Origin of the sequence: Pseudomonas wadenswilerensis (assembly GCF_900497695.1) — a bacterium.
In the GTDB taxonomy this organism is placed as follows: domain Bacteria; phylum Pseudomonadota; class Gammaproteobacteria; order Pseudomonadales; family Pseudomonadaceae; genus Aquipseudomonas; species Aquipseudomonas wadenswilerensis.
The window spans coordinates 1-113,750 of sequence record NZ_UIDD01000010.1; the positions used below are offsets into that span (position 1 = coordinate 1).

The 113,750-nt window shown below is 62.2% G+C and carries 105 protein-coding genes, 5 tRNA genes, 1 rRNA gene and 1 riboswitch (1 of these 112 running past the window's edge); of the genes, 44 read left to right on the top strand and 67 right to left on the bottom strand.

What is annotated here, in order from left to right; genetic code table 11:
• Positions 1–440 (bottom strand): 16S ribosomal RNA (locus tag CCOS864_RS18855); the annotation flags it as partial.
• Positions 441–1,059: 619 nt separating this feature from the next.
• On the opposite strand from CCOS864_RS18855, the gene rhtA reads away from it, so the two are divergent.
• Together rhtA and CCOS864_RS18870 are read left to right on the top strand one after the other, a co-directional pair.
• Positions 1,060–1,947, top strand: coding sequence for a threonine/homoserine exporter RhtA (rhtA, locus tag CCOS864_RS18865; protein WP_115087855.1), 888 nt, complete (start codon positions 1,060–1,062; stop codon positions 1,945–1,947).
• 184 nt (positions 1,948–2,131) lie between these two features.
• The gene (locus CCOS864_RS18870) at positions 2,132–2,413 is read left to right on the top strand and encodes a hypothetical protein (protein WP_115087856.1); all 282 of its coding nucleotides are present in this window, start codon (positions 2,132–2,134) and stop codon (positions 2,411–2,413) included.
• A 63-nt stretch (positions 2,414–2,476) separates the two neighbouring features.
• Here CCOS864_RS18870 and CCOS864_RS18875 read toward each other — a convergent pair whose 3' ends face one another.
• Both CCOS864_RS18875 and CCOS864_RS18880 read right to left on the bottom strand, forming a co-directional pair.
• Positions 2,477–4,288, bottom strand: a complete 1,812-nt coding sequence (locus CCOS864_RS18875) for an aminopeptidase P family protein (RefSeq protein ID WP_115087857.1) — start codon at positions 4,286–4,288, stop codon at positions 2,477–2,479.
• A 56-nt stretch (positions 4,289–4,344) separates the two neighbouring features.
• Complete coding sequence (locus CCOS864_RS18880) at positions 4,345–5,505, bottom strand: cysteine desulfurase family protein (protein WP_115087858.1); 1,161 nt, start codon at positions 5,503–5,505, stop codon at positions 4,345–4,347.
• 343 nt (positions 5,506–5,848) lie between these two features.
• Here CCOS864_RS18880 and CCOS864_RS18885 point away from each other — a divergent pair, with 343 nt between their 5' ends.
• Together CCOS864_RS18885 and CCOS864_RS18890 are read left to right on the top strand one after the other, a co-directional pair.
• Positions 5,849–6,958, top strand: a complete 1,110-nt coding sequence (locus CCOS864_RS18885) for a DUF3182 family protein (RefSeq protein WP_177414886.1) — start codon at positions 5,849–5,851, stop codon at positions 6,956–6,958.
• Positions 6,945–7,715 carry an alpha/beta hydrolase family protein gene (locus CCOS864_RS18890; protein ID WP_115087860.1) on the top strand — a complete coding sequence of 257 codons (771 nt, stop codon included), beginning with the start codon at positions 6,945–6,947 and terminating at the stop codon, positions 7,713–7,715. The genes CCOS864_RS18885 and CCOS864_RS18890 overlap by 14 nt, the downstream gene beginning before the upstream one ends.
• On the opposite strand, the gene CCOS864_RS18895 is transcribed toward CCOS864_RS18890, so the two are convergent.
• Positions 7,698–8,075 carry an antibiotic biosynthesis monooxygenase gene (locus tag CCOS864_RS18895; RefSeq protein WP_115088493.1) on the bottom strand — a complete coding sequence of 126 codons (378 nt, stop codon included), beginning with the start codon at positions 8,073–8,075 and terminating at the stop codon, positions 7,698–7,700. The genes CCOS864_RS18890 and CCOS864_RS18895 overlap by 18 nt on opposite strands.
• An 88-nt stretch (positions 8,076–8,163) precedes the next feature.
• Between CCOS864_RS18895 and soxR the strand changes: the two genes are divergently transcribed.
• Complete coding sequence (soxR, locus tag CCOS864_RS18900) at positions 8,164–8,628, top strand: redox-sensitive transcriptional activator SoxR (protein ID WP_115087861.1); 465 nt, start codon at positions 8,164–8,166, stop codon at positions 8,626–8,628.
• Here soxR and CCOS864_RS18905 read toward each other — a convergent pair.
• Both CCOS864_RS18905 and CCOS864_RS18910 read right to left on the bottom strand, forming a co-directional pair.
• Complete coding sequence (locus tag CCOS864_RS18905) at positions 8,625–10,049, bottom strand: FAD/NAD(P)-binding protein (RefSeq protein WP_115087862.1); 1,425 nt, start codon at positions 10,047–10,049, stop codon at positions 8,625–8,627. The two genes, soxR and CCOS864_RS18905, sit on opposite strands and share 4 nt — an antisense overlap.
• A 78-nt stretch (positions 10,050–10,127) precedes the next feature.
• Complete coding sequence (locus tag CCOS864_RS18910) at positions 10,128–11,108, bottom strand: GlxA family transcriptional regulator (RefSeq protein ID WP_115087863.1); 981 nt, start codon at positions 11,106–11,108, stop codon at positions 10,128–10,130.
• 107 nt (positions 11,109–11,215) lie between these two features.
• Between CCOS864_RS18910 and CCOS864_RS18915 the strand changes: the two genes are divergently transcribed.
• A complete protein-coding gene (locus tag CCOS864_RS18915; protein ID WP_115087864.1) occupies positions 11,216–11,773 on the top strand; it encodes a cysteine hydrolase family protein in 558 nt (185 codons plus the stop codon).
• Positions 11,774–11,794: 21 nt separating this feature from the next.
• Here CCOS864_RS18915 and CCOS864_RS18920 read toward each other — a convergent pair whose 3' ends face one another.
• Positions 11,795–12,358, bottom strand: coding sequence for a helix-turn-helix domain-containing protein (locus CCOS864_RS18920; protein WP_115087865.1), 564 nt, complete (start codon positions 12,356–12,358; stop codon positions 11,795–11,797).
• Positions 12,359–12,442: 84 nt separating this feature from the next.
• On the opposite strand from CCOS864_RS18920, the gene CCOS864_RS18925 reads away from it, so the two are divergent.
• The 7 genes from CCOS864_RS18925 (at position 12,443) to CCOS864_RS18955 (ending at position 19,603) form a co-directional block, all read left to right on the top strand.
• A complete protein-coding gene (locus CCOS864_RS18925; protein WP_115087866.1) occupies positions 12,443–13,390 on the top strand; it encodes a DMT family transporter in 948 nt (315 codons plus the stop codon).
• A gap of 149 nt (positions 13,391–13,539) precedes the next feature.
• Positions 13,540–16,455 carry a monovalent cation/H+ antiporter subunit A gene (locus CCOS864_RS18930; protein WP_115087867.1) on the top strand — a complete coding sequence of 972 codons (2,916 nt, stop codon included), beginning with the start codon at positions 13,540–13,542 and terminating at the stop codon, positions 16,453–16,455.
• Positions 16,455–16,799 (top strand): Na+/H+ antiporter subunit C, encoded by a 345-nt coding sequence (locus CCOS864_RS18935; protein ID WP_010224297.1) that lies wholly within the window; start codon positions 16,455–16,457, stop codon positions 16,797–16,799. Before CCOS864_RS18930 ends, CCOS864_RS18935 begins: the two co-directional genes overlap by 1 nt.
• A complete protein-coding gene (locus CCOS864_RS18940) occupies positions 16,796–18,481 on the top strand; it encodes a monovalent cation/H+ antiporter subunit D (protein WP_115087868.1) in 1,686 nt (561 codons plus the stop codon). Before CCOS864_RS18935 ends, CCOS864_RS18940 begins: the two co-directional genes overlap by 4 nt.
• Positions 18,478–18,966, top strand: a complete 489-nt coding sequence (locus tag CCOS864_RS18945; RefSeq protein WP_115087869.1) for a Na+/H+ antiporter subunit E — start codon at positions 18,478–18,480, stop codon at positions 18,964–18,966. Before CCOS864_RS18940 ends, CCOS864_RS18945 begins: the two co-directional genes overlap by 4 nt.
• A complete protein-coding gene (locus CCOS864_RS18950) occupies positions 18,963–19,241 on the top strand; it encodes a K+/H+ antiporter subunit F (protein WP_010224304.1) in 279 nt (92 codons plus the stop codon). Before CCOS864_RS18945 ends, CCOS864_RS18950 begins: the two co-directional genes overlap by 4 nt.
• A complete protein-coding gene (locus CCOS864_RS18955) occupies positions 19,238–19,603 on the top strand; it encodes a Na+/H+ antiporter subunit G (protein WP_115087870.1) in 366 nt (121 codons plus the stop codon). The genes CCOS864_RS18950 and CCOS864_RS18955 overlap by 4 nt, the downstream gene beginning before the upstream one ends.
• Before the next feature lie 2 nt (positions 19,604–19,605).
• Here the strand turns inward: CCOS864_RS18955 and CCOS864_RS18960 are convergent, their stop codons facing one another.
• Positions 19,606–19,812 carry a hypothetical protein gene (locus CCOS864_RS18960; RefSeq protein ID WP_115087871.1) on the bottom strand — a complete coding sequence of 69 codons (207 nt, stop codon included), beginning with the start codon at positions 19,810–19,812 and terminating at the stop codon, positions 19,606–19,608.
• Positions 19,809–20,279 carry a hypothetical protein gene (locus tag CCOS864_RS18965; protein ID WP_115087872.1) on the bottom strand — a complete coding sequence of 157 codons (471 nt, stop codon included), beginning with the start codon at positions 20,277–20,279 and terminating at the stop codon, positions 19,809–19,811. Before CCOS864_RS18965 ends, CCOS864_RS18960 begins: the two co-directional genes overlap by 4 nt.
• A gap of 319 nt (positions 20,280–20,598) precedes the next feature.
• On the opposite strand from CCOS864_RS18965, the gene CCOS864_RS18970 reads away from it, so the two are divergent.
• Complete coding sequence (locus CCOS864_RS18970; RefSeq protein WP_115087873.1) at positions 20,599–20,808, top strand: hypothetical protein; 210 nt, start codon at positions 20,599–20,601, stop codon at positions 20,806–20,808.
• Positions 20,809–20,821: 13 nt separating this feature from the next.
• Here the strand turns inward: CCOS864_RS18970 and CCOS864_RS18975 are convergent, their stop codons facing one another.
• The 7 genes from CCOS864_RS18975 to exaC form a co-directional block, all read right to left on the bottom strand.
• Positions 20,822–21,037: a hypothetical protein gene (locus CCOS864_RS18975; RefSeq protein WP_115087874.1), complete on the bottom strand. Its 216-nt coding sequence runs from the start codon at positions 21,035–21,037 to the stop codon at positions 20,822–20,824.
• Between the two features lie 115 nt (positions 21,038–21,152).
• A complete protein-coding gene (locus CCOS864_RS18980) occupies positions 21,153–22,790 on the bottom strand; it encodes a methyl-accepting chemotaxis protein (RefSeq protein WP_442795946.1) in 1,638 nt (545 codons plus the stop codon).
• Positions 22,791–22,916: 126 nt separating this feature from the next.
• Positions 22,917–23,321, bottom strand: a complete 405-nt coding sequence (locus CCOS864_RS18985; protein WP_115087876.1) for a TraR/DksA family transcriptional regulator — start codon at positions 23,319–23,321, stop codon at positions 22,917–22,919.
• Positions 23,322–23,604: 283 nt separating this feature from the next.
• Positions 23,605–25,272: a PAS domain-containing hybrid sensor histidine kinase/response regulator gene (locus CCOS864_RS18990; protein ID WP_115087877.1), complete on the bottom strand. Its 1,668-nt coding sequence runs from the start codon at positions 25,270–25,272 to the stop codon at positions 23,605–23,607.
• Positions 25,256–26,419: an alcohol dehydrogenase-like regulatory protein ErcA gene (ercA, locus tag CCOS864_RS18995; RefSeq protein ID WP_115087878.1), complete on the bottom strand. Its 1,164-nt coding sequence runs from the start codon at positions 26,417–26,419 to the stop codon at positions 25,256–25,258. The genes CCOS864_RS18990 and ercA overlap by 17 nt, the downstream gene beginning before the upstream one ends.
• A 127-nt stretch (positions 26,420–26,546) precedes the next feature.
• On the bottom strand, positions 26,547–26,618 hold the full coding sequence (gene pqqA, locus CCOS864_RS19000; RefSeq protein ID WP_009394664.1) for a pyrroloquinoline quinone precursor peptide PqqA: 72 nt from the start codon (positions 26,616–26,618) through the stop codon (positions 26,547–26,549).
• Positions 26,619–26,728: 110 nt separating this feature from the next.
• Positions 26,729–28,249, bottom strand: coding sequence for an acetaldehyde dehydrogenase ExaC (gene exaC, locus CCOS864_RS19005; protein ID WP_115087879.1), 1,521 nt, complete (start codon positions 28,247–28,249; stop codon positions 26,729–26,731).
• Positions 28,250–28,451: 202 nt separating this feature from the next.
• On the opposite strand from exaC, the gene CCOS864_RS19010 reads away from it, so the two are divergent.
• Positions 28,452–32,963, top strand: coding sequence for a hypothetical protein (locus CCOS864_RS19010; protein ID WP_115087880.1), 4,512 nt, complete (start codon positions 28,452–28,454; stop codon positions 32,961–32,963).
• 40 nt (positions 32,964–33,003) lie between these two features.
• On the opposite strand, the gene CCOS864_RS19015 is transcribed toward CCOS864_RS19010, so the two are convergent.
• The 7 genes from CCOS864_RS19015 to CCOS864_RS19045 form a co-directional block, all read right to left on the bottom strand.
• Positions 33,004–33,777 (bottom strand): enoyl-CoA hydratase, encoded by a 774-nt coding sequence (locus CCOS864_RS19015; protein ID WP_115087881.1) that lies wholly within the window; start codon positions 33,775–33,777, stop codon positions 33,004–33,006.
• Between the two features lie 14 nt (positions 33,778–33,791).
• Positions 33,792–34,919 (bottom strand): acyl-CoA dehydrogenase, encoded by a 1,128-nt coding sequence (locus CCOS864_RS19020; RefSeq protein ID WP_115087882.1) that lies wholly within the window; start codon positions 34,917–34,919, stop codon positions 33,792–33,794.
• An 8-nt stretch (positions 34,920–34,927) separates the two neighbouring features.
• Complete coding sequence (locus CCOS864_RS19025) at positions 34,928–36,121, bottom strand: acetyl-CoA C-acyltransferase (protein WP_115087883.1); 1,194 nt, start codon at positions 36,119–36,121, stop codon at positions 34,928–34,930.
• Positions 36,122–36,139: 18 nt separating this feature from the next.
• Entirely contained in the window at positions 36,140–36,907 is a 768-nt protein-coding gene (locus CCOS864_RS19030) for an SDR family NAD(P)-dependent oxidoreductase (RefSeq protein ID WP_115087884.1), read from the bottom strand.
• A 12-nt stretch (positions 36,908–36,919) separates the two neighbouring features.
• Complete coding sequence (locus CCOS864_RS19035) at positions 36,920–38,572, bottom strand: AMP-binding protein (RefSeq protein WP_115087885.1); 1,653 nt, start codon at positions 38,570–38,572, stop codon at positions 36,920–36,922.
• Between the two features lie 116 nt (positions 38,573–38,688).
• Entirely contained in the window at positions 38,689–39,705 is a 1,017-nt protein-coding gene (locus tag CCOS864_RS19040; RefSeq protein ID WP_115088494.1) for an AraC family transcriptional regulator, read from the bottom strand.
• Between the two features lie 73 nt (positions 39,706–39,778).
• Positions 39,779–40,642 (bottom strand): LysR substrate-binding domain-containing protein, encoded by an 864-nt coding sequence (locus CCOS864_RS19045; RefSeq protein ID WP_115087886.1) that lies wholly within the window; start codon positions 40,640–40,642, stop codon positions 39,779–39,781.
• A 112-nt stretch (positions 40,643–40,754) separates the two neighbouring features.
• Between CCOS864_RS19045 and CCOS864_RS19050 the strand changes: the two genes are divergently transcribed.
• Together CCOS864_RS19050 and phnX are read left to right on the top strand one after the other, a co-directional pair.
• Positions 40,755–41,861: a 2-aminoethylphosphonate--pyruvate transaminase gene (locus tag CCOS864_RS19050; RefSeq protein WP_115087887.1), complete on the top strand. Its 1,107-nt coding sequence runs from the start codon at positions 40,755–40,757 to the stop codon at positions 41,859–41,861.
• Between the two features lie 56 nt (positions 41,862–41,917).
• Entirely contained in the window at positions 41,918–42,745 is an 828-nt protein-coding gene (gene phnX / locus CCOS864_RS19055) for a phosphonoacetaldehyde hydrolase (RefSeq protein ID WP_115087888.1), read from the top strand.
• 65 nt (positions 42,746–42,810) lie between these two features.
• On the opposite strand, the gene CCOS864_RS19060 is transcribed toward phnX, so the two are convergent.
• Complete coding sequence (locus tag CCOS864_RS19060) at positions 42,811–43,365, bottom strand: NADPH-dependent FMN reductase (RefSeq protein WP_115087889.1); 555 nt, start codon at positions 43,363–43,365, stop codon at positions 42,811–42,813.
• A gap of 150 nt (positions 43,366–43,515) precedes the next feature.
• Here CCOS864_RS19060 and CCOS864_RS19065 point away from each other — a divergent pair, with 150 nt between their 5' ends.
• Positions 43,516–43,734: a hypothetical protein gene (locus CCOS864_RS19065; protein WP_115087890.1), complete on the top strand. Its 219-nt coding sequence runs from the start codon at positions 43,516–43,518 to the stop codon at positions 43,732–43,734.
• A 6-nt stretch (positions 43,735–43,740) separates the two neighbouring features.
• Here the strand turns inward: CCOS864_RS19065 and CCOS864_RS19070 are convergent, their stop codons facing one another.
• From CCOS864_RS19070 to CCOS864_RS19085, 4 genes are all read right to left on the bottom strand, one after another.
• Positions 43,741–45,996: an Orn/Lys/Arg family decarboxylase gene (locus tag CCOS864_RS19070; protein ID WP_115087891.1), complete on the bottom strand. Its 2,256-nt coding sequence runs from the start codon at positions 45,994–45,996 to the stop codon at positions 43,741–43,743.
• A 78-nt stretch (positions 45,997–46,074) separates the two neighbouring features.
• Positions 46,075–46,821 carry a DNA polymerase III subunit epsilon gene (dnaQ, locus tag CCOS864_RS19075; RefSeq protein ID WP_276330495.1) on the bottom strand — a complete coding sequence of 249 codons (747 nt, stop codon included), beginning with the start codon at positions 46,819–46,821 and terminating at the stop codon, positions 46,075–46,077.
• Positions 46,822–46,909: 88 nt separating this feature from the next.
• Positions 46,910–47,356 carry a ribonuclease HI gene (rnhA, locus tag CCOS864_RS19080; RefSeq protein ID WP_115087893.1) on the bottom strand — a complete coding sequence of 149 codons (447 nt, stop codon included), beginning with the start codon at positions 47,354–47,356 and terminating at the stop codon, positions 46,910–46,912.
• Positions 47,357–47,406: 50 nt separating this feature from the next.
• Positions 47,407–48,165, bottom strand: a complete 759-nt coding sequence (locus CCOS864_RS19085) for a class I SAM-dependent methyltransferase (RefSeq protein WP_115087894.1) — start codon at positions 48,163–48,165, stop codon at positions 47,407–47,409.
• A gap of 79 nt (positions 48,166–48,244) precedes the next feature.
• Between CCOS864_RS19085 and gloB the strand changes: the two genes are divergently transcribed.
• The 7 genes from gloB to CCOS864_RS19120 all read left to right on the top strand — a co-directional run bounded on the left by gloB (position 48,245) and on the right by CCOS864_RS19120 (position 58,056).
• Positions 48,245–49,024 carry a hydroxyacylglutathione hydrolase gene (gloB, locus tag CCOS864_RS19090; protein WP_115087895.1) on the top strand — a complete coding sequence of 260 codons (780 nt, stop codon included), beginning with the start codon at positions 48,245–48,247 and terminating at the stop codon, positions 49,022–49,024.
• A gap of 99 nt (positions 49,025–49,123) precedes the next feature.
• Complete coding sequence (locus CCOS864_RS19095) at positions 49,124–50,545, top strand: transglycosylase SLT domain-containing protein (protein WP_115087896.1); 1,422 nt, start codon at positions 49,124–49,126, stop codon at positions 50,543–50,545.
• A gap of 123 nt (positions 50,546–50,668) precedes the next feature.
• Positions 50,669–52,501: an extracellular solute-binding protein gene (locus CCOS864_RS19100; RefSeq protein WP_205125915.1), complete on the top strand. Its 1,833-nt coding sequence runs from the start codon at positions 50,669–50,671 to the stop codon at positions 52,499–52,501.
• Positions 52,498–54,351 (top strand): extracellular solute-binding protein, encoded by a 1,854-nt coding sequence (locus tag CCOS864_RS19105; protein WP_115087897.1) that lies wholly within the window; start codon positions 52,498–52,500, stop codon positions 54,349–54,351. The genes CCOS864_RS19100 and CCOS864_RS19105 overlap by 4 nt, the downstream gene beginning before the upstream one ends.
• A 1-nt stretch (position 54,352) precedes the next feature.
• Positions 54,353–55,426: a microcin C ABC transporter permease YejB gene (locus CCOS864_RS19110; protein WP_115087898.1), complete on the top strand. Its 1,074-nt coding sequence runs from the start codon at positions 54,353–54,355 to the stop codon at positions 55,424–55,426.
• Between the two features lies 1 nt (position 55,427).
• Entirely contained in the window at positions 55,428–56,447 is a 1,020-nt protein-coding gene (locus CCOS864_RS19115) for an ABC transporter permease (protein WP_115087899.1), read from the top strand.
• A 1-nt stretch (position 56,448) separates the two neighbouring features.
• Positions 56,449–58,056, top strand: a complete 1,608-nt coding sequence (locus CCOS864_RS19120; RefSeq protein WP_115087900.1) for an ABC transporter ATP-binding protein — start codon at positions 56,449–56,451, stop codon at positions 58,054–58,056.
• A 134-nt stretch (positions 58,057–58,190) separates the two neighbouring features.
• Here the strand turns inward: CCOS864_RS19120 and CCOS864_RS19125 are convergent, their stop codons facing one another.
• The 7 genes from CCOS864_RS19125 to CCOS864_RS19155 form a co-directional block, all read right to left on the bottom strand.
• On the bottom strand, positions 58,191–60,062 hold the full coding sequence (locus CCOS864_RS19125) for a SurA N-terminal domain-containing protein (protein WP_115087901.1): 1,872 nt from the start codon (positions 60,060–60,062) through the stop codon (positions 58,191–58,193).
• Between the two features lie 198 nt (positions 60,063–60,260).
• Positions 60,261–60,533 (bottom strand): HU family DNA-binding protein, encoded by a 273-nt coding sequence (locus tag CCOS864_RS19130; RefSeq protein ID WP_115087902.1) that lies wholly within the window; start codon positions 60,531–60,533, stop codon positions 60,261–60,263.
• Positions 60,534–60,681: 148 nt separating this feature from the next.
• Positions 60,682–63,078, bottom strand: coding sequence for an endopeptidase La (gene lon, locus CCOS864_RS19135; RefSeq protein WP_115087903.1), 2,397 nt, complete (start codon positions 63,076–63,078; stop codon positions 60,682–60,684).
• Positions 63,079–63,229: 151 nt separating this feature from the next.
• Complete coding sequence (gene clpX, locus CCOS864_RS19140; protein WP_010224368.1) at positions 63,230–64,513, bottom strand: ATP-dependent Clp protease ATP-binding subunit ClpX; 1,284 nt, start codon at positions 64,511–64,513, stop codon at positions 63,230–63,232.
• A gap of 108 nt (positions 64,514–64,621) precedes the next feature.
• On the bottom strand, positions 64,622–65,263 hold the full coding sequence (gene clpP / locus CCOS864_RS19145) for an ATP-dependent Clp endopeptidase proteolytic subunit ClpP (RefSeq protein ID WP_010224369.1): 642 nt from the start codon (positions 65,261–65,263) through the stop codon (positions 64,622–64,624).
• Positions 65,264–65,354: 91 nt separating this feature from the next.
• Positions 65,355–66,668 (bottom strand): trigger factor, encoded by a 1,314-nt coding sequence (gene tig / locus CCOS864_RS19150; RefSeq protein ID WP_115087904.1) that lies wholly within the window; start codon positions 66,666–66,668, stop codon positions 65,355–65,357.
• A gap of 273 nt (positions 66,669–66,941) precedes the next feature.
• Complete coding sequence (locus CCOS864_RS19155) at positions 66,942–67,241, bottom strand: DUF6388 family protein (RefSeq protein ID WP_115087905.1); 300 nt, start codon at positions 67,239–67,241, stop codon at positions 66,942–66,944.
• A 263-nt stretch (positions 67,242–67,504) separates the two neighbouring features.
• Between CCOS864_RS19155 and CCOS864_RS19160 the strand changes: the two genes are divergently transcribed.
• Complete coding sequence (locus CCOS864_RS19160) at positions 67,505–67,909, top strand: hypothetical protein (RefSeq protein WP_115087906.1); 405 nt, start codon at positions 67,505–67,507, stop codon at positions 67,907–67,909.
• Between the two features lie 184 nt (positions 67,910–68,093).
• On the opposite strand, the gene CCOS864_RS19165 is transcribed toward CCOS864_RS19160, so the two are convergent.
• The 5 genes from CCOS864_RS19165 to CCOS864_RS19185 all read right to left on the bottom strand — a co-directional run bounded on the left by CCOS864_RS19165 (position 68,094) and on the right by CCOS864_RS19185 (position 68,722).
• Positions 68,094–68,178 (bottom strand) — tRNA-Leu (locus tag CCOS864_RS19165).
• Positions 68,179–68,231: 53 nt separating this feature from the next.
• Positions 68,232–68,307, bottom strand: a tRNA-His gene (locus tag CCOS864_RS19170).
• 83 nt (positions 68,308–68,390) lie between these two features.
• Positions 68,391–68,475: transfer RNA gene (locus CCOS864_RS19175), tRNA-Leu, on the bottom strand.
• 53 nt (positions 68,476–68,528) lie between these two features.
• Positions 68,529–68,604 (bottom strand) — tRNA-His (locus CCOS864_RS19180).
• A gap of 41 nt (positions 68,605–68,645) precedes the next feature.
• A tRNA-Arg gene (locus CCOS864_RS19185) sits at positions 68,646–68,722 on the bottom strand.
• Positions 68,723–69,006: 284 nt separating this feature from the next.
• Here CCOS864_RS19185 and folD point away from each other — a divergent pair.
• Complete coding sequence (gene folD / locus CCOS864_RS19190) at positions 69,007–69,861, top strand: bifunctional methylenetetrahydrofolate dehydrogenase/methenyltetrahydrofolate cyclohydrolase FolD (protein WP_115087907.1); 855 nt, start codon at positions 69,007–69,009, stop codon at positions 69,859–69,861.
• 108 nt (positions 69,862–69,969) lie between these two features.
• Here the strand turns inward: folD and CCOS864_RS19195 are convergent, their stop codons facing one another.
• From CCOS864_RS19195 to CCOS864_RS19220, 6 genes are read right to left on the bottom strand one after another with little or no spacing between them, the layout of a single operon-like run.
• Positions 69,970–71,709 carry an ABC transporter substrate-binding protein gene (locus CCOS864_RS19195; protein WP_036994421.1) on the bottom strand — a complete coding sequence of 580 codons (1,740 nt, stop codon included), beginning with the start codon at positions 71,707–71,709 and terminating at the stop codon, positions 69,970–69,972.
• Positions 71,710–71,759: 50 nt separating this feature from the next.
• Positions 71,760–72,032: a DUF2160 domain-containing protein gene (locus CCOS864_RS19200; RefSeq protein WP_115087908.1), complete on the bottom strand. Its 273-nt coding sequence runs from the start codon at positions 72,030–72,032 to the stop codon at positions 71,760–71,762.
• A gap of 10 nt (positions 72,033–72,042) precedes the next feature.
• Positions 72,043–72,843 (bottom strand): carbohydrate ABC transporter permease, encoded by an 801-nt coding sequence (locus CCOS864_RS19205; protein ID WP_010224614.1) that lies wholly within the window; start codon positions 72,841–72,843, stop codon positions 72,043–72,045.
• 9 nt (positions 72,844–72,852) lie between these two features.
• Positions 72,853–73,716 (bottom strand): carbohydrate ABC transporter permease, encoded by an 864-nt coding sequence (locus tag CCOS864_RS19210; protein ID WP_115087909.1) that lies wholly within the window; start codon positions 73,714–73,716, stop codon positions 72,853–72,855.
• Positions 73,713–74,810, bottom strand: a complete 1,098-nt coding sequence (locus CCOS864_RS19215) for an ABC transporter ATP-binding protein (protein WP_115087910.1) — start codon at positions 74,808–74,810, stop codon at positions 73,713–73,715. The genes CCOS864_RS19210 and CCOS864_RS19215 overlap by 4 nt, the downstream gene beginning before the upstream one ends.
• Positions 74,810–75,904 carry an ABC transporter ATP-binding protein gene (locus CCOS864_RS19220; RefSeq protein WP_010224620.1) on the bottom strand — a complete coding sequence of 365 codons (1,095 nt, stop codon included), beginning with the start codon at positions 75,902–75,904 and terminating at the stop codon, positions 74,810–74,812. The genes CCOS864_RS19215 and CCOS864_RS19220 overlap by 1 nt, the downstream gene beginning before the upstream one ends.
• A gap of 244 nt (positions 75,905–76,148) precedes the next feature.
• Here CCOS864_RS19220 and CCOS864_RS19225 point away from each other — a divergent pair, with 244 nt between their 5' ends.
• From CCOS864_RS19225 to CCOS864_RS19270, 10 genes are all read left to right on the top strand, one after another.
• Entirely contained in the window at positions 76,149–77,960 is a 1,812-nt protein-coding gene (locus CCOS864_RS19225) for a sigma-54-dependent Fis family transcriptional regulator (RefSeq protein ID WP_115087911.1), read from the top strand.
• A 5-nt stretch (positions 77,961–77,965) separates the two neighbouring features.
• A riboswitch (cobalamin riboswitch) is annotated at positions 77,966–78,169 on the top strand.
• Positions 78,170–78,275: 106 nt separating this feature from the next.
• Positions 78,276–78,662 (top strand): (2Fe-2S) ferredoxin domain-containing protein, encoded by a 387-nt coding sequence (locus CCOS864_RS19230; protein WP_051636725.1) that lies wholly within the window; start codon positions 78,276–78,278, stop codon positions 78,660–78,662.
• The gene (locus CCOS864_RS19235) at positions 78,659–79,591 is read left to right on the top strand and encodes an ABC transporter substrate-binding protein (RefSeq protein ID WP_115087912.1); all 933 of its coding nucleotides are present in this window, start codon (positions 78,659–78,661) and stop codon (positions 79,589–79,591) included. Before CCOS864_RS19230 ends, CCOS864_RS19235 begins: the two co-directional genes overlap by 4 nt.
• A gap of 133 nt (positions 79,592–79,724) precedes the next feature.
• Complete coding sequence (ctlX, locus tag CCOS864_RS19240) at positions 79,725–80,642, top strand: citrulline utilization hydrolase CtlX (RefSeq protein ID WP_115088496.1); 918 nt, start codon at positions 79,725–79,727, stop codon at positions 80,640–80,642.
• Between the two features lie 20 nt (positions 80,643–80,662).
• Positions 80,663–81,709, top strand: coding sequence for an ornithine cyclodeaminase (locus tag CCOS864_RS19245; RefSeq protein WP_115087913.1), 1,047 nt, complete (start codon positions 80,663–80,665; stop codon positions 81,707–81,709).
• 248 nt (positions 81,710–81,957) lie between these two features.
• The gene (locus CCOS864_RS19250; protein WP_115087914.1) at positions 81,958–82,737 is read left to right on the top strand and encodes an ABC transporter substrate-binding protein; all 780 of its coding nucleotides are present in this window, start codon (positions 81,958–81,960) and stop codon (positions 82,735–82,737) included.
• A gap of 75 nt (positions 82,738–82,812) precedes the next feature.
• A complete protein-coding gene (locus CCOS864_RS19255) occupies positions 82,813–83,538 on the top strand; it encodes an ABC transporter permease (RefSeq protein WP_115087915.1) in 726 nt (241 codons plus the stop codon).
• On the top strand, positions 83,535–84,248 hold the full coding sequence (locus CCOS864_RS19260) for an ABC transporter permease (protein ID WP_115087916.1): 714 nt from the start codon (positions 83,535–83,537) through the stop codon (positions 84,246–84,248). Before CCOS864_RS19255 ends, CCOS864_RS19260 begins: the two co-directional genes overlap by 4 nt.
• Positions 84,249–84,251: 3 nt before the next feature.
• Positions 84,252–85,103: an ABC transporter ATP-binding protein gene (locus tag CCOS864_RS19265; protein WP_233674513.1), complete on the top strand. Its 852-nt coding sequence runs from the start codon at positions 84,252–84,254 to the stop codon at positions 85,101–85,103.
• A gap of 12 nt (positions 85,104–85,115) precedes the next feature.
• Complete coding sequence (locus CCOS864_RS19270) at positions 85,116–85,610, top strand: Lrp/AsnC family transcriptional regulator (protein ID WP_010224632.1); 495 nt, start codon at positions 85,116–85,118, stop codon at positions 85,608–85,610.
• Positions 85,611–85,618: 8 nt separating this feature from the next.
• On the opposite strand, the gene CCOS864_RS19275 is transcribed toward CCOS864_RS19270, so the two are convergent.
• From CCOS864_RS19275 to CCOS864_RS19315, 9 genes are all read right to left on the bottom strand, one after another.
• On the bottom strand, positions 85,619–86,671 hold the full coding sequence (locus CCOS864_RS19275) for an AI-2E family transporter (protein WP_115088498.1): 1,053 nt from the start codon (positions 86,669–86,671) through the stop codon (positions 85,619–85,621).
• A 12-nt stretch (positions 86,672–86,683) separates the two neighbouring features.
• Entirely contained in the window at positions 86,684–87,451 is a 768-nt protein-coding gene (locus CCOS864_RS19280) for a DUF4892 domain-containing protein (RefSeq protein ID WP_115087917.1), read from the bottom strand.
• A 145-nt stretch (positions 87,452–87,596) separates the two neighbouring features.
• Entirely contained in the window at positions 87,597–88,451 is an 855-nt protein-coding gene (locus tag CCOS864_RS19285; RefSeq protein ID WP_115087918.1) for an alpha/beta hydrolase, read from the bottom strand.
• On the bottom strand, positions 88,448–89,242 hold the full coding sequence (locus CCOS864_RS19290) for an alpha/beta hydrolase (RefSeq protein ID WP_115087919.1): 795 nt from the start codon (positions 89,240–89,242) through the stop codon (positions 88,448–88,450). Before CCOS864_RS19290 ends, CCOS864_RS19285 begins: the two co-directional genes overlap by 4 nt.
• Positions 89,243–89,334: 92 nt before the next feature.
• Positions 89,335–89,682 carry a hypothetical protein gene (locus CCOS864_RS19295; protein ID WP_115087920.1) on the bottom strand — a complete coding sequence of 116 codons (348 nt, stop codon included), beginning with the start codon at positions 89,680–89,682 and terminating at the stop codon, positions 89,335–89,337.
• Positions 89,683–89,773: 91 nt separating this feature from the next.
• A complete protein-coding gene (locus tag CCOS864_RS19300) occupies positions 89,774–90,217 on the bottom strand; it encodes a hotdog fold thioesterase (RefSeq protein ID WP_115087921.1) in 444 nt (147 codons plus the stop codon).
• A 37-nt stretch (positions 90,218–90,254) separates the two neighbouring features.
• Positions 90,255–90,710, bottom strand: a complete 456-nt coding sequence (gene sixA, locus CCOS864_RS19305) for a phosphohistidine phosphatase SixA (RefSeq protein WP_115087922.1) — start codon at positions 90,708–90,710, stop codon at positions 90,255–90,257.
• Entirely contained in the window at positions 90,707–91,054 is a 348-nt protein-coding gene (locus CCOS864_RS19310) for a DUF4389 domain-containing protein (protein ID WP_010224647.1), read from the bottom strand. Before CCOS864_RS19310 ends, sixA begins: the two co-directional genes overlap by 4 nt.
• Positions 91,055–91,067: 13 nt before the next feature.
• Complete coding sequence (locus CCOS864_RS19315; protein WP_115087923.1) at positions 91,068–92,093, bottom strand: NAD(P)H-dependent glycerol-3-phosphate dehydrogenase; 1,026 nt, start codon at positions 92,091–92,093, stop codon at positions 91,068–91,070.
• A 171-nt stretch (positions 92,094–92,264) separates the two neighbouring features.
• Between CCOS864_RS19315 and CCOS864_RS19320 the strand changes: the two genes are divergently transcribed.
• From CCOS864_RS19320 to fabB, 5 genes are all read left to right on the top strand, one after another.
• A complete protein-coding gene (locus CCOS864_RS19320) occupies positions 92,265–94,376 on the top strand; it encodes a TonB-dependent receptor plug domain-containing protein (protein WP_115087924.1) in 2,112 nt (703 codons plus the stop codon).
• Positions 94,376–95,269, top strand: a complete 894-nt coding sequence (locus CCOS864_RS19325) for an ABC transporter substrate-binding protein (protein WP_115087925.1) — start codon at positions 94,376–94,378, stop codon at positions 95,267–95,269. The genes CCOS864_RS19320 and CCOS864_RS19325 overlap by 1 nt, the downstream gene beginning before the upstream one ends.
• Complete coding sequence (locus tag CCOS864_RS19330; RefSeq protein WP_115087926.1) at positions 95,266–97,194, top strand: ATP-binding protein; 1,929 nt, start codon at positions 95,266–95,268, stop codon at positions 97,192–97,194. Before CCOS864_RS19325 ends, CCOS864_RS19330 begins: the two co-directional genes overlap by 4 nt.
• 205 nt (positions 97,195–97,399) lie before the next feature.
• Complete coding sequence (gene fabA, locus CCOS864_RS19335) at positions 97,400–97,915, top strand: 3-hydroxyacyl-[acyl-carrier-protein] dehydratase FabA (RefSeq protein ID WP_115087927.1); 516 nt, start codon at positions 97,400–97,402, stop codon at positions 97,913–97,915.
• An 11-nt stretch (positions 97,916–97,926) separates the two neighbouring features.
• Positions 97,927–99,147, top strand: a complete 1,221-nt coding sequence (gene fabB, locus CCOS864_RS19340; RefSeq protein ID WP_115087928.1) for a beta-ketoacyl-ACP synthase I — start codon at positions 97,927–97,929, stop codon at positions 99,145–99,147.
• 121 nt (positions 99,148–99,268) lie between these two features.
• Here the strand turns inward: fabB and CCOS864_RS19345 are convergent, their stop codons facing one another.
• The 3 genes from CCOS864_RS19345 to CCOS864_RS19355 form a co-directional block, all read right to left on the bottom strand.
• On the bottom strand, positions 99,269–100,894 hold the full coding sequence (locus CCOS864_RS19345; RefSeq protein ID WP_115087929.1) for a methyl-accepting chemotaxis protein: 1,626 nt from the start codon (positions 100,892–100,894) through the stop codon (positions 99,269–99,271).
• A 139-nt stretch (positions 100,895–101,033) separates the two neighbouring features.
• Positions 101,034–101,498: a DUF3859 domain-containing protein gene (locus CCOS864_RS19350; protein WP_115087930.1), complete on the bottom strand. Its 465-nt coding sequence runs from the start codon at positions 101,496–101,498 to the stop codon at positions 101,034–101,036.
• Between the two features lie 66 nt (positions 101,499–101,564).
• Positions 101,565–102,572: an amidohydrolase family protein gene (locus tag CCOS864_RS19355; protein WP_115087931.1), complete on the bottom strand. Its 1,008-nt coding sequence runs from the start codon at positions 102,570–102,572 to the stop codon at positions 101,565–101,567.
• Between the two features lie 105 nt (positions 102,573–102,677).
• Here CCOS864_RS19355 and CCOS864_RS19360 point away from each other — a divergent pair, with 105 nt between their 5' ends.
• The gene (locus CCOS864_RS19360) at positions 102,678–103,538 is read left to right on the top strand and encodes a pirin family protein (RefSeq protein WP_115087932.1); all 861 of its coding nucleotides are present in this window, start codon (positions 102,678–102,680) and stop codon (positions 103,536–103,538) included.
• A 102-nt stretch (positions 103,539–103,640) separates the two neighbouring features.
• Here CCOS864_RS19360 and CCOS864_RS19365 read toward each other — a convergent pair whose 3' ends face one another.
• The 4 genes from CCOS864_RS19365 to CCOS864_RS19380 all read right to left on the bottom strand — a co-directional run bounded on the left by CCOS864_RS19365 (position 103,641) and on the right by CCOS864_RS19380 (position 107,356).
• A complete protein-coding gene (locus tag CCOS864_RS19365; RefSeq protein WP_115087933.1) occupies positions 103,641–104,366 on the bottom strand; it encodes a dienelactone hydrolase family protein in 726 nt (241 codons plus the stop codon).
• A 56-nt stretch (positions 104,367–104,422) separates the two neighbouring features.
• A complete protein-coding gene (htpG, locus tag CCOS864_RS19370; RefSeq protein ID WP_115087934.1) occupies positions 104,423–106,327 on the bottom strand; it encodes a molecular chaperone HtpG in 1,905 nt (634 codons plus the stop codon).
• Positions 106,328–106,421: 94 nt separating this feature from the next.
• A complete protein-coding gene (locus CCOS864_RS19375) occupies positions 106,422–106,883 on the bottom strand; it encodes a PaaI family thioesterase (RefSeq protein ID WP_115087935.1) in 462 nt (153 codons plus the stop codon).
• A complete protein-coding gene (locus tag CCOS864_RS19380; RefSeq protein ID WP_115087936.1) occupies positions 106,880–107,356 on the bottom strand; it encodes a PaaI family thioesterase in 477 nt (158 codons plus the stop codon). The genes CCOS864_RS19375 and CCOS864_RS19380 overlap by 4 nt, the downstream gene beginning before the upstream one ends.
• A 153-nt stretch (positions 107,357–107,509) precedes the next feature.
• Here CCOS864_RS19380 and CCOS864_RS19385 point away from each other — a divergent pair, with 153 nt between their 5' ends.
• On the top strand, positions 107,510–107,788 hold the full coding sequence (locus CCOS864_RS19385; RefSeq protein WP_115087937.1) for a hypothetical protein: 279 nt from the start codon (positions 107,510–107,512) through the stop codon (positions 107,786–107,788).
• A gap of 87 nt (positions 107,789–107,875) precedes the next feature.
• Here the strand turns inward: CCOS864_RS19385 and CCOS864_RS19390 are convergent, their stop codons facing one another.
• The 5 genes from CCOS864_RS19390 to lpdA all read right to left on the bottom strand — a co-directional run.
• A complete protein-coding gene (locus CCOS864_RS19390) occupies positions 107,876–108,616 on the bottom strand; it encodes a DUF599 domain-containing protein (protein WP_115087938.1) in 741 nt (246 codons plus the stop codon).
• Positions 108,617–108,804: 188 nt separating this feature from the next.
• Positions 108,805–110,118 (bottom strand): branched-chain amino acid transport system II carrier protein, encoded by a 1,314-nt coding sequence (gene brnQ / locus CCOS864_RS19395; RefSeq protein WP_115087939.1) that lies wholly within the window; start codon positions 110,116–110,118, stop codon positions 108,805–108,807.
• Between the two features lie 386 nt (positions 110,119–110,504).
• Positions 110,505–111,389, bottom strand: a complete 885-nt coding sequence (gene sucD, locus CCOS864_RS19400) for a succinate--CoA ligase subunit alpha (RefSeq protein WP_115087940.1) — start codon at positions 111,387–111,389, stop codon at positions 110,505–110,507.
• On the bottom strand, positions 111,389–112,555 hold the full coding sequence (gene sucC, locus CCOS864_RS19405) for an ADP-forming succinate--CoA ligase subunit beta (RefSeq protein WP_010224674.1): 1,167 nt from the start codon (positions 112,553–112,555) through the stop codon (positions 111,389–111,391). The genes sucD and sucC overlap by 1 nt, the downstream gene beginning before the upstream one ends.
• 175 nt (positions 112,556–112,730) lie before the next feature.
• Positions 112,731–113,750, bottom strand: partial view of a dihydrolipoyl dehydrogenase gene (gene lpdA / locus CCOS864_RS19410; protein WP_115087941.1) — the 3' portion only. Its footprint extends 417 nt past the window's final position; the window shows 1,020 of its 1,437 coding nt (coding positions 418–1,437); its start codon lies off the right edge, out of view; it ends in the stop codon at positions 112,731–112,733.

Genomic DNA, 113,750 nt, shown 5'->3' on the forward strand with positions numbered 1-113,750 from the left:
CCAACTTAAAGTGCTTTACAATCCGAAGACCTTCTTCACACACGCGGCATGGCTGGATCAGGCTTTCGCCCATTGTCCAATATTCCCCACTGCTGCCTCCCGTAGGAGTCTGGACCGTGTCTCAGTTCCAGTGTGACTGATCATCCTCTCAGACCAGTTACGGATCGTCGCCTTGGTGAGCCATTACCTCACCAACTAGCTAATCCGACCTAGGCTCATCTGATAGCGCAAGGCCCGAAGGTCCCCTGCTTTCCCCCGTAGGGCGTATGCGGTATTAGCGTTCCTTTCGAAACGTTGTCCCCCACTACCAGGCAGATTCCTAGGTATTACTCACCCGTCCGCCGCTGAATCGAAGAGCAAGCTCTTCTCATCCGCTCGACTTGCATGTGTTAGGCCTGCCGCCAGCGTTCAATCTGAGCCATGATCAAACTCTTCAGTTCAATACTGCTTGGGTTTTGAGAAAACCCTAAACTTGGCTCAGCAATCTCAAATGACTTACTTTCAAATCTTTCGATTTTCGTGTAGCCACTTGTGATGCTGATAATCTTTTTGACTATCAGTCTGAACTCACAAGCACCCACACGAATTGCTTGATTCAGTTGTTAAAGAGCGGTTGGTTAAGAGCTTTTCGTCTCAACCGAGGCGCGCATTCTACGCTTTCCTCAGAGCCTGTCAAGCGTTTATTTTGAAGTTTTTCAGATGCTTTCGATTAAAAAGCCTTTCAACTTCAACCACTTGACTCGCTGCGATCTCTCGTCAGTGGGAGGCGAATTCTACAGCGTTTCAAACCGCTGTCAACTGCCTTTTTCACCGCTGTCGATCTTTCGATCGAAGCCCTTCCGGATGACCCTGGAACCGCTAACTCTTTGAAACTCAAGTAGTTTTCAGTTCCGACTGCGCCGGAAGTGGGGCGAATTATAGAGAGATTAAATCGGGCGTCAAGGGTTAATTTAAAAAACCCCCAATAAAAGAATAATGCGCAGTATATTGCTCATTTTTTGGCCTTTGCGCATCATAGGCTGCTCGTGCTTCTTCTTATATAAGGAATGCCCTCCCGCAATGAACAGCCACCCCCGCAGCCTGGCCGCCACCCTCTTCCCTATTGGCTTGCTGCTGATCGCCATGGCCTCAATCCAGTCCGGTGCCTCCCTGGCCAAGAGCATGTTCCCTGTCGTGGGCGCGCAAGGCACCACCACCCTGCGACTGATCTTCGCCAGCATCATCATGCTGTTGCTGCTGCGCCCCTGGCGCGCCAAGCTCAGCGCCAGCACGCTTCGCACCGTGATCATCTACGGCATGGCCCTGGGCGGGATGAACTTCCTCTTCTATATGTCGCTGCAGACCGTGCCCTTGGGGATTGCCGTAGCCCTGGAGTTCACCGGACCGCTGGCAGTTGCCCTGTATGCCTCGCGACGGGCCGTGGATTTTCTCTGGATCGGTCTTGCGGTCATTGGCTTGCTGCTGCTGATTCCGATTGGCCAGACCAGCGCCAGCATCGACCTGGTAGGTGCCGGCTATGCACTAGGTGCCGGCGTGTGCTGGGCGCTGTACATTCTATATGGGCAGAAAGCCGGCGCCGAGAACGGTATCCAGACCGCCGCCCTGGGGGTGATGATCGCTGCCCTGTTCGTAGCGCCAATAGGCATTGTCCATGCTGGCAGCGCACTGCTTACTCCCGCACTGCTGCCTATCGCACTGGGCGTGGCCATACTCTCCACTGCCCTGCCCTACAGCCTGGAAATGGTGGCACTCACACGCATGCCTGCACGCACCTTTGGCACACTGATGAGTATCGAACCTGCGTTCGGTGCACTTTCAGGTTTGCTGTTCCTGGGTGAAGTACTGACGGTGGCGCAATGGCTGGCTATCGCTGCAATCATCACCGCTTCAGTGGGTGCCACCCTGTCGCTGCGCAAGGAAAGCCCGGCATTGGTTGCTGCCGACTGATTTGAGAAATATTTGCATTTAAATAGACACTGGTCATTGTGCCGGGCATCCGCCATCTTTAAGCTGTAACCCAACGTCAACCTTGAAGATATCTAATTGACAAGACAGGGACGCGAACAAGCATCGGGAAGACGCAAAGGAAATTAGACACGGGCGACAGACCCGGTACGCATTAAGGACAGGAATGAAACGAATTTTGCTCATCCTAGCCATTTTGGCCATCGCTGGATGTGCGGCGACGGCGAAGACTGAAGTCAAACGCGGCAAGAAGGGCCTGCATATCAATTGCTCCGGCCTTTCATCTTCCTGGGACAATTGCTACACCAAGGCTGCGGCCTCATGTGGCAGCAAGGGTTACAAAGTGATTGCCCGCTCGGGGGATGCCGACGCCGAGCCTGGTGACTACCCCTTCGGCCTCAATCCGGCCGGCTACACCAGCCGCAGCATGATCGTCATCTGCAAGTAATGCATCCCACCAAAAAGGGCGACCCAACGGCCGCCCTTTTTTGCTGCTGTTCGAATACCGGGTTCAAATGGCTGCGGTTCGCCCCTGCAACCATTCCAGCCCAGCGCCTTCCAGCAGCGGCGCCAGGCGCTCCCTGACCTGGGCATGATAACCATTGAGCCAGTCGCGCTCTTCGCTGGTCAGCCGTTCAGGCAGCAGGCAACGGGTATCGATCGGGCACAGGGTCAGGGTTTCAAACTCGAGAAAATCGCCAAACGCGCTCGTGCCCACCTCGCGATTGAACACCAGGTTCTCGATACGTACCCCCCACTCGCCCGGGCGATAGGTACCCGGCTCGATCGACGTAATCATCCCCTCCTGCATGGCTGTCTGAGGTGCCGCCGCCGCTTGGTAGGCAATCACCTGCGGTCCTTCATGCACGTTCATGAAGTAACCGACCCCGTGCCCGGTACCATGACCATAGTCGACCTGGTCCGCCCAGATGGGCGCCCGGGCAATGGCATCGAGCAATGGCGACGGGATGCCCCGCGGAAAGCGTGCCCGCGACAAGGCAATAACCCCTTTGAGCACTCGCGTGCAGTCCTGCTTCTGAGCAGTAGTGGGGTTACCAATGGGGACCATGCGGGTAATGTCGGTGGTGCCCCCCAGGTATTGACCACCAGAGTCGATCAGCAGCAAGCCATCACCTTCGATACGGGCATGAGACTCCTCCGTGGCGCGGTAATGCGGCATGGCGCCATTGGCGTTGAAGGCAGCGATGGTCGAAAAACTCAGCGAGACAAAACCTGGACGACGCGCACGCGCGGCACTCAGCTGCTCGTCAACGGTCAGTTCGGTGATTGACTCGGCTCGCTCTTGCGCAGCTTCCAACCAGGCAAAAAACTCGCACAGCGCCGCACCATCCTGCTCCATGGCCTTGCGAATGTGCCCAAGATCAGCTTTGCTTTTTTGCGATTTCGACAGCGTAGTCGGGTTCAGTCCTTCAATCAGGCGCACATCCCTGTCGGTATTCGCCAGCAGGCCACTCGTCACCCGAGCAGGATCAACCAGCAATGTCTGGCCAGCTGGAATAGCCGCCAGCGCCTGGGCGACCTCTGCATAATCACGTAACGTGATGCCATCGACTTCGAGCACACTGCGCAAATGGGCATCGATCTTGTTCAAGTCCATGAACAACGTGGCTTGATCCTGGCAGATCAAGGCAAAGGATACGAACACCGGATTATAGGAAACGTCGCTACCGCGCAGGTTGAACAACCAGGCAATGTCGTCCAGGGTGGCGATGAAATGCCAGTCGGCACCGCGGGCGCGCAGCGTCTGGCGCAAGTTGGCCAGTTTCTGCGCGCGGCTGACCGTGGCCTCGGGCGGCAGATGCTGATACACCGGGTTGTTCGGTAGTGGCGGCCGGTCGTCCCATACCTGAGCCAGAAGATCCTTCTCAGTCAGCAATCGAACGTTGCGAGCCTTGAGGCGCTCGCCTAGCTGACGTGCCGAGGCCAGAGCCATTACTGCTCCATCCACGGCCACTACCCCACCTTGCGGGGCCTGATCGGCCAGCCAGTCCAGCGGACCGGGCTTGCCCGGCTGCAGCTTCACCAGCTCAATGGTGCTGCCTGCCAGTTCCTTTTCCGCCTGCTCCCAGTAGCGGCTGTCAGCCCAGAGGCCGGCGAAATCGGCGGTAACGATCAAGGTACCGACCGACCCGTGAAAACCGGACAACCATTGCCTGGCCTGCCAGTACCCCGGCAGATACTCGGAAAGGTGAGGATCGGCCGACGGGACCAACAAGGCGTCGACGCCCTCACGTTGCATCACTTCACGAATACGTGCCAGGCGCGTATTCACCGCTCCCTGCGTTGAAGACTGAGTGTTCATGCTGACTCCTGCTACCACGGCATCCATTGTTCTTGGCGCAGATAATGGAACAGCCTTCAGCCATGGGCAACCGCCCAGAAAGGTTGCGACTGTAACGAGGTCTTTATTGCCCGCACCGCCTGGTCGATATCCTGCGCCTTGGTATAGCGACCCAGGCTCAGGCGAATGGTCTGCCTCGCGGCTTGCGGCTCAAGTCCAAGCGCCAGCAGCACGTGAGAAGCAGCATTGGCCGCGGAGTTGCATGCGGAAGTGGAAGAAAATGCCAGCGACTGCGCAAGCTGGGAAAAGTCGGGGTGATCGGCGTTGAACGTGAGGCTGAGCGTGTGCGCGATTCGCTGCCCGGCACTGCCATTGAGGCGCACTCCCGGCAACTGCAGCAATTGATCCAGCAACCGCTGTTGCAGTTGGCGGATGCGTGCAGTTTCTTCCACGAGCAGCGCCTGGGCCACGGCAAACGCCTCGCCCATGCCAACGATCTGGTGGGTGGCCAGGGTGCCGGAGCGCAAACCGCCCTCATGGCCACCGCCATGGATCTGCGCCTGCAACAGCGGTTTGGCGCGCTCGCCGACATACAAGGCGCCGATGCCTTTTGGACCATAAACTTTGTGCGCGGAAAAGGACATCAGGTCGACCGCCCAGCGGCCCAGGTCGATCGGTAATTTGCCCGCACCCTGGGCCGCATCCACGTGCAGCAGTGCGCCATGCTGGCGAACCACCTCAGCCAACGCCGGGATATCGTTGACGGTCCCCAGTTCATTTTTCACCAGCATCAGCGAAACCAGGAAGGTGTCTTCACGCAGGGCACTGCGTAGCGCCTCGGGGGTGATCAGCCCTTGGTCGTCGGGCGCCAGCAAGGTCAGGGTGAAGCCGTTGTGTTCAAGCTGGCGAGCCGTGTCGAGCACTGCCTTGTGTTCGATCTGGCTGGTGATGATGTGACCACCCTGGCGCCCCTGGGCGAGGCCTTTGAGCGCCAGGTTGTTCGACTCGGTGCCCCCCGACGTCCAGATGATCTGTTCGGCTCGGGCGCCGACAAGCCCGGCGACCTGGCCCCGCGCCCGCTCCACGGCTGCCCGGGCGCTCTGCCCGTAACAGTGGGAGCTTGACGCCGGGTTGCCGAAATTACCCGAGGCGCCCAGACACTTGACCATGGCCTGGATAACTCGCTCGTCGACCGGTGTCGTGGCGGCGTAGTCGAAATACAGCGGAAGATTGTTCATGACAGCAGGCTCTCTGGTTGTCGTCGCCTTGCAAAGTAGGCGCTTCCTAAATCCATGTAGGTAAAGTGCCACGCCATATTGCACCAGCCACCAATAGAACTATAAATTATCAATTTATATATTTATATAACCAAAATACCATCCACTAATCAGCCCTACTGAACTTCTACCGCTTACGGACTTCACAATCAGTACAGTCCTACCCGGGAGAAAACGCCATGCCACAAGGAAGCAACGCCAGGGACGCCCGCAGCAAAGGCATCGTTGGCCACTCGAAAATGCGCAAGCACGAACTGATCGACGCACTCAAGAAAGCCTCCTGAACCACGCAGAGGATCTGCCCATGCTCCGATCGACCGACCGCAAGCAAGGCGTGGTGCTGCTGGACACACGTCAAAGCACACCCGAGCACGAACACAGCGTGCACCTGAAGCTCGCCCAACGGCTGGCGAAGTTGTTCCACACCGAGGTGGTTACGCCTGCCCAGCCACCAACGGCGAAGGAGAATTTCTATTACCTGCCCACCGAAACCCTGATCGGCGCCGAGCGCTACCGGGCAATGGGTATCGCGGCGCACACCGACCTGTTTGGCGGCTTGGTCAGCCAGCCGTACATGGCGACCAAGGCCATCTCCCATCCGCTGCCCGCCGATGCGCGCTTTCCACTGGGCTGGACCGATGACTTCGCCCGCCTGGCCAGCGATGCGCTGTTGCGAGGCTATAGCGTTTTCAGCCTGGAGGATGCGATTCGTGCCGCCGGGCTGCTGCTGCGAGAGGGACCGCTGCGCCTCAAGCCCGTACGCGCAACTGCGGGCCGTGGGCAAACGGTGATCGACAGCATCAAAGGACTGGAGCAAGCGCTTGGCACCATGGACGAACAGGAACTCGCGCTCTGGGGCCTGACCCTGGAAGAGAACCTGAGCGAGGTGCAGACCTTCAGCGTCGGCCAGGTCCTGGTGGCGGGAATATTGTGCAGCTACTACGGCACCCAGCAACTGACCCGTGACCACCAGGGCGAGGAGATCTACGGCGGTTCCGATCTGGTGCTGGTGCGCGGGGACTACGACGTATTGCTGCAGTTGGAACTCGAAGATCAGCTTCGCCTGGCCATCACCCAGGCAAGAACCTACGAGCAGGCAGCGCTGCAAGCCTTCCCCGGCTTTATCGCCTCACGGCGCAACTATGACGTCGCCCGCGGCCTGAACAGCCAGGGCAAGCTGCGCAGCGGCGTGCTCGAACAATCCTGGCGCATCGGCGGCGCCAGCAGTGCCGAGGTACTGGCATTGCAAGCTTTCGCCGACGACCCGGCTTTGAGGCGCGTGCGCGCCTCCACCCACGAAGCCTTCGACGCGCCTGAGCTGCCCGCCGATGCCACGATTTTTTATCAGGGGGACGACAGTGAAATCGGACGAGTCTGCAAATACGCACGGATTCGCGACTATGACCATCCATAGCGAAGGGATCGAGATTCCGGTTGATGGCGAAAGTATTGCCGGGACCATTGTCAGCCCCGGTGCCAAGGTTCCCGGAATCCTCTTTGTTCATGGCTGGGGTGGGAGCCAGCAGCGTGACCTGGCCAGGGCCAAGCAGATCACCGGCCTGGGATGCGTATGCATGACCTTCGACCTGCGTGGCCACGAGAAGACCGAAAGCCAGCGCCTGAGCGTTACCCGCGAGCAGAACCTGGCCGACCTGGTCGCCGCCTACGACCGGCTGGTCAGTCACCCGGCGGTCGACACCAGCGCCATTGCCCTGATCGGCAGCAGCTACGGCGGCTACCTGGCGACGCTGCTGACAGCGTTGCGACCGGTCAAATGGCTGGCGTTACGGGTGCCGGCGCTGTACTGGGACGATGAATGGAACCTGCCCAAGCAAGCGCTCGACCGTCAACGCCTGACCGACTACCGTCAACGCCCCCTCGGCCCGGGGGACAACCGGGCACTGGGCGCCTGCGCCGAGTTTGCCGGTGACGTGCTGCTGGTTGAGTCGGAGCAGGATGACTTCGTGCCGCACAGTACCTTGATGAGCTATCGCTCGGCTTTCGTCAGCGCCCATTCGCTGACCCACAGAATCGTTGACGGCGCCGATCATGCGCTGTCCAGTGACCGCTGCCAGAAAGCCTACAGCTCCATTCTCAGTGCCTGGATCAGTGAAATGGTCATCGGCGCACGGCTTGACCGCTACCCGCACCATTCACCCTGGTATTCCTGAGGTCATCGGCAACTGGCAGTGCAGCCCGTGCTCCGCCGTCCGGGCCAGGCTGCTGAGCGTCTGGAAGGTGTTGAAGTTCACGCCCCTGGCCTGATGCTGACGAATCAGCTGCAGGAACGGCTCCTGCTCGAAGCTGCTGACAGCCGCCTCCCAGGCCGCCCGCGATTGCCATTGCAAATACTGCAAGACCCGACTGCCATCGTCGCTGGCCTGGATGCTGGCTGCGACCAGACCATTGTGCTGCTCGGCCAGGTGCTCGCTGCGCGCCACCAGCGCCTGGGCCAGCGCGCGTTGCCGGGCTGGCGCGACTTCGAACTCGATCATCTGGGTAAAACACAGGCTGTTGTCTGAAACCAGCATGAACATGCTCCCTCTGCCATTGCACTTGCGGTGTGATGGCTGGCAGGGTAAAACCTCAAGTTAACTAGAGGTCAAGAGATATTGTGTCATGTCCGATTCAGCTCAGAGCGTACTCAGCGTGGGTCAGTTGGCGGCGCGCAGCGGCGTAGCCGTGACCGCGCTGCACTTCTACGAGAGCAAGGGTTTGATCCACAGCACCCGCAGCGCCGGCAACCAGCGCCGCTACCCACGCGACACGCTGCGGCGGGTGGCAGTGATCAAGATGGCGCAACGCCTGGGGATTCCCCTGGCAACCATTCATGCCGCGCTGCAGACGCTACCGGTAGGTCGTGCACCCAGCGTGAAGGATTGGCAACGGCTGTCAGAGCAATGGCGCCAGGACCTGACCCGGCGCATCGATAAACTCTTGGTATTGCGTGACCAGCTCGACAGCTGTATCGGTTGTGGTTGCATGTCGCTGCAAAGCTGCCCGTTGCGCAACTGTGATGATCAACTCGGCGAGCAGGGCCCGGGCCCGCAATTGCTCGAGCCCGGCCCCGAATACCACGACTAGTCGCCATACCCAACCAGGCGTTGGGCCAGTGCCTTGGCCTGCAAAGCGACATCGGTCACTGCCGTACTTTCCCACCACAGACCACGCAAGGGTGGGCCCATGGCAAACAGGCGCCGACTGTAGCGGCCCTCGGCATCCTGCACGGCTCCCTGCGCATCCGCGGCGATGCCCAGTGCCAGGGGCCCTGGCTGGATCAGCCGGCGTTGCAGCAGGTTCTGCGGCAAAGGCCGGGCAACCCGGCGCCAATCGTACTCAATACCGGTGGAATTGATCAGGGCGGCAGCGCTGATTCGCTCGACCTGCGTTTGCCCGCGAAAGCGCAGCCTTACCACTGGCTGCCCGTCGGCGCTGGTTTCCACACCCTGCAACGACGCCGCATGAATGCGCAATCGCCCTTGTTCGACCAGTCGCGCCAGCAACGCCGCACCCTGCGGCGGCGAACGATGATGATGGCTTTCCCACCAGGGCCGGAGATGACGCACGAATTGGCGCTTGTGACGCTCGCTGGCCTGGCTCCAGAGCCTGGCGATATGCACGCGCACGGTATCCAGCGGCGCCTGCCAGTCGATGCCCTGCTGCCCGGCCGCCTGGCATTGCGCACGCAAGGCCCGCAGCAGTTGCAACGGACTGCACAGTGACAGGTCAGCCGCCAGGAAATCTTCCCACGCGGGCGGTTGACGGCGCACCTGCGGCAGCAGGCCGTGGCGGGAAAACACCTCGATCGGCCCGCGATGCCCGGCTGCCTGCAACGACACCACGGCATCGACCATGGTCAGCCCGGAACCGATGATGAGCACCCGGCCGTGCGCATCGATCGCCTGCATGGCCGGTATGTTCCAAGGGTCGACTGATGCCGTGTTCAGCGCATTGTCGCTGACCTGGGCGGTACGCGCAGCGGCAAACATGCCGGTGGCCAGAACAGCCCTGGTTGCGCGTAAAGTACGGCCATCCGCCAGGCTGACATCGACGCCCTGATCGTCCACCGCCAGATCAACGGCCTGGTCCTGGACATGCTCAAGGCAGGAGCCCTGTCGCGCACTCACCGCCTGCGCTTCGGCCAAACGCTGGCGCGCATACACGCCAAACAGCCCGCGTGGCGGAAACAGCTCGGCAACGGGCACCTGCTGCCCGGCTGATTCTGGCCAACCACCCGCTGCAATATGCTGGCCCAGCCACGTGGTCAGGTCGTCGGCATTGTCCGGGTCGACACTCATCCGTGCCGCGTTGCCATTGAGGGTATGCCCCAGGTGCGTGGCGCTATAGGCTTCACCACGGCCTAGGTCGCTGCGCGGCTCGACGATCAGCAGGCGGCGTTGCCCCGGTTGACGCAACAGCTGCGCGGCCAGCAGGGCACCGCTCAAGCCACCGCCAATGATCAGCACATCAGCCGCCGGGTTCTCGGGTTGTTCAGGGGCACTCATGGCGTTCTCCGTCTTGTTTGCTACGGATAATAAGCAGCAAGACGCGCAAAGCGCAGCCCGACCGGTACCAAAGTAGGATCAGCCCGCCCGGGTCGCGAGGCGTCGCCGGTAGTCGCTGGGGGCAAGCCCGGTCACCTTGAAGAACACCTTGCGAAAGGCACCTGGGTCCTGGTAACCGACACCCCAGGCAATCTGATCGATGCTGCGGTTGGTGAACTCAAGCATCCGGCAGGCCCGCCCCACTCTGACCTGCTGGCAGTATTCGGTGGGTTTGAGACCGGTGGCACTGCGAAAGCGACGCAGGAAAGTACGCTGCTCAAGGCCGGCGCAATCGGCCATGGCCGTCAGCGAAACGTCACGCGCACCGCTGCCCTGCAGCCAGTGCTGAACCTTCAGCACCGCCTCGTCGCCATGGTCCAGCCGTGGGCTGAAGACGCTGCCGGGCTGTTGCCCGCCGCTGACCCGTTCGACCGCGAGAAACCGCGCGGTCTCCGCCGCCAGCGTCTCGCCCAGGTAACGCTCGACCAGCTTGAGCCCCAGATCGGTCCAGGCCATCAACCCGGCCGAGGTAATGATGTCGCCGTCGTCGAGCAGCGGCAGGTTGGCTTCGACCTGAACCTGCGGAAAACGCTCGGCCAGTGATTGCGCGAAATTCCAGTGAGTGGTCGCCGGGCGCCCATCGAGCAGGCCGCTGGCGGCGATGAAGAACACCCCGACGCAGACCGACACCAGCAACGCACCGTCACCATGCCATTGGCGCAGGTTGGCGCGGTAGCGTTCCAGCAATTCGGGCGAAGGGGCCTGGGTCAGGCTCGGCGGGATAATCATGGCGCGCACTTGATGACCCGTGCCGGGGTGCGTGTCGAACGTTACCTGCAATTGCCGATCAGGCGTCTCGCTCCAATGGCAAACGCGCAACTGTGGCCGCTCCAACGCCCCCAGCTCATGGCGCAGGCGATTGGCCACGGCAAACAGGTCGGTCAGGCCATGGACTGCGGCCAGTTGCGCGCCGGGATAGACCAGCACGCCAATTTCCAGAGTGTCCTGCGCCGTTGCCATTGTCAGTTTTTCCCGCCAATTTGTCGTTCGCGCCAATCCGCAAGCGCATCGCTCAAGCCTATAACTATCACCACGCCACAACCACTCCCCAGCATGAGGCTTTTGAGATGAGCAAACAGGCACTGATCGTCATCGACATCCAGAACGATTACTTCCCCGGCGGCAAATGGACCCTGGACGGTGCCGATGCGGCGGCTGACAACGCCGCCAGCATCCTTGACGCCGCCCGCACCCGCGGCGACCTGGTGGTACATGTGCGCCACGAGTTCGAATCCAGTGATGCACCGTTCTTCACCCCTGGCTCCGAGGGTGCGCAGATTCACCCCAAGGCGGCTAACCGCGCAGGTGAGCCAGTGGTGCTCAAGCACAAGGTCAATGCGTTTTTGGGAACCGAGCTCAAGCATCTGCTGGATGAAGGGCAAATCAGCAACGTCACGGTTATCGGCAGCATGAGCCACATGTGCATCGATGCCGTCAGCCGCGCTGCCGCCGATTACGGTTATGGCGTCACCGTGGTTCACGACGCCTGCGCCACCCGCGCCCTGGAATTCAACGGCGTCACGGTACCGGCGGCGCAGGTGCATGCGGCCTATATGGCGTCGCTGGCCTTCGCTTACGCCCAGGTGATTTCCACCCAGGAATACTTGACCGACGCCAGCCGCTGAAGGCAGTGACCTGCCTCGTGCTCAGATCACCACATTGCGCACGAAGCGGGTCGCCACTTCGCCGTCATTGCGGTAGGCGTAGCGGCGGTTGCTGGCAAAGGAGAAGAACTCGCCGGCATTGAGCAGGTGTTTTTGCCCCTCGACCTCCAGGCTCAGGCAACCTTCGAATACGAACAACTGCTCGCTCCAGCCATCGGCATCAGCCTCGCAGGGGTAGACCTCGCCGGGTTCGAGGCGCCACTCCCACAGCTCCACCTCGCGGGTGGCAGCGGAACTGGCCAGCAGCACGGCCTTGCTGCCGGGATGCACACCGGTCCAGGCCAGCTCGTTGATCCGGCTCGGGTCGCGGTTGTCCGGCGCCTTGATCAGGTCACTGAAGGCAACCTCCAGAGCTTCGGCGATCCGGTCGAGGGTGGTCAGGCTGACATTCTTTTCGCCGGCCTCGATGGCCACCAACATCCGCCGGCTGACCCCGGACCTTTCCGCCAGGGCACTCTGGCTCAGCTCGGCGGCATGACGCAGGTGGCGAATGTTCTGGCTGACGTGCTGAAGCACCGACGCGCGTTGACTGGAATCTTTGTGCACTATATTGCTCATCAATAGGGGTTGCGCAGTATACTGCCCACTTTCACCGCAATTGTGCGTCGACCCTCTTCCGTGTGCAAGGCCATGACCCCAACGAACGCTGCTGAACGCCCTTCCGTTTCCTTCCGGCTGAGCAAGGCCGAACTGGTGCTGGTGTTTATTACCGTGCTCTGGGGCGGCACCTTTTTGCTGGTGCACAACGTGATGACGGTCAGCGGGCCGATGTTTTTCGTCGGCCTGCGCTTTGCCGCCGCAGCGCTGTTTGTCGGCCTGGTCTCGGCCCGTTCGTTGCCCGGCCTGACCGCCACGGAGCTCAAGGCCGGGGTATTGATCGGCGTGTCGATCATGCTCGGCTACGGCCTGCAGACCGTTGGCCTGCAAACCATCAGCAGCAGCCAGTCGGCGTTCATCACCGCTTTGTACGTGCCCTTCGTGCCCTTGCTGCAATGGCTGGTACTGGGCCGCCGCCCGGGCCTGATGCCAAGCCTGGGCATTGGCCTGGCATTCGCCGGCCTGATGCTGCTGGCCGGCCCTGGCGGTGGTTCGCTGCAGTTCAGCCCCGGCGAAATCGCCACCCTGGTCAGTGCCGTGGCCATCGCTGCGGAAATCATCCTGATCAGTCGCTATGCCGGTCAGGTCGATGTGCGTCGGGTCACGGTGGTGCAACTGGCCACCGCTTCGGCGCTGTCGTTCATGATGGTGGTACCGACCCAGGAGCGCCTGCCGGACTTTTCCTGGCTGTTGCTGTTCAGTGCCGTGGGCCTGGGGGCGATGAGCGCGGTGATCCAGGTGGCGATGAACTGGGCACAGAAATCGGTCTCGCCGACCCGCGCCACCCTGATCTACGCCGGTGAGCCGGTATGGGCCGGCATCGTCGGGCGCATCGCTGGCGAACGCCTGCCGGGCGTGGCCTTGCTCGGCGGTTTGCTGATCGTCATCGCCGTGGTGGTCAGCGAACTGAAGTTTCGCCGCCGTAGTGAAGAGCAGACGTCGCTGGAGGTTGACGCCGAAGAACGTGAAGCGGGCCTCTGATCGGCAAATGCCGTCTATCCTTTGAAAAAAACTGTTATAAAAAAAAGGATTTATACAGCGCTCTTGTAGGATTCTGCGACAGCTTGCGGGTTGGTGATCGACCAGTCGCCACGTATGATCCCTTACAAACTCCTGCAGATTAGAAATCTATGTCCTTGATAGTGCTACTGCTTCTGCCGTTTGTCGGCAGCTGCCTGGCGGCTGTCTTGCCGCACAACGCACGCAACAGCGAATCGCTGCTGGCCGGACTGGTCGCCCTGGTGGGCACCGTTCAGGTCGCTTTGATGTACCCGCAGATCGCCCATGGCGGCGTGATCCGTGAAGAATTCCTGTGGCTGCCGAGCCTGGGCCTGAACCTGGTCCTGCGCATGGACGGCTTCGCCTGGCTGTTCTCCTTACTGGTGCTGGGCATCGGCACCCTGGTGTCGCTGTATGCGCGCTACTACATGTCCCCGCAAGACCCGGTGCCGCGCTTCTTTGCCTTCTTCCTGGCGTTCATGGGCGCCATGCTCGGCCTGGTGATCTCCGGCAACCTGATCCAGATAGTGTTCTTCTGGGAACTGACCAGCCTGTTCTCGTTCCTGCTGATCGGCTACTGGCACCACCGCGCCGATGCCCGACGCGGTGCCTACATGGCCCTGATGGTTACCGGAGCGGGTGGGCTATGCCTGCTGGCGGGGGTATTGCTGCTCGGCCATGTGGTCGGCAGCTACGACCTGGACAAGGTCCTCGCTGCCGGTGAGCAGATTCGCAACCATGCCCTGTATCCCGTCCTGTTACCCCTGATCCTGCTTGGCGCGTTGAGCAAAAGCGCGCAGTTCCCTTTCCACTTCTGGCTGCCCCATGCCATGGCGGCGCCTACTCCGGTTTCGGCTTACCTGCACTCGGCGACCATGGTCAAGGCCGGGGTGTTCCTGCTGGCGCGACTATGGCCATCGCTCTCCGGCACTGAAGAATGGTTCTGGATCGTCAGCGGCGCCGGCGCCGCCACCCTGGTGCTCGGTGCCTTCGCGGCGATGTTCCAGAACGACCTCAAGGGCCTGCTGGCCTACTCGACCATCAGCCACCTGGGCCTGATTACCCTGCTGCTGGGCCTGAACAGCCCGCTGGCAGCGGTCGCGGCAGTCTTTCACATCCTCAACCACGCTACCTTCAAGGCCTCGCTGTTCATGGCCGCGGGGATCATCGACCACGAAAGCGGCACCCGTGACATTCGCCGTCTCAGCGGTCTGTTCCGGCTCATACCCTTCACCGCAACCCTGGCCATGGTGGCCAGCGCCTCGATGGCCGGGGTACCGTTGATGAACGGCTTCCTGTCCAAAGAGATGTTCTTCGCCGAAACCGTGTTCATCAGCTCCACCGCCTGGGTCGAAGCGGCCTTGCCGGTCATTGCCACCCTTGCCGGTACCTTCAGCGTCGCCTATGCGTTGCGCTTTACCGTCGATGTGTTCTTCGGCCCGCCGGCCACCGACCTGCCGCATACGCCTCACGAACCGCCGCGCTGGATGCGCGCACCGGTCGAGTTGCTGGTAATGACCTGCCTGGTGGTCGGCATCTTCCCGGCGCAATCGGTCGGCCCGCTGCTGGCCGCCGCCGCACTGCCGGTGGTGGGTGGCACCCTGCCCGAGTACAGCCTGGCGATCTGGCACGGCTGGAACGCCCCGCTGATCATGAGCCTGATCGCCATGAGCGGTGGCATCGTGCTCTATCTGCTGTTGCGCAATCAGCTCAAGCTCGGGCGTTTCCCGTCGCCGCCGCTGATCGAGCGATTCAATGGCAAGCGCCTGTTCGAACACGGCCAGGTGCTGATCATGCGCACCGCCCGGCGCGTCGAGCGGATATTCACCACCCGCCGCCTGCAGAAGCAGTTGTTCATGCTGGTGCTGATCGCCCTGCTGGCCGGCCTGCTGCCGATGCTGCACAGTGGCCTGACCTGGGGTGACCGGCCGAAGATTCCCGGTTCCGGGGTGTTCGTCATGCTCTGGCTGATCGCTATTGCCTGCGCCCTGGGCGCTGCCTGGCAGGCCAAGTATCACCGGCTGGCGGCCCTGACCATGGTCAGTGTCTGCGGCCTGATGACCTGCATCACCTTCGTCTGGTTCTCGGCGCCGGACCTGGCCCTGACCCAACTGGTGGTCGAGGTGGTCACTACGGTACTGATTTTGCTCGGTCTGCGTTGGCTGCCACGGCGGATCGAGGGCGTCTCGCCGCTGCCGGGCACCCAGGAACGCGCCCGCCTGCGCCGCCTGCGCGACCTGCTGCTGGCGGTCGGCGTGGGTGGCGGCATGGCGCTGCTGTCCTATGCCATGCTGACCCGCCCGACCCCCAACGACATCTCCTCGTTCTACCTGAGCCGGGCCTTGCCTGAAGGTGGCGGCAGCAACGTGGTCAACGTCATGCTGGTGGACTTCCGCGGCTTCGATACCCTGGGCGAGATCACCGTGCTGGTGGCTGTGGCCCTGGCGGTGTTTGCCCTGCTGCGGCGCTTCCGTCCGCCCAAGGAGAGCATGCAGCTGCCGGCCCAGCAGCGCCTGCTGGCACCTGACGTAGTCACCGACCTGGTCAACCCGCGCCACGCGGCCGACACCGCGCTGGGCTTCATGATGGTGCCGGCGGCACTGGTGCGCCTGCTGCTGCCGATCGCCCTGGTGGTGTCGATGTACCTGTTCATGCGCGGCCACAACCAGCCAGGCGGCGGCTTCGTTGCCGGGCTGGTGATGTCGGTGGCGTTCATCCTTCAGTACATGGTGGCCGGCACCCAGTGGGTCGAGGCACAGATGAGCCTGCGGCCTCTGCGCTGGATGGGCACCGGCCTGCTCTGCGCCACCCTGACCGGGGTCGGGGCGATGCTGCTGGGCTACCCGTTCCTGACCACCCATACCGCGCACCTGCACTTGCCGTTGCTGGGTGACACCCACCTGGCCAGTGCGCTGTTCTTCGATATCGGCGTGTTCACCGTGGTGGTCGGCTCGACCCTGCTGATCCTCACCGCGCTGGCCCACCAGTCGGTGCGCGGTCATCGCCCGGGCAGCCAACAGAAACCCACTCAAGCAGGAGCCGCCTGATGGAAGAAGTCATTGCAATCGCCATTGGTGTGCTCGCCGCCTCCGGGGTCTGGCTGATCCTGCGGCCACGGACCTTCCAGGTGGTGATGGGCCTGTGCCTGCTGTCGTACGGGGTCAACCTGTTCATCTTCAGCATGGGCAGCCTGTTCATCGGCAAGGAGCCGATCATCAAGGACGGCGTGCCCCAGGACCTGCTCAACTACACCGATCCGCTGCCTCAGGCCCTGGTGCTCACCGCGATCGTCATCAGCTTCGCCATGACCGCGCTGTTCCTGGTGGTGCTGCTGGCCTCCCGCGGCCTGACCGGAACCGACCATGTCGATGGCCGGGAGCCTAACGAATGAGTTCGATGAACCAACTGATCGTCGCACCCATCCTGCTGCCGCTGCTGACCGCAGCGCTGATGCTGCTGCTCGGGGAAAAACGCCGGCCGCTCAAGGCGCGTATCAACCTGATCTCCAGCCTGCTCGGGCTGGGCATCGCCATCACCCTGCTGCTATGGGTGCAGTGCCAGGGGCAAGCCAGCTCGATTGGCGTGTACCTGCCCGGCAACTGGCCGGCGCCATTCGGTATCGTGCTGGTGGTCGACCGCCTTTCAGCCTTGATGCTGGTGCTGACCGGCATCGTCGGGGTCAGCGCCCTGGTGTTCGCCATGGCCCGTTGGGACCGCGCCGGCGCCAGCTTCCACGCCCTGTTCCAGATCCAGTTGATGGGCCTGTATGGCGCGTTTCTCACCGCCGACCTGTTCAACCTGTTCGTGTTCTTTGAAGTGCTGCTGGCTGCCTCCTACGGCCTGATCCTGCATGGCTCGGGGCGCGCACGGGTCAAGGCCAGCTTGCACTACATCGCCATCAACCTGCTGGCCTCGTCATTGTTCCTGATTGGCGCGGCGATGCTCTACGGCGTGACCGGCACCCTGAACATGGCTGACCTGGCCCTGAAAATCCCGTTGGTACCGGAGGCCGATCGCGGCCTGCTGCACGCCGGCGCGGCGATCCTGGCCACGGCATTCCTGGCCAAGGCCGGGATCTGGCCATTGAACTTCTGGCTGGTGCCGGCCTACTCCTCGGCCAGCGCACCGGTGGCCGCGCTGTTCGCGATCATGACCAAGGTCGGCTTCTACACCGTGCTGCGCCTGTGGACGTTGCTGTTCTCCGGCCAGGCCGGTGCTTCGGCGTTCTTTGGAGGCGATTGGTTGATCTATGGCGGCCTGGCCACCCTGGGTTGCGCAGCGGTGTCGATACTGGCGGCGCAGCGCCTGGAGCGCATGGCCAGCCTGAGCATCCTGGTCTCGGCCGGCACCCTGCTGGCGGCGATCGGCTTCGGCCAGGCAACCCTGACCGCCGCGGCGCTGTTCTACCTGGTCAGCTCGACCCTGGCACTGTGTGCGCTGTTCCTGCTGGCCGAACTGATCGAACGTTCGCGCTCGGCCAACGAGATCCCCCTGGACGATGACGGCGACGGCCTGCCTTCGCCGGTAGAAACGCTGCACCCCCCCAAAGGCATCAACCTCGATGACGAGCAAAAGGCAGTGATCGGCCAGGTGATCCCCTGGACCATGGCCTTCCTGGGCTTGAGCTTCATCGCCTGCGCCCTGCTGATCATCGGCATGCCGCCGCTGTCGGGCTTTATCGGTAAACTCAGCCTGATCAGTGCGCTGTTCAACCCACAAGGCCTGGGCGTAACGCCGGAGCAGCCGCTGAGCGTCGAGGGCTGGATATTGGTGGCGTTGCTGGTGTTGTCCGGCATGGCCTCGCTGATTGCCCTGACCCGCGTTGGCATCCAGCGCTTCTGGACACCACAGGAACGCCCATCGCCGCTGCTGCGCCGTTATGAATGCATACCCATCGTGGCACTGTTGGGCTTGTGCGTCGTGCTCAGCCTGCGTGCCGAGCCATTGCTGCGTTACACCCAGGACACCGCTGCCAGCCTGCAGGACCCTGAGCAATACGTCAGCGCCGTGCTCGGCACCCGCCCCATCCCTGGACCAACCACCCTGGCTGCGAGTACCGAGGTGCAGCCATGAAGCGCTTGTTCCCCGCCCCACTACTGTCTCTGTCGCTGTGGTTGCTGTGGCTGGTACTGAACCTGTCGGTCAGCCCCGGCAATCTGCTGCTGGGTGCCCTGCTGGGCTTCGTTGCGCCGCTGCTGATGGCGCCGCTGCGCCCCCTTCCGATCCGCATCCGCCGCCCGGGCACCATCGCGCGCCTGATCCTGCGGGTCGGCGCCGACGTGCTGGTATCCAACCTGCAAGTTGCCCGCGGCGTATGGTCGGCCAAGCGCCGTCCGCCGCGCTCGCAGTTCGTGCATATCCCCCTGGAGCTGCGTGATGCCCACGGCCTGGCCGCACTGTCGATGATCACCACGGTGATCCCTGGCACCATCTGGTCGGAGTTGGCCCTGGACCGCAGCATCCTCTTGCTGCACGTGTTCGATCTGGACGATGAGACCCGGTTCATCGAGCACTTCAAGCACACCTATGAACGCCCGCTGATGGAGATCTTCGAATGACTGGCCTGCTTGCCAATGCCATTCTCGCCAGCCTGTTCATCTTCGCCCTGGCCATGGCCCTGACCCTGGTACGTCTGTTCCGTGGCCCTTCGGCCCAGGACCGGGTATTGGCGCTGGACTACCTGTATATCCTGGCCATGCTGATGATGCTGGTACTGGGCATCCGCTATGCCAGTGACACCTACTTCGAGGGGGCGCTACTGATCGCGCTGTTCGGCTTTGTCGGCTCCTTCGCCCTGGCCAAATTCCTCCTGCGTGGCGAGGTAATCGAATGATCAATGCCAATGAACTGCCGTTCTGGGTAGAGGTGCTGGTCGCCGTGTTGCTGCTGCTGAGCAGCCTGTTCGCCCTGAGCGGCGCCGTCGGCCTGATTCGCCTGAAGGACTTTTTTCAGCGCATGCATCCGCCAGCACTGGCCTCGACCCTGGGCGCCTGGTGCGTGGCACTGGCCTCGATCCTGTACTTCTCGATACTCAAGGAGTCACCGGTACTGCACGCCTGGCTGATTCCGATCCTGCTGTCGATCACCGTACCGGTCACCACCCTGCTGCTGGCCCGCGCGGCACTGTTTCGCAAGCGCATGGCCGGTGATGAAGTACCTGAAGAAGTCAGCAGCGGGCGCGATCGCGGCAACTGAGATCAACCCGTGAGTTGTTGCAGCTCACGGCGGACCATGGCCGCATACTCGGGCGGGCTCAATTGATAAAGCTGGGTTGCGACCCAGTCAAACCAGGCGGCCTGCATCTGTGGGCGTTGCAATAGCCACTGCTCGGCCAGGGCCCGTGCTTGCGCCTGGTGCCGAACATGAAAGTCGGCACGACTGGAGCGTTCGACGGGCTCACTCACTCGCTGGCCTTGAAGGTGGTCAGCTCACCCTTCTGCCACTTGGCAACCTTGCGAGTCACGGCTTTGAGAGTCTTGCTCAGGCCTTCCTGCAGCTGCTCTTTCGCGGCAAACACCAGCACCACGCTCTGCCCTTCTTTAAAGACGATACCTTCGCCTTCAGGAACAGAAACAAAGGCATAGTCACCCAGGCCATACACGGTCAGCTTGATCTCACGAAAGCGGATTTCCAGCTTGCCACCTTCACGGCTGGGCAATACGGCGGCACGAAAATGATCGCCGACCTTGAGCTCCAGTCGCTGTTTGTCATCCACCACCAATGCGGTTTCAGTATCGATCTCGGCCATGTACAGGCCTTCCGCGCTCTGTTCAGTGACATAAACAAAACGCGTTTGAAACTGTTTGACCAGTTTCGCCCTGAGGTCGCCCAGCACAAACAGGGCATGTGTATCCAGATTGCTGACTGCCAATGAAGAATTCCTCAAATACCGATTACACGCCGCTCCCCCGGCAGGCAACAAGGCGCCCGCAAGGCAACGGTACTTCAATTCGAAGTCTGAAAGACTAGTGGATTGGTGCTTGAAAAGTCTGTGCAGACTGGCAAAGCAACGCGCAGGAATGGTTACCCATTACTGCAGGCTTAAGCCAGTTTGCCAATTTTCAGCTAATTTCCTTAAACGGAGACGCTTTTTCTGACAGCACTATCGCAACAAAAGTGCGATAGATGAGATCAAGCCCTTCAGCAGGACGGGCTCCTGGAAATCATCCACAACACACAGGGAAGCGAATATGCACGAAAACACCGAATTCCGTCGAGAGCCTAAAGGCGTTTCCTACATAGAATATGCTGCTCAATCGTTCAACAGGCCACCGCGCTTTGTCGTAATACCGGCCGGTATCGGGTTCTTTCATATCACCGAACAGGCCACCGGGCGGGTCAGGGGCTTTCGCCGTGAGCATACCGAAGCCTGTGCCCTGGCCCGTCACCTGGAAAACTGACTCAGGCCCAGGTTCAACCGGCCTGACGCGCAGCGCCGGGCCGGTCGGTGTCCCGCAACTGCTCCAGCCAGGCTGCACGACACTCCTGGGCCTCAGTGCGGCTGGCAAAAGCAGTGCCACGTCGCTCGCCATTAACCAGCACTACCCAGCACACGCGCTTGCCCAATGCCTGAAGCGACGCAGGCACGCCGCTGCCGATCATCACCGCAACATCGACTTGGCTATTCATCATTCCCTCCGGAATTTATTAGCAACCTAACGATGTGAGCATGATAGAACCTGCGTGCCTGCAGAAAAAGCTATCCCCGGCATAGCTGTTTTACATCGGCGGTAACAAAGCCCCGTTAATCCGCTTGCGGCCGATAGCCCAGGCGCAAACCACCCCAATGCCGTCCCTGCACCTGGATCGGCACCGACAAGTCGTGCATCAGCTCGCCGGTGTCGCGGGTATAGGTTTGCAACAAGACCGCCTGTTGATGACTACCGCAACGAATGCCGGTGCGATCATCAAACTTGCGCTTGCTGCGGTTGTGCGCGGTGTCCACCACCGGGTCCCCGGTCAACGGCTGATTGAAGGCATTGTTGTGAGTAGGCACATAGCCTTGCTGGGTGCAGGCAATGGCGAACACCAGGCCTTCATGAGGCTTGAGCAGCGGCTCCTGGATCGCTGGCAGGACCTGGTCGGTGTACTGGTCGAAGCGCGTGCGGAAACGTACCGGTGAAGTGCCTGGCAGTTGCTGGTAATGGCGGTCGAACAAGTCTTCAAGGCTGATACGGCCTTGGGCGATATCGTGCTCGAACTGTTCGGCGATCTGCTGTGCGCCTTGGCGGGCCAGGTCATAAACGCGCTGGTGATAGTCATCCAGGCCGACCTCGGCCAGGCGCTCGCTGATGCTTTCGGCCTGCCCTTCCAGCTGCACGGCTGCCTGGGCCAGGCGCTGGGTTTGCTGGTCGCTGACCTGCAGGTCGCTGCGCATCCGGGCCACCGCCTCGAACAGGCTGTCCAGTTGCAACCGATTGGTTTCGGTGCCCTCGGCAATCTCGCCAATCTGCTGCTCGACCCCGGCGGCCAGCCCGGCAATGCTGTCCAGTTGTTCCCCGGTATGCTCGACCTGATCCACGCCGCTGTGCAGGTCATCCGACAGCTCGCGGATCTGCTCGACCACCTGCGCCGTACGGTGCTGGATGTCGGCAACCATCTGGCCGACCTCCTCAGTGGCGCTGGCGGTGCGCCCGGCAAGGCCACGCACCTCATCGGCAACCACGGCAAAACCTCGACCGTGATCACCGGCCCTGGCTGCCTCGATCGCAGCGTTGAGGGCCAGCAGGTTGGTCTGGCTGGCGATGGTCTGGATTACCAGAGTGACCCGGGCAATATCCTCGCTGCGCTGGTGCAGAGCCTCGATCAATTCGCGACTGGCCGTAGCCCGCGAACTCAGGTGGTGCATGCGCTGGATCGACTCCGCCAGCACCGTACGGCCGGCGGCGCTGCTTTCATGGGCGCTGCGGGCAGCCACCAGGGCTTGCTGGCTCAACTGCGAGGTAGCCTTCTCGGTGCCGATCATTACTTCGGCGCTGCTGACGATCTGTGCTGCCGCGCTCAGTTGCGATTGCAGCTTGTCTGCCAGTTGCTGCACCGAAAACGCCACGCCGGCTGCCGACAAGGCGTTGTGGCTGGTGGTTCGTGACAGGTCGCGAGTCAGCTCGGCCAGCGGATCACTGGTCACCTGCGGGGCAACCGTGGCCTTGCGCAGGCGTGGTAACCACAGCGCCAGCAAGGCCAGAGGCAGGCCGATGTAAAACGAAAGCCCGGCAAAAGCCATGGCCGCCAGCAACCCCGCCAGTACCAGGCTCTGCAACACCGTGTCTGACCAGGGCGCGACGCTGGACGACGCAGTTTGCCCTTCAATCACGGCGCCAGGCAGAGATCCTTCTCGCATCATGTTTTGGCTCCATCGCAGCACGTCTTGTTGTGCAGCCATTAAACGCCACTATCTTGCCATTAGCCATGCTTCCTTGGATGTAAGACCGCCGCCCTTGATACAGGGCAAGAAAAACAAAACCCCCGGAGATCGCTCCCCGGGGGTTTTGTCTGAGACCTGCGCAGGTCAGGCCTGGCGCTGGTGCTTGTCGATCTGCTCTTGACGCTCTTGCGCCTCGATGCAGTACTTGGTGGTCGGGCTGATCAGCAGGCGCTTGAGGCCGATCGGCTCGCCGCTGTCGTCACACCAGCCGAAGCTCTCGTCGGCGATCCGGCCCAGGGCCATTTCCAGTTGCGGCAGCAGGCGCTGGTCACGGTCGATGGTGTTGACCAGCCACTGGCGCTCTTCTTCGACCGAGGCGGCGTCGGCAGGATCGGCAGGCGTGTCCAGGCTTTCGATGGTTACACGACTTTGTTCGATGCGCTCATGGATCTCGACCTTCATCGTCTGCAGCAGCTCGGTGAAGAAAGCCAATTGCTCAGCGTTCATGTAGTCATCGGCCGGCATGGCCAGCAACTTTTCCTTTGTCATTGATTTCTCTATAAAAAATACGTGCATTAAGGCGAATCGGGTGCTCCTGGCGAATAGCTCGCCAGGAGCGGAATTCTTCAAGCACCATCCGGCACTCAATTTACAGGGGGCGGCAGTCTAAGGCCGAGATTCACACTGGGCAACAGAAATGACAGTGGTTTTGACCGAAAAGGTGCTAAAGGCTCTCCCCCGGCGCTGGTTTATAACAAAAAAACCGCAGCGCAGGCGCTTTCCCAGGGACAAACGGTCATTCTCCGACAAAAACCTTGTAACAAAGATCCCCTTAACCGAGCAATTGACTCAGCACCGCACGCAACTTGCCCGGTTTCACTGGCTTGTTCAGCAATGGTGTACCCAGGCGTTGCATGGCCCGGCGGCTTTGCTCACTGCGATCGGCGGTAATCATCACGGCATGGATGGGCTGGCCGAAATGTTTGCGCAAGTCACGCACCACCTCGCACCCGGTCACCCCGTGATCCAGGTGGAAGTCGGCCAGGATCAGTTCCGGTGCCCGCCCCTTGAGCACCGCCAGGGCCTCGGCGTAATCACTCGCCGTGCGCACTTCGCACCCCCACTGCTCAAGCAAGGCTGCCATGCTGTGCTGAATGCTGAGTTCATTGTCCAACACCAGCAGCCGCCGCCCAGGCAGCGGATCCCCCACACTGGGCTGCGAAAGCGTCGACGCTGGCAGCTCATTCGGCAGTTCTCCCGACAGCGGCACATCGATGCTGAACACCGAGCCGCGCCCCGGCCATGAGCGCACCTTGACCGGGTAATCGAGTATGCGCGCGATCCGCTCGACAATTGCCAGCCCCAGCCCTACCCCTTTGCGCTCGGCAGCACGGCCGACATCCAGTTGGTTGAACTCGAGAAAGATCGAGTCCAGACGGTCGGCGGCGATGCCACGCCCACTGTCCCAGACTTCCAGGCGCAGGTAATCGCCACGCCGCCGCGCGCCGAGCAGGATGCGCCCATGCTCGGTGTAGCGGCAGGCATTGCTGAGAAAGTTGCGCAGGATTCGCGTGACCAGGCGCAAGTCGGTACGCACGGCGAGCCGACCACCGCGCACACGCAAACTGAGCCCGGCTGCTTCAGCCACCGGTTGAAACTCGGAAGCCAGTGGCGCCAGCACCTCGTCCAGGCGGTACAGGTCCAGGTCCGGCTTGATCGCCGCCTGGTCGAGCCGGGAGATATCCAGCAGGTCGGTGAGCAGGTCCTCGGCGCCCTCCAGGGCCTGGTGTGCACGCTCCACCAGTTGCTGTTCACCCGCGGGCATCTGGCGCTCGCGCAGGGTGGAGATCAATAGCCGCGCCGCGTTGAGCGGCTGCAGCAGGTCGTGGCTGGCCGCTGCCAGGTACTTGTCCTTGCTACGATTGGCGGCCTGGGCGGCGTCACGGGCTTCGATCAGTTCGTTGGTGCGCTCGGCGACCCGCTGCTCAAGCTGGTCATTGAGTTGCTGCAGGCGCTCCTGGGCCAGCTTGCGCTCGGTGATATCGGCGACAAAACCTTCGACCACGCCGTCTTCGTCCGGACGCAGCAACAGGTTCATCAGCACGTCGATATGGCTGCCGTCACGCCGGCGCAGCCGGGTTTCATAGCCGATCAGTGCCTGCTCGCGCTGCAGCACCTGGGCGATGGCCAGCAATTCATCCTGGCCGCCAGCGAACAAGTGGCTGGCCAGGTCGTTGCGCGACAACACCAGTGCCTGTGCATCGGCATAACCCAGCATGCGCGCCAGCGCCGGATTGGCCGCACGCATGCCATCTTCAAGACTGGCCTGGAAGATGCCGTGCACCGCATGCTCGAACAGCCACTTGTAGCGATTGCGCTCGGCCTCCAGCTCTTCAAGGCGTACCGCCAGTTCCGGGTAGTGGCTCTTGCGTACGGTGTGGTTGCTCAGCCCCAGCAGCCCGGCCAGGGCGTCGCCCGCCGGTTCAGAGGGCCTCGCCATACACCACCTCGACATCACGCTGGCTGGAGCTGCGCGGGTTGGTCAGGATGCACGGATCATCCATGGCGTGCTGGGACAAAAACGGGATGTCGGTCATGCCGACGCCATGCAGGCCAAGGGTTTCGTGAAAGCCCACGGCATGCTTGAGCGCAATCAGGTGCTCGACCAGGCGCTGGCTGACCTGCTTGTGACTCAGGCCTCGGCAATCGATACCGAGGGTTTGCGCGATGACCTTGAAGCGCTCCGGTGCGGCGCTGTAGTTGAACGCCACCACATGCTCGACCAGCACCGCATTACACAGCCCGTGAGGCAAATCGAGAAAGCCGCCCAGGCTATGGGACATGGCATGCACCGCACCAAGAATCGCGTTGGAGAACGCCAGCCCGGCCTGCATGCTGCCGAGCATGATCTTCTCGCGCAGGGCGATGTCGGCGGGGTTGGCGATCATCTGCACCAGGTTGCCGTTGATCAGGCGCATGGCCTCCAGCGCATGGGGGTCGGTCAGCGGTCCGTGGCCCGTCGACACGAACGCCTCGATGGCATGCACCAGGGCATCGATGCCGGTACAGGCGGAGAGGAACGGGTCCATGCTCAAGGTGGTTTCTGGGTCAATCAGCGACACATCCGGCACCACCGCCTTGCTGACGATGGAGAACTTCATGCGTTCCTGTTGGTTGGAGATGATCACGAACTGGGAAACGTCGGCGGAGGTACCGGCGGTGGTCGGGATCAGGATCAACGGCGGGCTCGGCACGCGGATGGTGTCGACCCCTTCGAACTCGAGAATGTGCCGACCATGGGCAACCACGATGCCGATACCCTTGGCGCAATCCATGGGGCTGCCGCCACCGACCGCGACGATCACATCGCACTGTTCGCTACGGTATCGCTCGGCGCCGGCCATGACCTCTTCAACCCGAGGGTTGGGCGAAACCTCGGTGTACAGGCAGTAATCAATGGCCTGTTCTTGCAGGCTGGCTTCGATATCAGCCACCCAGCCGGCGGCGATCACCCCTGGGTCGCTGACCAGCAGGACCTTGCGCGCGCCAAAGGTCTTGGCGTAATTGGCGACATGGTGACGACAACCGGCGCCGAAGATGATTTCCGGGGAGACGAACTTGCGCAACTGGCTCAGTTTCGGGCTCATGGGACGCTTCTATTCTTGTTGTAGTAATAGCGCCAGCCTAAAGCATCCCCCTTCGATTGCAATCAGACCATCGGCGGGCAGAAACAGAAGCGCCGACCGCTGCAAGCAGCGACCGGCGCAAGAGGGATCAGCGATTGGCGAAGTACATGGTCACTTCAAAACCGATACGCAGATCAGTGAACGCAGGCTTTTTCCACATAGGTCCATCCTCTTCTGGCACCACAGGATTGCGGTGCTTCTATTAATACACCGTTGCCGGTGCCGGTCGAATGCTACTTTGGAACCGTTTCTTTCAGGTTATCCGGGCCTTCAGAAGAACCCCAGCGGATTGACGTCGTAACTCACCAGCAGGTTCTTGGTCTGCTGGTAGTGGTCGAGCATCATCTTGTGGGTCTCGCGGCCGACCCCAGATTTTTTGTAGCCACCGAACGCGGCGTGGGCCGGGTATAGGTGGTAGCAGTTGGTCCACACCCGCCCGGCCTGAATGCCGCGGCCCATGCGGTAGGCGCGGTTGATGTCACGGGTCCAGACTCCGGCGCCAAGGCCGAACTCGGTGTCGTTGGCAATCGCCAGGGCTTCGGCCTCGTCCTTGAACGTGGTCACGCCGACCACCGGGCCGAAGATTTCTTCCTGGAACACGCGCATCTGGTTGTGGCCCTTGAGCAGGGTCGGCTGGATGTAATAGCCACCGGCAAGATCACCGCTCAAGCGTTCGCAATCGCCGCCAGTGAGTACCTGGGCGCCCTCTTCGCGGGCGATCTGCAGGTAGGAAAGGATCTTGTCGTATTGCTGCTCGGAGGCCTGGGCACCGACCATGGTTTCGGTGTCCAGCGGGTTACCGCGTTTAATCTGCTGGATCTTCTTCATGACCTGGGCCATGAACGGCTCGTAGATCGACTCCTGGATCAATGCCCGCGATGGGCAGGTGCACACTTCGCCCTGATTGAAGAACGCCAGCACCAGGCCTTCGGCGGCTTTTTCGATGAACGCGGGCTCGGCCTGCATGATGTCTTCGAAGAAGATGTTCGGCGACTTGCCGCCCAGTTCCACCGTCGAGGGGATGATGTTCTCGGCAGCGCATTTCATGATGTGCGAGCCCACCGGGGTAGAGCCGGTAAAGGCAATCTTGGCGATACGCTTGCTGGTGGCCAGGGCTTCACCGGCTTCGCGGCCAAAGCCGTGGACGATGTTGAGCACGCCAGCGGGCAACAGATCACCGATCAGTTCAGCAAACACGGTAATCGACAGCGGCGTCTGCTCGGCCGGCTTGAGCACCACGCAGTTGCCCGCGGCCAGGGCCGGGGCGAGTTTCCAGGCGGCCATCAGCAACGGGAAGTTCCAGGGGATGATCTGCCCGACCACGCCGAGCGGCTCATGGAAGTGATAAGCGGCGGTGTGCTCGTTGATCTCGGCGGCACTGCCTTCCTGGGCGCGGATGCAGCCGGCGAAGTAACGAAAGTGATCGGCAGCCAGTGGCACGTCGGCATTCAGGGTTTCGCGGATGGCCTTGCCGTTGTCCCAGGTTTCACTCAGGGCCAGCACTTCAAGGTGCTGTTCGATGCGATCGGCGATCTTCAACAGGATTCGCGAGCGCTCCTGCACGGACGTGCGCCCCCAGGCATCGGCTACGCCATGGGCGGCATCCAGCGCCAGGTCGATGTCGGCCGCGCCGGAGCGCGGGAACTCGGCAATCGCCTGGCCATTGACCGGCGAGCTGTTGCTGAAGTACTGGCCTGTCAGCGGGGCCACGAATTCGCCGCCGATGTAGTTGCCGTAAACGGCCTTGAAGCTGATCAGGGCATCAGCTGTGCCAGGGGGTGCGTAGATCATGGGGGCCTCATGTGCGCTGCGGGCCTGTCGGCATGACAGGCAGCTGGCTCGATGATAAGCAGCCGCACGGCAGGCGCGAATCGGCCCTTGGCAGGTGCCGTCTCGTCAATTGGTAGTACGCCTGGGTGGTAACCGGCTACCGCCTGCTCAGGCGCGTGCGGGCGTCATATGGCGCTTCCCCCTGTTTTGGAAGCCTCGCCAGATGACCGCCCCTTCGCCCCATCAGTCCATTGCCGAACAGGCGACCTTGAGCTGCGCGGTCGCCAAGCGCTTCGTCAAGCGTCCCGCCCTACTCGAAATCGCCGGCCAGATCCTGCTTGAGCACTGGGGCCAACGACGACTGCCACTGCAACACAATCCGCTGACGCTCTATCTGATCAGCCACACCGAAGCTCAAGTTCATATCCGCCAGTTGCCTCAAGTCCTGATCGAGCGATACTGCCTGGGCAGCACCTTGAACCTGAATGACGGCGAGGATTATCTCAGCCGCTACCCGCAACAGGGCCAGGATGTACAACTCAATGTCGACCTGCATACCCTTGAACTGCTGATCAACGATTGTGGCCCCTTGATCGTTGAAGCCTTCCTGCAGGCGCTGGTTGATTTCTGGAGCTTGAGTGACGAGCGCGGTGAAACGCCCTGGAGCTGGTACGCCAGCTACCTGCAAAGGCTGATGAAGAATGCGATCGATGTCAGTGTCAACGCCGGCAAGCTAACCCTGGCTCAAGCGGCCACCGCCGGCATCGTTGCGGCCTTTCCGACACCGTGGCAACGCAGCCGGTTCGCCAATCTGCAAGGCTTGAGCGTCCGGCAGGTGACGGTTGACCTGACGCCAGCACAGGTTATCGATGCCGACCTGTCCAGTGCCTTGCTGATCGAAGATTTTCCCGATCCACCAAAAGCCCAAGTGGCCATCCTGTTTACCCTGGTGGGTGCGTTGGCGCCCTTCGAGTCAACCCAGGGTTTTCTCGACATGCTAGCTATGAACTGGCCCAGGTCGTTGCTATCCACGGCTCCACAAGCTCAGTTCAGCCAACCGGCAACATCGGCCTTCGAAGCCCAGGCCGCCGGCTTTCTCAAACAACATTTGCGCTTGATCGAAGTCATCGCCTTGGCATCGAGAACGCCTGAGCAGGCGGCAGCGCTCAACGCCATCATTGATCGCTCGACCTCGATGCTGGACCTGTGTACCGCCCAGGAGCTTGAGCGACAGAACCAGATCGCCTTCCTGCTGCCGGCATGGCTACTCGACAGCGAGCTGGCCATCCGCTACAGCACCTTGTTGATCAACCACGCTCAATCACACACAGAGGCCGCCGGCAAAACCTGGCGTGATGACATCGACACCGCCGAGGTCTTCGCCTGCAAGGCCCTGGACGCGAGGATCGAGCACGATCACCCCGGTGCGGGATTCAATGCCAGCGACGTAATGATCAGCAATCATCAAGTCATCGCCAGCGCCATCCCCGGGCAAGGCAGCCTGATCACCGATGGCGTCGTCAAGGTCGTCAATTTTTCCCTCGCACAGCTGGCCATCGACAACCTCGGTGTGCTGGCCGCAGGCACTGTGAGCCTGCAGTTACTCAGCGGTGCCCACCTGCCCGACTGGATGAATGAAGCCTATGTGCGCACCCTGGTGAGTGAACTGGACATCGGCGGACAGTATCCACAGACCTTGCAACGGCAATTGCTCGACGACCCCGACCAGGTGCAGGCGCGGCGGACACTGTTCGGTACGCAGCTGAAGACGCAGTTGCCGCTGCTGGCGCTGGAGCTGCATCTGCGCGACAAACGCATCAGCCTGCCGGCCTGCCAGGCGGTGGACGCGCTGTTCGCCCACGCCTTGCCCGGGGCCTTCGTACTCAGGCCCCTGACCCTGCTGCGCGCAAGCGGCGCTGCTGCCGATACGCTACTCAATGCCTGGCTGATCGAACCTGGCGATGTCAGGCAAGGCCCTTGCGTGCTGTATCGCCCATTGCATACTGACCCGCTGCTGGAGTTTCACGACCGGATCGCCCTGTTCGACGCGTTCGCCAGCACCGGTCCGTTGCAGGATGACTTGCTCGACCGTCTGCCTGAACATACGCGTCCGATTTATGCCAAGGGCGGCCTGCGTGAGCCGCACATTCACCGCTTCGTCCCTGGCGCCGAGTTCGAACCGCTGCAGACGCCTGCGCCTGCCCGCCTGGGTGTGGCCCTGGCCAAAGGTGCCGTGCACGACCTGATCTACCAGGCCAGCGCCCAGGAGCTGGTCGACCGGGCCAAGCGCCACTCGACCAGCACCGCACAATCGCGCTGGGACGCCTGGAAGCAACTGGGTTGGCTGATGTTCAACACCTTGCTGCCCTTGTTCGAGGGCAGTGTGGCCAAGGTCGCCTGGATGATTCAGGTCCTCGACAGCGCCAAGCGCCTGCTGGTGAGCGATGTACAAAACAGTCCCGGTGAACATCGCCAGGCGTTCGCCGACCTGCTGATCAACATCGCCATGGTCCTGTTCGTGCACGCCACCCGCCGGCTGGGCATCAGGCCAGCGGTGCGCAGGCGGCCCAGCCACGCACTTGTGCCGGCAAAACCGCCAGTCACCCCGGCGCTAGCCGAACCGCAAGCCGAGCTGACCTTCAGCTGGGCGCGCCCGGACCACCGCCTCACCGCCCAGCAAAGCACCCACCTGGAAAGCCTGGCCAGCCCGCTGTCACCCTCCATGCTCGGTTCCCCCATCCAGGACGGGGCGCTGCAGGGCTTGTACCTGCACAATGAACAACTCTATTTCGCCCAGGGCGCTCGCGCCTACCCAGTGCAATTCGATGCCGCCATCGACCAACCGCGCATTATCGCCGGGCCCTGGCTGAGAAGAGATGAGGCCCTGCGCTGGACACTCGATCTGCGCTTGCGCCTGCGCGGCGGTCAGCCTCTGCGCAATCGCCTCAAGCCTGCTGACCTGGAGCAGTCGATCGACAACCTGGATCAGACATTACGCACGCAGCAAGCCGAGGCACTGGCCAGCCAACAACGTCTGCAGGTATTTGCCCGGCAGCTCACCGACGACACCGACCCGCGCATCCTGCAAGGCTATCTGGCCAAGATGGAAACGTTGTCCCAAGACTTCGAGCGACACCGAGAGACGCTGCGTGAACGCAATGAAAAACGCCCCCTCAACCAGTACAAGACACTGCAGGCAAAAGCCCTGTTTGAACGAGCACGTTGCCAGCTGTCCATGCTTTCGACCCTGGGCAAACTGTACAAACCGTTGCGCCAGCGCTTTGTCCAGTCGGTCAGGGAAACCGACGGAGTCTTGCCTGAGCCAGGCTCAAGCGAACATTCAATGCAGGTCGATCTGCTCGACCAGATCGAGCTTTTGCTCGGCAAACTGATCAGCCATAGCGAAACCCTGAGCGCTACCCGCGAGCAACTGCACAAGCTGTCCAGCATCCGTCAACCCACTATCCAGATGATGGAACTGAGCCTCAACGAACCTGCCACCCGCCCCGCATCGCGGTTGTACTGGTACACCCTGCGCAGCGAGGTGATGAGCAACCGCTTGAGGCTGGTGGAGGCAAGCGAGGATGCCAGCGAAAGCGATTACTGGCTGGAACACAGCTGGCGCAACCTCGAGCAGGGCATGCTGCAGCGCATGAACCTGCAGGCCTTGAGCCGTGAGCAGGCAGAGGTTCATGCCCGCGTACTGGACAACATCCAGCGCCATTTCAGCACGGCGCTGCGCCAACTGGGCAATCTGAAAAACCTGCTGCCCGGTCAGCAGGCCGCCGACAGCCTGGTGTCCAGGCTCGAAACCGACCTGGCGTTGATGCTCAAGGAGACCCGCGCCGACCTTGACGAGTACCCGCAACCGCTGCTTGAGCGCAGCAGCCTGCGTCAGTTGCACCGGCAAGTGCCAGGGCTGATCGAAACCCGCGATGAGGGCGTGCTGCTAGGACAGCAGCGACGCGACAGTGAAGGTATCGTCGACATCCACAACCCACAGGACGACAGTATCCGTGCGTCCTACCGTGAAGATCCGCTTACCGGTACCTGGGAGCCCCTATCCCTCGAGCAAGCGCTACCTCCACAGGTCGCAGACGCCGAGCTGGGTGCCCTGCTGCGTGAAGGCATGCGTCTTACCGCTCTGGCCAGGCAAGATATCCAGCGCCTGAAAAACCAGGGCAGAAGCACCTACCTGCCAATCGAAATCGAGGAAATAGCCGATCGCCGACGGCTTGCACTGACCGCGCAGCGCCAGGCCATCGAACGGGCGCTGACGCGGAACAACCAGACCGATCAGGCGGCGGGCAATACGGACGCAGCCCTGCAGATCAAGCGGCTGGATGAAGTCGCTGACGAACTGTTGCATACCGGCGAGCAACTGAGGATAGAGGCTGCCCTGGCGCAAGCACCGAGCATGCGCGAGCTGGAGTACTTGCTGGGCAAGGGCCAGGTGAAACTCAAACGCCTGGTCAAGCGCAAGTCGCTGGCCAGTACCCGGGATTGGGCGCAGGAGTACCTGGATGAGTACGTGGTGCTGCACGCCAACAAACCCTTGTGGTATGCGCACTTTCACTACGCGGCCGAGAACACCCCGGTCGACGACTTCAAGGCCGCACACCTGAAGCTTGCCAGTCAGCGCTATGACCGCGGGCAGTTCGTCGAAGGCAACAAGGTGGTGCACCGCGGGCCGATAAGCCTGGCGGCGGCTCGGCAATGGTTTTTCAAGGAGTGACGGGAGAAAATCGGGCGCTGGCAGCAGCGCCCGATCCATTTCAACGATCCTTGAACTGCGCCTCACGCTTGGCGATAAAGGCGGCCATGCCTTCCTTCTGGTCTTCGGTGGCGAAGGCCGCATGGAACACCCGGCGCTCGAAGCGTACGCCCTCGGCCAGGTTGACCTCAAACGCGCGGTTGACGCTTTCCTTGACCATCATGGTCATCGGGATCGACTTGCTGGCGATGGTCGCCGCCACCTTCAGCGCCTCTTCCAGCAGCTCGGCTTGCGGTACCACGCGCGCCACCAGGCCAGCGCGCTCGGCTTCCTCGGCGCCCATCAGGCGGCCGCTCAGGCACAGTTCCATGGCCTTGGCCTTGCCCACCGCACGGGTCAGGCGCTGGGTGCCGCCCATGCCCGGCAGCACACCGAGGTTGATTTCCGGCTGGCCAAACTTGGCGTTATCGGCAGCAAGGATGAAGTCGCACATCATCGCCAGCTCACAACCGCCGCCCAGGGCAAAGCCGGACACCGCAGCGATGATCGGCTTGCGCCGGTTGGCGATGCGATCAGCGTCGCTGAACAGGTCATCGACGTAGATCTGCGGGTAGCGCAGGTCGGCCATTTCCTTGATGTCGGCGCCAGCCGCGAACGCCTTGGCGGAGCCGGTCAGCACCACGCAACCGATGTTCGGGTCGGCTTCGAGCTGGTCCAGGGCCTGGTTGATCTCGCCGACAATCTGCGCGTTCAGGGCATTGAGCGCCTGGGGGCGGTTGAGGGTGACCAGGCCGACCTTGCCGTGGATGTCCAACAGAATGGTTTCAAATGACATGCAAGCTGCTCCCTTCAAAGATTGCGCGCAATGACCATGCGCTGAATATCGCTGGTGCCTTCATAGATCTGGCAGACCCGCACATCGCGGTAGATGCGCTCCAGCGGAAAGTCGCTCAGATAGCCATAACCGCCGAGGGTCTGCAAGGCGTCCGAACAGACCTTTTCGGCCATTTCCGAGGCGAACAGCTTGGCCATTGACGCTTCGACCAGGGCCGGACGCCCGGCATCGCGCAGCGCCGCAGCATGCAGGACCATCTGCCGGGCCACGGCAACACGGGTAGCCATGTCGGCCAGGCGGAAGGCCACGGCCTGATGTTCGATCAACGGCTTGCCGAAGCTTTCGCGCTCGCGGGCATAGTCACGGGCCACCTCGAAGGCGGCGCGGGCCATGCCCACCGATTGCGAGGCAATACCGATCCGGCCGCCTTCGAGGTTGGCCAGGGCAATCTTGTAGCCTTCGCCCTCCTCGCCCAGGCGGTTGGCTACCGGCACGCGCACGTCGTCAAAGACGATCTGGCAGGTGTCGGAGGCGTGCTGGCCGAGTTTGTCTTCAACCCGCGCCACCTGGTAACCCGCTGAATCGGTGGGCACGATGAAGGCGCTGATGCCGCGCTTGCCGGCCTCGGGGTCGGTGACTGCAAACACGATGACCACGCCAGCGTTCTGCCCGGAGGTGATGAACTGCTTGCAGCCGTTCAGCACGTAATGATCGCCGTCACGCCGGGCGCGGGTCTTCAGGCTGCTGGCATCGGAACCGGCTTGCGGCTCGGTCAGGGCAAAGGCGCCGAGCATGGCGCCGCTGGCCAGCGGTGTGAGGAACTGCTGCTTCTGCTGGTCGTTGCCAAACTTGAGGATGGGCACGCAGCCCACCGAGTTGTGCACGCTCATGATGGTCGAGCAGGCACCATCGCCGGCGGCGATTTCTTCCAGAGCCATGGCGTAGGCCACGTAACCGGTGTCGCTACCGCCCCACTGCTCCGGCACCAGCATGCCGAACAGGCCCAGCCCGGCCATCTCCTCGATTGCCTCTTTAGGGAAGCGATGTTCGCGGTCCCATTGTTCGGCAAAGGGCCGTAGGCGCTCCTGGGCGAACTGGCGGACGGCGTCGCTGATTTGCTGTTGTTCGTCATTGATTAGCATGGTGCACCTCAGTACAGACACTCGACGGCCATGGCCGTGGCTTCACCGCCGCCGATGCAGATCGCTGCAATGCCACGATGCAGGCCTTTCTGGCGCAGGGCCGCCAGCAGGGTGACGAGGATGCGCGCGCCCGACGCGCCGATCGGATGGCCCAGGGCGCAAGCGCCACCATGGACGTTGACCTTGTCGTGCGGCAGGTCCAGGTGCTTCATCGCCGCCAGGGTGACCACGGCAAAGGCTTCGTTGATTTCGAACAGATCGACCTCGGCCAGGCTCCAGCCAGTGCGCTTGATCAGCTTGTCGATGGCGCCGATCGGTGCGGTGGGGAACAGCGCCGGGGCATCGGCGAACGCCGCGTGCCCATGGATCACCGCCAACGGCTTCAAACCTTGCTGCTCGGCCTGGGAACGGCGCATCAGCACCAGCGCTGCAGCACCATCGGAGATCGAGCTGGAGTTGGCCGCGGTCACCGTGCCGCCGTCGCGGAAGGCCGGCTTGAGCTGAGGGATCTTGTCCAGGCGAGCCTTGGGCGGCTGCTCGTCGTCGCTGACCAGGCGCTGGGTCTTGCCCTCGGTCACTTCGACCGGGACGATCTCGCTGGCAAAACTGCCATCCTTGATCGCCTGCTGCGCGCGGGTCAGCGAGGCAATGGCGAAGTCATCCTGCTGCTCACGGGTAAAACCATTGTTCTCGGCGCAGTCCTCGGCAAAGGTGCCCATCAGGCGGCCCTTGTCGTAGGCGTCTTCGAGGCCGTCGAAGAACATGTGGTCGATGATCCTGCCGTGGCCCATGCGGTAGCCGCTACGGGCCTTGTCCAGCAGGTACGGGGCGTTGGACATGCTTTCCATGCCGCCAGCCACAACCACATCAGCGCTGCCGGCCAGCAGCAGGTCGTGGGCCATGATCGCCGCCTGCATGCCCGAGCCGCACATCTTGTTCAGGGTGGTGCAGGTGGTGCCCTTGTTCAAACCGGCGCCCAGGGCCGCCTGGCGCGCTGGCGCCTGGCCCAGGCCTGCCGGCAGTACGCAGCCGAACAGCACCTGTTCGACGCTGTCAGGCGCTACCCCGGCACGCTCGACAGCGGCGCGGATGGCCGCAGCACCCAGTTGCGGCGCGGTCAGGCTTTTCAGGTCGCCCTGCAGGCCGCCCATGGGCGTGCGCACGGCGCTGACGATTACGATCGGATCATTGGCGAGTGTCATGATTGTCTACTCCGAAAATTACTTGGCAGCCATGCGCAAGGCGCCGTCAAGACGGATCACCTCACCGTTGAGCATGCTGTTTTCAATGATGTGGCGGGCCAGCGCAGCGTATTCCTGCGGGCGGCCCAGGCGTGGCGGGAACGGTACTCCGGCCGCCAGAGAATCGCGCACTTCCTGGGTCATGCCAGCCATCATCGGGGTTTCGAAAATGCCCGGTGCGATGGTCATCACACGGATGCCGAAGCGCGCCAGTTCACGGGCCGCAGGCAAGGTCAGGCTGGCGATCGCGCCCTTGGAGGCGGCGTAGGCGGCCTGACCGATCTGGCCGTCGTAGGCGGCAATCGAGGCGGTGTTGATGATCACCCCACGCTCACCCTCAGTGCCCGCTTCGCCTTCGGCCATGGCTGCAGCGGCCAGGCGCAGCAGGTTGAAGCTGCCGATCAGGTTGACGTTGATCACCCGGCTGAAGCTGTCCAGGCCATGGGGGCCATTCTTGCCCAGGACCTTTTCGGCGCCGACGATACCGGCGCAGTTGATCAGGCCATGGAGACTGCCGAACGCGGCAACGGCGGCATCGACCGCGGCCTTGGCGGCGCTCTCCTGACTGATATCGGCAACCGCAAAGTGCGCCTTGCTACCCAGCGCCTGGGCCTTGGCAGCGACCGCCTCGGCATTGAGGTCGACCAGCATCACCTGGGCTCCAGCCTCGATGAGCATCTGTGCGGTAGCGGCGCCCAGCCCGGAAGCTGCGCCGCTGACGATGAAGTTCTTGTTGGCAATCTGCATGATGGTCGTTCCTCAGGCGCTGGCAGTCGAAGCCAGCGCGGCTTGTTGTTTGGCTATTTCCTGGTTGCGCAGGATGAAACGCTGCAGCTTGCCGCTCGGGGTCTTGGGCAGCTCGCTGACGAATTCGATTTCCCGTGGATAGGCGTGGGCATACAGGCGCTGGCGGACGTGCTGCTTTAGTGCCTCGGCCAGTTCTTCGCTGGGTTGCTGAGCGCTTGCCAGCACCACGAACGCCTTGATCAGTTCGGTACGCTCCGGGTCCGGTTTGCCAACCACGGCGGCCTCGATCACCGCCGGGTGTTCGATCAGAGCGCTCTCGACATCGAACGGCCCGACCCGGTAGCCGGAGGTGGTGATCACATCATCACTGCGGCCAACGAAGCTGATACTGCCATCGGGGTTGAGCTCCACGGTGTCACCGCTCAGGTAGTACCTGCCGACGAAGGCTTTGGTCGGCAAACCGTGGTAGCCAGCAAACCAGCACAGCGGCGACTGCTCGCGGTCCACGGCGAGAATGCCCGGCTGCCCGGCTGGCAGTTCATTGTGCTGCTCATCCAGCACCACGATACGGTGGCCGGGAATGGCAAAGCCGGCCGCCCCCAGGTGCACCGGGTGCTCCAGGCCGTGGTGGTTGCACAGCACCATGCCCAGTTCGGTCTGCCCGTAATGGTCGTGGATGGTCACTCCCAGCTCGTCGGCAAACCAGCGGATCACTTCCGGGTTGAGCGGCTCGCCGGCACTGCTGACCACCCGCAGGCGGCCCTTGATCGGCGCGCTGAATTCGCTGCCGGCAGCGATCAACAGGCGATAGGCGGTGGGCGAGCCCGCCAGGTTGCTGATCGCGTACTTGTTGATGACCCGACAGGTACTTTCGACGCTGAACGGTCCATCGAAAAAGGTAGTGGCATGGCCCAGGGCCAGCGGCCCGGTCACGGCGTAGTAAAGCCCGTAGGCCCAGCCAGGATCAGCAAGGTTCCAGAAGTTGTCTTCAGGGCGCAGGTCGATGGCATCGCGCATGTAGCCCTGAAAGGCGACGATGGCCCGCAGCGGCACTTCCAGCGGCTTGGCCGGGCCGGTAGTGCCGGAAGTGAACATCAGCAGGAACGGTGCGTCGCCCCCCAGCAGCACCGGCTCGCAATGATCATCGGCTGCTGCCAGCGCCATGTGAAAGTCGATATCGCTGGCGTCGTTGGCGGCACCAACACAGATGATTGTCGGGCAGTCATGGACCTCGTCGAGCTTGCTGCGATTGAGCGGCTCGGTGACCACCACCTTGGCCCCGGACTGTTCCAGCCGGTGCTCGATAGCCTTGGGGCCAAAAGCGGTGAACAGCGGCTGGTAGACTGCGCCCAGGCGCCAGGTGGCCAACACGGTGATCAGCAACTCGACCGTACGCGGCATCAAGCCGGCAACCCGGTCGCCGGCGCCTACACCCTGAGCCCTGAGCACATTGGCCAGGCGCGCGGCAGATTGCTGCAGTTGCTCGAAGCTGTACTGGGCGCTGCTACCCTCGCGGCCTTCGCAGTTCAGTGCAATACGATTGCCGCCGACATGCCGGTCGCAGCACTCGACGCAGGCGTTGAGCGCTTCAAGGCTGCCTTGCAGGGCAGCCGCAGCGGTATGCGGGTAGTTGAATCCTTGCGCCGCGGCACGGTAATCACGCATCGCCAGACTCCTCGTTTTTTATTGTTGGAATAAAACGATTGATCTGAAGATAGTCGCGCCAGAGCCGTTACGGGACAATGGTCAAAGCTGTCAATCTGGATGACTGGTTTGGCCAGTCAGACGTCGTGGGGCAGGATCAGGCTGCGGTAATGACCAGGGTTGGAGCCGGTCCACTTGCGAAAGGCTTTGTAGAACGAGCTGGTGTCGGCGAAACCCAAGCGCGCGGCAATCTCGGCGAAACCGACCTCGGCTTCTGCCAGCCAGGTGATCGCCAGCTCTTTGCGCACGCTGTCCTTGAGGGCTTGGTAGGTCGTGCCCTCTTCGGCCAGGCGCCGGCGCAGGGTCGAGGCCGATATGCATAGTTGCTGGGCCAGCGCTTCGGTTTCCGGCCACTCCCCGGCTGGCAACCGACGCAGCGTTGCCTTGATACGCCGGGCCAGGCTGTCCGGGTCGCGGTACTTGACCAGAATGTTGGCCGGTGCCTCGGCCAGAAAGCGTTGCAACTCTTCCGGCGTACGTTTGAGCGGCAGGTCCAGGCAATCGGCGGCGAAGATCATCCGCGTGCGTGGACGGCCGAACTGCAGGTTTTCCGAGAACATCACCCGGTAGTCGTCGCAGAACGGCGGCTCGGCACAGCGCAGCTCGATGGCCAGGATCGGAATGCGCCGCCCGGCCAGCCAGCAGGCCACGCCATGCACGATCATCCAGAAGGTGAAGTAGGTAAAGGGCCTGCGCGGCGCATCCTGCGGCTCGCCGATGACAATTTCCGCGAGGCTCTGCTGGCGCACCAGCACCGGCTGCAGATGCTCGAGCATCAGCCCGAGAAAAGTCAGGGCGGTCTCGAGCCCTGCACCCAGGGTCGGCTGAGCCATAGATGAGCGACAGAGAAAGGCCAGGCTACCCGTGCGCAGGCCGCGTGGGTCCATGCAAAAAAATTCATCGTGGCAACGCCGGGCCAGCAAACGCCAAAGCTGCGCATAGGCGCTGGCCGGTACCCGCGCCTGGGCCTGGTCCAACTGCGCCGGGTCGATACCGACGCGATTGAGCAAGGCCTGGCTCGGCGCACCCGGCGCGCAACTTTCCAGCAGCGCTTCACGCACCAGTTGCATGGAGATGGTGTCTTTCTCCGCCATCAGCAGTCTTTCGCCTTGCCCGTCTTGTTTGACCGCCATCTTAGAGGCCCGCCCGGAAAATGCCAGCACCTCCTCATACCACCGGCGCCAGGCTGAGAAACGCCTGGATCAGACGCAGTTCGCGACGCCGTTCCAGGCAGCCGATCATGTGCTGGTTGACCAGCCCCGCTCCGGCAATGGGCCGCGCCACCACCCGCGGGTCATGGCTGATTTCCATCGAAGATACGATGCCAATGCCAAGCTCGGCCGCCACTGCTTCGGTCACTGCTTCGCGGCTGTCGAGCTCCAGCAGCACCCGCGGCTGAACACCGGCCTCACTGCAGGCCTGATCGAAGGTGCGGCGGGTGATCGAACTGGGTTCGCGCAGCACCATGATCTGCCGGTCCAGTTCACCGAGCTGTAGTTCCTCGGCATTGCTCGCCCAGGCATGCCCGGCCGGCAGCAAGGCGCAGATCCGTGAATCCCCCAGGCTTTGCAGGTACAGGCCCTTGCGCGGTTCGACTTCGGTCAGGACCGCCACATCGGCATGCTCGCAGAGCAGCGCCGCCAGGGTTTCCTGGGCGTTGCCCAGGCGCAGGTTGACGGTGATGCCCGGGTAAGCCGCACGCAGTTGCGCCAGCATCGGCATGACCCGGTGCGGGCCGTCAGCGGCCACTTCCAGACGCCCGGTGAGCAACTGCCGGTTGGCCTCAAGCATCACCTGCGCTTCTTCGACCAGACCGAACATGGCGCGGGTGATGGCCGCCAGGCGTATGCCCTCCTCGGTCAGTTCTACCCGCCGGGCGGTGCGGCGCAGCAGGGTGATCTGGTAATGCTCCTCCAACGCCTTGATATGCCCGGTCACCGCCGGCTGGCTGATGAACAGGCGGTTGGCGGCGCGGGTAAAGCTGCCCTCACGGGCCACTGCATCGAAGGCGCGGAGCTGGAACAGGTTCATATCTATCGGCCTGACTTATGGCTGGCATAACAACAAACAATTTGATTGATAGCGCACGGAATTGCAACTTAGGCCCCGTAGATTCAGCCCACCGCTTGTGAGGATTACCGGAATGAGTAACGCCCCTATCCTGCTGACCCCCGGCCCCCTGACCACCTCGGCCCGTACCCGCCAAGCGATGATGGTCGACTGGGGCTCCTGGGACCGCGATTTCAACCAGCTGACCGCAAGCCTCTGCGAGCAACTGCTGGCCATCGTCAACGGTGCCGACAGCCACCACTGCGTGCCCCTGCAAGGCAGCGGCACCTTTGCCGTTGAAGCCGCCATCGGCACCCTGGTGCCTCGCGACGGCAAGGTCCTGGTGCTGATCAATGGCGCCTATGGCCAGCGCCTGGCGAAGATCTGCAAGGTGCTGGGGCGCGCCTACAGCACTTTCGAAACCGCCGAAGACGAGCCCACTACCGCTGCTGACGTCGATCGCCTGCTGGCCGCCGACAGCAGCATCACCCACGTGGCGTTGATTCATTGCGAAACCAGTACCGGCATTCTCAACCCGCTGCCTGAGATCGCCCGGGTTATCGCCGGCCACGGCAAGCGCCTGATCATCGATGCCATGAGTTCGTTCGGCGCCTTGCCGATCGATGCCCGCCAAGTGCCGTTCGATGCCCTGATCGCCGCCTCCGGTAAATGCCTGGAAGGCGTACCCGGCATGGGCTTCGTGTTTGCCAACAAACAGTCGCTGGCCACCGCCGCAGGCAACTCACCGTCGCTGGCCATGGACCTGCAGGACCAACATGCCTACATGGCCAAAACCGGCCAATGGCGCTTTACCCCGCCGACCCACGTGGTGGCGGCGCTGCACGAAGCCTTGCTGCAATACAACGAAGAAGGCGGCCTGCCCGCGCGTCATCAGCGCTACGCCAACAACTGCAAGACCCTGCTCGACGGCATGGCCGCCATCGGTTTGCGCAGCTTCCTGCCAGCCGAGATCCAGGCGCCGATCATCGTCACCTTTCATGCCCCGAACGATCCGCGCTACCAGTTCAAGGACTTTTACGAGCGGGTCAAGGCCAAGGGCTTCATCCTCTACCCGGGCAAGTTGACCCAGGTCGAAACCTTCCGCGTCGGCTGCATCGGTTGCGTTGGCCCGGACGGCATGCAGGCTGCGGTCAACGCCATCGCCGAGGTCCTGCGGGAAATGGAAGTGCTGGACATCTGACACCTCGAATTCTTTCTACCTGATCAGCGAAACCACCCGCTCAAGGAACCCTGAACATGAACTACAGCAACCCGACGCACCTGCAAGCCGCGATCCTCGACTGGGCCGGCACCGTGGTCGACTTTGGCTCCTTCGCCCCGACCCAGATCCTCGTCGAGGCCTTCGCCGAATTCGATGTCGAGGTGTCCATCGAAGAAGCCCGCGGCCCGATGGGCATGGGCAAGTGGGACCACATCCGCACCCTGTGCGACCAGCCACAGATCGCCGAGCGCTACCGCAAGGTGTTCGGCCGCACGCCGACCGATGCTGACGTCACCGCCCTCTACGAACGCTTCATGCCCCTGCAGATCGAGAAGATTGCCGTGCACTCGGCGCTGATCCCAGGCGCCCTCGAGACCCTGACCGGGCTGCGCAAAGATGGCCTGAAGATCGGCTCGTGCTCGGGCTACCCGAAAGTGGTGATGGACAAGGTAGTGGAGCTGGCCGCGCAGAACGGCTACGTGGCCGATCATGTGGTGGCTACCGACGAAACTCCGAACGGCCGCCCATGGCCGGCCCAGGCCCTGGCCAATGTGATTGCCCTGGGGATCGATGATGTCGCCGCCTGCGTCAAGGTCGATGACACTGTGCCGGGCATCCTCGAAGGCCGTCGTGCCGGCATGTGGACGGTGGCGCTGGTGTGTTCGGGCAACGCCCTGGGCCTGACCTACGAAGGTTACCGCGCCCTGGCCTTGGAGACGCTCGACAGCGAGCGCAAGCGCATTCATGCGCTGTTCGAAGGCTCGCGCCCGCACTACCTGATCGACACCATCAACGAGTTGCCGCAAGTGATTGCCGACATCAACAAGCGCCTGGCGCGAGGCGAGATGCCGCAGGCGGTGTAACCCCACCATCGCGGGGCAAGCCCGCTCCTACAGGTAGGAGCGGGCTTGCCCCGCGATTAGCTGCCTCACTTCTGGTGACGCTCGACCCACACGGCAAACTTGTCGATAAAGGTCTGCAGGAATGGCCGGGTCTTCTCCGACAGCTTGCCGTGCTCATCGAACAGCGTCCCTGCCCCGCTGATGTACGCTTCCGGCTGCTGCATGCACGGCACATCGAGGAACACCAGCGACTGGCGCAGGTGATGGTTGGCGCCAAAGCCGCCCACCGCCCCCGGCGACACGCTGATCACCGCCCCCGGCTTGCCGCTCCAGGCGCTCTGGCCGTAAGGCCGCGAGCCCACATCAATCGCATTTTTCAATACCCCCGGCACCGAGCGGTTGTACTCCGGGGTCACGAACAGCACCGCATCACTGCTGCGAATCTGCTCGCGGAAGGTCTTGTAGGCCTGTGGCGGATTGGCGTCGATATCTTCGTTGTACAAGGCCAGCTCGCCGATTTCGACGTTGTGCAGTTTGAGGTTGGACGGCGCGAGCTCCGCCAGCGCACGGGCGACCTTGCGGTTGAGGGATTCCTTGCGCAAGCTGCCGACGACGACGGCGACTGAGTACACCTGGCTCATGGCAATTTCCTGACGTGGAGAACAAAGGGAGTTGTAGGTATAGATGATCCCGTGCGGCCCTGAAGTTTTTTTCCAGGCGGGCAAAACTTACCAGGCAAAACAGTGGTCTATGCCTGACAGATCCTTATTTCTTCAGAGGTTGCACGGTAAATGACAGCAGTACTGGTCGGACAGTTTCATGCACGGGACGCAGAGGGCCGCATCTATCCCGTTCATGAGTTCCAGGAAGCCACCCTGCAGGCCGACGGTAGTGGCGCACCCCTGCCGATTACTACCTATAGGCTGGCAATCGGCGACCGGGTCAACCACCTGGGTGAAGATCGCTTCGAGCTGGTACAGAGTGGTGTGGAAATCATCCGTATTCCCTGACCCTGCTCACACCTTGATGCAATCGACGGTATAGACCCGCCCCTGCGCTGTGGTTTCATGCTGCAGCCCATGCACATCCGCGACAAACCCGGGAAAACCGCTGTCAAAGGCGGCGGCAAAAGCCAGGTAGTCGATGATAGAACGCGTCGCCTCGGTAAAGCGCTCCCCCGGCATGATCAACGGAATTCCCGGCGGATAGGGCACCAGCATCACGGCAGCGATTCGCCCGAGCAACTGCTCGATCGGTACCGCTTCGACCTCCCCGCGCACCATCCGGTCATAGGCATCGGCGGGTTTCATCACCACTTCAGGCAAGCGCGTGAACAGCCGTTTGAGCTGCTTGGCAGTGGCATTACTGCGGTAACAGGCATGCAGTTGGTCACACAAATCCCGCAGCCCCAACCCTTGGTAGCGCACAGGATCGAGACCGGCGACACAGGACAGGCTTTCGAGTAAATCGGTATTGGCATCGTAGTTACGCTTGAACTCGAGCAGCTCGGTCAGCAGCGTGCTCCATTTGCCCTTGGTGATGCCCATCGAGAACAGCACCAGGAAGGTGTAAAGCCCGGTCTTCTCCACCACCAGGCCGCGCTCCCAGAGAAACTTGCTGACCACCGCGGCCGGAATCCCGTGCTCGCTCAAGGCACCGCCGGCGCTGAGGCCCGGCATCACCAGGGTGACCTTGATCGGGTCGAGCAGCACGTAGTCGTCACTGACATCGCCAAAACCATGCCAGTCGGCCTGGGGCTGCAGCAGCCAGTCTTCGGTCTTGACCTGCCTTGCACCCTCACCCAGCGCTGGCTGCCAGATGCTGAACCACCAGTCATCCGCAGCCATGTGCTCACGCAGGTTGGCCATGGCCCGGCGAAAGCTCAGCGCCTCATCGAACATTTCCTGCAGCAAGGAGCGCCCGGCCGGGCCTTCCATCATCGCCGACGACACATCCAGCGAGGCGAGGATGCTGTACTGCGGCGACGTGGAAATGTGCATCATGAAGGCTTCGTTGAAGCGATCGCGGTCCAGCTGCCGGGCACCGCCGTCCTGCACATGGATCATCGAAGCCTGGCTGAAGGCCGCCAGCAGCTTGTGGGTCGAATGCGTGCTGAACACCAGCGGGCTGTCGGCGCTGCGCGAAGTGCCCATGGCGTAGCGCCCGCGGAAGAACTCGTGAAACGCCGCATAGGCATACCAGGCCTCATCGAAGTGCAACACCTCGACACTGCTGCCCAGTTCCTGCTTGATCAGCTCGGCGTTGTAGCACAGCCCGTCGTAGGTGGAATTGGTCACCACCGCCAGCTTGACCTTGGGCGGGCGACCCCGGGCCAAAGGATTGGCCTGGATCTTGGCCTGGATCGATACCGGGCTGAACTCACTCAGCGGGATCGGCCCGATGATGCCCAGCTCGTTGCGTTCGGGGCACAGGTACAAGGGGATGGCCCCGGTCATGATGATCGCGTGGACCACCGACTTGTGGCAGTTGCGGTCCACCAGCACCAGGTCATCACGGCCGACCATCGAGTGCCAGACGATCTTGTTGGCGGTCGAAGTGCCGTTGATCACGAAGAAAGTATGGTCGGCGCCGAAGTTCTTTGCCGCCCGCGCCTCGGCAGCTGCCAGGGGCCCGGTGTGGTCGAGCAGCGAGCCCAACTCAGGGACCGACACCGACAGGTCCGAGCGCAGGGTGTTCTCCCCGAAGAACTGGTGAAAGGCCTGGCCGACCGGGCTTTTGCGATAGGCCACGCCACCGCCATGGCCGGGAGTGTGCCATGAGTAGTTCGATTGCGCGGTGTGCTGCACCAGCGCTTTGAAAAACGGCGGCAGCAGGCCATCCAGATAACTGTGCGCAGCCCGCGCCACCTGGCGGGCGAGAAACGGCACGGTGTCTTCAAACAGGTAGAGAATGCCGCGCAGCTGGTTAAGCTCACTGATGACATCGGCGGGAGCATTCTCCAGGGTCACCTGCTCGCCCAGGGCGAAGATCGGCAAGTGCGGTGCGCGCACCCTGGCCAGGCGAATCAGCTCGACCATGTTCTGTAAAAGGTGGGTATTTTCGCCAGCACCTTCGGCGGCAATCAGCATGCACGCCAGGCCATGATGGGTCGCGGCAACCAGGCGGCCTTCGGCGTAATCGACGGCCGGCAGGATGGTGAAGCCGTCCTGGGCCAGCTCCTGGGCAATACCGCGAACACGCTCGCCTGCGACCGTATCGGCCTTGATATCGCGATGCACGATCAGGACGGGGAACTTGAGGTCCTTGTACATGGGCGGGCGCTTCCTCCGGGTAACAGCTTTGTCACCTCAGGGTAGAAGGTCGCCAGCGCCCCTGCGCGGCAAATTGCCTCAGTTTGCTTCGGACAGCTGCTGCCACAGCGCCGGGCCACCGGCGGACTTGGCAATGGCCTCCAGACGCGCCATGTGCAGTTCAAGCTCCTGCTCGGTGGCGCGAATGATCCGCCCTGGCTGGCGGCTGGCGGGCAGGCGGCGGATCTCGCTGCCGCGGTTGTCGTCACCCTCTTCCTCACCATCGGCACCATGCCCGGCAAGCGACAGGCTGGTCTGGCCACCGGTCATGCTCAGGTAGACGTCGGCCAACAGTTCGGAGTCGAGCAGTGCGCCGTGCAGCTCACGGCCGGAGTTGTCGACGCCATAACGTTTGCACAGCGCGTCGAGGCTGTTGCGCTGTCCCGGATGGCGCGAGCGGGCCATCATCAGGGTGTCGAGGATGGTGCAGTGCTGGGAGATGTCGGCGCGGTCGTGCTGGCCGAGCAAGGCGAATTCGTTGTTGATGAAGCCAACGTCGAACGCCGCGTTGTGGATGATCAGCTGGGCGCCCTGGATGAACTCGAAGAACTCATCGGCGACTTCGGCGAATCGCGGCTTGTCGATCAGGAAGGAGTCGGTGATACCGTGGACGCCGATGGCCCCCTCGTCACTTTCGCGGTCCGGCTGCAAATAGACGTGGAAGTGCCGTCCGGTCAGGCGCCGCCCCATCAGCTCGACACACCCGATCTCGATGACCCGGTGTCCGTCAGTCACCGGCATACCGGTGGTTTCGGTGTCGAGGACGACCGACCTGTTGTTCTGAATCTCCACGCCGATGGTCTCCTGCCGCGTACAGTCTGGTGAAAAGCCGGCCATTCTACCTCAGCTCAAGGAGGAGTGGCGGCCGGTGTGCTCAGCGCAGGCCACGGACCTCGTCAACACCACGGTTGGCCAACTGGTCGGCGCGCTCGTTGCCATGGTGGCCAATGTGCCCGCGTACCCATTTCCAGGTCACCTTGTGACGGCCAACCTGCTCATCGAGCAACTGCCAGAGGTCGGCATTCTTTACCGGTTCCTTGGCGGCAGTTTTCCAGCCGCGCTTCTTCCAGTTGACCATCCATTCGTTGATGCCTTTCATCACGTACTGGGAGTCGGTGACCAGCAGCACTTCGCACTCGCGCTTGAGTGCTTCCAGGCCCTTGATCGCCGCCATCAGTTCCATGCGGTTGTTGGTGGTCTCGCGTTCGCCGCCCCACAGTTCCTTTTCGACGCCCTTGCATACCATCAGCACGCCCCAGCCGCCCGGGCCAGGGTTACCCTTGCAGGCACCATCGGTGAAGATCTCGACGCTATCGCTCATTTACAGCCTTTTCATCAATGATTTGACCCCGTGCCCTTGGGGCCCGGAGCTCAGGGTTCGGAATGGCGCCGGTTGACCTTGGCCATCGGCAGCGGCAGCAGCTTGCCCATCGGCTCACGGCGCTCCAGGCGCAGGGGCCGCAAGCCGACCACCATCTTGCGCGCCACCAGCAGGTAGACACCGCCACCGGCACTCTGCCAGCCACCGGCGATCCGCTCCCAACCGGCCAGGCGCTGTTGCCAGGCGGGGGATGCGAGCGGCGGACGATAGCACCCGAAGCGGCGTTTCTCCAGCGCGAAGCCCAGCAGGTTGAGCCAGTCGCCAACCCGCGACGGGGAAATGCAGCGCGCCTTGCGCAGGGCATCATGGGCAAACACCCGGCGCACGCCCCAACTGCTCCAGGGGTTGATACCGACGATCAGCAGATGGCCGCCCGGGCGCACGCTGCTCGCGGCTTCACGCAGCAGGCCATGGGGCGACAGGCTGAAGTCCAGGCCATGCTGCAGTACCACGACATCGGCGGCATGCTCGCTCAGTGGCCAGGCCTGTTCTTCGCAGACAATCTCGACCCCGGGCAGCGGCGCGCCCAAGCGCACGTTGCGCTGCACCTGCGGGGCCTTGGGCGGCGCTTCGGCGCAGGGGCCGTAGTGCACCAGGTAACCACCAAAGTAACGCCCCAGTTCTTCCTCAAGCAGGCGTTGTTCCTCCTTGAGCATAAGTTGCCCGAGGGGGCCGGCGAACCAGTCGCGGGCCAGGCTGATCAGCTCCAGCCACTGCGGATCGGCCTGGGCGAAGGCTTGATCGGTCATTGCAGTCTCCCTTGAAGGTTCTCGACAGCGCGCATAGCTACTAAGATGCACCCATGTCCACCGTTTGGCGAATCGCACCATGATACAGATCGATGCCCTGCCCGCTTTCAACGATAACTACATCTGGTTGTTACAAGATTCTGCCAACCAGCGTTGCGCGGTGGTCGATCCGGGCGATGCAGCACCGGTACTGGGCTGGCTTGAACGCCATCCCGGCTGGCAACTGAGCGACATCCTCGTTACCCATCACCATCACGACCATGTCGGTGGCGTCGAGCAGCTCAAGGCGCAAACCGGCGCCACCGTGTACGGCCCTGCCCACGAGCGCATCCCCGGCCGCGACCAGGCCCTCGACGACAACGCCAGCGTGCGCGTTCTGGGTCTGGATTTCCAGATCATCGCCGTGCCTGGACACACCCTGGGACACATTGCCTATTATTGCCAGCAGACGGCCACGCCCGTGCTGTTCTGTGGCGATACCCTGTTCGCCGCCGGTTGCGGGCGCCTCTTCGAAGGCACGCCGGAGCAGATGCACCACTCCCTGCAACGCCTGGCCGCCCTGCCTGGCGAGACCCTGGTGTATTGCACTCACGAGTACACCCTCAGCAACCTGCGCTTTGCCCAGGCCGTGGAGCCTGGCAACCCGCACATTGCCCAACGCTTTGCCGACGTTACCCAGTTAAGGGCGCAGGATCGCATCACGTTACCGTCAACCCTAGACCTGGAAAAGCTGACAAACCCTTTCCTGCGGACCACCGAAACATCCGTTAAAGAAAAACTAGACGAACGGAATGGCCCGATAAACCCCACGCCAAGTGCTGTTTTTGCTGGGTTACGTGCTTGGAAAGATAGGTTCTAAACAGCCTCTGCTGGTGACGGAAAGTTCTGAAAGGTTGACCGTTGGGGGGCCGCTTTCTAGAATCGCCCGACATTTTTGCCCGGAACTTCGTCCCAGCCAATGTCGTCCAATAGCCGCAGAACCTTCAATTCCGTCGCCCTGACGCGCCTGGCCCAAGCCAGTGCGCTAGCCCTGGCCGCCACTCTCGTGGGCTGCCAGAGCACCCGTCAAGTCGACGAATCCGACAGCGTTCGCGCGCACAACTACCAGGCACGGGCCAAGCAGAAACCGCTGATCGTACCGGTCAAGCCGGTCGAGCAGGCGCCTCAGGACGTCTGGGAACGCATGCGCCAGGGCTTTGTGCTGCAGGACGGCGTTGCGGTCAACCCGCGTATCGAACAGCAGCGCCTGTGGTTCGCCAGCAACCCCTCGTTCCTCGAGAACGCCGGCGACCGTGGCAGCCTGTACATCCACTACATCGTCGAACGCCTCGAAGAGCGCAACATGCCGCTGGAGCTGGCCCTGCTGCCGGCGATCGAGAGCGCCTACAACCCCATGGCCTATTCGCGGGCCCATGCGGTAGGCCTGTGGCAGTTCATCCCCTCCACCGGGCGTTACTTCAACCTGCGCCAGACCCGCTTCTACGATGGCCGTCGCGACATCACCGCCTCGACCAACGCCGCGCTGGACTACCTGAACCGTCTGCACGACATGTTCAACGGTGACTGGCTGCTGGCCCTGGCGGCCTACAACGCCGGTGAAGGCACGGTCAGCCGCGCCATCGAGCGCAATGAGAAGCTCGGCCTGCCAACCGACTACTGGAACCTACCGCTGCCGAAGGAAACCCGCGACTACGTACCCAAGCTGCTGGCCCTGTCGCAGGTGGTGATGACACCGCAGGCCTATGGCGTCAACCTCAACCCGATTGCCAACGAACCCTACTTCGAGGCCGTGGCGATCAAGGATCGCCTCGACCTGTCGCGAGTCGCCGCCCTGGCCGAGATCGACGAAGACGAACTGTTCCAGCTCAACCCGGCGTTCAAGAAGCGCATGACCGTCGACGGCCCGCAGCAGCTGCTGGTGCCGACCGCCAAGGCGCAACTGCTGACCGCCTCGCTGTCGAACATGAAGCCTGAAGAGCTGCTCAGCCTGCAGCCGAAAAAAGCCGTATTCGAAGCCGCCCTGGCCGAGGCTGCGCCGCGCACCACCACGATCCGCAACAGCCGTTACCGGGTCAAGCGTGGCGACAACCTGGCCAGCATCGCCAAGGCCAACAAGGTCAGCGTCAAGGACCTGCAACGCTGGAACAAGCTCTCCGGCAAGAACCTCAAGGCCGGCCAGACCCTGGTGATGCAGAACGCCCAGCCGGTTGGCGCGAAGAACCAGAAGAAATCCACCCAGTACAAGGTGCGCAAAGGCGACTCGCTGTACCTGGTGGCCAAGCGCTTCAACGTCGAGATGCAGCACCTCAAGCGCTGGAATCCACGCAGCGGCCACGCCCTCAAGCCGGGCCAGACCCTGACCGTCTACCTCAACCATTGAGGTCCGCGCTCCGGTCAGTGACCGGAGCCGCCTGCCCCGCCCCACGCGGCACTCTTTTTCCAGTCGATACAAGCTGTTACTGTAGCTGGAATAAAGCCCAAGCCGCCTGGATCGGATCTCGACTTGATACGTCCCCTCCTGTTGCTGTCACTCAGCCTGGCCTTGAGCTTTCCCGCGGGCGCGACAATCAGCGAAAGCCACGGTTACGCCCAGTTCGGCACGCTCAAGTATCCAGCCAAATTCACCCACTTCGACTGGGTCAATCCGCAAGCGCCCAAGGGCGGCACCTTGCGGGCCATGGCATTTGGCACCTTCGACACCCTCAACCCCTATACCTTCAAGGGCTCAAGCCCGGTCACCACGCCGAACTTCCTGCAGTACGGGGTGAGCGAGCTGAACGAAACCCTGATGGTCGGCACCGGCCAGTACGACCCGTCCGGCGATGAGGCCACGTCCAGCTATGGCCTGATCGCAGGCTCCGTCGAATACAGCGACGACCGTAGCTGGGTGGTGTTCAACCTGCGCCCCGAGGCGCATTTTCACGATGGCAAGCCGATCACCGCCGCCGACGTGGCGTTCTCCTATCGCACCCTGCTCAAGGAAGGTCACCCGATCTACCGGACCAACCTGCAGGAAGTACAGCGCGTCGACATCCTCAACCCGCGACGCATCCGCTTCGTCTTCAAGCGCGCCGGCAATCCGCTGCTGATCCTGCGCCTGGGCGAGATGCCGGTGCTGCCGGCGCATTACTGGAAAGGCCGCGACTTCAAGGCCACCACCTTCGAGCCGCCGCTGGGCAGCGGCCCGTACCGCATCACCCAGGTGCAGCCGGGGCGGCGCCTGGTGTTCGAGCGGGTAAAGAACTACTGGGGCAAGGACCTGGCGGTCAACCGCGGCAAGTACAACGTCGACCGCGTCGAGTACGAGTTCTATCGCGACAGCGCGGTGGCCTTCGAAGCCTTCAAGGCCGGCGAGTTCGACATTTACATCGAGCACCAGGCGAAGAACTGGGCCAACGGCTACAACTTCCCGGCGGTACGTCGCGGCGATGTGATCAAGGCGCAGATCCCGCACAAGATCCCGACCCAGACCCAGGGCCTGTTCATGAACAGCCGCCGGGCGACCTTCAGCGATGCGCGGGTGCGTCAGGCACTGGGGTTGATGCTCGACTTCGAATGGACCAACCGCGCCCTGTTCAGCAGCGCCTACCAACGCGCCAGCAGCTACTACCCCAACAGCGAGTTCGCTGCCAGCGGCCTGCCGGTGGGCAAGGAGTGGCTGCTGCTGGCCCCTTACCGCAAGCAACTGCCCACGGCGCTGTTCACCGAGCCGTACAAGGTCAGCCACACCGACGGGCGTGGCATCAACCGCCAGACCCTGCGCCAGGCCCTCGACTTGCTCGGCCAGGCCGGCTGGAAGCTCACAGGGCCGCGCCTGCTCAACAGTGCCGGGCAACCCTTGAAGCTGGAGCTGTTGCTGGTCAATCCGAACCTTGAACGGATCCTGCAACCTTATGTCGAAAATCTCGCCAGCATCGGCATCGAAGCGCGCTTGCGCACCGTAGACCGGGCCCAGTACAAACAACGCCTGGACCAGTTCGATTTCGACATGATTCTGATGACCCTGAACCAGACCCTGAGCCCGGGCCTTGAACAATGGCTGTACTTTCACTCAAGCCAGGCCTCGACCAAGGGCAGCAAGAACTATGCTGGCGTGAAAGACCCGGTGGTCGATCACCTGCTCGACACCCTGCTGGCCGCCCAGAGTCGCGAAGACCAAGTGGCTGCGGCGCGCGCCCTGGACCGGGTGCTGCTGTGGCAGTACTACATGATTCCCAACTGGTATCTCGACAACCACCGCCTGGCCTACCGCAATCGCTTTGCCTTTGTGGCCACGCCGCCCTACACCCTGGGGCTCAACAGCTGGTGGATCAAGCCTTCGGAGAAAGCCCAATGATGCCAATGTCCCGCCTGCGCCTGAAGGCCTGCGCACTGCTGCTGGCCTGCCTTGGCGGCCAGGCACTGGCTGCACCGCAACACGCCTTGACCCTCTACGACGAAGCGCCGAAATACCCGGCCAGCTTCAAGCACTTCGACTACGTCAACCCCGACGCGCCCAAGGGCGGCACCTTTCGCCAGGCCGGCTTCGGCGGTTTCGACAGCCTCAACCCGTTCATCAACAAGGGCGTAGCCGCCGACGACATTGGCCTGATCTACGACACCCTGATGACCCAGAGCCTGGATGAACCTTTCACCGAGTACGGCCTGGTCGCCGGCAAGATCGAAAAAGCCCCGGACAACAGCTGGGTGCGCTTCTACCTGCGCCCCGAAGCGCGTTTTCATGACGGCCACCCGATGCACGCCGAAGACGTGGTGTTCACCTTCAACACCCTGATCAAGCACGGCGCACCGCTGTACCGCGGCTACTACGCCGATGTCGCCGAAGTGATCGCCGAAGACCCGCAGCGGGTGTTGTTCAAGTTCAAGCACAGCAACAACCGCGAACTTCCGCTGATCCTCGGCCAGTTGCCGGTATTGCCCAAGCACTTCTGGGAAAGCCGCGAGTTCACCAAGGGCAACCTGGAAATCCCCCTGGGCAGCGGCCCGTACAAGGTCGCCGAGGTCAAGCCGGGGCGCTCGATCCGCTACGAGCGGGTCAAGGACTACTGGGGCAAGGACCTGGCGGTCAACCGTGGTTTCTACAACTTCGACGAGATGACCACCGACTACTACCGCGACAGCGCAGTCACCCTCGAAGCGCTCAAGGCCGGCCAGTTCGACTACCGCCTGGAAACCGCAGCGAAGAGCTGGGCCACCGCCTATGACGTGCCGGCTGTGCGGCAGAAACGCCTGATCCTCGAAGAGTTGCCCAACGGCAACCCGACCGGCATGCAGGGCTTTATCTACAACATTCGCCGCCCGCTGTTCCAGGATGTACGGGTACGTGAAGCACTGAGCCTGCTGCTGGACTTCGAATGGACCAACAAGCAGCTGTTCAACGGTGCCTACACCCGCACCCGCAGCTACTTCGAGAACTCCGACATGGCCGCCCGCGACCTGCCCGACGCCGCCGAGCTGAAGATTCTCGAACCGCTGCGCGGCAAGATCCCCGACCCGGTGTTCACCCGCGCCTTTGCCAACCCGGTTACCGATGGCAGCGGCATGATCCGCGAACAGCAGCGCAAGGCCTACAAGCTGCTGCAGGAGGCTGGCTGGCGCATTGTCGACGACAAGATGGTCGACGCCCAGGGCAAGCCGGTGTCCATTGAATTCCTCCTGGCGCAGACCGAATTCGAGCGCATCCTGCTGCCGTTCAAGCGCAACCTGGCGGACCTGGGTATCGACCTGGTGATTCGCCGGGTCGATGTCTCGCAATACATCAACCGCCTGCGCTCGCGGGATTTCGACATGATCGTCGGCGGCTACCCGCAGTCCAACTCCCCGGGTAACGAGCAACGCGAGTTCTGGCAGAGCGCCGCCGCCGACAATCCCGGCAGCCGCAACTTCATCGGCCTGAAGGACCCGGCCATCGACACCCTGGTGGAGCAACTGATCAACGCCGATTCGCGACAGAGCCTGATCGAGCACTCGCGCGCCCTGGACCGGGTGCTGCAATGGGGCTACTACGTGATCCCCAACTGGCACATCAAGACCTGGCGCGTGGCCTACTGGAACCACATCGGCCACCCCAAGGTTTCGCCCAAGTACGACATCGGTATCAACACCTGGTGGATCAAGCCGGATGTCGAGCCGGTAGTGCCGCTGAACCCGGCGCCCGAAGCGCAAGCGGCCGAAGGGGCGAAATAGCATGCTGGCCTATATCTTTCGCCGTTTGCTGCTGATCATCCCGACCCTGCTGGGCATCCTGATCATCAACTTCATCATCATCCAGGCCGCCCCGGGCGGCCCGGTGGAGCAGATGATCGCCAAGCTCGAAGGCTTCGAGGGCGCCACCAGCCGCATCGCCGGTGGCGGCGCCGAAGTCTCCGTGGCCGGCTCCAACTACCGCGGTGCCCAGGGCCTGGACCCGGCCTTGATCAAGGAAATCGAGCAGATGTACGGCTTCGACAAGCCGGCGCCGGAACGCTTGTGGATCATGATCAAGAACTACGCCCGGCTGGATTTTGGCGACAGCTTCTTTCGCGATGCCAAGGTCATCGACCTGATCATCGAAAAGATGCCGGTGTCGATCTCCCTGGGGCTATGGAGCACGCTGATCATGTACCTGGTGTCGATCCCCCTGGGAATCGCCAAGGCCACCCGTCACGGCAGCCACTTCGATGTCTGGACCAGCTCGGCGATCATCATCGGCTACGCCATCCCCGCTTTCCTGTTCGCCATCCTGCTGATCGTGCTGTTCGCCGGCGGCAGCTACCTGGACTGGTTCCCGTTGCGCGGCCTGACCTCGAACAACTTCGACGAGCTGAGCACCACCGGCAAGTTGCTCGACTACTTCTGGCACCTGGTGCTGCCGGTAACCGCGCTGGTGATCGGCAACTTCGCAACCATGACCCTGCTGACCAAGAACAGCTTCCTCGACGAAATCAACAAGCAGTACGTAGTCACCGCCAAGGCCAAGGGCCTGAGCCCCAACCGCGTGCTCTACGGTCATGTCTTCCGCAATGCCATGCTGCTGGTGATCGCCGGCTTTCCCTCAGCGTTCATCGGTATCTTCTTCACCGGCTCCTTGCTGATCGAGGTGATCTTCTCCCTCGACGGCCTGGGCCTGATGAGTTTCGAGGCGGCGATCAACCGCGACTACCCGGTGGTCTTCGGCACCCTGTTCATCTTCACCCTGCTCGGACTGGTGGTGAAGCTGATCGGCGACCTGACCTACACCCTGGTCGACCCACGCATCGACTTCGACAGCCGGGAGCACTGAGATGAACCTGTCACCTCTGAATCGCCGGCGCTTCGAGCGCTTCAAGGCCAACCGCCGCGGTTGGTGGTCGCTGTGGCTGTTCCTGATCCTGTTCGGCCTGAGCCTGGGCGCCGAACTGATCGCCAACGACAAGCCCCTGGCCGTGCGCTACGACGGCGAATGGTATTTCCCGGCGCTCAAGCGCTACCCGGAAACCACGTTCGGCGGCGAGTTCCCGCTGGAAGCCAACTACAAGAGCCCGTACATCCGCGAGCTGCTCGCCGCCAAGGACAGCTTCGTGCTGTGGGCGCCGATCCCGTTCGGCTACCAGAGCATCAACTACGACCTCAAGGTCCCGGCCCCTGCCCCGCCGTCGGCGCAGAACTGGCTGGGCACCGACGACCAGGGCCGCGACGTGCTGGCACGGGTCATCTATGGTTTCCGTATTTCGGTGCTGTTTGCCCTGACCCTGACCATCCTCAGCTCGATCATCGGCGTGATCGCCGGCGCCCTGCAGGGCTTTTACGGCGGCTGGGTGGACCTGGTCGGGCAGCGCTTCCTGGAAATCTGGTCGGGACTGCCGGTGCTGTACCTGTTGATCATCCTCGCCAGTTTCGTGCAACCGAACTTCTGGTGGCTGCTGGGGATCATGTTGCTGTTCTCGTGGATGAGCCTGGTGGATGTGGTACGCGCCGAGTTCCTGCGCGGACGCAACCTTGAATACGTGCGTGCGGCGCGGGCACTGGGCATGCAGAACGGCGCGATCATGTACCGGCATATCCTGCCCAACGCGATGATCTCGACCATGACCTTCATGCCGTTCATTCTCACTGGCGCCATCGGCACCCTGACCGCCCTGGACTTCCTCGGCTTCGGCCTGCCGCCCGGTGCGCCATCGCTGGGTGAGCTGGTAGCCCAGGGCAAGTCCAACCTGCAAGCGCCCTGGCTGGGCATGAGCGCATTTGCCGTGCTGGCGCTGATGCTCAGCCTGCTGGTGTTCATCGGCGAGTCCGCCCGCGATGCGTTCGACCCGAGGAAATGAGATGAGCAAGGAAACCTTGATCGAAGTCCGCGACCTGGCCGTCGAGTTCGTCACCGGCGATCAATGCCAGCGGGTGGTCGAAGGCGTCAGCTTCGACATCCGCCGCGGCGAAACCCTGGCCTTGGTCGGCGAAAGCGGTTCGGGCAAGTCGGTGACAGCGCACTCGATCCTGCGCCTGCTGCCCTACCCCCTGGCCCGGCACCCGAGCGGCAGCATCCTGTTCGAGGGTAACGACCTGCTGACCCTCGACGAGAAAAAGATGCGGCGCATTCGCGGCAACCGCGTGGCGATGATCTTCCAGGAGCCGATGACTTCGCTCAACCCGCTGCACAACATCGAAAAGCAGATCAACGAGATCCTCCTGCTGCACAAGGGCCTGCGCGGCAAGGCGGCCACTGAGCGCACCCTGGAGCTGCTGGCGATGGTCGGCATACCCGAGCCCCACAAACGCCTCAAAGCGCTGCCACACGAGCTCTCAGGCGGTCAGAGACAGCGTGTGATGATCGCCATGGCCCTGGCCAACGAGCCCGACCTGCTGATCGCCGACGAACCGACCACGGCGCTGGACGTCACCGTGCAGTTGAAGATCCTCGAACTGCTCAAATCGCTGCAGGCCCGCCTGGGCATGGCCCTGCTACTGATCAGCCACGACCTCAACCTGGTCAAGCGCATCGCCCACCGGGTCTGCGTGATGCAAAAGGGCCAGATCGTCGAACAGGCCGATTGCGAAGAACTGTTCCGCAACCCCAAACACCCCTACACGCAGATGCTTCTCGGAGCCGAGCCCAGCGGCGGCCCGGCCGGCAACCCGCCTGGCGCACCGATGCTGCAGGTCGAGGACCTGCGCGTCTGGTTCCCGATCAAGAAGGGCCTGCTGCGGCGCACCGTCGATTACGTCAAGGCGGTCGACGGCATCAACTTCGATCTGCCCCAGGGCCAGACCCTGGGCATCGTTGGCGAGAGCGGCTCGGGCAAGTCGACCCTGGGCCTGGCGATCCTGCGCCTGCTCGGCAGCCAGGGCAGCATCCGCTTCCAGGGTACGGCCCTGGAAAACCTGACCCAGCAACAGATACGCCCCCTGCGCCGGCAGATGCAGGTGGTTTTCCAGGACCCGTTCGGCAGCCTCAGCCCGCGCATGTGCGTCAGCGATATTGTCGGCGAAGGCCTGCGCATCCACCGCATGGGCAGCGCCGCCGAGCAGGAACAGGCGATCATTGCCGCCTTGCAGGAAGTAGGGCTCGACCCGCAGGCGCGGCATCGTTATCCGCACGAGTTCTCCGGCGGTCAACGTCAGCGGATTGCCATCGCCCGGGCATTGGTGCTCAAGCCTGCGCTGATCCTGCTTGATGAGCCCACCTCGGCATTGGACCGTACCGTGCAGCGCCAGGTGGTGGAACTGTTGCGCTCATTGCAGAGCAAATACAACCTCACCTACCTGTTCATCAGCCACGACCTCGCGGTGGTCAAGGCGCTCAGTCATCAGCTGATGGTGGTCAAGCAAGGTCAGGTGGTGGAGCAAGGGGTGGCGGCGGATATCTTTGCCGATCCGCAGCATGCGTATACACGGCAGTTGCTGGAGGCAGCGTTTCTGGCGCCAACACCGGCCTAGTCGCGTCGCCTGGATTGCGCCCGCTTCGCGCTCGATCGCTGGCAAGCCAGCTCCCACAGGGGCCAGTACATTCCTAGACCCTGAAAACAGAAAAGGCCGCATCAGCGGCCTTTTCTGTTTCAAGCATCAAGCACTCAGTAGCGAGTGATATCCGCCTTGGCTTCCAACTGCTTGCGGTACGCCGCGAAGTCCTGCTGGCCAGCACGCGAAGCGAGGAAGCGGCGGTAGGTCGCCTTCTCTTCTTCAGTGGCCGCAGCGCCTTCGTTGACGCCGTTCAGGCGCAGTACCACCAGGCTACCGTCCGCCAGGGTGACGCTGGTGTACACCGGCTTGTCCTTGGCTTCTGGCTTGCTCATGCGGAACACCGCCTGCAGCTCGACCGGGTCGATACCTTCCTGGCTGCGCGACACCGCTTCCTGGACCTTCCAGGCTTGACCATCCTGGCTGGCCGCCAGGGCAATCTTGCCATCGCGCAGACCGGCGATCAGGGCATCGGCCTTGGTCTTCAGAGCGGCAGTCGCCTGCTCTTTGGCCAGGTGCTTGCGGATGCTCTCGGAGACGACTTCAAGGCCCAGTTGCTCAGGCTTGCGGTGTTCCTTGACGCGCAGCACCACGATGGTTTCCGGATCCAGCTCGATCGCCGTGCTGTTGGAACCCTCTTCCAGCACTTCGGTGCTGAACGCGGCCTGGATCACGGCACGGTTGGCAGTGATGCCTTCGCCGCCTTCGCGACCGAACGCTGGCGAGGTGTGCACGTTGAGGCCCAGTTCCTGAGCCGGCTGGGCCAGGTCGGAGGCTTCGAATGCCGAGTCTTCCAGTTGCTTGGTCACTTCGACGAAGCGCTGTTCGACCTGCTGGGTCTTGAGCTCACGGGTCAGCTTGTCTTTCAGGCTGTCGAAGCTTGGCACTTCAGGCGCCTGCACATCGAGCAGCTTGATCAGGTGGAAACCGTATTCGGTACGCACCGGCCCCGAGACCTGGTCCTTGTTCAGCGCATACAGCGCATCTTCGAAGGCCGGATCATAGACGCCCTGCCCGGCATAGCCGAGGTCACCGCCGTTGCTGGCCGAGCCCGGGTCCTGGGAGAATTCCTTGGCCAGGGTGGCAAAGCTTTCGCCCTTGGCCAGACGCGCCTGGATCTCTTCGATCTTGGCCTTGGCCTGGCCCTCGTTCACCTTGTCGTTGATTTCGACAAGGATATGCGCGGCATGACGCTGCTCGGCGAGGTTGGCGATTTCTTTCTCATACAGTGCCTTGAGCTCGTCCTGGTTGACTTCAACCTGGTCGAAGAACGCGGATTTCTTCAGCTCGATGTAGTCGATGACGACCTGATCGGGGCTCATGAATTCCTTGGCGTGCTCGTCGTAGTGAGCCTTGATCTGCTCGTCGGTGACCTTGACCGCGGCCGGGTCGGCCTTGAACGTCAGCGAGGCGAAATCACGGGTCTGCTTTTCCAGGCGGGCAAAGGCGTCGACCTGGTCATCGGTGACAAAACCGCTGCCGGCAAGGCCGGTGCGCAGTTGGCCGATGAGCATTTCCTGGGCTAGCATTTCGCGGAATTGCAGACGGCCGTAGCCCATCTGGCGAATGACCTGGTCGAAACGCTCGGCGCTGAACTTGCCATCTTCCTGGAATTCAGGCGTTTGCAGGATCAGTTGGTCGAGGGCCGCCTCGGAGAAAGCGAACTTGGCGTCTTCGGCGCCCTGGAGCAGCAACTTGCGATCGATCAGCCCCTTGAGCGCGGCTTCACGCAGCATTTGCTCGTTGAGCATGGCCGGATCGAAATCCTTGCCCAGCTGTTGCATCAGCTGCCGACGTTGCATGTCGACGGCCTGGCTCAGCTCGTTCTGGCTGATCGTGTCGCCATTGACCTTGGCAGCGTCCTGGCTGTTGGTGGTGGCCTGGAAGATGGCATCGAAGCCGGTCAGTGCCATCAAGGCTACGATGACACCGATGATGGTCTTGGCAATCCAACCTTGTGAATTGTCCCTGATATTCTGCAGCATGCGTCCCCCAGAAACGGTTGTACTGAATGAACCAACCGTGGAGCGTGGGTAGAGTCCTGATAGAAGAAAGGCGCATCCGAGGATGCGCCTTCTCGTAACTGGCCGAGCGCCGGGAACCTGATATCAGGCCTCCCGGCGCTCGGCAGCCGGCCCAGGCGTGAGCCTGGCTCGGTTAGGCGTGAGCCTGAAGGAAGCGACTTAGTTGACGGCTTCTTTCAGTGCCTTGCCAGCCTTGAAGCCAGGCTTCTTGGCGGCAGGGATTTCCAGGGTCTTGCCGGTTTGCGGGTTGCGGCCGGTGCGAGCTGGACGGTCGGTGACGGAGAAGGTACCGAAACCTACCAGTACCACGGAGTCACCTGCCTTCAGGGCGCCGGTGACGGAATCAATTACTGCGTCCAGCGCTTTGCCAGCGGCAGCTTTCGAAATATCAGCAGATGCGGCGATAGCGTCAATCAGTTCCGACTTGTTCACTCTAAGTCCCCTTATATCTCTATTGAGTTTGTTTCTAAGTATGTAATGAAAAGCTAAACGAGCGCTGGGTGGCCTGTTGACACTTAAGTGCCGCTTTATAACAAGGGCCTGAAAATACTGTCAAGAAAGCCCCCCAGCCAAATACGTACTAATGTGTGCTGATTCTTTCCTTGGAATCGCTGTCGCGCTTTTCATCCTTGGCGACAATCTCCGGAGCCACATCGGGCAAGGGCTCCGGGGCGTATTGCAGCGCAATTTGGAGGACTTCGTCAATCCATTTGACCGGTTTAATCTGCAGATCCTGCTTAATATTCTCAGGAATTTCCTTCAGATCACGCACATTCTCTTCCGGAATGATCACCGTCTTGATTCCACCACGGTGCGCGGCCAGCAGTTTTTCCTTCAAACCGCCAATCGCCAGCACTTGACCACGCAGGGTAATCTCGCCAGTCATCGCCACATCGGCACGCACCGGGATCTGGGTCAGGGCCGAGACCAGAGCGGTGCACATGCCGATACCGGCACTTGGACCATCCTTGGGCGTGGCACCTTCGGGCATGTGGATGTGGGTGTCGCGCTTCTCGTGGAAGTCAGCAGGAATCCCCAGGCTCCTGGCCCGGCTGCGCACGACGGTTTGCGCGGCAGTGATGGACTCGACCATCACATCACCGAGCGAACCGGTCTTGATCAGCTGGCCCTTGCCCGGAATGACCGCGGCCTCGATGGTCAACAGCTCACCGCCCACCTGGGTCCAGGCAAGACCAGTGACCTGACCGACCTGATCCTGCTGCTCGGCCAGACCGTAACGGTATTTGCGCACGCCAAGGTAGTGCTCGAGCTGCTCGCCCGTGACCTTCACCGCCACTTGCTTGAGCCCGGAGTGCTCCTTGACCACCTTGCGGCAGATCTTCGCGATCTGGCGCTCCAGGCCCCGCACACCGGCTTCGCGGGTGTAATAGCGGATGATGTCGCGGATTGCCGAGACGTCTACCTCCAGCTCGCCCTTCTTCAGGCCGTTGGCCTTGATCTGCTTGGGCGACAGGTACTTGACCGCGATGTTGATCTTCTCGTCCTCGGTGTAACCCGGCAGACGGATGACCTCCATCCGGTCCAGCAACGCTGGCGGGATGTTCATCGAGTTGGAAGTGCAGAGGAACATCACGTCCGAGAGGTCGTAGTCGACTTCCAGGTAGTGATCGTTGAAGTTGTGGTTCTGCTCGGGGTCGAGTACCTCCAGCAGCGCCGAGGCAGGATCGCCACGCATGTCGCTGCCCATCTTGTCGATTTCGTCGAGCAGGAACAGCGGGTTGCGCACGCCAACCTTGGTCATTTTCTGAATCAGACGACCGGGCATCGAACCGATGTAGGTACGGCGGTGGCCGCGAATCTCGGCTTCATCACGCACGCCACCGAGGGCCATGCGCACGAACTTGCGGTTGGTGGCACTGGCGATCGACTCGGCCAGCGAGGTTTTACCCACGCCAGGCGGCCCTACCAGGCACAGTACCGGGCCACGGATCTTTTTCACCCGCTTCTGCACGGCGAGGTACTCAAGGATGCGCTCCTTGACCTCTTCCAGCCCGTAGTGGTCGGCGTCGAGGATTTCCTCGGCCTTGGCCAGGTCCAGGCGCACCTTGCTCTGAGCCTTCCACGGCACCTGCACCAGCCAGTCGAGGTAGGAACGCACCACGGTGGCTTCGGCCGACATCGGCGACATCTGCTTGAGCTTGTTCAGCTCGGCCTGGGCCTTGGCATAGGCATCCTTTGGCAGGCCAGCGGCGTCGAGGCGCTTTTTCAGCTCTTCGACTTCGTTGTGACCTTCTTCGCTGTCGCCGAGCTCTTTCTGAATGGCCTTCATCTGCTCATTCAGGTAGTACTCGCGCTGGCTGCGCTCCATCTGTTTCTTGACCCGGCCACGGATACGCTTCTCGACCTGCAGCAGGTCGATTTCGGCATCCAGCAGCGCCAGCACGTGTTCGACACGGGCAGACAGGTCGAGGATTTCGAGGATTTCCTGCTTCTGTTCGATCTTCAGCGCCATGTGCGCTGCCATGGTGTCGACCAGACGACCGGGTTCGTCGATGCTGTTGAGCGACGAAAGGACTTCAGCCGGGACTTTCTTGCCCAGCTGAACATATTGTTCAAATTGTGACAGCAAGCTACGGACGAAGACTTCAGACTCGCGCTCGGCAGCCTGGGACTCGTCGATCAGCGAGACTTCGGCACGAATGTGCCCGTCAACTTCGTTGAAACGCTCGACCGCACCGCGCTGTTCGCCTTCGACCAGCACCTTGACGGTGCCATCGGGCAGTTTCAGCAGTTGCAGGACGGTGGCGATGGTACCGACGCGGTACAGGGCATCTTCGCCTGGATCGTCGTCAGCGGGGTTCTTCTGGGCCAGCAGAAGGATCTGCTTCTCGCCCGTCATCGCGGCCTCAAGGGCCTCGATGGACTTCTCGCGCCCCACGAACAGTGGGATGACCATGTGCGGATAGACGACGACATCGCGCAATGGCAGGAGAGGCAAGTCGAGGGTGGTCTTCATGATTTCGCCTCTACAGCGGCCTTATGGCCGGAAACCGATGGAATTTGAGCGTGGAGTTAATGTGGGGGCAGGCCCGCAAAAAAACAAGCTCTGCGACAGGAAAAGCAAAGGGGCCCGAAGGCCCCTTGCTTGAATCGAGCCGCATGGCGACTCAGACGTCGGGTGCAGCCTTGGCTTGCGGCTCGCTGTTCTCGTAGATCAACAGCGGCTGCGAAGAGCCATCAATGACGCTCTCGTCGATCACCACCTTGCTGACATCCTTCTGCGAAGGAATCTCGTACATGGTGTCGAGCAGAATGCCTTCGAGGATCGAACGCAGGCCACGGGCCCCGGTCTTGCGCTCCAGGGCCTTGCGGGCCACTGATTTGAGCGCATCGCTGCGGAACTCCAGGTCCACGCCTTCCATTTCGAACAGCTTGGCGTACTGCTTGGTCAGGGCGTTCTTCGGCTCGGTCAGAATCTGCATCAATGCCGCTTCGTCCAGCTCGTCGAGTGTAGCCAGAACCGGCAGACGACCGACAAACTCCGGAATCAGACCGAACTTGACCAGATCGTCAGGCTCGACTTCACGCAGCGACTCGCCAACCTTCTTGCCTTCCTGCTTGCTGCGCACTTCGGCACCAAAGCCGATGCCGCCGCGGGTGGAGCGTGCCTGGATGACCTTTTCGAGGCCGGAGAACGCACCGCCACAGATAAACAGGATGTTACGCGTATCGACCTGCAGGAATTCCTGCTGCGGGTGCTTGCGGCCACCTTGCGGCGGAACCGAAGCGACCGTGCCTTCGATCAGCTTGAGCAGCGCCTGCTGCACGCCCTCGCCCGAAACGTCACGGGTGATCGAGGGGTTGTCCGACTTGCGCGAGATCTTGTCGATCTCGTCGATGTAGACAATGCCCATCTGGGCCTTTTCCACGTCGTAGTCGCACTTCTGCAGCAGTTTCTGAATGATGTTCTCGACGTCTTCACCCACGTAACCGGCTTCGGTCAGGGTGGTGGCGTCGGCGATGGTGAACGGTACATTCAACAGACGCGCGAGGGTTTCGGCGAGCAGGGTCTTACCCGAGCCCGTCGGACCGATCAGCAGGATGTTACTCTTGCCGAGCTCGACATCGTCGTTCTTCTTGTCGCGTTGATTCAGGCGCTTGTAGTGGTTGTATACCGCTACCGCCAGTACCTTTTTCGCACGCTCCTGACCAATGACGTACTGGTCCAGGATGGTGCTGATTTCTTTCGGCGAAGGCAGTTTATGCGCGCTGCTTTCGGCCTGGGCTTCCTGCACCTCCTCACGGATGATGTCATTGCACAGGTCGACGCACTCGTCGCAGATAAATACCGAGGGGCCGGCAATCAACTTGCGCACTTCGTGCTGGCTTTTGCCGCAGAAGGAGCAATAGAGCAATTTGCCGTTGTCCTCGCCGTTACGGGTGTCAGTCATTCGATCGATCCAATCCGGTAGGCTTGCAACACAAGATGAAGGCAATTGCGGGCTTTTTCAAGTCCGCAGGTAGGCGCAATGCGCGCCCGCCTGCTCTGGCACCCGGATTCAGGAGGCCAGTTGCCGCTTGTCGTAGACCGAGTCGATCAAGCCGTATTCGGCTGCGCGCTCGGCGCTCATGAAATTGTCGCGCTCGGTGTCACGCTTGATGGTCTCCAGGTCTTGACCTGTGTGGTAGGCCAGCAATTCGTTCAGACGCGACTTGATGGAAAGGATTTCCTTGGCGTGGATCTCGATATCCGTCGCCTGACCCTGGAAACCGCCCAGTGGCTGGTGAATCATCACCCGCGAGTTCGGCAGGCAATGACGCTTGCCTTTGGCACCCGCAGCCAGCAGGAAGGCGCCCATGCTGCAGGCCTGGCCGATGCAGATGGTCGAGACGTCCGGCTTGATGAACTGCATGGTGTCGTAGATCGACATACCGGCAGTCACCGAACCGCCCGGCGAGTTGATGTAGAGATGGATATCCTTGTCCGGGTTTTCCGCTTCAAGGAACAGCATCTGCGCCGCAACCAGGTTGGCCATGTAGTCCTCTACCGGGCCGACCAGGAAGATCACCCGCTCCTTAAGAAGGCGCGAGTAGATGTCATAGGCGCGTTCGCCACGAGCGGATTGCTCGATAACCATCGGGACCAGGCCGCCTGCGGCCTGGATGTCAGAGCTCTGCTGATAATAAGAATTGCGGGACATGTCCTGCACGCACTCCCAAATAGTCATGTCTTGAATACGCACAAGCCAGCTCGAAGGCTGGCTTGTGGTGTTTTCCTACGAAGCTGGCGTATTACTCAGCGGCGGCAGGGGCCTGGGCTGGTTTTACGGCGTCTTCGTACGAGACCGATTTGTCGGTCACAGTCGCTTTCTGCAGAACAGTATCCACAACTTGTTCTTCCAGCACAACCGAACGGACTTCGTTCAGTTGCTGGTCGTTCTTGTAGTACCAAGCCACGACCTGCTCAGGCTCCTGGTAGGCCGAGGCCATTTCCTGGATCATCTCGCGAACGCGGGCGTCGTCTGGCTTGAGATCGAATTGCTTGACCACTTCGGCGACGATCAGGCCCAGCACGACGCGGCGCTTGGCTTGCTCTTCGAACAGTTCAGCCGGCAGTTGCTCAGGCTTGATGTTGCCACCGAACTGCTGAACGGCTTGAACGCGCAGGCGGTTCACTTCGTTTTCCAGCAGGGCTTTTGGCACTTCGATCGGGTTGGCAGCCAGCAGGCCGTCCATTACCTGGTTCTTGACCTTGGTCTTGATCGCCTGACGCAGTTCACGCTCCATGTTCTTGCGAACTTCGGTGCGGAAACCTTCCAGGGTTGCTTCCTTGATGCCGAACTGGGCGAAGAACTCTTCGGTCAGCTCAGGCAGCTTTGGCTCGGCAACGCTATTGACGGTCACGGTGAACTCGGCGGCTTTGCCAGCCAGGTCGAGGTTCTGATAATCCTCTGGGAAGGTCAGGTTCAGAACGCGCTCTTCACCGGCCTTGGCGCCAACCAGGCCTTCTTCGAAGCCCGGGATCATGCGGCCGGAACCCAGCACCAGCTGGGTGCCCTTGGCCGAACCACCGGCGAACACTTCACCGTCGACCTTGCCGACGAAATCGATGTTCAGCTGGTCTTCGTTCTGGGCAGCGCGGTCGGCGGCTTCGAAACGAACGTTCTGCTTGCGCAGCACTTCCAGCATGTTGTCCAGGTCGGCGTCAGCCACTTCGGCGCTCAGGCGCTCGACGGCGATCGACTCGAAACCGGCAACGGTGAACTCAGGGAACACTTCGAAAATGGCGACGTATTCCAGGTCCTTGCCTTTTTCGAACGATTTTGGCTCGACGGCAGGGGCGCCAGCCGGGTTCAGCTTCTGCTCGACCACGGCTTCGTAGAAGGAAGCCTGTACCAGGTCGCCGAAGGCTTCCTGACGGGCGGCGTCTTCGTAGCGCTGACGGATCACGCTCATCGGCACTTTGCCAGGACGGAAGCCTGGGACCTTGGCACGACGGGCAGTCTGTTGCAGACGCTTGTTGACTTCGGTCTCGACGCGCTCGGCCGGAACGGCGATGGTCATGCGGCGCTCGAGAGCAGAAGTATTTTCAACAGAAACTTGCATGGATATTCCTCGTTGCACAGACGTTAGCCGGCGATACCCGACTCCAGAATCAAGGGCAAGCATTCTAGTGGCTCAAAGGCCAGAAGTCACCCCGTTCAGGACGACGGGAAAGCACGCCGGTCCATTTCATTTACAGGCCTCGGCAAAAACCCTGCCTGAAGCCCCTCAACACAAGCAGGCCAAGGCCTGGACAGCACACTTGCAGTCGTGACCGCCCCGCCTGCGGGCCCGCTGATAATTCTTGTCAAAACACTACAAAACCGAGCGACGGCGTTATGGCTTCAGCTCGATTTCGTTGATCACGCAATACCCTTCCCAGTCCATCCCCAAGGCTTCGGCAGCTTCGCGGTGCACCTCAAGGCGCATGACCTCAAGCTCCTCAGGGGATTCGGCGATCAGTTGCAGGGTCAACTCCCAAGGTTCAACCCCCTGCTCCTGCGCGGCATCCTCGAAGGCCCAAAGGACCTGCTGAGCCTGCTCGTGCTCGCTAAGCCCGGCGATTTCCTCACGCATCTGCGGATTGGCATCGAGATAGCGCTGCAGGGCGATGGCCTGGCGTTCAAGTGAAATCATCTTGCTCTTCCTTCCTGCGACCGGACGCCCGATCACTGTTTCAACCGGCTGAAATCTATCAGCTTTTGGTCGATTGTCACCAGAGCGTAAAAAGATGTCAGAATAATCCATTCCGGCTGTCGGAAATACCCGAGGCCGACGCCTCGACCAATTGTCCAGGCCCCGACAGCCCGATAAGCTAGCAATACGCCATATCGGTAATACTTTTCATTCCTACCTACCAACTCAATGGAATGACCAGCACCACTGCAAGGATGACCCCCGTGCCGAACAAACTGCTCGCCGCCAGCTGCCTGGCACTCACCTGCCTAACTGCCAACGCCACTTTGCTGGAGGCGTCATTCGACCCTGATGCACGCTATTCGATCGTGAGCATGACCGGGGATGCGGCCGAGCGCACAGTCATCACCCAGCGCGTCGGCTTGAGCGGCACCAGCTACAGCGCTCGCCAGATCGATTGCACAAACCGCACCGTACGCTTCCTGGGCTCGGGTACTTCGCTGGAGGACCTGAAAAGCGCAGTCGCCGACAAGGAATCCACCCCTATCTTCAAGGGATCGCTGGCCAGGGCCATCAGCGAGGAAGCCTGCGGTGAAACGAGCGGGCCAGACACTGTCGTGAGCAGCACCGTGACCTCTGGCACTGAACCTGCTGTCGAAGCCCAATAACGCAGCACCCGCCCCAGGTTGCGATCAACACCCGCCCGAACCGTATGGTGCCCGTCGCCCCTGGCAGCACTCAATGACCTTCGTTAATTGCACCGAGGCATGAACCCCAGAAACGAAAAAAGCCGCACAAGGCGGCTTTTTCGAGGCGTTCACGCACTTCAACGAAGAGCGGTGAAAGCTTGGATGGTGCGGACGAAGAGACTCGAACTCTTACAGCTTGCGCCGCTGGAACCTAAATCCAGTGTGTCTACCAATTTCACCACGTCCGCATGAAACGCTTAAAACAAAGGCGCCGGATTTTCATCGGGCGCCTTTGGGAATATGGGGTGGACGATGGGAATCGAACCCACGACCACAGGAATCACAATCCTGCGCTCTACCAACTGAGCTACGTCCACCATATTGCATTGGCCGCTTTGCTTGTGTCAAAGCCGCCTGTTGGTACATTCACGCACTTCAGCGAAGGGCGGTGAAGTTTGGATGGTGCGGACGAAGAGACTCGAACTCTTACAGCTTGCGCCGCTGGAACCTAAATCCAGTGTGTCTACCAATTTCACCACGTCCGCATGAAGCCTTTAAAGCAAAGGCGCCAGATTTTCATCGGGCGCCTTTTGGAATATGGGGTGGACGATGGGAATCGAACCCACGACCACAGGAATCACAATCCTGCGCTCTACCAACTGAGCTACGTCCACCATATTGCAGTTACCGCTTTACTTGTGCCAAAGCTGCCGATTGGCGCACCCGGCAGGACTCGAACCTGCGACCATCCGCTTAGAAGGCGGATGCTCTATCCAGCTGAGCTACGGGCGCATATTTAATCTGCTTTCTGTTACGATTACAAATTAACTTTTAGCCGTACCGAACAAGCTAAAAATCCGCTCATTCTGCCTGACCTTGCTAACCAGTGCTAGGCTCTGCCCGACAAGTGCGACGAATGTTATAGACGAGTGGCAAAGTCGTCAACTATTTTTTGAAAAAAATTCATTTTATTGAAGGGCTTAGGGCAATTGCCGGACCAAGCGCCTTTGCCCTCGGGCCCCTTCATGCGAGAATGCGCGCTCTTTTTATTCCCTCTCGATGGTTAATCACGCGTCATGACTGCACACCTTATCGACGGCAAGGCGATCGCCGCCAGCCTGCGCCAGCAGATCGCCCAACGTGTCGTGGAGCGTCGCCAGCAAGGCCTGCGTACGCCTGGCCTGGCGGTGATCCTGGTCGGCACCGACCCCGCTTCTCAAGTCTATGTCTCGCACAAGCGCAAGGATTGCGAAGAGGTCGGCTTTATTTCCCAGGCCTTCGACCTGCCCAGCGATACCACGCAGCAAGCCCTGACCGAGCTGATCGATCGCCTTAACGATGACCCGAACATCGACGGCATCCTCCTGCAGCTGCCGCTGCCGGCGCACCTGGACGCCTCGCTGCTGCTCGAGCGCATTCGCCCGGACAAGGACGTCGACGGTTTCCATCCTTATAACGTCGGCCGCCTGGCCCAGCGAATCCCGCTGCTGCGCCCGTGCACGCCAAAAGGCATCATGACCCTGCTGGAAAGCACCGGTCAGGACCTGTACGGCATGAACGCGGTTGTCGTCGGCGCCTCCAACATCGTTGGCCGGCCGATGGCCATGGAACTGCTGCTGGCCGGTTGCACCGTGACCGTCACCCACCGCTTCACCAAGGACCTGGCCGGCCACGTTGGCCGTGCCGACCTGGTGGTAGTCGCCGCCGGCAAGCCGGGCCTGGTCAAGGGCGAGTGGATCAAGGAAGGCGCGATCGTCATCGACGTCGGCATCAACCGTCAGGAAGATGGCAAGCTGGTTGGCGATGTGGTCTACGAGACTGCCCTGCCCCGCGCTGGCTGGATCACTCCGGTGCCGGGTGGCGTCGGGCCGATGACCCGCGCGTGCCTGCTGGAGAACACTTTGTATGCGGCCGAAGCACTGCATAAGTAAGTGCTGATGGCGGAATAAGAAACGGCACCGGTGAAGGTGCCGTTTTTTTGTGCCTGGCGTCAGGGCCTCATCGCGGCTCAAGCCCGCTCCTACACCCAACCTGCGTGGTTACTTGCGTGCAGCCTCCCAGGATTTGAGCAGTTCGCTGTAGCTCACGGTTTCGCCCTTGGGCTTCTCGTTGGCCAGTTTCGGCTTCGGTGCCCCCGGCTGGTCGAACCAGTACTGGGCATCACGCTCCTTGTTCAGCTTGGGTGCGCAAGTCGCCTGAGCCTTGGAGCGCTCCAGACGCTCGAGGATGCGGTCCTGATCCTTGGCCAGGCCATCCAGCGCCTCCTGCGGGGTCTTCTCGCCACTCGCCGCCTCGGCGATATGGCTCCACCACAGCTGCGCCAGCCGCGGGTAGTCCGGCACGTTGGTGCCGGTCGGAGTCCATTGCACCCGCGCCGGGCTGCGGTAGAACTCCACCAGCCCACCGAGCTTGGGCGCAAGATCGGTCATGGCCTGGGAGTTGATGTCCGACTCGCGGATCGGCGTCAGCCCGACAATGGTCTTTTTCAGCGAGACGGTCTTGGAGGTGACGAACTGGGCGTATAGCCAGGCGGCCAGGCGCTGCTTCTCTGGCGTCGACTTGAGGAAGGTCCAGGAGCCAGCATCCTGATAGCCAAGCTTCATGCCCTCCTCCCAGTACGGCCCCTTGGGCGACGGTGCCATGCGCCACTTCGGCGTGCCGTCGGCGTTCATCACCGGCAGGCCTGGCTTGGTCATGTCGGCGGTAAAGGCGGTGTACCAGAAAATCTGCTGGGCGATGTTGCCCTGGGACGGCACCGGCCCGGATTCGGAGAAAGTCATGCCCTGGGCCTCTGGCGGCGCATAGGCGCGCATCCAGTCGACATATTTTTGCGTGGCGTAGACCGCAGCCGGGCCATTGGTGTCGCCGCCACGGGTAACGCTGGAGCCGACCGGATGGCAGTCTTCGACGCGAATGCCCCATTCATCCACCGGCAAGCCGTTGGGCAGGCCCTTGTCTCCACCACCGGCCATGGAGAACCAGGCATCGGTGAAGCGCCAGCCCAGCGAAGGATCTTTCTTGCCGTAGTCCATGTGCCCGTAAACGCGTTTGCCGTCGATTTCCTTGACGTCCTCGCTGAAGAACTTGGCGATGTCTTCATAGGCCGACCAGTTCACCGGCACGCCCAGCTCGTAGCCGTACTTTTCCTTGAACTTGGCCTTGAGGTCGGGGCGGTCGAACCAGTCGGCGCGGAACCAGTAGAGGTTGGCGAACTGCTGGTCAGGCAGTTGATAGATCTTGCCGTCCGGCGCGGTGGTGAAGGAGATGCCGATAAAGTCCTTAAGGTCCAGGGTCGGCGAGGTGTAGTCCTTGCCTTCGTTGGCCATCAGGTCGGTGATGGATTCAGTCTTACCATAGCGAAGGTGGGTACCGATCAGGTCGGAATCATTGACCCAACCGTCGTAGATATTCTTGTCCGACTGCATCTGCGTCTGCAGTTTTTCCACCACGTCGCCTTCCTGCAGCAAGTCGTGGGTCAGCTTGATCCCGGTAATCTCGCTGAATGCCTTGGCCAGCACCTTGGCCTCGTACTCATGGGTGGCGATGGTTTCCGACACCACGTTGATCTTCATCCCGCGAAACGGCTCGGACGCCTTGATGAACCACTTCAACTCTTCAAGCTGCTGCTCGGGAGTCAGGGTCGAAGGCTTGAACTCGCTGCCGATCCACTTCTTGGCGGCATCTTCATAGGCATCGGCCCAGGCACTGGCGTGAAAGCTGCCAAGCACCAGCAGGGCTGCCAGGGTCAAATGTCGCCGGTTCTTGTTGTTGTCGAACATTGTGATCTCCCGATTGAGTATTTTCCCGGAGCCCTGCCGATTGCCCTCGGCTAACCCCAGCGCATCACCACCAACAGCCAGGCCAGGGACAGCAGCGAGGCTACCCACAGGTTCCAGTCGCTGAGCCCGATTACCAGCAGGTGCAGGTAAGCGCTGACCAGCAAACCAATGAACAACCGGTCGCCACGGCTGGTGGCGATCGGCAGAAAACCACGACGCTCGACGCACGGCCGGCGCAGCTCATACAGCGTCATGCCCAGCAGCAACAGGCCGATCGAGGCGAAGAAGATCGTTGTTGGCAAAGTCCAGGCCATCCAGTCCATAGCGCGCTCCTCAGACCCGGCCCAGGGCAAAGCCCTTGGCGACATGGTTACGGACAAACCAGATCACCAGCATGCCCGGCAGAATGGTCAGTACCCCGGCAGCGGCCAGCACGCCCCAGTCGATTCCCGAGGCCGACACCGTTCGGGTCATCACCGCGGCAATCGGCTTGGCGTTCACCGAGGTCAGGGTGCGTGCCAGCAGCAGTTCGACCCAGGAAAACATGAAGCAGAAAAACGCCGTGACGCCGATGCCGGAGCCAATCAGCGGCACGAAGATCTTCACGAAGAACCGCGGGAAGCTGTAGCCGTCGATGTAGGCGGTTTCGTCAATTTCCTTCGGTACTCCGGACATGAAGCCTTCGAGAATCCACACCGCCAGCGGAACGTTGAACAGGCAGTGGGCCAGGGCCACGGCAATGTGCGTATCGAACAGGCCGATGGACGAATACAGCTGGAAGAACGGCAGGAGAAACACTGCCGGTGGCGCCATGCGGTTGGTCAGCAGCCAGAAGAACAGGTGTTTGTCGCCAAGAAAGCGGTAGCGCGAGAAGGCATAGGCTGCCGGCAAGGCCACGCTCAGGGAGATCACCGTGTTCAGGCACACGTAGTACAGCGAGTTGATGTAGCCGCTGTACCAACTGGGGTCGGTGAAGATCACCCGGTAGTTGTCGAAGGTGAAGTTCTGCGGCCACAGGGTCAGGCCGCCGAGGATCTCGGTGTTGCTCTTGAACGACATGTTCAGCAGCCAGTAGATCGGCACCAGCAGGAACAGGATGTACAGCAGCAGCGGCAGCGTCTTGCGCAGGTTCATGGGCGGCCCCTACTGTTTGTCGGCATGGGTCATGGCGGTATAGAACAGCCATGACACCAGCAGAATGATCAGAAAGTACACCAGCGAGAACGCCGCCGCAGGTCCCAGGTCGAACTGACCGACCGCCATCTGCGTCAGGGTCTGGCTGAGGAAAGTAGTGGCATTGCCCGGCCCGCCACCGGTGAGCACGAACGGCTCGGTGTAGATCATGAAGCTGTCCATGAAGCGCAGCATCACCGCGATCAACAGCACGTTCTTCATCTTCGGCAACTGGATATGCCGGAACACCGCCCAGGCCGAAGCGCGGTCGATGCGCGCCGCCTGGTAATACACGTCGGGAATTGCGCGCAGGCCGGAGTAACACAGCAGCGCCACCAGCGAGGTCCAGTGCCAGACGTCCATCACCAGCACTGTGACCCAGGCGTCCATGGTGTTGGCGGCATAGTTGTAGTTGATGCCCAGCTGGTTGAGTGAAGCACCCAGCAGGCCGATATCGGCACGGCCGAAAATCTGCCAGATGGTGCCGACCACGTTCCACGGGATCAGCAGCGGAATGGCCATGACGATCAGGCACAGGGACGACCAGCGGCCCTTGGTCGGCATGGTCAGGGCGACGGCGATCCCCAGGGGGATTTCAATCAGCAGCACGCAGGCCGAGTAGATGAACTGGCGCAGCAGGGAGTCGTGCAGGCGCGGGTCCTGCAGCACCTGGCGGTACCAGTCGGCGCCAACGAAGTAGCGGCTGGACTGGTCGAAAATGTCCTGCACCGAGTAGTTGACCACGGTCATCATCGGTACCACGGCGCTGAAGGCCACCAGCAAAAACACCGGCAGCACCAGCCACCAGGCCTTGTTGTTGGGCACCTTGTTCATGGCCGGGCCTCCAGCAGCACGTCATCGGCATAGAGCATCAGCCACTGCGCCGGAAAACTGATCCAGGCCTGGCCCACCGGCAAGGTGCGGTCCTCGCCCAGGCGCACTTTGAGCGGCACGCCTTGCAGGTCGAGGGTGAGGATCTTGTAGGTCCCCAGGTCTTCGACATCCACCACCCGGGCGCTGAAGCCTTCGTCGAACGGCGTGTCCCAGACCTGGACGAATTCCGGACGGATGCCCACCTGCAGGTGCGTGGTGTTGCTCGCCGCCAGGCGCTCCTGCAGATCCCCAGGCAATGGCAGGTGGATGCCGGCAAAGCCGACCCCGCCGGGCTGCACCTGCACCGGGATCAGGTTCATCCCCGGGCTGCCGATGAAGTAGCCGACAAAGGTGTGGCGCGGCCGTTCGAACAACTCGCGGGGGGTGCCGAACTGGACGATCTGCCCGCCATACATCACCGCGATCTTGTCAGCGAAGGTCGAGGCTTCGAGCTGATCGTGGGTGACGTAGATCATGGTGATGTTGAACTGCTCATGGATCTGCTTGAGCTTGCGCCGCAGCTTCCATTTAAGGTGCGGGTCGATCACCGTCAGCGGCTCGTCGAAGAGGATCGCCGAGACGTCGTCGCGCACCAGGCCGCGGCCCATGGAGACCTTCTGCTTCTCATCGGCGCTGAGGTTGCGGGCTTTCTTCTTCAACAGGTTACCCAGGTCGAGCACCTCGGCGATCTCTGCCACCTTCTTGCCGATGCGCACTTCATCCAGGCCCTGGTTGCGCAGCGGAAAGGCCAGGTTGTCGAACACTGTCATGGTGTCGTAGACCACCGGGAACTGGAACACCTGGGCGATGTTGCGGGCCTGCGGCGACAGCGCGTTGACCACCTTGCCATCAAACAATACCTGGCCCTGGGACGGGCTGAGCAGCCCGGAAATGATATTGAGCAACGTGGATTTGCCGCACCCCGAAGGCCCGAGCAAGGCATAGGCACCGCCCTGCTCCCAGACATGTTCGAGCTCGCGCAAGGCATAGTCGTCAGCGCCCTGCGGGTCACGGCTGTAGCTGTGCGCCAGCTGTTGCAGGCGAATCTCGGCCATCAGGCGACCCTCGCTTCACGCAGGCCCGGCGCCTGCACCAGCTGCCCGGCGGTGTCGAAGACAAACAGCTTGTGGGTGGGGATGAACACCCGGATCGGCGCATCGACGTGGTACTCGTGCACGCCAGGCAGGTGCAGGACCAGGCGAAAGTGCTCGTTGCGCACATGCAGGAAGGTTTCCGAGCCGCTGATTTCCGCCAGTTCCACCAGCACTGCCAGCTCCAGGTCATCGTCGTTGGACGGCACCAGGCTGATATGGCTCGGGCGCACGCCAAAGCGGTAATCGCCATCGCCAATGCGGCGCAGATCGGCGTTCATGGCGAAATGCACGGCACCGGCAAAACTCACCTCATTGCCGCTGATACGCCCGGGCATCAGATTGATCGGCGGCTCGGAAAACAGCTCGGCGGCCAGCACTGTGCGCGGCTGGTGATAGACCTGGGCAGTGGGCCCGCTCTGCACGATGCGCCCTTCATGGAGGATGGTGGTGGTGCCACCCAGGGCCAGGGCTTCGTTGGGTTCGGTGGTGGCGTACACGGCAATGCAATGGCGGGCGGCGAACAGCTCGCGCATCTCCTGGCGCAACTCTTCACGCAGCTTGTAGTCGAGGTTCACCAGCGGCTCATCGAACAGGATCAGTTCGGCGTCCTTGACCAGTGCCCGAGCCATGGCCGTGCGTTGCTGCTGACCGCCCGACAGCTCCAGCGGCAAGCGTTGCAGAAACGGCTCGATACGCAGCATCTGCGCGGTCTGCTGGACTTTCTCGCGGATCAGCGCTTCGGCCATGCGCGCCTGGCGCAAGGGTGAGGCAATGTTCTCGAACACGCTCAGGGTCGGGTAGTTGATGAACTGCTGATAGACCATCGACACATTGCGCTGGCGCACCGGGCGGCCGGTGACATCTTCGCCATTCATCAGCACCCGGCCACGGTCCGGCCGATCAAGCCCGGCCATCAGGCGCATGAGGCTGGTCTTGCCGGCCAGGGTGCGGCCAAGCAGCACATTGAACGAGCCGGGCTCGAAGCTCAGGCAGGCATCGTCGATGCACACCTGGTTATCCACGGTACGGCTGACATGTTCGAGCGTGAGCGACATGGCGCGGCCTTCTTGTTGTTATCGAGCAGGCGCACAAGGCAGAGCCAGATTCGTGCCAGCGGTTGCCAAGCCTTTGCCGGCAAAAGCAATTCAGCGAACTGACCGATGGCCGGGGTTCACACCTGAACAGAAATGAACAGCCTTCGCTGCACAGTTGAACAGCCGCGGCATTGACAATGAACAGGACTGAACAACACTGGATCAGACAAAAACAACAACACTGCCGCCGGCAGAGGACGGGCCCATGGCCGCATCCACCAGCGCCCATGCGCAACTGATCCAGGCCTCCTGGCAGCGCTGCCGCGCCTACGGCCTGGATCACCAGTCACAACCGCAGTTCGGCGAAGCATCCGCCGCCCAGGTCAGCGAACTGCTCGAACGCGAGCATTCACTGCTGGGCACCACCCGCGACGAGGTGCTGCCGCAATACGCGCACCTGCTCGGCAACTCCAGTTACCTGATCATGCTCAGCGACCATCAGGGCCAGTTGCTCGATGCCTGGGGCACCCGCCGCTTTATCGACCCGCGCCAGCGCCACGGCTTTGTCGCCGGCGCCTGCTGGCGGGAACAAGGGGTGGGCACCAATGCCATCGGCACCGCCCTGGCTACCGGCGAGGCGGTGCATGTCAGCCAGGATGAGCATTTCCTCAAGCTCAACCGCTTCATGGCCAGCGCCGCCGCCCCCTTGTTCGACGCCGAGCGCCAGTTGATCGGCGTACTCGATGTGTCCAGCGACAGCTACCTGCCGGCGGCGCAAACCCAGGGCCTGGTGCGGATGATGAGCCAGAGCCTGGAGAACCGCCTGATCCTGGCGCGCTTTGCCGGGGATTACCGGCAACTGAGCTTCAATACCGGCGCCAACAACCTCGACAGCCAATGGGCCGGGCTGCTGGTGTTCGATGACCAGGGCCGGGTGCTGGCGGCCAATCGCCGGGCCGACAGTTTGCTCGGCCAGAATCCGTTGCAACTGAACCTGGAGCAGTTGTTCAGGACGCCCCTGGTGCAACTGCTCGGCCACAGCGCAGAGCAACCGTTCGCCGTGCAGGTGACCGGGCGCAACCGTTTTCATTGCCTGTTGCATGCCCCCACCCAAGCCCCGCGGGCCACACCGGTCAGCCATGCGCAAACCACCTGCGACCCGCGTATCGACAAGGCCCTGCACCAGGCCGGGTTGTTGCTGGAAAAGGACATTCCACTATTGATCGAGGGCGAAACCGGAGCCGGCAAGGAAGTCTTCGTCAATGCCCTGCACCGCGCCAGCAGCCGCGCCGGCCAGCCGTTGATTGCGGTGAACTGCGCAGCGATTCCGGCCGAGCTGGTCGAGTCGGAGCTGTTCGGCTACGAGAAAGGCGCATTCACCGGCGCCCATCACAAGGGCAACATCGGCCTGATCCGCAAGGCCGACCGGGGCATCCTGTTTCTCGATGAAATCGGTGACATGCCGCTGCCGACCCAGGCACGCCTGCTGCGTTTTCTGCAGACCCGCAACATCCAGCCATTGGGCAGTGGTGAACCGATCCCGGTGGATATCCGCGTGGTCTCGGCGACCAACCAGAACCTCGCCGACCAAGTACGTCTGGGCCACTTTCGCCAGGACCTGTACTACCGCATCGCCGGTCTCAGCCTGATGCTGCCGCCATTGCGCGAACGCAGCGACCGCCTGGCCCTGATCGAACAGCTCCACCAGCAGCACCGCGAGCCCGGGGCGCCGACGCAACTGCCCGGCAAGGTGCTGGAACTGCTGCTCCAGCACCCCTGGCCGGGCAACCTGCGCCAGCTGGCCAGCGTGCTCCAGGTCGCACTGGCGCTGGCGGGCGGGCGGCCGATTGCTGTGGAGCACCTGCCGGACAGTTTCTTTGCCGATCTGCCCGCCTCCAGGCCGCAGCCCCCCGTGTTGCCGCCACCAGCTAGCGCCGACGACCTCGGCCAGCGCCTGCAAGGCCTCAACGGCAATATCTCGGCCCTGGCCCGGGCCCTGGGCATCAGCCGCACCACCCTGTACAAGCGCCTGCACGCCCAGGGCCAGGCCGGTACAGTTGACGAACGCCTGGGCTGATGGTCAGATGCCTGCCAGTTTCAGGTGCCTGCCGCCGCCGTGCGTCAGGTGAAACGGGAAGCCGGTGCGTCGTTATCGACCAGTCCGGCGCTGCCCCCGCAACGGTAAGCGAGTGAAGCATTCAACCCGCCACTGTGCCCACAGGCATGGGAAGGCGAATGGCTTCAAGCCTCGCAAGCCCGGAGACCGGCCTGAAGCCCCACGACTGCACGCAGTCATTTAGGCAAACCTGCGGAGGGCGGGCACGAGCCGGCTGCCTGGCGCGTGTTGGCTGGGGCCCTCCTGTGCGCTTCGCGAATGTTTTTCGAGAAGTCCATGACAGCAACAACCCCCAAGCGTCGCCGCGGCCGCGTCGCCGAAGATGAAATCCAGAGCAAGCCCGAGTGGTCGCAGATCCCCGAGCATACCCGCCACGTGATGCTCTGCACCGGCCCTCGCTGCGTGCAACGCGGTGCCCTGCCGCTGTGGAAAGTCCTGCGCCGCGAGCTGCTGGTGGCCAACCGTATCGAAACCACTGACGGCGTGCTGCTGACCCGCAGCCATTGCCAGTTCCCCTGCAACCTCGGCCCAGTGCTGACGGTGTATCCGGACCGTTGCTGGTACCGGGTAGCCAATGCCGAAGACGCGCAACGGCTGGTGCGCGAACACCTGATCGAGGGTCAGCCGGTGCCCGATCTGCTGCTCAATGGCCAGGTGTCATGAGGTGGTTCGGCGCCAGCTTGCTGGCCGTGTTGAGCAGCAGCGCCCTGGCCCTGGACTATCAAAACTGCGGGCAGACCTGGCAACTGCCACATGACCGTCCACAACGCATCCTGGCCCTCAACCAGCACGCCGCCGACCTGCTGCTGGCCCTTGAAGCCGGCCCAACCCTGGCCGCGGTCAGCTATATCGATGACGACCCGCAAGCCCTGGCCAGCGGACGCTATCGCGGCGTCCCCCTGTTGTCACGCCGCTACCCGGCAACCGAGGTCGTCTATGCCCAGGGTTACGACCTGCTGGTCGGCGGTTTTGCCAGCGCCTTTCGCGACAGCGACGGCGTAGCCCTGCGCACGACCTTGAAGGCCAACGGCATCGGCACTTACCTGCTGGAGAACGCCTGCGCGCCAGCGACCGAAAACGGCTTTGCCGCCGTTGAACAAGACCTGCGTGTCCTCGGCCGCCTGTTGCAGCGCGACGCCCAGGCCAGCCACCTGATCGCCCGCCAGCGCCAGGATCTGGCCGCTGCTAAAGCCATCGCCGGGCACGGGCAGCCGCTGTCGGTGTTCTACCTCGACAGCGAGGTCAACGGCCTGCACAGCGAAGGCAAGCGCGGCTTCATCACCCAACTGATCGACGCGGCGGGCGGCCGCAACCTTTACGCCGAGGTTGAGCTGAACCGGGTCACGGTCGATGCCGAAAGCCTGCTGCGCGCCGACCCCGACGTCATCATCCTTGCCGATGCAGTGTGGTCGCCCGCCGCCGGCAAGCGCGCTTACCTGCGCAAGCACCCGGCGCTCTCGCACTTGCAAGCCGTGCGCAACAATCGCCTGATCGACCTGCCCTTCACCCACATCCTTGCCGGCGAACACAGCGCCAGCACCGCGCTGAGCCTGGCGCGGCAGCTGCGCGCCTTCAAGCAAGACCCACCTTGAGTCATCACAGCAGATTCCGCTGTCAAACCCACTATTTCAGCTTTACCGGCTGAGCGCCCAACGCGCTTCAGCCGGGATTTATCATTGATCACGTCGACAATAAGCACACAGCCAACCCCGGATGCGTGCCTCGATGCAAACAACAAATACAGTCTTGATGATCCGCCCGGCGCGGTTCGCCTTCAACCCGGATACCGCCCTCAACAACCGTTTCCAGCAAGCCCTGCTCGAGCCGGAGCAGGCACAGCAGAAAGCGCTGGAAGAGTTCGATGGTTATGTCGACACCCTGCGCCAGCACGGCGTCGAAGTGCTGGTGGTGCAGGACACCCCGGCGCCGCACACCCCTGACTCGATTTTCCCCAACAACTGGTGGAGCAGCCACGCCGACGGCAGCCTGGTGCTCTACCCGATGGAAGGCCAGAACCGCCGCCTGGAGCGCAGCAAGGGCGTGCTCAAGGTGCTCGAAGAGCGTTTTGCCGTCCGTCAGACCATCGATCTGAGCCCCCTGGAACAGCAGAGTATGTATCTGGAAGGGACCGGCAGCATGGTCCTGGATCGCGAGCACCGGATCAGCTATGCCTGCCATTCCGGGCGCACCCACACCCAGGCCCTGCGCCTGTTCGCCGAACAGCTCGACTATCGCCTGTGCCTGTTCCACGCCGTCGACCGCCACCAGGCGCCGATCTATCACTGCAATGTGATGATGAGCGTTGGCCGCGGGCTCTCGGTGGTCTGCCTGCAGGCCCTGCCCGAGGCCGCCGAGCGCCGCGCCCTGGAGCACTCGCTGCGCGACACCGGCAAGGACATCCTGGCCCTGGATTTCGACCAGCTCGAAGGTTTCGCCGGCAACATGCTTGAAGTCCACGACAAGCAAGGCCAGCCGCTGCTGGTGATGTCGCGCAGCGCCTGGCGCTCGCTCAGCCCCGAACAGCGCCGGCAGGTCGAACAGCACAGCCACCCGGTGGTGGTGAACATCGACCATATCGAGCGCATTGGCGGCGGCAGCGCGCGCTGCATGCTCGCCGAAGTGCACCTGCCCGTCCGTCACTGATTACAACAAAGGAGTTCATCATGACCCGCTATATCGACGTTACCGACCTCAGCCGCCTGGTGGCACGCAAAGGCCTGAGCACCTGCATCAGCGAAATGGCCGAGTACATCCGTGAGGACTACCTGCGCTGGCAGGACTTCGAAAAATGCGCACGCCTGGCCAACCACTCGCCCGATGGCGTGATCGAGCTGATGCCGGTGTCCGACGCCAACCTTTACGCCTTCAAGTACGTCAACGGCCACCCGAAAAATACCCATCGCGGCATGCTCACGGTAATGGCCTTCGGCGCCCTGGGCGACGTCGATACCGGCGCGCCGGTGCTGCTCAGCGAAATGACCCTGACCACCGCCATCCGTACCGCCGCGACCTCGGCCCTGGCCGCCCGCTACCTGGCGCGCAAGGACAGCCGCAGCATGGCGCTGATCGGCAACGGCTCGCAAAGCGAGTTCCAGGCCCTGGCCTTCCACGCCCTGCTGGGCATCGAAGACATTCGCCTGTATGACCTGGACCCGGCCGCCAGCGCCAAACTGGTCGCCAACCTCAGCGCCTTCCCTGCAATCAAGGTAACCGTCGCCGGTTCCGTCGCCGAAGCGGTGCGCGGCGCCGACATCGTCACCACGGTGACCGCCGACAAGGCCTACGCCACCATCCTCACGCCGGAGATGATCGAGCCGGGCATGCACCTCAATGCCGTCGGCGGTGACTGCCCGGGCAAGACCGAACTGCACCGCGAGATCGTCGAGCGCGCGCGGGTGATCGTCGAGTACGAACCGCAAAGCCGCATCGAAGGCGAAATCCAGCAAATGCCCGCCGACTCGCCGACCACCGAATTCTGGCAAGTGATCAACGGCCAGGTGGCCGGTCGCGAAAACGCCGCGCAAGTGACGCTGTTCGACTCGGTCGGCTTCGCCCTCGAAGATTACTCGGCGCTGCGTTATGTGCTGGACGTGGCCAAGGCCCTGGACATCGGCAGCGAGATCGCCCTGGTGCCGGAACTCAAGGACCCGAAAGACCTGTTCGCGCTGCTGCGTGCACCGGTTGAAAACCTGCAGAAAAAACGCGCCTGAACCCGACCGATTCTGCCGTGCCACCGCGCGGCAGATCGGAAACTGCTGCAAGGGAAGCTTAAACAGGAGGTGCCTCAGCCGATTCGGCTGCCATACACGCGTTAACAGCAAAATCCGGCAGCCGACGCCGGCGCAAACGACACAAAAAAAACGTCGTCATCGCGCATTCTGAGCCCGACCAGAGAGTCACTAAAAGACCAGAAGCGCACCACTGCCCTACATCAACTATAAAACTCAGGGATACTCATATGACTTCGCTGCGAAAGCTCCTCAGCGTGCTGCTCCTGCCACTGTGCGCAAGTGCGGTGCAGGCCAAGGAATGGACCGAGATCCGTTTCGGCGTCTACCCCGAATACCCCCCTTTTGAATCCGTTGCCGCCGATGGCAGCCTGCAAGGCTTCGACATCGAGCTGGGCAACGCCATCTGCGCCAAGCTGCAAGTCAAATGCACCTGGGTGCACAACGAATTCGACGGCATGATCCCGGCCCTGCGGGCACGCAAGTTCGACGCAATCATGTCGTCGATGGCGGTGACCCCGGCGCGGCAGAAACAGATCGACTTCAGCGCCCGGCTGTTCCTCAGCCCGACTTCGGTGATCGTGCGCAAGAACGCCGACTTCGGCGACACCCCCGAATCGCTCAAGGGCAAGCAGGTCGGCGTATTGCAGGGCTCGCTGCAGGAAGCGTATGCCCGTGCCAAGCTGGCGCCGCTGGGGGCCCAGGTCAAGGCCTACCAGGCCCAGGACCAGAACTACGCCGACCTGATCAACGGCCGCCTCGACGCCACCCTGACCGACAAGCTCGAAGCCCAGCTGAACTTCCTCACCAAGCCCGAAGGCGCCGACTTCAAGAGCGGCCCGGCGATCAAGGACCCTACCCTGCCCCTGGACATCGCCATGGGCCTGCGCAAGAACGACAGCGAGCTCAAGGCCCTGCTCGACAAAGGCATTGCTGCGGTGCATGCCGATGGCACCTTCGCCGCCATCCAGAAGAAGTACGTCGGCGACCTGGATATCTACAACGAGTAAGCCGTGTCGTCGTGATCGGTTCGCCCTGAGCTGATCACGGCCGCATTTGCCCTGCGTCCTACCGAGATTTTTCCCGTGAACGACTTCCTTCACTCCCATGGCTGGCAGGCCCTGAGCTTGCAGGGCTTCGGCCCGCTGTTGCTGCAAGGGACCTGGATGACCCTGAAACTGGCGCTGCTGTCGCTTGGCCTGAGCCTGGCCCTGGGCCTGTTCGGCGCCAGCGCCAAGCTCTCGCGGCTGAAACTGCTGCGCGTGCCGGCAACCCTGTACACCACGCTGATTCGCAGCGTGCCGGACCTGGTGCTGATCCTGCTGATCTTCTACACCCTGCAACTGTGGCTCAACGACCTGACCGAAATGCTCGGCTGGGACTACTTCGAAATCGACCCGTTTACTGCCGGGGTCATCACCCTGGGCTTCATCTACGGCGCCTACTTCACCGAGAACTTTCGCGGCGCGATCCTCAGCGTCCCGGCCGGGCAGCTGGAGGCAGCCACAGCCTATGGGCTGAGCAAGGCGCAACGCTTTCGCCTGGTGCTGTTCCCGCAACTGATGCGCTTCGCCCTGCCGGGCCTGGGCAACAACTGGCTGGTGCTGCTCAAGTCCACCGCGCTGGTGTCGATCATCGGCCTCGCCGACCTGGTCAAGGCCGCGCAGAACGCCGGCAAGACCACCAACAACACCCTGTACTTCCTGATCATCGCCGGGCTTGTGTACCTGCTGATCACCACCCTCTCCAACCGCTTGTTCAAGCACCTGGAGCGGCGTTACAACACCGGCATCAAGGGGCTGGCACGATGATCGAACTCTTTGAACAGTACGGCCAGGCCTACCTCTACAGCGATGGCGCCGGGCTTTCCGGGCTGGCCATGACCCTTTGGCTGTTCGTCATCACCATGATCCTGGGCTTTTTCCTGTCGCTGCCGCTGGCCCTGGCGCGGGTGTCGCGCAACCTGTGGCTGCGCTGGCCGGTGGAGTTCTACACCTTCGTGTTTCGCGGCACGCCGCTCTACATCCAGTTGCTGATCTGCTACACCGGCCTGTACGGGCTGGAGGTGGTACGCGATCACGCCCTGCTCGACCAGTTCTTTCGCAATGCGCTGAACTGCACCCTGCTGGCCTTCGTGCTCAATACCTGTGCCTACACCGTGGAGATCTTCGCCGGGGCGATTCGCAACATTCCCCATGGCGAGATCGAAGCGGCCCAGGCCTATGGCCTGCACGGCTGGAAGCTGAACCTGTTCGTGGTCTTGCCCGCAGCCCTGCGCCGTTCGCTGCCGGCCTACAGCAACGAACTGATCCTGATGCTGCACGCCACGTCGCTGGCCTTCACCGCCACCATCGCCGACATCCTCAAGGTCGCCCGCGATGCCAACGCCGCCACCTTCCTGACCTTTCAGGCCTTCGGAACGGCGGCGCTTCTGTACATGTTGCTGTCCTTCGCGCTGGTCGGGCTGTTTCGCCTGGCCGAGCGGCGCTGGATGGGTTTTCTTGTTCCTGCCCGAGGCTAATTCATGACCACTACCGCACACGCCCTGGCGACCGCCGAGCCCACTCCCCGCAGCCGCCCAAGCCCGCGCATCGCCAGCGTTGCCGCCGATGCCACGGTCAAGCTGAGCGTTGCCGACCTGCACAAACGCTATGGTGAACATGAAGTGCTCAAGGGCGTCTCGCTGCAGGCGCGCAAAGGCGACGTGATCAGCCTGATCGGCGCCAGCGGCTCGGGCAAGAGCACCATGCTGCGCTGCATCAACTTCCTCGAGCAACCCGATGCCGGGGTCATCACCCTCGATGAACAGACGATCGAAATGCGCCAGGGCCGCGCCGGCACGCGCGCACCGCATCCGGCGCAACTGCAGAACCTGCGCACGCGCCTGGCCATGGTGTTCCAGCACTTCAACCTGTGGAGCCACATGACCGTGCTGGAGAACATCTGCATGGCGCCGCGGCGGGTGCTCGGGGTCAGCAGCCAGGAAGCCGAAGCCCGGGCGCGCAAGTACCTGGACAAGGTCGGCCTGCCGCCGCGGGCTGCCGACCAGTACCCGGCGTTCCTCTCCGGTGGCCAGCAACAGCGGGTGGCGATAGCCCGGGCCCTGGCCATGGAGCCGGAAATCATTCTCTTCGATGAACCGACCTCGGCCCTGGACCCGGAGCTGGTCGGTGAAGTGCTGAAAGTCATACAGACGCTGGCCGAGGAAGGCCGTACCATGCTCATGGTCACCCACGAGATGGGCTTTGCCCGTCAGGTGTCGAGCCAGGTGCTGTTTCTGCATCAGGGCCGGGTCGAGGAACAGGGAAGCGCCGAGATACTTGACCAGCCGCAGAGCGAGCGCCTGCAGCAATTTCTTTCCAACCGTTTGAAGTGAAGCCGAACCTGCATGGATACCAAGGTCAACAGCCCACAGACCACGCCGCCCCTGGACCGGATCGACGAAGCGATCATCGACGTGCTGCGCCATAACGGGCGCATCACCTATGAAAAGCTCTCATCGCTGGTGCACCTCACCCCACGCCCGTGCCTGGAGCGGGTGCGCAAGCTGGAACGGCGCGGGGTGATTCGCGGCTATGGCGCGATCATCGATGTGCAGATGGTTTCGCCCGGTTTGTCGCTGCTGGTGCTGGTGGCCCTCTCCAACCAGAGCGGGCGCGCGGCGCAAAAGGCGTTTGAAGCCTGCGTGCGCGCCTGCCCGCAGGTGTTCGACTGCCAGCTGATCAGTGGTCACTTCGACTATAGCCTGCGCATGCGTTGCCGTGACATGGAGCACTATCGGGTGCTGACCGAAACCTGGATGAACAACGACGAGCTGCACATCGACAAGCTGGTCGCCCACCCGGAGCTGGCGGTGGTGAAGAACACCGCCCCCCAGCTCTAACCCCGCAATCAGGTACGCGGCGGCGCCACCGGCCCGCTGCGCGACCAGTCCAGCAACAGGCTGTAGGCCACCGCCAGCAAGGTCGGGCCGATGAACAGGCCGATAAAGCCGAAGGCCAGCAGGCCGCCAAATACCCCGAGCAGGACAATCACCAGCGGCAGGTTGCCGCCACGGCTGATCAGGTAGGGTTTGAGCACGTTGTCGACGCCGCTGATGATGAAGGTACCCCAGAGGCCGAGGAACACCGCCATGCCGTATTCGCCCTGCCAGGCCAGCCACGCGGTGGCCGGAACCCAGGCCAGTGGCGGGCCCATGGGGATCAGGCTGAGCATGAAGGTGACGATCCCCAGCACCAGCGCCCCCGGTACACCGGCAATCAAAAAGCCGATCAGCGCCAGTACGGCTTGCGCCGCTGCCGTGCCGATCACGCCGTTGACCACCCGTTGCACGGTACCGGCCACCAGGTCCAGGTAGTACTCGGCACGCTCGCCGATCAGCCGGTCCAGCAGGCGCAGCACGAAAGCCGCCAGCCGTGGCCCGTCACGGTAGAAGAAGAACACGAAGACCAGGCTCAGGGTCAGCTCGAGAATGCCGCTGCCGATCTGCGCGCTGCGCGCCAGCAGCCAATTGCCGACCTGGCCCAGGTACGGCTTGATGGTGGTCAGCAAGGCCGCGCCCTGCTGGTCGATGGTGTCCCACATGCCCACCAGACGTTCGCCCACCAACGGCACGCCGCCTAGCCAGCTCGGTGCATCGGGCAGGCCGTCGACCTGCACGTCGCGTACGAAGGCGGTGGCATCACGAATATGGTCGGCCAGGTTGAAGCCCAGCCACACCAGCGGCAGTGCCACCAGCAAGATCCACAAGGTGGTCAGCAAGCCTGCGGCCAGGGTTTCGCGACCGCCGAGCAGGCGGGTCAACAGGCGCATCAGCGGCCAGCTGGCATAGGCCAGGATGGCGCCCCAAAGTAGCGCCGAAATAAACGGCGCCATCACCCACAGGCCGGCGCCAAGCAGCGCCAGCAGGATGATCTGCACCAGCAGGCGGTCATTATTTGGCATCATGCTTCTCGATCAACGAATCAGTTCGACGTGGAAACCATCGGTCTCTGCGCTACCCACTTCCAGTCGCGCCGAAAGTACTCCGGCCTTTACCAACTGCTCGCGCCAGGCTTCGGCCTTGGCCCCGCTCAGGCTCACGCGCAAGGTGGTGTTGTTGTTCAGGCTGCGCCCGATCAGGTTGACCCAAGCCTGCGCTGGCTCGCCGTTCAAGTCAGGGTAGTCGAGCTTGCCGGTGTCGAGCAGTTCGCGCATCAAGGTCGCTGCAGTTGGCAGCAACTCGCCCAGGGGCGCCTCGGCGACAAACTCTTCGACATGCAGGTAGGCGCGCTTGTTGCCACGGGTGACGCTGTACAGGGCGATCAGGGTATTGCTCTGCTCGGCGGAGCGGCGCAGCAGGATGAACGCCTGTTGCTCGTCGGCGCCCGACAGCGTGCGGTTCTTGAACACCTCGTTGGCCCACAGGCTGTTCTCGCCACAATCGCGGGCCTGGCACCAGAACAACGGATAACCGCCATCCTTCTGCAAGGCTTCGCGGGCTGCGGTGAAGGCTTCGTTGGCGCTGCGCTCGCGAGGCAGCTCGTAGGTGGTCGAGCTGACCTGGCCACGGCTCTCGATCTTGCCGTCGACCCGCAGCTGGTTGCTGATCTTGCGCAGGCCGCCCAGCGGGTAGATGCGCTCCTGCAACACTGGAGGGCGCTGATCGACCACTTTGGCGTCCAGCGGCACCGGCAACCCCTCGGCCAGCAACGGCGCGCTGGCGAGAACGCCGAGCCCGGCCATCACCGCCTGGATAAAAGGTTTGAGCCTCATAGGCACGCCACCGAGCGCGGGGCGTCAAGGTGGTCAACGGATGTGGCGTTGTCTTGCTCGTTCATGGTTGTCTCCCTGTTCAACCCGCCAAGCCTCGACAGTTGCCCGCCACAAGTCAAGGAATGCCAAAGAAGCGATTGAAACAGTCTGCAACAAGGGTTGCGCCGGCCTCGTCATTCAGGTGCAGGTGATGGCCGCCCGGCAGTTGTTCTCGCTCAAAGGGTAGCTGCTCAAGCAACGTGCCGTGGCGCGCCAGCATGCCCTCGGCTGCCACCACCAGTTTCGCCGGGCAGGCGATGCGCTGCACAAAGCTCATGGCCTGGGCTTCGTTGAGCCGGGTGGGCGATGGCAGGGTCAGGCGGCTGTCACTGCGCCAGCTGAAACCACCGGGTACCGGCATCAGCCCACGCTGGGCGAGCAGCTCGGCGGCTTCGCGGCTGACCGCCACCAGGCCCTTCATGCGCGCCTCGATTGCCTGGTCGAGGGTCGGGTGCACCGCCTTGCGTTTGCTGTCCAGGCGCAGTTGCGCCTGCAGGGCCATGCCCATGCGTTCGGCGGCATCCTGAGGGCCGCTGGTGGGCGGGATCACCCCGTCGATCAAGGCCAGGCGAGTGACCCGTTCGGGCAGCGAACCGGCCAGCAGCACCGAAATGATCGCCCCAAGCGAATGCCCGAGCAGGGCAAAATGCGCCCACCCCATCTGCTCGGCGACGCGCAGCACATCGTGGGCGTAATCGGCCAGGGCATAGCCGGCGCCAGCCGGGCGATGGTCGGAATGGCCATGGCCCGCCAGGTCCAGGGCCAGGATGCGCAGGCCCTTGAGCCGGGGCGCCAGGCGGGAAAAGCTGTTGGCGTTGTCGAGCCAGCCGTGCAAGGCGATTACCGGCAGGCCATCGGCGGGCCCGAACAAGTGTGCGGCCAGCTCGATATGACCCAGGTTCAGGCGAACTTCTTCCATTTCGCTACTCATGCCGGGGTGTCCTGCCAGCGGTCGAACAGGTCCTTGATCAGGCTCGCGGTATCGGTGGGGTGCTCCAGCGGAAACATATGGCCGCCGGGCAGACTGTGGTATTCGCCTTTCGGCATGCCACGCACGGCCAGGGCGTGATGACGCTTGACCACTCGGCTATGACTGCCACGGACCATGGCCAGGGGCAACTGCAACTGTTTGGCCGGGCTTGGGCTGGTGTGCGGCAGGCTGCGGTAGATGCTGATCTCCGTGGCCGGATCAAAGCGCAGGCGCAAGCCGTCTTCGTCAGGCTGCAGTCCATGCTCCAGGTAGGCGTCCAGGCATTCCGGGTCGAAATGCCGGAACAACGTCTTGCCAGCAAAGTAGGCCCGCGCGCTGTCACGATCGGCAAAGGCTTCGCGGCGGCCCATCGTGCGCCCGGCCGGGGTGATGCGATCGATGAAACCCATGCGCTTGGCTGCCTGGATCAGCCACTGATCGACCCGGGTCAATACCGGCGAATCGAGCATCACCACACCACGGTAGTACTGCGGGCAGCGCATGGCCGCATGCAGGTGCAACACGCCACCCAAGGAATGACCGACGCCCCAGACCGGGCCGGGTTGTTGCTCCAGGTGATGGATCAGTTCGTCGACCAGGTTCTGCCAGTTGTCATTGACCGGAAAACGCGGATCGTGGGCGTGCTGGGCCAGGTGGGTCACCTGATAGTCGGGGGCCAGCGCAGCAAAGAGCTTGCCGTAAGTGGCCGAGGGGAAGCCATTGGCATGGGCGAAGAAGATCTGCTGCGACATGGCCGCCAATCCAGAGGGAAGTGATGGCTCATTGTCGGCAACCGCACCCGCTGCGGCAATGTCCGGAAAGGCCATCGGCGACGGCAATCAGGTCAATACTCGCCGAAACTGGCCATGGAGCGGCGCAGGCAGGCCTGCATATAGGCCAGTTGCTGCTCCAGGGCTTCGCGGGCACGGCGTTTGTCTTCGGCATCGAGCTCGAGCCGACGCAAGGCCAGGCAACTGGTCTGCAGCAGGTGTGACATACGGATGCTGGCCTGGCGCAGCTGCTCCAGCTCGTACTGGCCTTCGAACTTGCGCAGCAGGTAGTCGAGCTTGGCGTCGGCGCTGTCCTGCAGCATGCGGTACTCGGCAAAATCCAGCGCCTGGTGCTTGCGCACCTTGTCGAGCGTCGGCTGCACATCGGCCGAGTACACCAGATCCAGATGTCTACTGCTCATAGTCGAATTCCCTGGGACACCCTGCCCCGCAACTTCAACGCACGCTAACAAGCTGCACGGAGCACGACAACTGGTAAAAATGTCAGGTCGATCAGCGGCTCGGTGCGTCCTGACCCAGGGGAATCACGGCAATAGTCAGACGCGAAATGCAGCTGGCCTTGCCCTCGTCGCTGCTCAAGCGAATATCCCAGACGTGGGTGCTGCGGCCGATGTGCACCGGCTTGGCCGTCGCCGTCACCCGCCCGCTGCGGATCCCGCGCAGGTGGTTGGCGTTGATTTCCAGGCCCACGCAGTAGAACTTCTGCGGGTCGATGCACAGGTAGCTGGCCATCGAGCCGACGGTTTCGGCCAGCACCACCGAGGCGCCGCCGTGCAGCAGGCCGTAAGGCTGGTGGGTGCGGTGATCGACGACAATGCTGGCGCTGAGTGAGTCCTCGCTGAAGGCCTCAAAGCGGATGTCCAGCACTTCGCCGATGGTGTTTTTCAGCAACGCGTTGAGGTGATCGATATCAGGCTGGGTGTGCCACAGGCTCATGGGATCAATCCTTCTTGTCATTGTTGTAGCGGGTGATTCATGGGTGATGCAGGTTACTCAGGGTCATCAGCCCGGCCAGCGGCCATTCGCCTTCGAGCTGCGCCAGGCTGGCGGTGCTCATTGCCGCCGGGTGCCGGTAGTTACCATGTTCCAGCAAGCCGACCAGGTTGCCCACCAGCGGTTGGTGACTGACCAGCAGCACCTCCTCCACGCCCAGTTTGTCCAGCTCGGCGATGACCGCTTGCGGGTCACTGTCGGGGGTCAGCCAGGACACGGTCTGCACCGGTTTGGCAAACCCGAGCGCTTCATGGACCAGGGCAGCGGTCTGCTGGGCACGTACATAGGGGCTGGCGAGGATCACCTGCGGTGGTTGGCCAAGCAACACCGCCGCGCTGCGCAGCACCTGCTCGCGGCCATGGGCGGTGAGCCGGCGCTCGGCATCGGTGTTGGCCCGCTGCTCGGCCTCGCCGTGACGCAGAACCCAGAGCTTCACAGCTTCGGCTCTTCGTCGCGTACCGGATGCGGCGCAGGCGGTACGCTGTGCGCGGCTTCGCCTTCCGGCGCGCGCGGGGTTGGCCAGTCGGCGAACGGCCAGGGCTTCTGGTCGCTGTGGAAGCTGCCGAAGCGGCCGATCTGGGCCAGGAACTGGCTGAGGCTGTCGCCGAAATTCATCAGGCTGGCGCTCGGTGCACCGTAAATCAGCCGGTAGATCAGTTGCACCAGCACCAGGCCACCGAGCAGCAGTTCGGCCAGTTGCCAGACCACCAGGAATACCAGCATCCACAGTACGCGCAAGATGATCGATTCGCGCTGGGTCTGGTTCGAAGATTCGTTCATGTCCTGCTCCTGCTTAGTTGAAACCACTGGTGGAGATAAAGTCGACATCGGTTTTCGGCTCGCCGCGCATCAGCAGCTCGATCACCTGGGTCAGGGTCCGGCCTTCGAACAGGATCGCGTGCAGCCCGGCCACCAGGGGCATGTACACCTGGACCTCCTGGGCTTTGACCTTGAGCACCTTGAGGGTGTTCACCCCTTCTGCCACTTCACCCAGGCGGCTGACCGCCTCGTCCAGGCTCAGGCCCTGGCCCAGGGCGTGACCGACCTGGTAGTTGCGGCTCTTGGGCGAGGAGCAGGTGACGATCAGGTCACCGACCCCGGCCAGGCCCAGGAAGGTCATCGGGTTGGCACCCTGGCTGACGGCAAAGCGGGTCATCTCGGCCAGGGCGCGGGTGATCAGCATGCTCTTGGTGTTCTCGCCCATCCCCAAGGCCACGGCCATGCCGGCGATGATCGCGTAGACGTTCTTCAACGCCCCGCCCAGCTCGACACCGAAACGGTCGCCGCTGGCATAAACACGAAAGGTGCGCCCGTGCAGTACGGCCTGAACCTGCTGGCAGAGGGCTTCGTCTTCACTGGCGACCACGGTGGCCGTCAACGCGTGTTCGGCCACTTCGCGGGCCAGGTTGGGCCCCGACAGCACGCCGATGCGCGCCTGAGGGGCGATTTCTTCGAGGATCTGGCTCATCAGCTTGAAGCTTTGCGCCTCGATGCCCTTGGTCAGACTGACCAGCATCTTGCCGCCCAGTAGCTGAGCGTGCGGCGCCAGCACGCTGCGCAGGGCGCTGGAGGGCAAGGCGACGAAGATCAGCTCGCAGGCCTCGAGGGTCGCCAGCAAATCGTTGACCGGCTCGACCCCGGCATGCAACTTGATGCCCTTGAGGTAGCGCGGGTTCTCGCGGTTGGTACGCATGGCTTCGGCCTGCTCGGGGTCGCGCATCCATTGCCGCACCCGAACGCCGTTTTCCGCCAGCAGATTCGCCACGGCGGTGCCGAAACTCCCGCCTCCCAGAACTGCAACAGGCTGCTGTTCAGTCATATCCAATCCGTTAAAACCAATTAAAGTGGCGACCTGCGCATTATACGGAGCGCCAGTGCCAGAGCCAGTGGCAGATGACCGAATAGGCCTTGGGAACAGTCGCGCCATGACTGGAAAATGCCCGCCACTCGGTTAACATGCCCGACTTGAACCAGTTACCAAGGCCGCACTGTGTCTTTTGGCCCGACCTCCAATCGCCCTTTATTATTGCTGACAGCCCTGCTCAGCAGCCCCGGCATGGCTGACGACCTGTTCGTCGACAGCCAGGCCCTGCCGCAGGTGCTCACCGCCACCCGCCTCAAGCAATCGCCAGCGGCGGTGCCGGGCAGCATGACCGTGCTCGACAGCGAGCTGATTCGTGCCAGCGGCGCCCGCGACATACCCGAACTGCTGCGCCTGGTGCCGGGGATGATGATCGGCTACGGCGCCGGCAACCAGCCGACGGTCAACTACCATGGCAGCAACGTCAACGATGCCCGACGCATGCAGGTGCTGATCGACGGTCGCTCGGTGTACCGCGCCGGCCTGGCTACCGTGGACTGGAGCGACATTCCGCTGGCCATGGAAGATATCGAGCGCATCGAGGTGTTCCGCGGCCCCAACACCGTCAGCTATGGCGCCAATGCGCTGATGGCAGTGGTCAATATCCTCACCCGCAGCCCGGCCGACAGCCATGGCACGCGCCTGAAGGTTACCCGCGGCCAACGCGGTATCAATGACTGGTACGCAAGCCAGGGCCTGGGCTGGGACGGTGGCGACCTGCGCCTGTCGTTGTCGGGCATGCAGGACGATGGTTTCGACGAAAACCGCTGGGGCCAGGACTACCGCGACAGTCGCCGCCTCAACCGCCTGGCCCTGAGTGCCAGCCACACCCTGGCCAGCAATCAGAGCCTGGAATGGCAATTCTCGGCCAAGGAAGGCAGCGATCAGCGGCCCTACACCTATAAACCGGTGTTCCCCTACATTACTGCCGCAGGCAACAACGCCGACCTCAACGCCAAGGACTACGCCGGTTCGCTGCGCTGGAACATCGACTTCAACCCCGACCACAGCCTCTATGTACAGGGCTCGGCCCAGCACTGGGATCGTGAGCAGGTATGGCGCGCCTGTGATGCGGCGCTGTCGTTCAGCCCGCAACTGACCCAGCTCTGGCGCCTGAACCCGAATTACGCCGAGCAGGTGGCGCGCAACATTACTTCGCCCTTGCCCGCCGGCAGCAGCGAGGAACGCGCCCTGGCCGAGCAGGTACAGCAACAGTGGAGCAATGGCGGTTCGCAGCAGGTCTGCGGTGATATCGACCAGAGCACCCGGGAAACCCGCTACGACCTTGAAGTGCAGGACACCCTGAGCCTGTCCGACAGCCTGCGCCTGGTCAGCGGCGCCAACTATCGCTACGACCGCGCCGACTCGCAGACCTATTTCAATGGCAGCCTGGACGACAGCACCTGGCGCCTGTTCGGTCACCTGGAATGGCGCGCCGACGAGCACTGGATCCTTCAGGGCGGGGCCATGTACGAAGATGCCCGCCTGTCCGGTAGCTCCTTGACCCCGCGGGTGGCGGTCAACTACCTGATTACCCCGCGCCATGGATTGCGCGCGGTATACTCCGAAGCGGTGCGCTCGCCGGACATGTTCGAGAACAACGTCAACTGGAGCTACCGGGTCAATAACCTGGTGCCTGGCGCTTTCGGCCGGCGCAACGCCGAATATTTCGTCAAGACCCGCGGCCCCGGCGATCTTGAACAGGAGCGCATGCGCTCGCGGGAACTGGGCTACAACGGTTACTTCGCCGATGCCGACCTGAGCGTCGACCTCAAGCTGTTCTACGACGAAATCACCGGCATGATCAGCGAGCCGCTGCGCAACAACCAGTACATCGCCAGCAACAGCAACGAGGCCCGTTTCAGCGGCAGCGAAGCGCAGTTGGACTGGCGCCTGAGCCCCGCCGACCGCCTGCGCCTGACCTACGCCTACGTCGACGCCTGGGCCAGCAACCCCGCCGACCGACGCCTGAGCGCCCACAACAGCGGCTCGGCCGGCTGGCTGCGCGACTGGGGCGCGGGCTGGTCCAGCGCCCTCTTCTATTACGGCGACGACGCCCTCAACCAGTACCGCTTCGAACGCCTCGACCTGCGCGTGGCCAAGCGCCTGCGCTGGAACCGCACCAGCCTGGAGCTGGCCGGCATGCTCCAGCAGCGTCTGGACGATGAGCCCACGACCATCGCCGACAATCGCTACGACAGCCGTCATGTGCTGTCTTTCAGTGCGGAGCTGGAATTCTGATGCGCCGCCTGCGGCGCTGGCTGCTGCTGGCCTGCCTGTGGCCCCTGTGCGGCCTGTCGGCTAACGAGATCCTGCTGACCGGCAGCCAGGACAACGCCGGTGTGCGCAGCTTCGTTGAAGCGTTGCGCGAGCGCCGTCCGGCTGATCAGGTGCGTTTCGTGCCAGTCGCCAAGCTACCCCGCCCCAGCCAGATCAAAGCCGCCACCCGGCTGATCCTGCTCGACAGTGCCAGCCTCGAATGGCGCCTGAGCGAAACCGCCGGGCCACCGGCGCTGGCCTTGCGCGTCAGCCGGGTCCAGGCCCAGCAACGGCTGGGCAGCCTGCGCCCGGCTTACCTCAGCCTGCTGTGGAGCGACCCACCCCTGGCCCGGCAGTTGCGCCTGGCCCGCTACCTGTTGCCGCAGGCCAAGCGGGTCGGCGTGCTGTATGCCGAACACAGTCAGTTCCTCCTCGATGAATTGCGCAAGGCGGCGCGTCCGCTGGGCCTGGAAATCGTCGCCGAAGCCTGGCCAGACCTGCGCGACAGCCGGCCTTTGCAAAGTCTTCTGCAAAACAGCGATGTACTGCTGGGCATCGACGATCCACAGTTGTACAACTCGAAGACGGCCAAGAACGTTTTGCTCAGCAGCTATGGCCGGCAGATGGCGCTGATCGGGCCCAATGCCGGGTTCGTCAAGGCCGGCGCCCTGGCCAGCACCCTGAGCGACCAGGACGACTGGCTGGCGGTGCTCGAACGGCTGCTCGACCAGGCGCCCAACCGCTGGCCCCGCACGCTCTACCCGGATCACTTCAGCGTGCTCGGCAACCAGCAGGTTGCCCGCGCCCTGGGCATCGAAGCGATTGACCCGTCCGCCGCCGCCCTGGCCCTGGCCGAAGGAGAAAGCACACCATGAGTCGGCGCCTGAGCTGGGACATTCACACCCGCACGCAGATCATCAGCCTCGGTCCGGCCCTGTTGCTGACCCTGCTGCTGATCAGCTTCTTTACCTTCGTGCGCATTCAGGACTTGCGCCAGGAGCTCAACCACACCGGCCAGTTGATCGCTAATCAGTTGGCCCCAGCTTCCGAGTACGGCGTGATCGCCGGCAACAACGAAGTGCTCGAAAGCCTCATGCGCGCCACCTTGAGCATCCCCCACGTGCGCTTTCTCGAGGTGCAGGACAGCAGCAACCACATCCTCGTGTACGTCGAGCAGCCTGACGAAAGCCACAACCGCGCGCAGCAGGTGGAAGTGTTCCAGGCACCGATCCGCCTGCAACAGATCCGCCTGGACAACGACTTCCTGCACAGCAACGCACCGACCAAGAGCATCGGCGATGACTACCTGGGCCGGGTGATCGTCGGCATGTCGGATGACGCCTTCAACGAACGGCAACAGGAAATCGTGGTCAAGGCCGGGATTCTTGCCCTGTTCGCCCTGCTCTTTACCTTCATCCTGGCCCGGCGCCTGGCCCTGAGCCTGGCCAAGCCGATCAGCGACATGGGCCATGCGGTCAAGGCCATCCAGCAAGGTGAGTTCAATGCGCCGCTGCCGGTGGTCGATGACAGTGAACTGGGCCACCTGGCCCGGCACATCAACAACCTCGCCAGTGCGCTGGGCAAGGCCAGTCACGAACAGCAGCAGGCCATGTCGCAATTGATCCAGGCCCGTGAAGAGGCCGAGCAGGCGAACAAGGCCAAGTCTGATTTCCTGGCGATGATGAGCCATGAACTGCGCACGCCGATGAACGGTGTTCTGGGCATGCTGCAATTGCTGGAAACCACCACCCTCAGCGAAGAACAGGCCGAGTACACGGCCGTGGCCAGTGAGTCGACCGGGCACCTGCTCAAAGTCATCAACGATATCCTCGACTTCTCGCGCATCGAGCGCACCACCCTGGAGCTGGAGCACATCGATTTCAACCTCGGCGAGCTGATCGGCAGCAGCGTGCAGTCGTTCCAGCACCTGGCCCAGCAGCGCCAGCTGGACCTGCAACTGCGTCTGCCACCGGGCATGGAGCAACTGCAGGTGGTAGGCGATCCGACGCGCATCCGCCAGGTGTTGCTCAACCTGATCGGCAACGCGCTGAAGTTCACCGAGCACGGCAGCGTACAGATCGAACCGCGCTGGCAGGTGCTCGACCGCCAGCTGATCTGGTTCACCTGCGCGGTACGCGACACCGGTATCGGCATCGACAGCACGCGCCTGGAAATGATGTTCATCGCCTTCCAGCAAGCCGACAGCTCGATCTCCCGCCGTTATGGCGGTACCGGCCTGGGCCTGTCGATCGCCCGCACGCTGACCGAACGGATGGGCGGCACCCTGCGCGGCGAAAGCCGTGAAGGCCTCGGCTCGACCTTCACCCTGGAGATGCCTCTGGCCTTGTCGACGGCGCAAACGCCGCGCCTGCCCAGCGGCCTGACCCGCCCCGAAGACGACGGCCAGGGCCGGCGCATCCTGCTGGTCGAGGACAATCCGGTGAACCAGACGGTGATCGAAGCCATGCTGCGCAGCCTGGGTTTTGAGGTGTGCATCGCTGTCGATGGCGCCCAGGCCGTGGCCCAGGCCGGGCGCCAGCGCTTTGCCGCAGCGCTGATGGATTGCCGCCTGCCGATTATCGACGGCTACGAGGCCACCCGGCGCATTCGCCTGCTGCCGCAGGCGGCCGCCATGCCGATCATCGCCCTGACCGCCAATGCCTTGCAGGGCGATCGCGAGCGTTGCCTGAACGCGGGCATGAACGACTACCTGGCCAAGCCGTTCAAACGCACTGATCTGCAACAAATTCTGCAACGCTGGTTGCCCGGTCAGGCAGCTGCGACTGGCGATAAATGCTAAATTGCGGCAGTCTTAGAGACTGGACAAGCGCTGCGAAGGGCTTGAAAATAAAATTTCAGTGCACAAGTGTACTTCTTTGCCCCGTGCGCTGTGACTTTCACTACAACGCAATAGTCTATGTTTAGGCTGCCGGCTCAAACGTACGCGTTTTGGGACGGCCGGGAAGATTTGCCCCCTGCCGCACGGGGACTATTGAGGAGCTCGCATGACCAAACAAAACGCCTTTACTCGGGAAGACCTGCTGCGCTGCAGTCGCGGTGAGCTGTTCGGCCCAGGTAACGCGCAACTGCCCGCCCCGAACATGCTGATGGTTGATCGCATCACCCATATCAGCCAGGAGGGTGGCAAGTACGGCAAAGGTGAATTGGTCGCCGAGCTGGATATCACCCCGGACCTGTGGTTCTTCGCCTGCCACTTCGAAGGTGATCCGGTGATGCCGGGCTGCCTGGGCCTGGACGCCATGTGGCAATTGGTCGGCTTCTTCCTTGGCTGGCAAGGCCTGCCGGGCCGTGGCCGGGCACTGGGTTCGGGTGAAGTGAAATTCTTCGGCCAGGTTCTGCCGACCGCCCAGAAAGTCACCTATAACATTCATATCAAGCGCGTCCTCAAAGGCAAGCTGAACATGGCCATCGCCGATGGTTCGGTCAGCGTCGACGGTCGCGAGATCTACACCGCCGAAGGCCTCCGTGTCGGCGTATTCACCTCCACTGACAACTTCTAAGGGTTATCCGCATGCGCCGCGTCGTTATCACTGGTCTGGGCATTGTTTCGTGCCTGGGCAATGACAAAGAGACCGTCTCCGCCAACCTGCGTGCAAGCCGCCCTGGCATCCGATTCAACCCGGAATATGCCGAAATGGGTCTGCGTAGCCAGGTTTCCGGCTCCATTGACCTCAACCTCGAAGAACTGATCGACCGTAAAATCTTCCGTTTCGTTGGTCACGCCGCTGCCTACGCCTATCTGGCAATGGCCGACGCGATCAAGGACTCGGGCCTGACCGAAGAGCAAGTCTCCAACCCGCGTACCGGCCTGATCGCAGGCAGCGGCGGCGCTTCGACCCTGAACCAGATGGAAGCGCTGGACATCCTGCGCGAGAAAGGCGTCAAGCGCGTTGGCCCGTACCGCGTCACCCGGACCATGAGCAGCACCGTTTCGGCGTGCCTGGCCACCCCGTTCAAGATCAAGGGCCTGAACTACTCCATCGCCTCGGCCTGCGCCACCAGTGCTCACTGCATCGGTACTGCGATGGAACAGATCCAGATGGGCAAGCAGGACATCGTCTTCGCCGGTGGCGGTGAAGAAGAGCACTGGAGCCAGTCGTTCCTGTTCGACGCCATGGGCGCGCTGTCCAGCAAGCGCAATGACACCCCGGAAAAAGCTTCCCGTGCCTACGACGCTGACCGTGACGGCTTCGTCATCGCAGGCGGTGGCGGCATGGTCGTGGTTGAAGAGCTGGAACACGCTCTGGCCCGTGGTGCCAAGATCTACGCGGAAATCGTCGGCTACGGCGCCACTTCCGATGGCTACGACATGGTCGCGCCAAGCGGCGAAGGCGCCATCCGCTGCATGCAGATGGCCATGTCCACCGTCGACACCCCGATCGATTACCTGAACACCCACGGCACCTCGACGCCGGTTGGCGACGTTGCCGAAATGAAGGGCGTTCGCGAAGTGTTCGGCGACAAGGCTCCGGCCATCAGCTCGACCAAGAGCCTGTCCGGTCACTCCCTGGGCGCCGCCGGCGTTCACGAAGCGATCTACTGCATGCTGATGATGGAAGGCAACTTCATTGCCGGTTCCGCCAACATCGACGAGCTGGACCCGGAAGTGGCCGACCTGCCGGTGCTGACCAAGACCCGGGAAAACGCCAAGATCGATACCGTGATGAGCAACAGCTTCGGTTTCGGCGGCACCAACGCCACCCTGGTGCTCAAGCGCTGGGAAGGCAAGTAAGGGCCAGCCCCTTATGCTCGAACGCCCCGACTCGTCGGGGCGTTTTTGTTTGTGCCATCGCGGGTCCTGCTCCGACCTTGTGGGAGCGGCGGTGCGACAACTCGACTTGACCCGCGATGCTTTACACCGAAAACCGCCCCACCAACCCATTCAGCTCAATCGCCAACTGCGACAACGCCTGGCTCGCCGCGTTGGTCTGATTCGCCCCCGCCGAGGTCTGCATGGCCAGGTCGCGGATATTGGTCAGGTTGCGGTCCACCTCCCGCGCCACCTGCGCCTGCTGCTCGGAGGCGCTGGCAATCACCAGGTTGCGCTCGTTGATCAGGCTGATGGCCGCAGCAATCTCTTCCAGCGCCGCCCCTGCGGCATGGGCGCCTTCCAAGGTGCCACGCGCCCGCTCGTTGGTGTGCTGCATACCCTCGACCGCACGATTGGTGCCTTGCTGGATGCCATCGATCATCTGCTCGATTTCACGGGTCGACTGCTGAGTGCGATGGGCCAGTGCCCGCACCTCGTCCGCCACCACGGCAAAGCCGCGCCCGGCATCACCGGCGCGGGCCGCTTCAATCGCGGCGTTGAGCGCCAGCAGGTTGGTCTGCTCGGCAATCGCACCGATCACATCCAGCACCTTGGTAATGCCATGGACCTGTTGCGCCAGCTGCCCGACCTCTTCGGCATTGGCGGTGACGCCGGCCGCCAGGTCTTCGATCGAGGTCACGGTCAGGCGCACCTGCTCACGTCCCTGGCGGGCAATACGATCCGATTCGCGCGATGCTTCGGAAGTGGCCACGGCATTGCTCGCCACCTCCTCCACCGCGGTGGTCATCTGATTGACCGCAGTCGCCGCCTGTTCGATTTCCTGGCTCTGCTGCAGCAGCCCGCGGGTGGCATCTTCGGTCACCGCGCTGAGCTCTTCGGAGGCTGAAGCCAACTGGCTGGACGAATCGGAGATGCGCCCGATGGTATCGCGCAGGCTCTGCTGCATCTGCTTCAACGCCGTGAGCAAGCGCGCCGGTTCGTCCTTGCCCTGCACCGAGATCTGCGGGGTCAGATCACCGGTGGCCACTACCTCGGCAACCTTCAGTGACTGCGCCAGCGGCCGGACGATACTGCGGGTCAGGGTCAGGGCCAGCACCACGGTGAGCACCACGGCGGCGATCAGCAAGCCGATCACCCAGACCCGCGCCTCCTGGTAGACAACCTCGGCAAGGTCGGTCGCGGTGTTGGCATGATGGTTATTGAGCGCGATCAGCTCGTTGAGACTGGCGGTCATCTGGTCGGCCAACTGGTTCATCTCGCCGTTGACCATGGCTACCGCCTCTTCAAGCCGATGCTCGGTGGACAAGGCCACCACCTGGTTCTGCAGCTTGAGATAGCGCTGCTCCAGGCCCAGGTAACGATCGAACAGGGTTTGTTCTTCGGGCAACACGATCAGCGCCTGGTACTTCTGCTGGGCTTTGTCCAGGCCGGACTTGATCTCTTCGATGCGCGACTTGTTCTGTTCCAGCGCCGCAGCATCGCGATTGACCAACAGGCGCAGGGTCAGGGCGCGGATGCGCAGCATATCCTGGGTCATCTGCCCGACCGAAATCACGCTGGGCAACCAATTGCTGTCGACCTGCGCGGACTGCTGGCGCATGCTGGTCATCTGCATCAGGGCAAAAGCGCCCAAGGCAAACACCAGCGCCGCCACCAGACCAAAACCCAGGCCGGCCCTGGGCGCGATATTCATGCTTCTCAAGCTCATCTTCTGGCTCCCTCCAAAAGCGCTGCAAAACAGTGCAGCAGTCCTTGCTTCTAGACGGTATCGGCCTGGGGAAAATTTGCGTAAGACGAAAACGTGATATCAAAAGGCCTTATGATCGCGACACCATGGTCACCCTTGATCAGCGCACGGTAAAGCGCTGCTCGGCAAGCAGACGATCACCCTGGAAGACCATGAAATGCCATTGTCCCGGCACCACTTCGTGGTTCTCGGTGAACTCGTAGGCCATGACGTCCTGGGCCGCCCCCGGCACCAGCTTCTGCACCACTTCGAACTTGTCGTGACGCTTGCCGTCCGGGGTGCGTACACCGGGGGTGAGGTACAGCAGGGTCAGCGGCGTGTCTTCGGCGACCTTGCCCTCCAGCCGGTAACGCATACCGAACTTGCTGCCCAGGCGCGCCGGGATCTCATCGGTTGGCTGGATGGTCTGGTTGCTCTGGGTCAGCACCCGCTCACCCGGCTGGAAATTCTGGTGGCGGGTTTCGAACAGGCCGTACTCGACCGGGCCATCAACGCGAACCTCGGCAGCGGCCAGGCCACTAACCAGCATGAGCCCGCACAGGGCGCTGAAACGACGTGGGAACATAGTGCACTCCATCAGGTTGATGGCGGCAGGCTATGACACGGGCATGACAGGCTGATGACAGGGCTGTCACTTGCGCGCCTTGGGCAGTACGGCAAGGAAGTTGTCGCGGGCGACCTTTTGCGCAATCTCGGCAGGCAAGGCATCAAGGAACGGATCGAAGCCATGCAACTGCTCGCCCAGGCTGTTGAAACGCCCGACCACGTCGGAACCAAGCATGAAGCGCTCAGGGAAGCGCTTGACCAGCGCTAGCCACTCAACCCTGGGGTTGCCCTTCTCATCCAGCAGATAAGGCTGCAGCACGCTCCAGGAGAGGTCTATGTACAGGTTCGGGTAATCCTCGAGCATCCGCGTCAGGGTCGGCAGCAAAAAATCCAGCTGAGCCTGGTGGCGATGAATCTCCAGGCTGGTGCCGGCATGAGCCCAGATGAAGCGGGTGTGCGGGTGATTGCGCAGTGGCTCTTCGATTTCCGCCAGGTACAGCGGGTTGCGCTCACGCTTGGAGGTGATGTTGGAGTGGATCAGCACCGGCAGGTCCTGCTCGGCAGCCAGGTGATAGATGCGGGTCATGGCCTCGTTATTGGCCCTGGGCGTGTCGCCGCTGGTGAGCGCAGTGAGGTCATCATGGCGGGTGAACACCTCGCCAATGCCCTGCCACAGGCCCGGGTGCAGCTCGAGCATGCGCTCGATGTGGGCCACGGCATTCTTGTCCACCGGGTTGAAGCCGGTGAGAAACGGATGAAAGCGCTGGCGTTGTTCGGGGCTGAGTTTCTCCAGTGCTGCCGCTACATAGATATCGGTGGCGCTGTACCAGTAGGCATCGGCATCGTCGCCAGCGTAATAACGCGGGCGCTTGGGCTCATCCTCGTGCCACTTCTTGGCCACCGGGATACCCGAGATCATCGACTGGTCGATTCGGGCCTCATCCATGGCCTTGAGCAAGGCATCCATGCCGGCGGTCTCCTGGAAGAAGTCGACGTAATGCAGGTGCGCATCACTGTAGTGATACTCGCGCGCCTGCGCCGCCTGCAGCGATACCCCCAGCAACAGCACCCAGCCCAGACACCTGGCAATCATCACGCTTTCCTTGTTGGCCGATTCAGACAGGGTAGACCGAGCCGACCACGCGCCAGTTCAGCAGGTTATGCTACAAGAACTTTCCCCCTTGGCCTGGAGCACACCGTGAGCCTTCCCCTGGTCATCCGCCCTCGCGCCGAATCGGTCGAAGGGCAACCTATCCTGCGCCCCCTGCCCTCGGCCCAGTGCCGCAGTGTCGGGCCGTTCGTGTTCTTCGACCACATGCTCGAAACCGAGTACCCGGCCGGGCGCGGCATGAACATCCGCCAGCATCCGCATATCGGCCTGTCGACTCTCACCTACCTGTTCGAGGGCGAGATCCAGCACAAGGACAGCCTGGGCTCGGATCAACGGGTCAAGGCCGGTGAAGTCAGCTGGATGACCGCTGGCAGCGCCATTGCCCATGTCGAGCGCACGCCTGCCGAGCTACTGCCCGGCAACTCGCGATTGCACGGTTTGCAAGTATGGCTGGCGTCACCCAAGGAGCATGAGCAAGGCCCTGGGCACTACAGCCATCATCCGGCGGCGAGCTTGCCGGTCAGTGACACCCTGGGGGTCAGCATTCGCATGATTGCCGGCAGCGGTTTTTGCCTGCAATCGCCGGTGCCGGTGCTGTCACCGACCCTGTATGCGCTGGTGCAGATGCAGGCGGCGACCACCCTGACGGTGCCCATCGAGCATGTCGAGCGTGCACTGTATGTGCTGGATGGCGAAGTCAGCCTGAACGACGAGGCGGTCGAGCCGTGCAGCCTGGTGATCTTGCCGCCCGGCGAGGAGATGAGCCTGTATGCCGACAGCCAGAGCCAGCTGGTGCTGTTTGGCGGGGCGCCACTGGACGGGCCGCGGCGAATGAACTGGAATTTCGTTGCCAGTGATCCGGCGCTGATCGAACAGGCGCGGGCACGCTGGGCGGCCGGAGACTGGCCGACGGTACCAGGGGAAAGTGAACGGATCGAGTTGCCTTGAGATTGATCGCCGGCAAGGCCGGCTCCCACAGGGTGGATGCATGCAGGTCCAGTGCGGGAGCCAGCCTTGCTGGCGATGGGCTGCACAGCAGCCCCGCCCCACTCAGCGCTGGAACACTTCATCGAGCAAATTGAACATCGCGCGGAACGCGCGCTTGGACGTGCGTGCGTCGTACTTCATCTTGCCGGGGATATTCGCTGCGGTATCGGTGAACGAGTGCACCGCGCCGCCATAGCTGATCAGCTGCCAATCAACCTTGGCCGCGTCCATCTCGGCTTCGAAAGCCGGTAGCTGCTCCTTGGGCACGAACGGGTCGGCGGCGCCATGCAACACCAGCATCGAGGCCCGGACCTTGCCCTCCTCGGCCGGCAGCGGCGTATCCAGGGTGCCGTGGAACGATACAGCGGCCAGCAGGCGCGCATCTTCACGCGCCAGCTCCAGCGCACAGCAGCCGCCGAAGCAGAAGCCGAAGGTGGCCAGCTTGCCAGGCTCCAGTACCGCCCTGGATTGGCCCAGCAACTGGTCCAGCGCTGCCTTCAAGCGCTTGCGCAGCTCGACGCGGTCATTCTTCAGCGGCGTCATCGCCGCACCGGCTTCATCCATGTCCGACGGACGCAGGGTCTGGCCGTAGATGTCGGCCAGCAACACCACATAACCCTGGGCGGCAACCTCGCGGGCGATACGTTCGGCGCCCTCGCCCACCCCCATCCAGTTTGGCGCCATCAAAAGCCCAGGCTGCTCGCGGGCGCCCTGGGTATAGAACAAGCGGCTCTCATAGGCTTTGCCGGCAACATGATAGACCAGCGATTCGACGGTAACCTTGCTCATGCACTCCTCCTTGCACCATGAAAAAAGCCCGCCGAAGCGGGCTTTCCTGCAACTACTTAAGCCGACAATTCGACCAGTAGCTTGTTCAGGCGACGAACGTACGCCGCCGGGTCCTTGAGGCTATCGCCCGCCGCCAGCGCGGCCTGATCGAAGAGGATGTGCGAGAAGTCGGCGAAACGGTCTTCGCTCTGCTCGTTGTCCAGCTTCTCGATCAGCGGGTGGCCCGGGTTGAATTCGAAGATCGGCTTGGAGTCCGGCACCTTCTGCCCACTGGCCTCGAGGATCTGGCGCATCTGCAGGCCCAGGTCCTGCTCACCGATGGCCAGGATCGCCGGCGAGTCGGTCAGACGGTGCGAGACGCGCACTTCGCTGACGCTTTCGCCCAGGGCCGCTTTCAGGCGCTCGACCAGGCCTTCTTTCTCCTTGGCGACTTCTTCCTGGGCTTTCTTGTCCTCTTCGGAGTCCAGCTTGCCCAGGTCCAGGTCGCCCCGGGCGACGTCGACGAAGCTCTTGCCGTCGAATTCGCTCAGGTAGCTCATCAGCCACTCGTCGATACGGTCGGTCAGCAGCAGGACTTCGATGCCTTTCTTGCGGAAGACTTCCAGGTGCGGGCTGTTCTTCACCTGCGCGTAGGACTCGCCGGTGAGGAAGTAGATCTTGTCCTGACCTTCCTTGGCGCGGGCCAGGTAGTCGGCCAGGGCAACGCTCTGCTCGCCGCTTTCGTCGTGTGTGGAAGCGAAGCGCAGCAGACCGGCGATCTTCTCCTTGTTGGCGAAGTCTTCGGCCGGGCCTTCTTTCATCACCTGGCCGAAGTTCTTCCAGAAGCCCTTGTACTGCTCAGGCTCGTTCTTGGCCAGCTTCTCGAGCATGTCCAGCACGCGCTTGGTCAGCGCCGATTTCATCGAATCGATGATCGGGTCTTTCTGCAGGATCTCACGCGAGACGTTCAGCGAGAGGTCGTTGGAGTCGACCACGCCCTTGATGAAGCGCAGGTACAGCGGCAGGAAGGATTCTGCCTGGTCCATGATGAACACACGCTGCACGTACAGCTTCAGGCCGCGCGGCGCTTCACGCTGGTACAGGTCGAACGGGGCACGGGCCGGTACGTAGAGCAGCGAGTTGTACTCGAGCTTGCCTTCGACCTTGTTGTGGCTCCAGGCCAGCGGGTTCTCGAAATCGTGACCGATGTGCTTGTAGAACTCCTGGTACTCCTCGTCCTTGATCTCGGTACGCGGACGGGTCCACAGGGCGCTGGCGCGGTTGACGGTTTCCCATTCTTCGGCCGGCTTGTCTTCGCCCTCGGCGGCTTCGACCTGTTTTGGCAGCTCGATCGGCAAGGCGATGTGATCGGAGTATTTCTTGACGATGTTGCGCAGGCGCCAGCCGTCGGCGAACTCTTCTTCACCCTTTTTCAGGTGCAGGACGATGCGGGTACCGCGCTCGGCCTTGTCGATGGTGGCGACTTCGAAGTCGCCCTCGCCCTTGGACGACCAGTGCACGCCCTCGGCGGCTGGCAGGCCGGCGCGGCGGCTGAACACATCGACCTTGTCGGCGACGATGAAGGCCGAGTAGAAGCCCACGCCGAACTGACCGATCAGGTGCGAGTCCTTCTTCTGGTCACCGGTGAGGTTCTTCATGAAGTCGGCGGTGCCGGACTTGGCGATGGTGCCCAGGTGCGCGATCACGTCCTCGCGACTCATGCCGATGCCGTTGTCTTCGAGGGTGACGGTGTTGGCGTCCTTGTCGAAGCTCAGGCGGATCTTCAGCTCGGCGCCGCCTTCGAGCAGCTCTGGCTTGGCCAGGGCTTCGAAGCGCAGTTTATCGACGGCGTCGGAGGCGTTGGAAATCAGTTCGCGAAGGAAGATTTCCTTGTTCGAATACAGGGAATGGATCATGAGGTGCAGCAGTTGCTTCACCTCGGTCTGGAAGCCCAGGGTTTCTTTTTGAGTTTCCACACTCATGGTCTTCAACACTCCGATCTGATGACAGTTGTCGTTGGGCAGGCCAGCGGCCTGCTTTCACGGCGGGATGCACAACAGATGGGGGTGGCTGGGGCTATTTCAAGGGCGAGGTCATTTCTTCGATCTTGAAATGTGCTCGCGCCGTGGCAATCGGCTCATCCGGGTTGCCTTGCCAGGCCGTGATCGCCACATTGGTCACCCGCCGGCCCTGGCGCCACAGCTGGCACTGGGCGTAGGTGTCGCGATAATGGCCGGCACGCAGGTAGTCGATGGAAAAGTCGATGATTTTCGGAATTGCCGCACTTTCACTGAAAATCAGCAAGTACAGCGCAGCCGACAACTCCATGAAGCCGGCAATCACCCCGCCGTGGATCGCTGGCAGCAACGGATTGCCGATATTGTCCTGGCTGGCCGGCAGGCAGAACAGCAGGTCATCGCCCTGACGGCTGCACTGGATACCAATCAATCCGGCATAAGGGATCAACTGCAGCAGCGGTTCGTAATTGCCTTCGGCATGCGCCTGGCGCAGTTGCTGGTGCACTTCTGGCGGGATCATTGGCCACTCCCCTTGAGCTTGTTGGCGAAATTGAGACCGCCCTTGATGCCCTTGCCCAGACGCATGAAAGTGCCAACCACCTGCGCGATTGGCTGCTCGGGGTCATCCTGGTAAGCCACCCCGCGGGTGAAAATCACATCGCGGGAAACGCGGTAACAGTACGCGTGACCGAAAATATCCTTACCGGCCTCGGCCGGGTGCATGTAGTCGATGCGCAGGTCCAGGGTCGGGCAGACCTCGAACTCAGGCAGCGCGCAGAGGGTGGCCATGCCGCAGGTGGTGTCCATCAGGGTGGTGATCGCCCCGCCGTGCACCGCGCCGGTCTGAGGGTTGCCGACGATCCTCGCGGAGTATGGCAGCACCAGGGTCATGCCCTGGGCGTCAGCGTGATGCACGCGCATCTGGAGTACCTGACAATGGCGTAACGCCGAGAGAAAGCGCTCGGCCATTGCCAGCAAGGAAGTGTCGGTCATTTGAAAAAACTCTCAGGCCATTGAGAACATGCACACAGTCTGGCAAATGTCCATATAGATCCATTTGTTATATATCTGTATGGTGCGCGGAACTTCTACCGGTTACTTGAACTCGAAGGAACAAGTAACTTATTCCACAAGGAGAAACACCCCATGCGTAAACCTTTTGCTTTTGCCGTTATGCTCGCCGCTGCCCTGGGTCTTGCCGCTTGCGATAAAGCCAGCGAAGACAAAGCCCAAGACGCTGCGCAACATTCCGAGAACGCTCAAGAGAAAATGAACGAAGCTCAGGATAAAGTGAACGAGGCAGCGAAAGAAAACGTCGAAGCCGCCAAAGATCAGGCCGAAGCGCAACAAAAAGCCGCTGAAGAAGCTGCGAAAGAAGCCGCTCCTGCTGCCCCAGTTACTCCTGCTGAGCCTGCTAAACAGTAAGCAAGCCTGCCGGAATAAAAAAAACCCGACACTGTCGGGTTTTTTTATGGCTGCCAAAACTGGATTAAACGATTCAGTCGTCACTCTTCAGGCAAGGTTCTCTTTAGCCGGCTCCGGCGCAGGTGCCTCGGTAGGGGTGTAAACCATCACATCGAGCACATCCGAATGGAATTCGCGACGATACAGCACCAGTACCACCCCGGTACTCATCAACATGAACAACCACGGGCTGATAAACCAGCAGAGCATGGCCATACCAAAGTAATAGGAGCGCAGGCCAAAGTTGAACTGGTTGGCGGCCAGTGAAATAACCCTGGCGGCTCTAAGGGCAAACGCCTTGCGTTCAAGTTCGCTGACATGACGCTCACCGATCATCGGCGCCGAGCCCACCAGTACCGCGGCGAAGTTGTATTGGCGCATGCACCAGCTGAAGGTGAAGAAGGCGTAAACAAACACCATTGCCAGGCACAACAACTTGATTTCCGACATCCCCTGGGACGCTTGCTGCACCAGCGGCAGGTCGGCCAGTAGCGATACTGCGCGGTCCGAAGCACCGAGCACGGTGAGAATGCCGGCGAGAATGATCAGGGTGCTGGAGGCGAAGAACGACGCATTGCGCTCAAGGTTGCCGATCACGCTGGCATCGGCGATGCGATTGTCACGCAGCAACATGCGGCGCATCCAGTCTTCCCGGTACAGGTGCAGCACGCTGGCGAGGCAGGCGGTATCGCGGCCCTTCCAGGTGGCGTAGCGGGTATAACCGCCCCAGCACACGGCAAACCAGCAGGCGGCCAGCAGGTGGATCAGATTGCTTTGAATGAAGCTCATGCAAGGTCCTGATTAAGTTTCGAGCACAGTAAATCCCATTGACCGGCTTTCGACGCTTTGCCGCAGAAAAAGACACGTCTGCCGTGCAGAAACGAAAAAGCCCCGCATCCTTTCGGACACGGGGCTCGGAATCTGCCGTGACGGTCACCCTGCTGGCTTGTGGCCGGTGCCCGTCAGATGGCCAATTCTCAGGCCAGCACTTCGCGTGGCTTGCCCAGCATGCGGTCGCACAGCACCGCAACACCCAGGGTAATCACCGAAGGCACCAGCCAGGCCAGGCCCTGCTCGCTCAGCGGCAGGTGGGCGAGGATTTCTGGCAGTTCACTGGCCAGCGCGGTGCCCTTGATGGCATCGATCATGCCGAACAGCAGCGACACCAGCATCACCGGCGCCAGAATGCGTACCTGGGAGTTCCACAGCTCTTTGCAGAAGCTCAGGCCCACGACCACGATGCACGGTGGGTAGATTGCCGTCAGCACCGGGATCGAGAACATGATCAGCTTGGTCAGGCCAAGGTTGGAGATCAGCAGCGAGAAGCCGGCGAGGATCACCACCAGGGTGCGGTACGACAGCGGCAGCACCTGGCTGAAGTACTCGGCGCAAGCGCAGGTCAGGCCGACTGCGGTCACCAGGCAGGCCAGGGCAATCAGCACGGCAAGGAAGCCGCTGCCCAGCGAGCCGAAGGTGTGCTGCACATAGGCATGCAACACCGCCGCGCCGTTGCTGGCACCGGCGGCGATTTCATGGCTGCTGGCACCCAGGCGGAACAGGCTGATATACACCAGGGCCAGGCCGACACCGGCGATCAGGCCGGCGATGATCGCGTAGCGGGTGATCAGCCGCGGCGACTCGACGCCGCGCGAACGGATGGCGTTGACGATGACGATACCGAACACCAGCGCACCGAGGGTATCCATGGTCAGGTAACCATTGATGAAGCCCTGGGAGAACGGCGCGGCGACGTAAGCAGGCTGCGCTTCACCGATACCACCGGCTGGCAGCATGAACGCGGCGATACCGAGCGCGGCCAGGGCGATGATCTTCAGCGGTGCGAGGAAGCGGCCGACGGTGTCGAGCAGCTTGCCCGGGTACATGGACACCGCCAATACCACCAGGAAGTACACCAGGCTGTAGATGAACAGGGCCAGCGGGCTTTCACCGGTCAGCGGTGCAACACCTACTTCGAAAGATACGGTGGCGGTACGCGGGGTGGCGAACAGCGGGCCTACCGAGAGGTAGCACACCGCCGCCAGCAGGCCGCCGGCGACCTTGCCGATCGGGCTGCTCAGGGCATCCATGCCGCCGCCGACCTTGGCCAGGGCAATGACAGTGATGACCGGCAGGCCCACAGCAGTGATCAGGAAACCCAGCGCCGCCATCCACACGTGTGGACCGGATTGCAGACCGACGATAGGTGGGAAAATGATATTGCCCGCGCCGACGAACAAAGCGAACGTCATAAAACCAAGTGCCAGGATGTCCTGGCCTTTCAAAACTTTCATTAAGGAAATACCACACTGCTGAAATCGGGATTTAGAGAGGGATTTCCCCTTGGGTGAGGGAAATGCTGCCTGGCTGGATGAGCCAGACCCGTTTAGCGTGTCGTTCCCTTTTGGGGAGCGGGCACAAAATGAGTGCATAGGTTAACGAATTTGACACAGAAACGCACTGCTGCAGGGCTGCTTGTCCGATGTGCGAATGTACATGTCGTCTGGTTGACCGCTTTTTCCGCAAATCCGTGGCGCCTGCATCGCTGGCAAGCCAGCTCCCACAAGGTCGGAGTGCACAGGTCCTGTGGGAGCTGGCTTGCCAGCGATGGGGCCACAGCGAACGCCAGTAAACAAAAAAGGCCACCCGAAGGTGGCCTTTCTTGTTTACTGGGCAGTGATTACTTCTTCACTTCCCAGCCAGTCAGCTCGGCCAGGGCCTTGCCGATGTCTGCCAGCGAACGCACGGTTTTCACACCAGCGTCCTGCAGCGCAGCGAATTTCTCGTCTGCAGTGCCTTTGCCACCGGAGATGATGGCGCCAGCGTGGCCCATACGCTTGCCCGCAGGAGCGGTAACACCAGCGATGTAGGAAACTACAGGCTTGGTCACGTGAGCCTTGATGTAGGCAGCCGCTTCTTCTTCAGCCGAACCGCCGATCTCGCCGATCATAACGATCGCTTCGGTCTTCGGGTCTTCCTGGAACAGCTTCAGGATGTCGATGAAGTTGGAGCCCGGAATCGGGTCGCCACCGATACCGACGCAGGTGGACTGACCGAAACCGGCGTCAGTGGTCTGCTTGACCGCTTCGTAGGTCAGGGTGCCGGAACGCGAAACGATACCGACCTTGCCTGGCAAGTGAATGTGACCTGGCATGATGCCGATCTTGCACTCGCCCGGAGTGATGACGCCTGGGCAGTTAGGGCCGATCAGGGTAACACCCAGCTCGTCGCACTTGACCTTGGCATCGAGCATGTCCAGGGTAGGAATGCCTTCGGTGATGCAGACGATCAGCTTGATGCCGCCGAAGGCAGCTTCCAGGATCGAGTCCTTGCAGAAAGGAGCCGGAACGTAGATGACCGACGCGTCAGCGCCGGTAGCTTCTACGGCTTCTTTCACAGTGTTGAACACTGGCAGGCCCAGGTGGGTGGTACCACCCTTGCCTGGGGTCACGCCGCCGACCATCTTGGTGCCGTAGGCGATGGCTTGCTCGGAGTGGAAAGTACCTTGCGAGCCGGTGAAGCCCTGGCAGATGACTTTGGTGTCTTTATTGATCAGGACGCTCATTACTTGCCCTCCGCAGCTTTGACAACTTGTTGAGCAGCGTCGGTCAGGCTGGTTGCCGCAATGATGTTCAAACCGCTTTCTGCCAGTACTTTAGCACCCAGTTCAGCGTTGTTACCTTCCAGGCGAACAACAACCGGTACTTTAACGCCGACTTCTTTCACAGCGCCGATGATGCCTTCGGCAATCATGTCGCAGCGAACGATGCCGCCGAAGATGTTGACCAGAACGGCCGCGACATTGCTGTCGGACAGAATGATCTTGAAGGCTTCGGTAACGCGCTCTTTGGTAGCACCACCACCTACGTCGAGGAAGTTGGCTGGCTTGCCGCCGTGCAGGTTGACGATGTCCATGGTACCCATGGCCAGGCCGGCACCGTTGACCATGCAGCCGATGTTGCCTTCCAGGGCCACGTAGTTCAGCTCGAAGCTGGCAGCGTGGGCTTCACGAGGGTCGTCTTGCGACGGGTCGTGGAAGGTTTTCAGCTTAGGCTGACGGTACATGGCGTTAGCGTCGATGTTGATCTTGGCATCGAGGCAGTGCAGGTCGCCGTCGGCCTTGATGACCAGCGGGTTTACTTCCAGCAGGGCCAGGTCGTGTTCTTTGAACAGCTTGGCCAGGCCTACGAAAATCTTGGCGAACTGAGCAACTTGCTTGCCTTCCAGACCCAGCTGGAATGCCAGTTCACGACCCTGGAATGGCTGAGCGCCAACCAGTGGATCGATAGTAGCCTTGATGATCTTCTCAGGAGTCTCGTGAGCGACTTTCTCGATGTCCACGCCACCTTCGGTGGAGGCCATGAACACGATACGGCGGCTCGAACGGTCGACTACAGCGCCCAGGTACAGCTCTTTGGCGATGTCAGTGCAGGATTCGACCAGGATCTTGGTCACTGGCTGACCGTTGGCGTCGGTCTGGTAGGTCACCAGGCGCTTGCCCAACCATTGCGCAGCGAACGCCTTGGCGTCTTCCTTGCTGCGAACCAGCTTGACGCCGCCCGCTTTACCGCGACCACCGGCGTGGACCTGGGCTTTGACAACCCACTCGGTGCCACCGATCTTGTCGCAGGCTTCTGCGGCAGCTTCAGGGGTGTCGACTGCGAAACCCTTGGAAACTGGCAGGCCGTATTCAGCGAACAGCTGCTTACCCTGATACTCGTGAAGATTCATGCTTTTTACCGTCTTCGTTAGGTACTGCGCTTCGGCGCTGCGCTCCGTGGGAGTGCCGCGCCACCTGTGACCACTTGCCCCCGGTATGCTCCGGGAGTTCGAGTCCGGCGGACTTTCCGCGGTGAGTCATGCACGCAAGACTCACGACGGGCCACCCGCCGTGGTTTCTTATTGTTTAACGCTTCTTACGGTTGGCGACGTGAATGGCACCGCCATTCACAGCCAGCGCGGCTTCATGCAGCGCTTCGGACAGGGTCGGATGGGAGAAAACCATCATGCCCAGGTCTTCGGCGCTGGTGCCGAATTCCATTGCGATTGCACCCTGCTGCACCAGTTCGGCAGCCGATGGGCCAATCACGTGTACACCCAGAACGCGGTCGGTCTTGGCATCGGCGATGACCTTGACGAAACCACCGGTGTCGTTGGCAGCCATCGCACGGCCACTGGCCGCGAACGGGAAGGTGCCCACGTTAACCTCAACGCCTTCGGCCTTCAAGGTCTGTTCGGTTTTACCGACCCATGCGATTTCCGGGTGGGTGTAGATAACCGACGGGATCAGGTCGTAGTTCATCTGGGCTTTGTGGCCCTTGATGCGCTCGACAACCATGATGCCCTCTTCCGAGGCCTTGTGCGCCAGCATCATGCCACGAACCACGTCACCAATGGCGTAGACGCCCGGTACGCTGGTCGCACAGTGATCGTCGACGAAGATGAACCCACGCTCGTCGATGGTCACGCCGCTGTCGGCAGCCAGCAGATCGGTGGTCACCGGGCGACGGCCGACCGCAACGATCAGCTTGTCGAAAGTGATTTTCTGCTCGCCATTGGCGTCGGTGTAGGTCACTTCGACCTCAGCGCCGTTGACCTTGGAGCCGGTCACGCGAGCGCCCAGCTTGATGTCCAGACCTTGCTTGGTCAGGGTTTTCAGCGCTTCCTTGGAGACAGCGGCGTCAGCGGCCATCAGGAAGGTGTCCAGGGCTTCCAGGACGGTGACTTCAGCACCCAGGCGAGCCCAGACCGAACCCAGTTCCAGACCGATTACGCCGGCACCGATAACGCCCAGGCGCTTCGGTACGGCCTGGAATTCCAGGGCGCCGGTGGAGTCGACGATGACGTTCTGGTCGACCGGAGCCGGTGGAATGTCGATCGGACGCGAACCGGAGGCCAGGATGACGTTCTCGGCTTCGATGATTTC

Bases quoted from the DNA above. Each gene is read 5' to 3' on its own strand.
- rhtA (WP_115087855.1), top strand. From the start codon at position 1,060: ATGAACAGCCACCCCCGCAGCCTGGCCGCCACCCTCTTCCCTATTGGC.
- CCOS864_RS18870 (WP_115087856.1), top strand. From the start codon at position 2,132: ATGAAACGAATTTTGCTCATCCTAGCCATTTTGGCCATCGCTGGATGT.
- CCOS864_RS18875 (WP_115087857.1), bottom strand. From the start codon at position 4,288: ATGAACACTCAGTCTTCAACGCAGGGAGCGGTGAATACGCGCCTGGCA.
- CCOS864_RS18880 (WP_115087858.1), bottom strand. From the start codon at position 5,505: ATGAACAATCTTCCGCTGTATTTCGACTACGCCGCCACGACACCGGTC.
- CCOS864_RS18885 (WP_177414886.1), top strand. From the start codon at position 5,849: ATGCTCCGATCGACCGACCGCAAGCAAGGCGTGGTGCTGCTGGACACA.
- CCOS864_RS18890 (WP_115087860.1), top strand. From the start codon at position 6,945: ATGACCATCCATAGCGAAGGGATCGAGATTCCGGTTGATGGCGAAAGT.
- CCOS864_RS18895 (WP_115088493.1), bottom strand. From the start codon at position 8,075: ATGCTGGTTTCAGACAACAGCCTGTGTTTTACCCAGATGATCGAGTTC.
- soxR (WP_115087861.1), top strand. From the start codon at position 8,164: ATGTCCGATTCAGCTCAGAGCGTACTCAGCGTGGGTCAGTTGGCGGCG.
- CCOS864_RS18905 (WP_115087862.1), bottom strand. From the start codon at position 10,049: ATGAGTGCCCCTGAACAACCCGAGAACCCGGCGGCTGATGTGCTGATC.
- CCOS864_RS18910 (WP_115087863.1), bottom strand. From the start codon at position 11,108: ATGGCAACGGCGCAGGACACTCTGGAAATTGGCGTGCTGGTCTATCCC.
- CCOS864_RS18915 (WP_115087864.1), top strand. From the start codon at position 11,216: ATGAGCAAACAGGCACTGATCGTCATCGACATCCAGAACGATTACTTC.
- CCOS864_RS18925 (WP_115087866.1), top strand. From the start codon at position 12,443: ATGACCCCAACGAACGCTGCTGAACGCCCTTCCGTTTCCTTCCGGCTG.
- CCOS864_RS18930 (WP_115087867.1), top strand. From the start codon at position 13,540: ATGTCCTTGATAGTGCTACTGCTTCTGCCGTTTGTCGGCAGCTGCCTG.
- CCOS864_RS18935 (WP_010224297.1), top strand. From the start codon at position 16,455: ATGGAAGAAGTCATTGCAATCGCCATTGGTGTGCTCGCCGCCTCCGGG.
- CCOS864_RS18940 (WP_115087868.1), top strand. From the start codon at position 16,796: ATGAGTTCGATGAACCAACTGATCGTCGCACCCATCCTGCTGCCGCTG.
- CCOS864_RS18945 (WP_115087869.1), top strand. From the start codon at position 18,478: ATGAAGCGCTTGTTCCCCGCCCCACTACTGTCTCTGTCGCTGTGGTTG.
- CCOS864_RS18950 (WP_010224304.1), top strand. From the start codon at position 18,963: ATGACTGGCCTGCTTGCCAATGCCATTCTCGCCAGCCTGTTCATCTTC.
- CCOS864_RS18955 (WP_115087870.1), top strand. From the start codon at position 19,238: ATGATCAATGCCAATGAACTGCCGTTCTGGGTAGAGGTGCTGGTCGCC.
- CCOS864_RS18970 (WP_115087873.1), top strand. From the start codon at position 20,599: ATGCACGAAAACACCGAATTCCGTCGAGAGCCTAAAGGCGTTTCCTAC.
- CCOS864_RS18975 (WP_115087874.1), bottom strand. From the start codon at position 21,037: ATGAATAGCCAAGTCGATGTTGCGGTGATGATCGGCAGCGGCGTGCCT.
- CCOS864_RS18980 (WP_442795946.1), bottom strand. From the start codon at position 22,790: ATGGCTGCACAACAAGACGTGCTGCGATGGAGCCAAAACATGATGCGA.
- CCOS864_RS18985 (WP_115087876.1), bottom strand. From the start codon at position 23,321: ATGACAAAGGAAAAGTTGCTGGCCATGCCGGCCGATGACTACATGAAC.
- CCOS864_RS18990 (WP_115087877.1), bottom strand. From the start codon at position 25,272: ATGGCGAGGCCCTCTGAACCGGCGGGCGACGCCCTGGCCGGGCTGCTG.
- ercA (WP_115087878.1), bottom strand. From the start codon at position 26,419: ATGAGCCCGAAACTGAGCCAGTTGCGCAAGTTCGTCTCCCCGGAAATC.
- exaC (WP_115087879.1), bottom strand. From the start codon at position 28,249: ATGATCTACGCACCCCCTGGCACAGCTGATGCCCTGATCAGCTTCAAG.
- CCOS864_RS19010 (WP_115087880.1), top strand. From the start codon at position 28,452: ATGACCGCCCCTTCGCCCCATCAGTCCATTGCCGAACAGGCGACCTTG.
- CCOS864_RS19015 (WP_115087881.1), bottom strand. From the start codon at position 33,777: ATGTCATTTGAAACCATTCTGTTGGACATCCACGGCAAGGTCGGCCTG.
- CCOS864_RS19020 (WP_115087882.1), bottom strand. From the start codon at position 34,919: ATGCTAATCAATGACGAACAACAGCAAATCAGCGACGCCGTCCGCCAG.
- CCOS864_RS19025 (WP_115087883.1), bottom strand. From the start codon at position 36,121: ATGACACTCGCCAATGATCCGATCGTAATCGTCAGCGCCGTGCGCACG.
- CCOS864_RS19030 (WP_115087884.1), bottom strand. From the start codon at position 36,907: ATGCAGATTGCCAACAAGAACTTCATCGTCAGCGGCGCAGCTTCCGGG.
- CCOS864_RS19035 (WP_115087885.1), bottom strand. From the start codon at position 38,572: ATGCGTGATTACCGTGCCGCGGCGCAAGGATTCAACTACCCGCATACC.
- CCOS864_RS19040 (WP_115088494.1), bottom strand. From the start codon at position 39,705: ATGGCGGAGAAAGACACCATCTCCATGCAACTGGTGCGTGAAGCGCTG.
- CCOS864_RS19045 (WP_115087886.1), bottom strand. From the start codon at position 40,642: ATGAACCTGTTCCAGCTCCGCGCCTTCGATGCAGTGGCCCGTGAGGGC.
- CCOS864_RS19050 (WP_115087887.1), top strand. From the start codon at position 40,755: ATGAGTAACGCCCCTATCCTGCTGACCCCCGGCCCCCTGACCACCTCG.
- phnX (WP_115087888.1), top strand. From the start codon at position 41,918: ATGAACTACAGCAACCCGACGCACCTGCAAGCCGCGATCCTCGACTGG.
- CCOS864_RS19060 (WP_115087889.1), bottom strand. From the start codon at position 43,365: ATGAGCCAGGTGTACTCAGTCGCCGTCGTCGTCGGCAGCTTGCGCAAG.
- CCOS864_RS19065 (WP_115087890.1), top strand. From the start codon at position 43,516: ATGACAGCAGTACTGGTCGGACAGTTTCATGCACGGGACGCAGAGGGC.
- CCOS864_RS19070 (WP_115087891.1), bottom strand. From the start codon at position 45,996: ATGTACAAGGACCTCAAGTTCCCCGTCCTGATCGTGCATCGCGATATC.
- rnhA (WP_115087893.1), bottom strand. From the start codon at position 47,356: ATGAGCGATAGCGTCGAGATCTTCACCGATGGTGCCTGCAAGGGTAAC.
- CCOS864_RS19085 (WP_115087894.1), bottom strand. From the start codon at position 48,165: ATGACCGATCAAGCCTTCGCCCAGGCCGATCCGCAGTGGCTGGAGCTG.
- gloB (WP_115087895.1), top strand. From the start codon at position 48,245: ATGATACAGATCGATGCCCTGCCCGCTTTCAACGATAACTACATCTGG.
- CCOS864_RS19095 (WP_115087896.1), top strand. From the start codon at position 49,124: ATGTCGTCCAATAGCCGCAGAACCTTCAATTCCGTCGCCCTGACGCGC.
- CCOS864_RS19105 (WP_115087897.1), top strand. From the start codon at position 52,498: ATGATGCCAATGTCCCGCCTGCGCCTGAAGGCCTGCGCACTGCTGCTG.
- CCOS864_RS19110 (WP_115087898.1), top strand. From the start codon at position 54,353: ATGCTGGCCTATATCTTTCGCCGTTTGCTGCTGATCATCCCGACCCTG.
- CCOS864_RS19115 (WP_115087899.1), top strand. From the start codon at position 55,428: ATGAACCTGTCACCTCTGAATCGCCGGCGCTTCGAGCGCTTCAAGGCC.
- CCOS864_RS19120 (WP_115087900.1), top strand. From the start codon at position 56,449: ATGAGCAAGGAAACCTTGATCGAAGTCCGCGACCTGGCCGTCGAGTTC.
- CCOS864_RS19125 (WP_115087901.1), bottom strand. From the start codon at position 60,062: ATGCTGCAGAATATCAGGGACAATTCACAAGGTTGGATTGCCAAGACC.
- lon (WP_115087903.1), bottom strand. From the start codon at position 63,078: ATGAAGACCACCCTCGACTTGCCTCTCCTGCCATTGCGCGATGTCGTC.
- clpX (WP_010224368.1), bottom strand. From the start codon at position 64,513: ATGACTGACACCCGTAACGGCGAGGACAACGGCAAATTGCTCTATTGC.
- clpP (WP_010224369.1), bottom strand. From the start codon at position 65,263: ATGTCCCGCAATTCTTATTATCAGCAGAGCTCTGACATCCAGGCCGCA.
- tig (WP_115087904.1), bottom strand. From the start codon at position 66,668: ATGCAAGTTTCTGTTGAAAATACTTCTGCTCTCGAGCGCCGCATGACC.
- CCOS864_RS19155 (WP_115087905.1), bottom strand. From the start codon at position 67,241: ATGATTTCACTTGAACGCCAGGCCATCGCCCTGCAGCGCTATCTCGAT.
- folD (WP_115087907.1), top strand. From the start codon at position 69,007: ATGACTGCACACCTTATCGACGGCAAGGCGATCGCCGCCAGCCTGCGC.
- CCOS864_RS19195 (WP_036994421.1), bottom strand. From the start codon at position 71,709: ATGTTCGACAACAACAAGAACCGGCGACATTTGACCCTGGCAGCCCTG.
- CCOS864_RS19200 (WP_115087908.1), bottom strand. From the start codon at position 72,032: ATGGACTGGATGGCCTGGACTTTGCCAACAACGATCTTCTTCGCCTCG.
- CCOS864_RS19205 (WP_010224614.1), bottom strand. From the start codon at position 72,843: ATGAACCTGCGCAAGACGCTGCCGCTGCTGCTGTACATCCTGTTCCTG.
- CCOS864_RS19210 (WP_115087909.1), bottom strand. From the start codon at position 73,716: ATGAACAAGGTGCCCAACAACAAGGCCTGGTGGCTGGTGCTGCCGGTG.
- CCOS864_RS19215 (WP_115087910.1), bottom strand. From the start codon at position 74,810: ATGGCCGAGATTCGCCTGCAACAGCTGGCGCACAGCTACAGCCGTGAC.
- CCOS864_RS19220 (WP_010224620.1), bottom strand. From the start codon at position 75,904: ATGTCGCTCACGCTCGAACATGTCAGCCGTACCGTGGATAACCAGGTG.
- CCOS864_RS19225 (WP_115087911.1), top strand. From the start codon at position 76,149: ATGGCCGCATCCACCAGCGCCCATGCGCAACTGATCCAGGCCTCCTGG.
- CCOS864_RS19230 (WP_051636725.1), top strand. From the start codon at position 78,276: ATGACAGCAACAACCCCCAAGCGTCGCCGCGGCCGCGTCGCCGAAGAT.
- CCOS864_RS19235 (WP_115087912.1), top strand. From the start codon at position 78,659: ATGAGGTGGTTCGGCGCCAGCTTGCTGGCCGTGTTGAGCAGCAGCGCC.
- ctlX (WP_115088496.1), top strand. From the start codon at position 79,725: ATGCAAACAACAAATACAGTCTTGATGATCCGCCCGGCGCGGTTCGCC.
- CCOS864_RS19245 (WP_115087913.1), top strand. From the start codon at position 80,663: ATGACCCGCTATATCGACGTTACCGACCTCAGCCGCCTGGTGGCACGC.
- CCOS864_RS19250 (WP_115087914.1), top strand. From the start codon at position 81,958: ATGACTTCGCTGCGAAAGCTCCTCAGCGTGCTGCTCCTGCCACTGTGC.
- CCOS864_RS19260 (WP_115087916.1), top strand. From the start codon at position 83,535: ATGATCGAACTCTTTGAACAGTACGGCCAGGCCTACCTCTACAGCGAT.
- CCOS864_RS19265 (WP_233674513.1), top strand. From the start codon at position 84,252: ATGACCACTACCGCACACGCCCTGGCGACCGCCGAGCCCACTCCCCGC.
- CCOS864_RS19270 (WP_010224632.1), top strand. From the start codon at position 85,116: ATGGATACCAAGGTCAACAGCCCACAGACCACGCCGCCCCTGGACCGG.
- CCOS864_RS19275 (WP_115088498.1), bottom strand. From the start codon at position 86,671: ATGCCAAATAATGACCGCCTGCTGGTGCAGATCATCCTGCTGGCGCTG.
- CCOS864_RS19280 (WP_115087917.1), bottom strand. From the start codon at position 87,451: ATGGCCGGGCTCGGCGTTCTCGCCAGCGCGCCGTTGCTGGCCGAGGGG.
- CCOS864_RS19285 (WP_115087918.1), bottom strand. From the start codon at position 88,451: ATGAGTAGCGAAATGGAAGAAGTTCGCCTGAACCTGGGTCATATCGAG.
- CCOS864_RS19290 (WP_115087919.1), bottom strand. From the start codon at position 89,242: ATGTCGCAGCAGATCTTCTTCGCCCATGCCAATGGCTTCCCCTCGGCC.
- CCOS864_RS19295 (WP_115087920.1), bottom strand. From the start codon at position 89,682: ATGAGCAGTAGACATCTGGATCTGGTGTACTCGGCCGATGTGCAGCCG.
- CCOS864_RS19300 (WP_115087921.1), bottom strand. From the start codon at position 90,217: ATGAGCCTGTGGCACACCCAGCCTGATATCGATCACCTCAACGCGTTG.
- CCOS864_RS19310 (WP_010224647.1), bottom strand. From the start codon at position 91,054: ATGAACGAATCTTCGAACCAGACCCAGCGCGAATCGATCATCTTGCGC.
- CCOS864_RS19315 (WP_115087923.1), bottom strand. From the start codon at position 92,093: ATGACTGAACAGCAGCCTGTTGCAGTTCTGGGAGGCGGGAGTTTCGGC.
- CCOS864_RS19325 (WP_115087925.1), top strand. From the start codon at position 94,376: ATGCGCCGCCTGCGGCGCTGGCTGCTGCTGGCCTGCCTGTGGCCCCTG.
- CCOS864_RS19330 (WP_115087926.1), top strand. From the start codon at position 95,266: ATGAGTCGGCGCCTGAGCTGGGACATTCACACCCGCACGCAGATCATC.
- fabA (WP_115087927.1), top strand. From the start codon at position 97,400: ATGACCAAACAAAACGCCTTTACTCGGGAAGACCTGCTGCGCTGCAGT.
- fabB (WP_115087928.1), top strand. From the start codon at position 97,927: ATGCGCCGCGTCGTTATCACTGGTCTGGGCATTGTTTCGTGCCTGGGC.
- CCOS864_RS19345 (WP_115087929.1), bottom strand. From the start codon at position 100,894: ATGAGCTTGAGAAGCATGAATATCGCGCCCAGGGCCGGCCTGGGTTTT.
- CCOS864_RS19350 (WP_115087930.1), bottom strand. From the start codon at position 101,498: ATGTTCCCACGTCGTTTCAGCGCCCTGTGCGGGCTCATGCTGGTTAGT.
- CCOS864_RS19355 (WP_115087931.1), bottom strand. From the start codon at position 102,572: ATGATTGCCAGGTGTCTGGGCTGGGTGCTGTTGCTGGGGGTATCGCTG.
- CCOS864_RS19365 (WP_115087933.1), bottom strand. From the start codon at position 104,366: ATGAGCAAGGTTACCGTCGAATCGCTGGTCTATCATGTTGCCGGCAAA.
- htpG (WP_115087934.1), bottom strand. From the start codon at position 106,327: ATGAGTGTGGAAACTCAAAAAGAAACCCTGGGCTTCCAGACCGAGGTG.
- CCOS864_RS19375 (WP_115087935.1), bottom strand. From the start codon at position 106,883: ATGATCCCGCCAGAAGTGCACCAGCAACTGCGCCAGGCGCATGCCGAA.
- CCOS864_RS19380 (WP_115087936.1), bottom strand. From the start codon at position 107,356: ATGACCGACACTTCCTTGCTGGCAATGGCCGAGCGCTTTCTCTCGGCG.
- CCOS864_RS19385 (WP_115087937.1), top strand. From the start codon at position 107,510: ATGCGTAAACCTTTTGCTTTTGCCGTTATGCTCGCCGCTGCCCTGGGT.
- CCOS864_RS19390 (WP_115087938.1), bottom strand. From the start codon at position 108,616: ATGAGCTTCATTCAAAGCAATCTGATCCACCTGCTGGCCGCCTGCTGG.
- brnQ (WP_115087939.1), bottom strand. From the start codon at position 110,118: ATGAAAGTTTTGAAAGGCCAGGACATCCTGGCACTTGGTTTTATGACG.
- sucD (WP_115087940.1), bottom strand. From the start codon at position 111,389: ATGAGCGTCCTGATCAATAAAGACACCAAAGTCATCTGCCAGGGCTTC.
- sucC (WP_010224674.1), bottom strand. From the start codon at position 112,555: ATGAATCTTCACGAGTATCAGGGTAAGCAGCTGTTCGCTGAATACGGC.